The sequence below is a fragment of the Burkholderia sp. Bp9031 genome (genome assembly GCF_003857965.1).
Taxonomy (GTDB): Bacteria; Pseudomonadota; Gammaproteobacteria; order Burkholderiales; family Burkholderiaceae; genus Burkholderia; species Burkholderia ambifaria_A.
The window spans coordinates 57,672-172,102 of sequence record NZ_QTPW01000011.1; the positions used below are offsets into that span (position 1 = coordinate 57,672).

The window sequence follows — 114,431 nt, forward strand, 5'->3', positions numbered from 1 at the left end:
GAAATGATTCCGCTCGGTACCTGGGTCGACCAGTCCGTTCACTACCTGCTCGACCATGACGCATCGACGTTCGATGCGATCGGTCGCGCGATCGAGGGCCTCGCCGCACTCGTCGAGCACAGCCTGCAGGCGATCCCGATGTGGCTGATGATGGCGATCTTCATCGGCGTGGGCTTGTGGCGCGTGGGCTGGCGCTTCGCGCTGTTCACCACCGCATCGCTGCTGCTGATCTTCGCGACGGGCTTCTGGGACCAGACCGTCATCACGCTCGGCCTCACGCTGTCGTCGACGATCATCAGCCTCGTGCTCGGCGTTCCGCTCGGCATCTGGGCCGCGAAGAGCAAGTGGGTCGCCACGATCGTGCGTCCGATCCTCGACCTGATGCAGACGATGCCTGCGTTCGTCTACCTGATTCCGGCCGCGATGCTGTTCGGTCTCGGCCGCGTGCCGGGGATCCTGTCGACGGTGATCTTCGCGATGCCGCCGGCCGTGCGCCTGACGAGCCTCGGCATCCGTCACGTGAACCGCGAGATCGTCGAAGCCGGCCAGGCATTCGGTTGCACGCCGTGGCAGCTGCTGTACAAGGTGCAGTTCCCGAACGCACTGCCGTCGATCATGCAGGGCGTGAACCAGACGATCATGATGGCGCTGTCGATGGTGATCATCGCGTCGATGGTCGGCGCGGGCGGCCTCGGCAACGACGTGCTCGCAAGTATCCAGCGTCTCGACATTGGCCTCGGCTTCGAAAGCGGTCTGTCGGTCGTGCTGCTCGCGATCATTCTCGACCGCATCACCGAGAGCTTCGGCCGCGCGCCGGGCGCCGCGAAAGCACCGCTGTTCTCGGGCCTGAAGCAGCTGTTCCGCGCGAAGGCGGCACCCGCTCGAGCCTGATCCACCGGCGGCCGGTTCTTCTTCCGGCCGCCTTCCCCGATTCGACACCGGTTTCCGTGGCATGTGCCACGGGACTGGCGTCCCGTAACCTGCTCAACCGTTTGCCAGGAGCCCGATGTGACGTCCGCCGCCGCTGCCGCGCCCGCCGCTTGCGTTTCACCGGTTTCGTCCCTCGCCCATTTCGGCTTCCTGACGCTGCCGAATTTCTCGATGATCGCGTTCTCGAGCGCAGTCGAAGTGCTTCGGATGGCGAACTACGTCGGGCGCGACGACCATTACCGATGGTCGATCTATTCGCTCGACGGCGCTCCCGTGCATGCCAGCAACGGCATCGCGGTGCGGCCGACCCAGGCGCTCGACTACACGAACCTGCCCGACGTGATGATCGTGTGCGGCGGGATTCGCATCCGTGACGTGGTCGACGACGGCGCGCGCGACACGCTCACGGCGCTTGCCGAACGCGGGCTGCCGCTGGGCGGCATCTGCACCGGCGCATATGCGCTGATGGCCGGCGGGCTGCTCGACGGCTATCGCTGCACCGTGCACTGGGAGAACCTGTCCGCGCTGCATGCGGAGTTTCCTCAGGTGGGGTTTGCCGACGAGCTGTTCGTCGTCGATCGCGACCGGCTCACCTGCACCGGCGGCACCGCGCCGCTCGACCTGATGCTGAACCTCGTTGGCATGCGCTTCGGCCAGCAGCTCGCCGCGCAGGTGTCCGAACAGTTCATTCTCGAGCGCATCCGCAGCTCGACCGACACGCAGCCGATTCCGGTCGATGCGCGCGTCGGCTTCTCGCGCGCGGAGCTGATCGAGGTCGTGCGGCTGATGGAGGCGAACATCGAGGAGCCGCTGTCGCTCGAGGAACTCGCGCGGCTCGTGCGGCTGTCGCAGCGGCATCTGCAGCGGATGTTCAAGGTGTACCTGAACGTATCGCCGACTCACTATTACCTGACGCTGCGGCTGAAACGCGCGCGCGACCTGCTGCGCACGACCGACGCGTCGATCGCGCGCGTGACGGCGACGTGCGGATTCCATTCGCCGTGTCACTTCAGCAAGGCCTACCGTGCCCAGTTCGGTCACGCGCCGAGCTACGAGCGCCGGCTGCCCGGGCGCTGACACGGCCGGCGCGAACCGTTCGGTCCGCGACGCCGCCGGGATCGCGGCGAGCGGCTTCAACCATCGATCCCGCATCCATGAAAAACGACGTCAATTTGAGGAGAAGACAGATGAAGCGCCTATTGATCGCAGCGGTATGCGGGATCGGGATCGCCACACCGATGTCGGCGGTTTATGCGGCCGACCCGCCCGTGTGCAAGAACGTGCGCTTCGCGGACGTCGGCTGGTCCGACATCGCGGCGACCACCGGCCTCGCATCGACGATGCTGCAGGGGCTCGGCTACTCCCCGACCAAGACGATCGCATCGGTGCCGATCACGTTCGCCGGCATCAAGAGCAAGCAGATCGACGTGTTCCTCGGCTACTGGTCGCCGACGATGGACCCGATCATCCAGCCGTTCACGAAGGCCGGCACGATCAAGGTGCTCGCCACGCCTAACCTGACCGGCGCGAAATACACGCTCGCGGTGCCCGACTATGTGTACCAGGGCGGCCTGAAGTCGTTCGCCGACATCCAGAAGTACGCGGACAAGCTCAACGGCAAGATCTACGGGATCGAACCGGGCAACGACGGCAACCTGCTGATCAAGAAGATGATCGACGGCAACCAGTTCGGCCTCGGGAAGTTCAAGATGGTCGAGTCGAGCGAGGCGGGGATGTTGGTCGAGGTGAATCGCGCGATCCGCGACAAGCAGTGGATTGTGTTCCTCGGCTGGGAACCGCATCCGATGAACGTGCAGATGAAGATCGATTACCTGACCGGCGGCGGCGACGTGTTCGGGCCGAACTACGGCGAGGCGAAGGTGCTGACGGCCACGCCGCCCGACTACGCGCAGCGCTGCCCGAACGTCGCGAAGTTCGTGTCGAACCTGCAGTTCACGACGTCGATCGAGAACCACGTGATGGTGCCGATCATGAACAAGCAAGACCCGAACAAGGCCGCCGCCGAGTGGCTGAAGGCGAACCCGCAATCGCTCGACAAGTGGCTGGCCGGCGTGACGACGATCGACGGCAAGCCGGGTCTGCCGGCAGTGAAGGCGTATCTCGGCGTGCATTGAGCGACACCGCGCGGGCTTTCCGGTTGCGGCCGGAAGCCCGATGCCGATCTCGAGCCGCCGGAGGCAGGGCTGACGCCCCGCTTCCGGCGGCTTCGTCGTTTTTACAGGGCGGCAGGGCGCTTCGCTGCCGGCGCGACGCTTCCCGGCACTCGAACCATGCGTTGAAGATCATGTTCCACAGCATCGCGATCGCGGACATCGTCACCGACAGCGCGCCCGAATAGCCCCGGTCCTGCTTGCCTTTCGCGGCGGTGCGCGCGGATCGTTCGTTACCCGAAACGCACGCAATACACCGGCGGCAAATGCGCGGAGATTTGCCGCCAGTGCTCGCCGCCGTCACCGGACGTCCATAGCCCGCCCGTCGTCGATGCCATCGCGAGACGCGTGCCGGAGTCGTCCACCGCGAGCCCGTGCCGATACACGAGGTCGTAGGCCGGCGCGGGCGGCAACCCGTTCGACAGGCTCTCGAAGCTGCGGCCGCCGTCGCGCGTGCGCGTAACGACGAACCGGCCGTTGACCGGAATCCGGCACGCATCCTTCACGGCCGGTACGAACCACGCGGTGTCGGGATCCGCCGGATGCACGGCGACCGCGAAGCCGAAGCTCGACGGCTGCGCTTCGATGCGCTGCCAGTGTGCGGCGCCATCGGTCGAGCGGAAGATCGCGCAGTGATGCTGGGTCCACAGTACATCGGGATTGGCCGCGCACTGGACGACGCGATGCGGGTCCTGCACGTTGGGCTCGCCGCGCCGCTCGGGCGGCATGTAATCGGCTTCCATGCCGTCGGCGCTGACGCGCCAGGTCGCGCCGCCGTCGAAGGTCTGCCAGACGCCGCCGCACGAGATGCCGATCGTCACGTGGCGGCTGTCGCGCGGATCGACCATCACCGAATGGATGCCCGGCGCGTCGTAGCCGCCGCCGAACCACTCGGGGCGCTCCGGGCGATCCCACAGTGCGCGGTTGAGCACCCACGAGTCGCCGCCATCGTCGGAGCGGAACAATCCGCCCGGTATCGTGCCGGCCCACAGTACGCCCGGCTCGTCGGCGCCGCCGGTTTCGAGCGACCAGATCTGCTGAAGCGTCCACGGCGGGCGCGGCGGGGCGGGTGCTTCGTCGTCGGCATCGCCGGCGTGGGTGTCGGCAGCGGCGCGCGGCGCGTCGGCGGGTTGCGGCGGATACACGGGAACCGCGCATTCTTCCCATTCGGCCGCGCCGGCGCGGCGGCGATGCAGCTTGACGCCGAAATGGCCGAGATTGAGCGCCGCATACAGCGTGCCGTCGCGCGGGTCGGCGAGCGCCATGCTGACCGGTTCGCCGATGAAGTGCGGCTCGCCGAGCGACCAGCCGCCGTTGCCGTCGGCGTGCAGCACGAACAGGCCCTTGCGGGTCGCGACGAGCAGTCGATCGTTCATGTCGGGTGTCTCCTGTGGGCGCGGTCGGGCGCTTGCTTCGCTGAAGATGCGTCCCTTTATCCGCCGGACAACGCCTGCACGACATAGACGCGGCTGGCGTCGCCGAGCGCGTCGGACAGGTGCTGCCGGTCGCGCACCGGCTGGCCGTCGATGAACACCGACAGGTGCTTTCTCAGCGCGCCTTGGTCGTCGACGATGTAGCCGCGCAGCCGCGGTTGTTCGCCGAAGACGGTTTCGAGCGCTTCGCCGAGCGTCCGGGCGTCGATGTCGCGCTCGGGCGTGTCGATATGCCGCTGGATCGACGCCGCGAAAAAGAGGTGGGCCATGACAGTGGCTGGCAGGAGCCGCGCGGGGGGAACGGTCTGTAGTTTAGGCGATCGATCGGGCCAGCAGCGACATTGCCGTACGGCGCGGCGTCACGGCGATCTTGCTGCGCCGCGCAATGGCCGGTGCGCCCGCTCGCCCGGCTACGCGTACTTGTCGCCGACCGTACTGCGGACCGGATGCGTGTCGTAGACGATGATCATGCGCTCGATGCGTGCATCCTCGTCGAATTCGAATACGTCCACGCACTCGAACTGCACCGCGGAGCCGTCCTTCAGTCCCCAGTCGTAGGTGAAATAGCCGGTGGCACGACGTGCGCCCGTCGCGCTGACGCAGATGTCGATCGGCGTGATCCGGCTTTGTCCGGATGCCGCGGCGACCTTTTCGAAGAACGGCTGCGGCGCCATCCAGCCGAGAAACGGCGAGAATATCCGCGCGTCCGGCGTGAACAGTGCACAGATCGCGGCGACGTCGCCGCGTTCGAGCGCTTTCAGGTAGGTATCGACCTGCCGCGTGTATAGTGCGTCGGACGACGAGACCATGGTATTTCTCCGCTGATTGTTGACGAGCCATCCGCGACAGCCGTCGCGATCCGGTTCAACCACGATAGCGATGCAGCAATGACCGAACAAACGAAAAATCCGCAACCCGGGTATGCCGCCCGCGCATATCCGCTGGCGGATCTGACCCGCGCGCTGCCGCCGCTGACGGCATTCCAGGCGTTTGTCGCCGCCGCCGAACTGGGCAGCTTCAACCGGGCCGCCGAGCATCTGTGCCGGACCCAGGGCGCGGTGAGCCGTCAGGTGCAGCAACTGGAAGCGCACTACCGATGTGCGTTGTTCGTCCGTCATCCGTCGGGACTGACGTTGACCGCGGAAGGCAGCGCGTTGCTGACGGTGGCCGTCGACGTACTCGCGCAACTGGTGCGGCACGCGCATACCCACGCGCATGCTGCGTCGACCCTGACGGTGCGCTTGCCTTCCACGTTCGCGATTCGCTGGCTGCTGCCGCGGCTGGCGGCGCTCAATCACGCATTGCCGCGGACCGAATTGCGCATTCATACGTCGGCGGACGACACGCCGGATTTCACCGACGCCGATTTCGATGCCATTGTCGTGCGCGGCACCGGAAGCTGGGCGGGCATGGCGGCGGTTCCGCTGTTCGACGAATGCCTGACGCCGATGTGTACGCGCGAGACCGCTGCATCGTTGAAGTCGATCGCCGATCTCGCGCATGCGACGCTGCTGCATCCTGCGAGCAGTCGCGACGAATGGCGATGCTGGCTCGATGCCGTCGGCGCCACGCAGGTCGATCCGGGCACCGGGCTCGTATTCGATACGCTCGAATTGACACTGACCGCCGCGGCTCAGGCGCACGGCGTCGCGATCGGCGACCCGCGCATGGCGGCGGAACGGCTGGAAGCCGGAACGCTGGTCGCCCCGTTTTCGCAGGTGGCGCGCAACGGTCTCGGCTATTACCTCGTCTACCCGGTGCAACGCGCCGCGCAGCCCTCGATTCAGACGCTCGCGGCGGCTCTGGCGCGTCTCGCGCACGAGGATTGAGATCGCAACAGGCGTGCGCCGGACGGTTGGCTAAACCGGAATCGACCGTCCTCGCATGCGGATCCCGAGCCGCACGATGCCGATTACCGCATTCGACAGCCACGTCAGCAAGCGGGGCATGCCGGGCCGGCGGATATCGAGCAGCAGCACGATTCGCACTTCGCCGCTGTCGTTCCACACCTCGTGCACGAACGTGTCGTCCCATAGCAGGAAGCGGCCCTCTTCGAGCCGGTATTCGCTGCCGTCGATTTTCAGCACCGCAGCCGGCGTGCCGTCCGCGCGCTTCGGCATCGACAACACCAGATAGCCGCGCAGGATGCCGCGAAACGGCCCGCGATGCGGCGGGATGTGCTTGCCCGGCGCGAGGAACGACAGCGACGCGGACAGCACGTCCGGCGACGCCGCAACGATCGACGCGACGGTCGGACAGCGCGACAGGTTGCGCGGGAACGGCTGGCCGTAAGCCTGCATGATGAACATCCGCCAGTCGCGCGCATCGTTGGCGGAGATGTCGTACTGCTCGCGCATGATCTCGTGAAAGCGCGGGATGCGCGGCATGTCGCGTGCAACGGCGAACGCCTCCGCCTGGATGTCGCGCCACGCATGGACGAACCGCTCGGCGCCGGGAAACGCGGCCGTGTCGAGCACCGCGCCGCCGTCGATATGGCGGTCGTACAGCGTGCGAAGCAGGCCGGCTGCATAGTCGTAAGCGACGGACATGATCGAGGGGCGATTCACAGGGTGTCGTCAGTCTGCCCCACGTGTGGTGGGGGCTGCGTTACGTCAGGTTACGCCGGCTGACGATCGAATGACAGCGGGATCAACCGACGGCGGAGGCGCCGCCGAAAAACGGACAGGCCCTGTGGGCGGCCGCGCCACGCGATTGGAAATGCAGCCGGGAATAAATGGACACCGGGCGTCGTCATACGGGGTGTAGCACGTCGTCTCATTGACTTCCGAAGGAGCGAAACATGAACACGCATTGGCTGGTGGCCGCCACGGTGGCGGCGATTTCCGTCGCGAGCGTCGCGACGCCCGCGTCGGCCCAGGCGCTGACGCGCGCGCAGGTCAGGCAGCAACTGATCGACGCCGAAAACAACGGGCTGCGCTTCGTGACCGACACGTCGTATCCGGCGATGAGCCCGCTCTTCCAGCGGCAAGCCGAACAGATGCCGCAGCATCAGGCCGAGACCGCGGTCGGCAGCGATCCCGCGGCGGCTTCCGATGCGGGCAGGCCGGCGGCACTGCCGGCCCGTCCACGCTCGAACGCGTGCGTGGGCCCCGAGAGCTTCTGCACGCCGTATTTCGGCAGTTGACCTGAAGGCCTGCGTCGCCGGGTTCGACATTCACCACGCTTGATCGGTATGCAACATTGAAGGAGTTCATGATGAAAACTTGTATCGCACTACTGATGATGATCGGTGCAATCTCCGGTCAGTCTGCATTCGCGCAATCGAATGTCCCGCTTACGCGTGCACAGGTTCGCGAGGAGCTGATTCGTCTGGAGGCGGCCGGATACGACCCGTCGAAGGGCGACGACGGCGAATATCCGGCGGACATCCAGGCCGCGCAGGCGAAGCTCGTCGAGCAGGATCGGGCGAGGGTGGCCGCTTCGGCTGCCGCGCGGGCACCGGCTGCCGGCATGCCGGCGCAGATCGACAACTAGGCGTCGATATGTACGTATGCTTCTTCAGGCCGTCGTGTTCGCGGTACGGCAATCCGCATGCCGTTCGCGGCACGCGGCCCGATCGAACTGCACGGACGGCCATGCCGTCGATTGCGCGCCGCTTCGCGCGGCGCCGCGATCAACTCGTCGTCCGGTTCCGCTGGGCGCGCAGGTCGATCGCAGGATGAGCAGGGATGCGGACGATATCGCGATCCGCACATGGCGTGCCGGGATGCGAGCGGCGCGCTTACCAGGGCATCATCCGTTGCATGACCTGGTCGCGCAGAACGAAACGATGCGCGAGCGCCGCTGCAACGTGAAGGCAAATGCCGCCGAACAGCACCCACGCGAGGATGCCGTGCACGTCGCCCATCGCGTGCCCGAAACCCGATCCGGCCGCCGACAGCGCCGGCAGCGGGACGACGCCGAACAGCGTCACGGCCCATGCGCGCGACGACGCATTGATCCAGCCGAGCAACGGCACCGCGATCAGCAGTGCGTAGAGCGCGAAATGTGTTGCGCCCGACGCCGTGCGCATCGCGGGCGACAGTGCGTCGGCGGGCGGACGATGCGTCGCGCGCCAGAGCACGCGACAGGCCATCGCGGCGATGAGCGCGGTGCCCACGATCAGGTGCGCGGCGATCAGCCCGACCGGGCGGGTATCGCGATGCACGTCGGGCATCGTCCAGCCGATCACATACTGCGCGACGACAAGCGCCACGATCAGCCAGTGGAGAAGGCGTGCGACTGAGTCGTATCGGGCGGGTGTGGACATGAAAGCTCCTGGCAAGCGGTGGGGACCGTATCTTCCCGCGGATTCTACGGACCAATCCTTAACGCTTCGTTAAGCGCGTGACCGCGCATCCGTTTCGACCGGCAACGCGTGCGCGCCATCGATCCGAACGGCATCGGCTGACGGCAACGCGATCACGATGCCGAGGCCGAGGCCGTCGATGCCGGGCCCGAACTGCACGGTGCCGCCGAAGTATTGCGCAATGCGCTGGACGATCGACAGCCCGAGCCCGCTGCCGGGCGACTGCGTGCCGATACCGCGATAGAAGCGGTCGCCGAGCCGCTCGTGTTCGCCGGCGGCGACGCCCGGCCCGTCGTCGCGCACGACAATGCGTTGCCCGGCGCCGTCGTCGTGTACGTCGATCTCGATGCGGCCGCCTTGCCGGCCGTACTTGATCGCATTGTCGAGAAGATTGTCGAGCAGGATGCCAAGGAGGATCGGATCGGCCTGGATCGCGCGTGTCGCGCCGCCACCGGCGATGATGTCGATGGCCTTGTCCGATGCCCGCGCGCGGTGGCGGTCGATGGCGGTATCGACCAGTTCCCGGACGACGACGGCGCGGGCCGGAATGCGTTCGTATTCGTCGAGCCGGGCAAGCAGCAGCAACTGCTCGGCGAGACGCGCGCTGCGGTCGACGCCTTGCACCACGCGCTGCATGGCGAGCTGCTTGCCCGCCGCATCGTCGGTTGCGAGCGCGACCTGCGCCTGAACCTTGATCGCGGCCAGCGGCGTCTTGAGTTCGTGTGCCGCGTCGGACGTGAAGGCCCGCTCGCGCACGATGGATTGCCGCAGCCTGGCGAGCAGGCGGTCGATCGCATCGACCAGTGTGCGGACCTCTTCCGGGACGGTGGCGATGCCGAGCGGTTCGAGCGAGCGCGCGTCGCGCGCACCGATCAGCGTCGACAGCGTCTTCAGCGGCGCGAGGCTGCGCCCGATCAGATACCAGAGGAGCAACGCCAGCACCGGGAGCGCGACGATCAGCGGCCAGACGATGCCGCGCGCGATGCCCGTCGCGAGATCGCTGCGCGTGTTGGCCGGTTCCATCACCCGTATCCATCGCCCCGACGCGTTGTCGCGCAGCGTGTGCGTGCGCCATTGCATGCCGCGAACGACGATCGTGGCGGGGGCGTCGCTCCGGTCCGCTGCATCGGGCACGCCGGGGGCGTTGGCCGGAAGGCTCGATGCGACGACATTGCCTCGCGCGTCACGGACTTCGAACAGCACGTCGCGCGGCAGACGATCGCCGTCGTTTTCACGGGCGGCGGGCGATGTGACGCGATCCAGTTCGATGCGCGCATCGGGCGGGATGCGGGCGAGGTGGTCGAGATCGGCCGGTGCGAGATCGACCAGCAACGACGCATATTCGACGAGACGGGCGTCTTCCCATTCGCCGATCTCGCGCGTCGCATGCCGGAAGCTGCCGAACACGGCGACGATCCACACGACGACGACGCAGCCAAGCGCCATCGACGAAACGCGGCGCCGTATCGAGCGCGAGTTCATGATCTGTCGACGACGTAACCGATCCCGCGTACGGTGCGGATCAGCTCTGCGCCGAGCTTTTTGCGCAGATTCGAAATATGAACCTCGATCGCGTTGCTTTCGAGGCCGTCCTGCCATCCGTACAGGCCGTCTTCGAGACGCGCCCGCGATTGCGGCATGCCCTGATGGCTGACGAGCTGAACCAGGATCGCCCACTCCCGCGCCGTCAGCGCGATGCGCGAGGCATCGCGCGTGACCGTATGGGTCGTCAGGTCGATCGTGATGTCGCGCCAGACGATTTCGTCGCCGGCGCGCCCCTGGGAGCGGCGCACGAGCGCGCGACAGCGGGCGAGCACCTCGGACAGCTCGAACGGCTTCGCGAGATAGTCGTCCGCGCCGTCGTCGAGCCCGCGGACGCGATCGGCCACGGTGCCGCGCGCGGTCAGTACCAGCACCGGTGTCGTATCGCCCGCATCCCGCAGCGCGCGCAGCAGCTCCGTTCCCGATTTTCCGGGCAGACCGAGGTCGAGCACGACGAGCGCGAAACGTGTCGTCGCAAGCGCCGTGGCGGCGGCCTCGCCATCGCGCAGCCAGTCGACGTGATAGCCGGCCTGGCCCAGGCTGAATTCAAGGCCGCTGCCGATCAGATCGTCGTCTTCAACAAGGAGGAGTCGCATGGTCGATTCGTGTGCAGGCGTCTGCGATCGCGTGCGCCCGACTGTGCGCGCAATGCAACGGATTGTAATTGAGCCGTCTCAAACGTCGCCGATTCTGAAGAACGCTTAAGGTTTGCCGTCGGCATTCCCGCTACCATCGGCCACGATATTTCAGCGGCGTCCGTCGTTTCCCTTCAATTCGGTTTCAGATCGATCCGCGCTGCGCGAACGGGAGTTTCTTCACCGTGACATCCTCGACGATCGGGCGCTGGCGAGCCCACCTGCTGATCGCTGCACTGGCCGCCATGTTCATTCAATGTTTCGTGCTGATGTCGCTGCTCGTCTTGCGCGTGCCCGAAGCATTCTTCACCACGACGATATTTCGCGCATGGGTCTTCGTTGCCGTCGGGACCGCCATCCTTTCGGCCCGCAAGCTGTCCGACGCGGCGTTCAGGGCAGCGGTCGTCTGCGGACACGTGCGCGTGACCGGAATCGATCGACGCACGGTAGTCGTGTCATCTGATTGCGCATACCGTTTGCTTGTCGTCCTTCATATCAGGCTCAACGGGAACCGGTTCGCCCGGGTGTACGCATAAGCGCACCTTCGCGCCTGCCGGCTCCGGTGCCGGGATGGCATGGGCAACCACGGGGGGAAGCATGGTTTTGCTGCATCTGTTGCACCGGCTGGGCCCGGCAATGTCGATCGCCTGCGGGATCAGCGCGATGCTGGGCATTGCATACGTCGTCGTGGCGAGCGTGTTGATCGGCCGGTTCTTTGCCCGGCCCGGGGCAGCGCCGCGCGACTATCCGGGCGTGACCGTCGCGAAGCCGCTGCACGGCGACGAATGGCATCTCGTTCAGCATCTCGAAAGCTTCTTCGTGCAGGATTATCCGGGGCCGGTTCAGTACCTGTTCGGCGTGCACGATGCGAGCGACGCCGCGCTCGCGGCCGTCGACGCGCTGCGTGCGCGCTATCCCGGCGCGAACATCAAGGCAGTCGCGGATGCGCGGCTTTACGGACCGAACCGCAAGATCGCCAATCTCGTCAACATGCTCGAACACGCGGAGTATTCGGTGCTCTGTCTTGCCGACAGCGACGTGCTGGTCGAGCCCGATTATTTGCGCGCCGTCGTCGGTGCGCTACAGCAGACGAATGTCGGGATCGTGACGAGCGTGTATCGCGGCGTCGCATCGCCCGGCTTCTGGCCCGATGTTGCCGCCGCGATGACGAATTTCCACTTCCTGCCCGGCGTCGTCACCGGTCTCTTCATCGGGCGCGCGCGGCCGTGCTTCGGCCAGACGATTGCGATCACGCGCGCGACGCTCGAACGCATCGGCGGGCTGACGCGCTTCGCGCATCATCTGGCCGAGGATCACGCGCTCGGCGAGGCGGTTCGGCAGATGGGCGCCCATGTCGCGATTCCGCCGTTCGTCGTCGGGCATGCGTGCGTCGAAGAAACGTTCGCGACCCTGTTTGCGCATGAATTGCGGTGGAGCCGCACGATCCGCGCGGCCGATCGGCTCGGTCATGCCGGCTCGGTACTGATGCACCCGCTGCCGCTTGCGCTGCTGGCGGTGCTGCTGTCCGGCGGCGCGGCGGCCGCCTGCTGGTTGACGGCCGCGGCGCTCGCCGCGCGGGCATTACTGGTGCTCAGGACGATCCGTGCGGCCGGCGCCGGCATGCGCGGTGCAATCTGGCTGCCGTTCGTGGATATCCTGCAGTTTGCGATTTTCGTATCGAGCTTCTTTTCGTCGCAGGTCGTCTGGCGCGGCACGCGCTTTCGCGTCGACCGCGAAGGGATGCTGTCACCGGTGAGCGAGTCATGACGCAACGGGAAACGAGCCCCGGCGACACCCGCGCGGAGCAGCCGCCCGCGCGCGGCGACGCGCGGCTCCGGCATGCGGGGCGCGCGGCCGCGCTCGCCGGTCTGGCGATCGCGGTATGGCTGATCTGGCGCGAGCATCCGCTGGAAATCCTGCGTCGCCTGCAGACCGCAGGCGCCGGGCTGGTGGTCGCGGCGCTGGCCCATATTCTGCCGATGCTCGCGAATGCGTGGGACTGGCGGATGCTGATCGCCGGCCGGAGGCGGCCATCCTTCGCGACGATGCTGAAACTCGTCTGGATTCGCGAATCGATCAACGGACTGTTGCCGGTCGCGCGGATCGGCGGCGAAATCGTCTCGTTCGGTTTGCTGCGGCAGGCGGGCGTGCGGCCGGCGACCATCGTGGCGAGCCTCGTCGCCGACATGCAGCTGACGCTGATCAGCCAATTGGTGTTCGCGCTGGCCGCGATCGGCTACGTGCTGGGGCATGTGTCGTCCGATGCCGCGCGCGTGGCCGCGAACCTTGCCATCGGCATGGCAGCGCTGGTGCCGGTGCTGCTGCTGTTCGCGCTGGTGCAGCATGCGCGGCCGTTCGAACGCGCGATGCGGGTGGTCAATCATGTGACGAGCGGCAAGGTGGTTGCGCTCGTCGGCGAGTCGGCGCGCACCGATCAGTCGATCCGGATGATCTGGCGCAGGACCGGCATCGTCGTCCGCTATCTGGCGATCTGGCAGACGCTGCAATTCATCGGTTACTCGCTGGAAATCTGGCTCGCGCTCCACTTTCTCGGTGCCGATCCGACCTTCGCGCAGGCGCTTGCGATCGAGGCGCTGATCCAGTTGCTGAGCAGTGTCGCGTTCGCGATGCCGGGCGGACTGGGCGTGCAAGAGGGCGGGTTCGTGCTGATCGGCGGACTGCTCGGGTTCGACGCGCCGACCTGCCTGGCGCTGGCCGGTGCCCGCCGCGTGCGCGATCTGCTGTTCTATCTGCCGGGCTTGCTGGCGTGGCAGCATGCAGCCGGCGCGGCGCGCGCGCCGGGTGGAACGAAACGCGCATCGATACGCATCGGGGAATCCGCCGGGCCGCGCTGATGCGGCCCGGTGCGGCCTTGCCTGCCGGGCGGACCGCGGCGATGCCGCCGCACGCCGGGCGGCGCGGCCATCACCGCCGTTCGTCGGCGATGTAGCTGCGGATCACGTCGGCGAACGACGTGTCGCCCTTCAGCCCGAGCGCTTCCGCGCGCGTCGTGTCCCAGCGGCCCGGCCAGCTGCCGACGATCTTCTCGACACGTTCGTCCGGCGCATGGCGGATCAGCTTCACGACGTCGTCGCCCGCGACTTCGCGCAGCGCCGCGATCATTTCGTCGACCGACACCGACAGGCCGGGCAGGTTGATCACGCGCTTGTTGCCGAGTTTCTCGCCGTCGATCTCGCAGCCCGCGACGAGCGCTTCGATCGCGCCGCGCGGCGACAGCAGCCACAACCGCGTCGAACCTGGCACCGGGCACACGCTTTCCTCGCCGTTCAGCGGCTCGCGGATGATGCCGCTCGCGAACGACGACGCGGCCGCGTTCGGGCGGCCCGGCCGCACGCTGATGGTCGGCAGCCGCAGCACGCGGCCGTCGACGAAGCCGCGCCGCGCGTAGTCGCACAGCAGCAGCTCGGCGATCGCCTTCTCCGCGCCGTACGACGATTGCGGATTCAGCGCGGTGTCGTCCTGCACGACGTCGGGCAGCACGCCGCCGTAGACCGCCACCGAGCTCGTGAACACGACGCGGGGACGATGGCCGCGCGCGCGGCACACCTCGAGCAGCGTGCGCGACGCGTCGAGATTGATCCGCATGCCGAGATCGAAATTGGCCTCGGCCTGCCCGCTGACGATCGCCGCGAGATGGAAGATCGCGCCCGTCTGCGTGTCGATCGCGCTTTCGAGCACCGCGCGATCGGCGATGTCGCCGACGATCGAGCGCACGCGCGCATCGCCGAAATCGCTGCCCTGGACGACGTCGAGCAGCACCAGCTCGTCGATCCTGCCGGTCCGGCCGTCGGGGCCGGTCAGCTCGCCGCGTTCGAGCAGCTTGCGCGCGAGACGTTGACCGAGAAAGCCGGCGCCGCCGGTGATCAGTACTTTCATGTTGTAAGCCCTCTTGGAATTGCTTGAATTACAGGTACGGCTTGAGCCAGCCAAGGCCTTCCGACGTGCCGGCCTTCGGGCGATATTCGCAGCCGATCCAGCCGTCATAGCCGAGTGCATCGATCAGCTCGAACAGGTACGGATAGTTGAGCTCGCCGACATCCGGCTCGTGGCGCTCGGGCACGCCGGCGATCTGGATATGGCCGATGCCCGCGAAATCGCGCTTGAGCTTCATCGCGAGGTCGCCCTCGACGATCTGGCAGTGATAGCAGTCGAACTGCACCTTCAGGTTTGGCGCGCCGACTTCGGCGCAGATCTCGTGCGCATCGTCCTGGCGGCTCAGGAAATAGCCGGGCATGTCGCGCTGGTTGATCGGCTCGATCAGGACCGTGATGCCGTGCGCGAAGGCGGCCTGCGCCGCATGCCGCAGATTCGCCACGTAGGTATCGCGATGGCGCGCGCGGTCGGCGCCCGGCGCGACCATCCCGGCCATCACGTGCAGCTTCCTGTTGCCGAGCACGCGCGCATAGTCGAGTGCCTGGTCGATGCCGCGCCGGAATTCGTCTTCGCGGCCCGGCAGCGACGCGATGCCGCGTTCGCCGGCGGCCCAGTCGCCGGGCGGCGCGTTGAACAGCGCCTGCTCGAGGTTGTGCGCGTCGAGGCGTGCGCGGATGTCCTCGGCGGCGAAGTCGTACGGGAACAGGTACTCGACGGCCTTGAAGCCGTCGTACGAGGCGGCGGCGAAGCGTTCGAGGAACGCGTGCTCGGTGTACATCATCGAGAGGTTGGCGGCGAAGCGGGGCATGGCAGCGGGTCCTGTGAGTGAATGGGGCGGGGCGCACGGCGCCCCGCGACGCATGATGGATCGGCGGGCGGCGGATCAGCGGATCAGCGGTTCACGAGTTTCGCGGGCGTGAGCCACACGGCGATCGCACCGATCACGAGCATCGCAGCGAGCACGTACATGCCGGACGACGTGCTGTGCGTGACGTCCTTCAGGTAGCCGATCACGTACGGGCTCGCGAACCCGGCGAGGTTGCCGACCGAGTTGATGATCGCGATCCCGGCGGCCGCGGCGGAGCCGGCGAGGAACGCGGTCGGCAGCGACCAGAACAGCGGTGCGCAGGTCAGCACGCCGCCGGCCGCGAGCGACAGGAACACGATCGATACCGCCGTATTGTGCGAGTACGACGCGGCGACTGCAAACCCGACCGCGCCCATCAGCGCCGGCACGATCAGGTGCCAGCGGCGTTCGCGGCGCTTGTCCGCGCTGTGGCCGAACAGGTTCATCACGACGATCGCGACGGCGAACGGAATCGCCGACAGCAGGCCGATCTGGAACGTATCGGTGATGCCGGTCGACTTGACGAGCGTCGGCATCCAGAACGTGAGGCCGTACTGGCCGGTGACGAACGCGAAGTAGATCAGCGACATCCACCACATGCGCGGGTCGGAGAACACGGCCTTCAGCGAATGGCCGTGCTTCTGCTGTTCCTGCGGCTGTGCGGCGATTTCATTCTCGAGCAGCTGCTTCTCGCGCTCGTCGAGCCACTTCGCACTGCGGATGCTGTTGTCGAGATACAGGATCGTCGCGATGCCGACGAGCACGGCCGGCACGGCCTCGATCATGAACATCCACTGCCAGCCGTGAAAGCCCGAACCGCCATGAAAGCGTTCCATGATCCAGCCCGACAGCGGGTTGCCGAAGATACCCGACACCGGAATCGCCGACATGAACACCGCGATGATCTTCGCGCGGCGATGCGACGGGAACCAGTACGTGAGGTACAGGATCACGCCCGGATAGAAGCCGGCTTCCGCGAGACCGAGCAGGAAGCGCAGCACGTAGAACTGCGTCGGCGTCTTCACGAACGCGAACACCGCCGACAGCAGGCCCCACGTGATCATGATCCGCGCGATCCAGATGCGCGCGCCGATGCGGTGCATCAGCAGGTTGCTCGGCAGCTCGAACAGGAAGTAGCCGAGGAAGAAGATGCCGGCGCCGAGGCCGAACACGGTTTCGCTGAACGCGAGGTCCTGCGACATCTGCAGCTTCGCGAAGCCGACGTTCACGCGGTCGAGATAGGCGACCACGTAGCAGAGCATCAGGAACGGCACGATGCGCCAGAACACTTTCTTGTAGGTGCGGTCGAGCTCGCCCGATTGGGCGGGCGCGGCGGGCGAGCGGCTTGCGGCCGCGTCGAGAGCAGTCATCGTCGTCTCCAGGATATTGTGTGCCGGCGGCGCGTACGCCGCCGGATCGTGTGTGTGCTGACGGAAAGACCCGCGCACACGGCGGGTATGGGAATCGGTTTGCAGTCCTGCTTGATTCGTGCGCGACGCGTTGCGTTACCAGCGTGCGCCGAAGGCCTGGCGCAGCGCGTCGAGCGCCGCGTCGGACAGCGGTTCGGGCTTCGGGTTCGTCATCAGCCACAGTCGCGCGGTTTCCTCGAGCTCCTCGAGCGCATACGACGCGTGCGACACCGACGGGCCCCACATCACCGGGCCGAGGCGGTCGAGCAGCACGCCGCGCACCTGGTCGGCGAGCGCCGCGACTTCGGCAGCGACGGCCGGGTCGCCGGGGCGGCGATAGCGGATCAACGGAATGTGGCCGACCTTCATCACGTAGTACGGCGTGATCGGCGGCAGCACGTCGGTGTCGCGCCACACGCCTGCGAGCGTCAGCGCGACGAGGTGCGTCGAATGCGTATGGACGATTCCGTTGGTCTCGGTGTTGCGCGCGTAGATCCCGCGATGCAGCGCGAGCGTCTTCGACGGCTTGCCGCCCGATACCGGCTGGCCGTCGAGCCCGACCTTCGCGATGTCGTTCGGGTCGAGGCGGCCGAGGCACGCATCGGTCGGCGTGATCAGCCAGCCGTCGGCAAGCCGCGCGCTGATGTTGCCGGCGCTGCCGACTGCGTGGCCGCGCGCATACAGGCTCGCGCCGACGACGCAGATCTCTTCGCGCAGTTTCGCTTCGTCGCTCATCATGCGGCTCCGTCGAGTGCGCGCAGCGCCTTGTCGAAAAAGTCCACCGTGCCGAAGTTGCCGGATTTCAGCGCGAGGCCGAGCGGCGGCGCGTCGATGGTGGCGGTGGCCGGCACGCCCGGATCGATCTGTGCGCCGATCTGCAGCGACTTCACGTCGAGCGCCTGCACGACCGCGCCGGACGTCTCGCCGCCGGCGACGACGAACTTGCGCACGCCGAACTCGCGCAGGCCGCGGGCGATCGCCGCGAGCGTGCTTTCGACGAGATGGCCGGCCGCTTCCACGCCGAGCGCCTGCTGGACGGCCTTCACTTCGTCGGGCGTCGCGGTTGCATAGATCAGCACCGGTTGCGGCAGGTGCGAGCGTGCGAACGCGAGCGCTGCGTCGACGACAGGTTCGCCGCGCGCTGCCGCGAGCGGATCGATCCGGAAGCTCGGACGGCTTGCGCACCACGCGGCGACCTGTGCGTTGGTCGCTTTCGACGCGCTGCCGGCGAGCACCGCCGACAACCCGTCGATGCGCGGCAGCGATGCCGCGTTGTCGCGCGCGGACAGCAGCCCCGCGCGGCGGAAATTCTCCGGCAGGCCGAGCGCGACGCCCGAGCCGCCCGTGACGAGCGGCAGGTTCGCGCACGCTTCGCCCAGTACGTGCAGGTCGTGATCGGACAATGCGTCGGCGATCGCGAAGCGCGCGCCGTTCGCGCGCAGCGCGTCGATGCGCGCACGCACGGCGGCCGCGCCCTGCGCGATCGTGTCGTAGCGGATCAGGCCGACCTGCGACGTCGTCTGCCGCTGCAGCACGCGCACGAGGTTCGCGTCCTTCATCGGCGTGAGCGGATGGTTCTCCATCCCCGATTCGTTCAGCAGCACGTCGCCGACGAACAGGTGGCCGCGGAAGATCGTGCGGCCGTTCTCGGGGAAGGCCGGGCACGCGATCGCGAAGCCGCCGCCAGCCGCATCGAGCAGCGCGTCGGCGACGGGCCCGATGTTGCCCGCGTCGGTCGAGTCGAACGTCGAGCAATACTTGAAGAAGAATTGCCGGCAGCCCTGCGCGCGCAGCCATTCGTAAGCGGCGAGCGATTGCGCAACGGCGTCGGCGGCGGGAATCGTGCGCGACTTCAGCGCGACGACGATCGCGTCGGCGTCGACCACGGTGTCTGCGGTGCCGCCGGCGGGCACGCCGATCGTCTGCACGGTGCGCATGCCGCTCTTGACGAGCATGTTCGCGAGGTCGGTCGCGCCGGTGAAATCGTCGGCGATGCAGCCGAGCAGGGGACGGGAAGCGGAAGCGGTCATGGCGGGAACGTCGTTCGAATCAGCGGGCGGGCGGCAGCGTGATGCCGGGGAAAGTCTTGATCACGGCGGAATCGTCCTCGCCGCCGTGGCCGGCGCTCGATGCGCTCATGAACATCTGGTGCGCGGTGGCCGACAGCGGCAGCGGGAACTTGCTGCGGCGCGCGGTATCGAGCACGAGGCCGAGATCCTTCACGAAGATGTCGACAGCCGACAGCGGCGTGTAGTCGCCGTTCAGGATGTGCGGCACACGGTTCTCGAACATCCACGAATTGCCCGCGCTGTGCGTGATCACGTCGTACAGCGCGTCGGCATCGACGCCTTCGCGCAGGCCGAGCGCCATCGCCTCGGCGGCCGCCGCGATATGCACGCCGGCCAGCAGCTGGTTGATGATCTTCACTTTCGAGCCGATGCCGTGCGTATCGCCGAGGCGATAGACCTTGCCGGCGATCGCGGCGAGCACGTCGTCGCAGCCGGCATACGCGGCGGCGGGGCCCGACGTCATCATCGTCATCTCGCCCGACGCCGCGCGTGCGGCGCCGCCGGACACCGGCGCGTCGAGCATCTGCAGGCCCGCGGCCTCGATGCGCGCGCCGAGTGCGACCGCGAAGTCGGGCGCGACGGTCGCGCTCGCGATCACGACGCCGCCCGGCTTCATCGACGCAACCGCGCCGTGCTCGCCGAACAGCACCGTTTCAGTCTGTGCGGCATTGACGACGAGCGTGACGACGACGTCGCACTGCGCGCCTAGTTCGGCCGGGCTCGCGCAGGCCACGCCGCCTTCGGCCGCGAACGCCTGCAGCACGGTGTCGCGCACGTCGCATGCGTGCACGCGGAACCCCGCGCGCAGCAGCGAGCGGGCGACGCCGAGGCCCATCGCGCCGAGGCCGATGACTCCAACATTTCGTGACATGGTCAACCTTGATCGATTCGGGAGAGGTTCGGGATAACGACGGCGCCGGATCAGCCCGCGCCGCCGCATTCAGCAATCAGCAGATGCCGGCTTCCGCGAGACGGCGGGCGGCGTTGTACATGTGGGTGCGCGCCGCGTTGCGTGCCGCCATCGGGTCGCGCGCGCGGATCGCGTCGGTGATCGCCGCGTGTTCCTCGCGCACCTGCCGCGAGAAATCCTCGCGCGTCGCTTCGTTGCGTCGCGTGACCTTCACGCCGGCCTCGAGGTACTGGTTCAGGAACTGCAGCGTCTTCAGGAAATACGGGTTGCCGGTGACGGCCGCGATCGTGCGGTGGAACGCGACGTCTTCAGCGACGCCGTCGCGCCCTTCAGCCACGGCATCGTCGATCCTGCGCAGCGCGTCGTCGATGTCGGCCATGTCGTCGTCCGTGTGATGCAGCGCGGCTTCGGCCGCGACTTCAGCCTCGATCGCGCGGCGCACCGCGAGCAGGTGCGGCAGCGAGCTCGCCTCGACGGCTTCCGCGTAGTCGATCCGCAGCGGCCGGATCGCGCCGTGCTGGTTCACGTACACGCCGCTGCCCTGGCGCGGCTCGACCACGCCTTCGTTCTTCAAGCGCGAGATCGCCTCGCGGATCACGGTGCGGCTCACGCCGAATTCCTGCGCAAGCACGGCTTCCGTCGGCAGCTTGCCGGTGGCCGAGAAACTGCCGACTTCGATCTGCTTGAGCAACTGCTGCGCGACGTGGTCGCTCATCGCACGGGCGGGAATTTTCTCGAACATGGCGCTCTAGTTTGTAAGGTGATGTGGTCATCATACAAATTTGAGCAGACGTCAGCATCCGGGATAACCCTCGATTAACGGGGCGCAACGTCGGTCAAGTTGATTGGAACCGGTTCCAAATGGGGCGAACAGGCGGCGATCGTGTGCGATTCGATGCGCGGTCCAAGGGGGAGATGCGCGCCGGCGGCGGCGCGCGATTTCAGTCGGCGATGTCTTCGACGGGATCCGGATCGGGATCGGCCGCGGCCGGCACGTCGGCTTCCGCGACCTCCCCACCGCGCTCGCGATAGGTCGCCGGCGGCACGCCGAACTGCTTGCGGAATTCGCGGCCGAGGTGCGACGCGTCGGCGAACCCGCAGCTCGACGCGATATCGGCGACGGTGCGGTCGGAACTGGTCAGCAGCCAGGCGGCCGTGCGCAGCCGCACCTGCTTCGCGAACGCCTGCGGGCTCTTGCCCGTCTCGGCCTTGAACAGCCGCTCGAGCTGGCGCGTCGACATGTCGAGCTTGCACGCAAGTTCCTCGAGCGGCAGCGCGCGCCCGACATGCTGTTCCATCAGGAGAATCGCGCGCTTGACCTTCGGGTGCGTGGCCGGCTCGAGACCGGGCGGATGCGGCTGCGGCGCATTGCCTTTCTGCATCTCGCCGACGAGCAGGATGCGCAACGCCTTCTGGACGGTCGCATGGTCGAAATGGCGCAGCAGGATCGCGGCGGCGACATCGATCGATGCGCGGCCGCCCGAGCAGGTGATGCGGCGCCGGTCGATCACGAACAGGCGGTCGGCGATCAGCAGGTCCGGATCGGCGCGCGGGAAGCGTTCGATGAAATCCCAGTAGTGGAACCAGCTCACGCAGGTGCGGTAGCCGTCGAGCACGTTCGCGCGCATCAGCGTAAACACGCCCGTGCAGATCCCGACGACCGTCGCGCCGCCCGCCCCCGCGCGGCGAATGAACTCGAGCGTTTCGGGGCCGGCTTGCGGCCCCGAATGCAGCAGCCCGCCAACCACGACGACGTAGTCGAACGGCTCGGCGTTCTCGAAGGTTTCCCACGGCGTGATCTGGATCCCGCAGCTCGCGCGCACCGGCGCCAGCGTCTCGCCGATCACGCTCCACGCGCAGCGCACCGGCTTGCTGTAGTCGCCGTCGTCGGCCGACAGCCGCAGCATGTCGACGAACCCCGAGAAGGCCGTGAGCGTGAAGTTCGGCAGCAGCACGATGCCGAAGCGGATGCGCTGCGGCGCCGGTTCGGCGAGGGGGGAAGCGGGTACGTCGGGTGTCATCGCGGTCAATCTCGTCACGCCGGGAAGGCGGGTCTCACTCATTTCACACTGTTTGCGGGGAGGTCTGCCGGGCGGCACAGGCGCCGGCCGACTTGTGCTTTTGCGTCGCCAACCATCGCCAAAGCGCACTTTCGGACCGTCCTGCGCGGGGCTTGGCGCCGGTATCCCACGCCGATGCCGTTTTTGTTCTATCGGCCAATTTTACGCTTTGATGTACTGATGCCAACGACATTTCACGTACGTCCACCCAGAGGAAGCCAGATGAACGTCAGCGCGTTCGACCTGTTCAAGATCGGCATCGGCCCGTCCAGTTCGCACACGGTCGGCCCGATGATTGCCGCTTGCCGCTTCGCGTCGCATATCGAGGACGCGAACCTGCTCGGCTTCGTGCGCCGTGTGCGGGTCGAACTATACGGCTCGCTCGGTGCAACGGGCAAGGGCCACGGCACCGACAAGGCGGTGCTGCTCGGCCTCGAAGGCCACCTGCCGGATACGATCGATCCGGACCTGATTGAGCCGCGGCTCGCCGAGATCCGCGCGGAGAAGTCGCTGTCGCTGCTCGGCAAGCAGACGATCCGCTTCGACGAGAAGGAGAACATCGGCTTCTATCGCAAGCTGATGAGCGGCACGAGCATCGTGCACCCGAACGGGATGCGCTTCCAGGCGTTCGACGAGCACGGCCAGTTGCTCGTCGAGAAAGAGTATTACTCGATCGGCGGCGGCTTCGTCGTGAATCGCGATGGCGATCGCGTGAACGGCGTGCGCGCCGCGGCCGAAGTGCCGTATCCGTTCCGTACCGGCGACGACCTGATGCGCCAGTGCCGCGAACACGGGCTGTCGATCGCCGAGCTGATGCTGCGCAACGAATGCACGCTGCGCCCCGAGGACGAAGTGCGCGCCGGGCTGCTCGCAATTTGGCGCACGATGGCCGCGTGCGTCGAGCGCGGCTGCAAGGTCGAGGGCGACCTGCCGGGCCCGATGCGCGTGAAGCGCCGCGCGGCCGAACTGAACGGGCGCCTGCGTGAGCGTTCGGAGGAGTCGCTGCGCGATCCGCTGTCGATGCTCGACTGGGTCAACCTGTATGCAATGGCCGTCAACGAGGAAAACGCGGCGGGCGGCCGGGTCGTCACCGCGCCCACCAACGGCGCGGCCGGTGTGATTCCCGCGGTGCTGCACTACTACGTGAAATTCGTGCCGGGCTCGAACGAAGCCGGCATCGTCGAATTCCTGCTGACGGCCGCGGCGATCGGGATCATCTACAAGGAAACCGCATCGATTTCCGGTGCGGAAGTCGGTTGCCAGGGCGAAGTGGGCGTCGCGTGCTCGATGGCCGCGGCCGCACTCGCCGCGGTGATGGGCGGCACGCCCGACCAGGTCGAGAACGCGGCAGAAATCGGCATGGAGCACAACCTCGGCATGACCTGCGACCCGGTCGGCGGGCTCGTGCAGATCCCGTGCATCGAACGCAACGCGATGGGCGCGATCAAGGCGCTGAACGCGTCGCGGATGGCGCTCAAGGGTAACGGCCAGCACTACGTCTCGCTTGATTCGGTGATCAAGACGATGCGCGAGACGGGTGCCGACATGAAGACGAAATACAAGGAAACGTCGCGCGGCGGTCTCGCCGTGAACGTCATCGAATGCTAACGAAGGATCACTAACATGAGCCGCTACTCGATATTCAGCCTGTTCCGCAACGGCCTCTCGTATCACGAGAACTGGGAAAAGCAGTGGAAGAGCCCGGAACCGAAGAAGGAATACGACGTCGTGATCGTCGGCGGCGGCGGCCACGGCCTCGCGACCGCCTACTATCTCGCGAAGGAACACGGGATCACGAACGTCGCGATCCTCGAGAAGGGCTGGATCGGCGGCGGCAACACCGCGCGCAACACGACGATCGTGCGCTCGAACTACCTGTGGGACGAATCGGCCGCGCTGTACGAGAAGGCGATGAAGCTGTGGGAAGGGCTGTCGCAGGATCTCAACTACAACGTGATGTTCAGCCAGCGCGGCGTGATGAACCTCGCGCACACGCTGCAGGACGTGCGTGACACCGAGCGTCGCGTGAACGCGAACCGGCTGAACGGCGTCGACGCAGAATTCCTGACGCCCGCGCAGATCAAGGAAATCGAGCCGACGATCAACCTGAACAGCCGCTACCCGGTGCTCGGCGCATCGATCCAGCGCCGTGCGGGTGTCGCGCGTCACGACGCGGTGGCCTGGGGCTTCGCGCGCGGCGCGGACCGCGCCGGTGTCGACATCATCCAGAACTGCCAGGTGACGGGCATTCGCCGCGAAGGCGGTGCGGTGGTCGGCGTCGATACGGTGAAGGGCTTCATCAAGGCGAAGAAGGTCGCGGTGGTGGCGGCAGGCAACACGACGACGCTCGCCGACATGGCCGGCGTGCGCCTGCCGATCGAAAGCCACCCGCTGCAGGCGCTGGTGTCCGAGCCGATCAAGCCGGTGGTCAACTCGGTGATCATGTCGAACGCGGTGCACGCGTACATCAGCCAGTCCGACAAGGGCGACCTCGTGATCGGTGCGGGTATCGACCAGTACACGGGTTTCGGCCAGCGCGGCAGCTTCCACGTCATCGAAAGCACGCTGCAGGCAATCGTCGAGATGTTCCCGGTGTTCTCGCGCGTGCGGATGAACCGCCAGTGGGGCGGCATCGTCGACGTGTCGCCGGACGCGTGCCCGATCATCACGAAGACGGACGTGAAGGGCCTCTATTTCAACTGCGGCTGGGGTACCGGCGGCTTCAAGGCGACGCCGGGCTCGGGCTGGGTGTTCGCGCACACGATCGCCCGCGACGAACCGCATCCGCTGAACGCGCCGTTTGCGCTCGACCGCTTCTACACGGGTCACCTGATCGACGAGCACGGCGCAGCCGCCGTGGCGCACTAACCCGACGACCATTGGAGAAAGAAACATGTTGCTGATCGAATGTCCGTGGTGCGGGCCGCGCGCCGAATCCGAGTTCACGTGCGGCGGTGAAGCCGACATCGTGCGCCCGGTTGCAAACGAGAACATGACCGACCGCGAATGGGGCGAATACGTGTTCATGCGTGAGAACAAGCGCGGTATCCATCGCGAGCAGTGGCTGCACACGCAGGGCTGCCGCCGCTGGTTCAAGGTGACGCGCGACACGGTCACCTACGATATCAAGGGCTACGAAAAGTTCGGTGGCGCAGCTGCCGGCAACGCACACGAAGAGGGCACGAGCAAATGAGCCAGAAAGACCGCCTCGGCACCGGTGGCCGCATCAATCGCGCGATTCCGTTGACGTTCACGTTCAACGGCCGCACGTATCAGGGCTTCCAGGGCGACACGCTCGCGTCCGCGCTGCTCGCGAACGGCGTGCACTTCGTCGCGCGCAGCTTCAAGTACCACCGTCCGCGCGGGATCGTGACGGCGGACGTCGCGGAACCGAATGCCGTCGTGCAGCTCGAAACCGGCCCGTACACGGTGCCGAACGCGCGCGCGACCGAGATCGAGCTGTACCAGGGCCTCGTCGCGACGAGCGTGAACGCCGAACCGTCGCTCGAGAACGACAAGTATGCGATCAACCAGAAGCTCTCGCGTTTCATGCCGGCCGGGTTCTACTACAAGACCTTCATGTGGCCGCGCAACATGTGGCCGAAGTACGAAGAGAAGATCCGCGAGGCAGCCGGCCTCGGCAAGGCGCCTGAGGTGCTCGACGCCGATCGCTACGACAAATGCTACGCGCACTGCGACGTGCTCGTGGTCGGCGGTGGCCCGTCGGGCCTCGCCGCCGCGCATGCGGCCGCGACGGCCGGCGCGCGCGTGATCCTCGTCGACGACCAGCGCGAACTCGGCGGCAGCCTGCTGTCGTGCCGCGCGGAGATCGACGCGAAGCCGGCGCAGCAGTGGGTCGAGAAGATCGAGGCCGAACTGCGCAAGCTGCCCGACGTGACGATCCTGTCGCGCAGCACCGCGTTCGGCTACCAGGACCACAACCTCGTGACGGTCACGCAGCGCCTGACCGATCACCAGCCGGTATCGATGCGCAAGGGCACGCGAGAGCTGCTGTGGAAGGTCCGCGCGAAGCGCGTGATCCTCGCGACCGGCGCGCACGAGCGTCCGATCGTGTTCGGCAACAACGACCTGCCGGGCGTGATGCTCGCCGGCGCGGTGTCCACTTACATCCATCGCTACGGCGTGCTGCCGGGCCGCGACGTGGTCGTGTTCACGAACAACGATCGTGCGTACCAGACCGCGCTCGACCTGAAGGCATGCGGTGCGAAGGTGACGGTTGTCGATTCGCGCGCATCGTCGAACGGTGCGTTGCCGGCGGCGGCAAAGCGGCAGGGCGTGACGGTGATGAGCGGTGCGGTCGTCACGGCTGCTTCGGGCAAGTGGCGCGTATCGTCGGTCGACATCGCGTCCTACTCGAACGGCAAGACGGGCAGCAAGATGCAGTCGCTGTCGTGCGATCTCGTCGCGATGTCGGGCGGCTTCAGCCCGGTGCTGCACCTGTTCGCGCAGTCGGGCGGCAAGGCGTGCTGGAACGACGAGAAGGCGTGCTTCCTGCCGGGCAAGCCCGTGCAGGCCGAAGCGAGCGTCGGTGCGGCCGCGGGCGAGTTCGGTCTCGCACGTGCGCTGCGGCTCGCGCTCGACGCGGGCGCCGAAGCGGCGAAGGCCGCGGGTTACGCGGCCGCGAAGCGCCCCGTCGCGCCGCAGGTCGCCGAAACCGTCGAAGGCGCGCTGCAGCCGTTGTGGCTGGTCGGCAGCCGCGAGGCCGCCCCGCGCGGACCGAAGCAGTTCGTCGACTTCCAGAACGACGTGGCAGCCGCCGACATCCTGCTGGCCGCGCGCGAAGGCTTCGAGTCGGTCGAACACGTGAAGCGCTACACCGCGATGGGCTTCGGCACCGACCAGGGCAAGCTCGGCAACATCAACGGGATGGCGATCCTCGCGCAGGCGCTCGGCAAGACGATTCCGGAAACGGGTACGACGACGTTCCGCCCGAACTACACGCCCGTATCGTTCGGTACGTTCGCGGGCCGCGAGACGGGCGACTTCCTCGACCCGATCCGCAAGACGGCCGTGCATGAATGGCACGTCGAGCACGGCGCGATGTTCGAGGACGTCGGCAACTGGAAGCGGCCGTGGTACTTCCCGAAGAAGGGCGAGGACCTGCATGCGGCCGTGAAGCGCGAATGCCTCGCGGTGCGCAACAGCGTCGGCATCCTCGACGCGTCGACGCTCGGCAAGATCGACATCCAGGGTCCGGACGCGGTGAAGCTGCTGAACTGGATGTACACGAACCCGTGGAACAAGCTCGAGATCGGCAAGTGCCGCTACGGGCTGATGCTCGACGAAAACGGGATGGTGTTCGACGACGGCGTGACGGTGCGCCTCGCCGACCAGCATTTCATGATGACGACGACGACCGGCGGCGCGGCGCGCGTGCTCACGTGGCTCGAGCGCTGGCTGCAGACCGAATGGCCCGACATGAAGGTGCGGCTCGCGTCCGTCACCGATCACTGGGCGACGTTCGCGGTGGTTGGCCCGAAGAGCCGCAAGGTCCTGCAGAAGGTGTGCCAGGACATCGACTTCGGCAACGACGCGTTCCCGTTCATGAGCTACCGGAACGGCACCGTCGCGGGCGCGAAGGCGCGCGTGATGCGGATCAGCTTCTCGGGCGAACTGGCCTATGAAGTGAACGTGCCGGCCAACGCGGGTCGCGCGGTATGGGAAGCGCTGATGGCGGCCGGTGCCGAGTTCGACATCACGCCGTACGGCACCGAGACGATGCACGTGCTGCGCGCGGAGAAGGGCTACATCATCGTCGGCCAGGACACCGACGGCTCGATCACGCCGTACGACCTCGGGATGGGCGGGGTCGTCGCGAAATCGAAGGACTTCCTCGGCAAGCGTTCGCTGTCGCGCTCGGATACGTCGAAGGAAGGTCGCAAGCAGTTCGTCGGCCTCCTGACCGAAGACGAACAGTTCGTGCTGCCGGAAGGCGCGCAGATCATCGCGAAGGACACGCAGGTGTCGGCGACCGATCCGACGCCGATGCTCGGCCACGTGACGTCGAGTTATTACAGCCCGATCCTGAAGCGCTCGATCGCGCTGGCGGTGGTGAAGGGCGGCCTGAACAAGATGGGCGAGAGCGTCGTGATTCCGCTGGCCAACGGCAAGCGCATCACCGCGAAGATCTCGAGCCCGGTTTTCTACGATACCGAAGGGGTGCGCCAGAATGTGGAATGAAACGAGAAACCAGGCACCGGTGGCGGGCGCGGGCGTGACGCTTGAATCGCCGTTCGTCGGCGCGGCCGATGTGCTGAAGCCGCACCAGGCACGCGCATCCAAGAAGTTCATGCTGCGCGAGCGGCCGTTCCTCGACCTCGTGAACGTGCGCGGCGAGCTGAGCGACCCGGCATTCGTCAGCGCGTTCGAGCGCGTGGTCGGCTGCCGGCCGCCGTCGACGCCGAACACGGTCGCACGCGGCGCCGAGTACGACGTGCTGTGGCTCGGTCCCGACGAGTGGTTCGTACGCTCGAACGGCCCTGTGCCGGCGGGCGTGCTCGAGGCGCAGCTCGCCGAGGCCGTGCAGGGCCTGTACGCAGCAGCCGTCGACGTCGGCAGCGGCTACACGGTTGTCGAGATCAGCGGCGAACGCGTACGCGACGTGATCGCGCGCGGCTGCCCGCTCGATCTGCATCCGCGTGTGCTGAAGCCAGGCCAGTGCGCGCAGTCGCACTACTTCAAGTCGCCGATCACGCTGATCCCGACCGGTGACGATACGTTCGAGATCGTCCTGCGTCGCAGCTTCGCCGACTATTTCGTGCGCATCATGCTCGACGCCGCGGCGCCGCTCGCATCATGAAGCCGTTCGACGAACCGTTCGTGGCGATCGACGCGCCGCGCCTGCGCGGGCGTGGCTGGAGCGTGTTCGTCGACGAACTGAAGGTGCCTGCGCGAATCGGCATCCACGCACACGAGCACGAGGCGCCGCAGCCGATCGTGATCGATGCGCGGCTCGGGTATCGCTGCGAGCCGAGCGAGCAGGGCGAGTGGATCGATTACGACGGCTACTGCGCGCGCGTCGCGTCGTTCCTGTCGCACAAGCCGCATACGCGGCTGCTCGAAACGCTCGTCGCCGATCTCGCGGTGCTGTCGTTCCGCGAATGGCCCGCGCTGGAGTCGCTGACGCTGTCGATGTACAAGCCGAAGATCCGGCCGGGGACGAAGCGCGTCGGCGTGTCGCTCGACTGGACGCGCGGGGATTACCTGCGGTGGACGGGGGCGGCGGGGCAGCTGTGAGCGGGTGGTGCCGGGTCGGGGCGATCCGGTCAACAAGGGCGGCGGCGCGAAAGCGTCGCCGCCCTTGTTTTTAATTCCTGGAATATCAGAATAAGGACGGGCGGGTTGCCAGTGCCAGCATTGTTCCTGGAATAACGGAACAATTGGCTATTCGACCCACGGTTAACTATGAATCGGGATTGGCGAGCACCATCTGGCTGACGGGCGGTGCATGCCGTCGTGCGTTCTGCTGCGTCGAGATACGCAGGCGCGCATCGCGCTTACTTCGCGTTGCGGCTTGCGGCGGGCGCCGCAGTCGGCGGATCGCTGACCGGCACCATGTGCGCCTTCCCGTCGCTCACGGCATTCGCGCCGTCCTCGGGTTCGAGCACGAAGCGGAACGTGTCGACCCGCTGCATCACCTTCGCCGCATACGCATTCGATCCGCCGTAGTTCTTCAGCCCGGCCTGCACGTTGCCGCCGGCCGCCCGCACGTAGCCCGACAGGATCCTGGAGCCGGCGTCGACGTTCACATTCGGCTCGGTCAGGTCCTTCACGTCGCGCAGCATGCCGCGGTGTGCGGCCGGCACGACCTGCATCAGCCCGGTCGCGCCATGCTGGCCGCGCGCCTTTTCCTGGAAGCGCGATTCGATCGAAATAATCGCGTAAACGAGTGCCGGAGGCAGCGAATATTTCGTCGCAGTGATGCTCACGATATCGGCGAGCTTTGCGGCGCGCTCCTTGGCGACACCGAACTTCTTCGTCAGGTAGGACGTGATGCGACGGTTTGCTTCGTTTGGCTGATCGTTCGCGAGCGGCGCGGATGCGGCCGCTTCGGGCGCGGAAGCGGGCAGCGCGGGTGCCTGCTGCGCCGAGGCCTGCTGCGCAATGCCGAGCGAGAGCACGATCAGCCAGAGAAACCGTCGTCGCATGGTGGGGTGCGGGGAAATGGGAGGCGCATAGTATATCGGCCAATTGTCGCGTGCGTTCGAGCGCAGGCTCGAATGAAAGCGCGATGTAGGCTTGTGTCGATGCACGCCGAGCGCAGGCTGGATTGTTGTGCGAGCACGAATCGGAGTCCGGACGAAGCATTGCCGGATTTTTTCTCGCGTCCCCTTTTTCGCTTGCGCCCTCGCCGTTGCAGATGCGTGCTACGGCCGCCGCGCGCTCGCCACCCGCGCAAGCGCGCCGATCGCGTCGCTGACCAGCACCGCGAGCAGCCCGACGATCACGCCGCCCTGCAGCACGAACGCGGTGTTCGAGGTTTGCAGGCCCGCGATGATCACGTCGCCGAGCCCGCGTGCGGCGACCGTCGACCCGATCGTCGCGGTGCCGAGATTGATTACGACCGCGAGCCGGATGCCGTTCACGATCACCGGAAACGCGAGCGGCAGCTCGACCGACACGAGCTGCTGCCAGCCGCTCATCCCCATTCCGCGCGCGGCTTCGACGACGTCGCGCGGCACGTCCTCGAGCCCCGCGATCGTGCTCTCGAAAATCGGCAGGAGACCGTACAGAACGAGCGCGATCAGCACGGGCTTCAACCCGAAGCCGACGGCCGGCACCGCGAGCGCGAGCACCGCGACGGGCGGAAAGGTCTGGCCGATGTCGACGACGCTGCGCGCAACCGGCAGGAAATCCGCGCCGGACGGCCGTGTGACAGCAATGCCGGCTGCGATCGCGACCAGCGTGCCGATCACGCTCGACAGCGCGACGGTGCCGAGATGCGCGAGCGTGAGGTTGAGCAGGCTCGCACGATCGTAGATGACCGGCGCGCCGTTGTCCGCGAACGGCGCGAACACGCCCTGCAGCCACGCGGGGCGCAACAGTAGTACGAGCAACAGCGCGAGCGCGGCCGCGCGTGCGGCATACGCAGGCAGCCGCCGCGGCAGGGGCGAACGCGCGTGCCGCGTCGTCATGCGGGCTTCCTTGCGTGCGTGCGGATCGCGTCGAGCGTGATGCGGCGCGCCGCATGCCCGTTGCCGTCGTCGACCGGCAATGCATCGACACCGCGCCACAGCAGCTCGGACACCGCATCGCGCAGCGTGCGCGTCGCGGCGATCGGTTTGCCGTCGACATGACCGGGTTCGGCCACCGCGTCGATCGGCGTCAGCGCGAGCAGGCGCAGCGGCCGGTCGACGCCCGCGACGAGTTGTTCGACCACACCTGCCGCCGGCCTGCCGAGAATCTCGGCCGGCGACGCGACCTGCAGCAGCCGTCCGCCATCCATCACCGCGATCGTGTCGCCGAGCTTCAGCGCTTCCTCGATATCGTGCGTGACGATCACGACCGTGATGCCGAGGCGGCGCTGCAGCGCGTACAGGTCGTCCTGCGCCTTGTTGCGGATGATCGGATCGAGCGCGCCGAACGGTTCGTCCATCAGCAACATCGCGGGCTCGGCCGCGAGCGCGCGCGCTACGCCGACGCGCTGCTGTTGACCACCCGACAGTTCATGCGGCAGCTTGTCGGCGAACTCGGAAGGCGGGAGGTGAAACAGTTCGAGCAGTTCGCGCACGCGCGCGTCGATGCGTGCGGCTGGCCAGCCGAGCAGGCGCGGCACGGTCGCGATATTGCGCGCGACGCTCCAGTGCGGGAACAGGCCATGCCCCTGGATCACGTAACCGATGCGCCGCCGCAGCTGCTCGGGCGGCACGCTCGCGGTGTCGACGCCGTCGATGCGGATCGTGCCGCTGGACGGCGCGATCAGCCGGTTGATCATCCGCAGCAGCGTCGACTTGCCGCTGCCCGACGCGCCGACGAGTGCGGTGATCGTGCCTTGCTTCATCGTCAGCGACACGTCGTCGACGGCGACGACGTCGCCGAAGCGTTTGCCGATGCGTTCGATCTCGATCATGCGGTACGTCCCTTCGCGAGCGCGGTCGCGGCTTCGAACACGACGGCGGCCGCCAGCGCGAGCGCGATCGTCGGGATCGCGCCGAGCAGCACGAGATCGGCGGCCGACTGGCCGATTCCCTGGAAGATGAAGGTGCCGAACCCGCCGCCGCCGATCAGCGCGGCGACCGCGGTCAGGCCGATGTTCTGCACGAGCACGATGCGCACGCCGCTCAGGATGACCGGCAGCGCGAGCACGAGATCGACGCGCAGCAGCCGCTGCGTGCGCGTCATGCCCATCGCGCGTGCCGCTTCGGTCACGTGCGGCGGCACCTGCTCGAGCCCGACCACGACACTCGACGCGATCGGCAGCAGCGAATAGAGAAACAGCGCGAGCACGGCCGGCGCGACGCCGATCCCGCGAATGCCGAGCGCGGCCGCGAGCGGCACGTGCGTGGCGAGCAGGCCGAGCGGCGCCATCATCAGCCCGTACATCGCGATGCTCGGGATCGTCTGCACGATATTGAGCACCGGCATCACGACGGTGCGCACCGGTGCAATCCGCGCGCACGCGATGCCGAGCGGCAGGCCCGCGACGAGCGCGGCCGCGACCGAGCCGCCTGCGAGCGATACGTGCCGGATTGCCTCGCGCCAGAAGTCGTCGCTGCGCACCGCGTATTCGCGCATGACGGAGAGTCCGTCCCACCTGCCGCTTGCGAGCGGCACCGAGATCGCCGCCATCGCGACGACAAGCGCGACGAGGCGCCGCCACGGGCCGAATGCGAGCCGCGCGAGCGCGTCCGCGACGAGCACGGCCCACGCGAACAGCAGCAGCCAGACGCCTGCCGCGGGCGATACGCGCGCGAGCATGTCGTCGGGCGCGACGACGTGCGCCGCGGCCGCGCCGAGCGCATAGGCGAGCGTCGCGAGCCACGCGCAGCCGGCCGCGAGCCGCCAGGCGGGACGGCTCGCCGTCATCGCCCATAGCGCGCCGACGATCCACAGCGCGGCGAGCGCGGCACCCTGCACGGGCGGCAGCGCGGCGAATACCGACAGCCCCGTGCCGGCTGCGATGCGGTTCGGCCGCAGCACCATGAACGGCATGCCGGCCACCGCGACGATCGTCAGGACACCGATCAGGATGCCGACCTTGTCGAGCGTGATGCGCCGCGCGGACGCCACCGCGCGACCCGTCACTTAACGAAGCCCTTCGATTTCAGGTAGCTCCTCGCCACGCCGGCCGCTGGTTCGCCGTTGATCTGGATGCGCGCGTTCAGCGTCTGCAGCGTCTTCAGGTCGAGGCTCGCGAACACGGGCTTCAGGTAGTCGGCGATTTGCGGATGCGCCTTCAGCACGGCTTCGCGAATCACCGGCGTCGGCGCATAGACGGGCTGCACGTGCTTGTCGTCGTCGAGCACGACGAGGCCGCTCGATGCGATGCCGCCGTCGGTGCCGTACACCATCGCAGCGTTCACGCCGTCGGTCTGGTTCGCGGCGGCCTTGATCGTCGCGGCCGTGTCGCCGCCCGACAGCACGACGAGTTGCTCGGGTTTCAGCTTGAAGCCGTATGCCTTCTCGAACGACGGCAGCGCGGATGCGCTGTTCACGAATTCGGCGGACGCCGCGAGCTTCACCTTGCCGCCGCCCGCGATCCACTTGCCGAAATCGGAGAAGGTCTTCAGGCGTTGCGATTGCGCGACCGGTGCGAGCACGGCGACGCCCCACGTGTTGTTCGCGGGCGCCGGTGCGAGCCAGACGAGATGGTTCGCCGCGTAATCGAGTTTCTTCGCAGTGTCGTAGCCCTGGCTTGCATTCTTCCACAGGGGATCGTCGGCCTTGTTGAAGAAGAACGCGGCGTTGCCCGTGTACTCGGGGTAGATGTCGATCTCGCCGCTCGTGAGCGCCTTGCGCACGATCGGCGTCGCGCCGAGCGCGATCTTTTCGGTGACGGGGATGCCGTGGGCCTTCAGCACCTGGGCGATGACGTTGCCGAGCAGGTTGCCTTCGGTGTCGATCTTCGACGACACCACGACAGGCGTGTCGGCGTGCGCGCCGGGTGCGACGACAGCGGCGGCGAACGCGAGGCCCAGAATCCGGGCGGGCAGGGCGAGCTTCATACGGGCCATTCTCCAGGATGAGGGCGTACGCCGAAAGTTACTTGACTGAGTCCGCTTTGGCAAACCACGTGCGGCGGCACGTCCACAGCGCGCGTGGGGGTAACCCGCACGCGTCGCGCGCCGTTGCTACACTGGAACGCATTCCCGCCTGCGGACATTTGCTGACATGAAGCCCGAGCTGCTGGTCCTTATCGCGCTGCGCGGCGACGCGCACCGCCAGATCGCCATGTTGTACGACGTCCACTACGCACCGACGGCCGAAGAACGTGAGCGCGCGATCGCCGAACACGGCGGCACGATTCGCGCGGTGCTGACCAACGGCAGCACGGGCCTCGCTGCCGTCGACATCGATCGTCTGCCGCAACTCACCTTCGTCAGTGCGCTCGGCGCCGGCTACGAGCACATCGATGTCGCGCATGCGAAGGCGCGCGGCATCACCGTGGTGACGGGCGCGGGCACCAATGACGATTGCGTCGCCGATCACGCATTCGCGCTGCTGCTCGCCGTGGTGCGCAACGTTGTGCAGCTCGATGCGAAAACCCGCGCGGGCATATGGCGTGAGGGGCTGCCGATGCCGCCGAACGTATCGGGCAAGCGGCTCGGCATCGTCGGGCTCGGCAAGATCGGCGAGAAATGCGCGCGCCGCGCGGCCGGCTTCGATATCGAGACCGGTTATCACAACCGTTCCGCGAAGGATGTTCCGTATCGCTATTTCGAGCGTGTCGATGCGCTTGCGCACTGGGCCGATTTCCTGATCGTTGCGACGCCGGGCGGCGCGGGCACGCATCACCTGATCGATCGCGCAGTGCTCGATGCGCTTGGCCCCGAAGGGTTTCTCGTCAACGTGTCGCGCGGCAGTGTTGTCGATACCGCTGCTCTGGCGGATGCGCTGCGCGAACGGCGCATCGCGGGCGCGGGGCTCGACGTGTACGAAGGCGAGCCCGAGTCGCCGCGTGCGCTGACGGACCTCGACAATATCGTGCTGACGCCGCACATGGGCGGCTGGTCGCCGGAGGCGCTCGGTCGTTCGGTGCAGCAGTTTCTCGACAATGCCGCGCGGCATTTCGCGGGGGAGCCGGTGCTGACGCCGGTGTGAGCGACGCGGGGTGGCACGTGCGCAACGCATGAAAGGGCGCGCCGGCGCGAAGCGGCACCAGCACGCGTTTATCGCAATCGGCGCGCGAAGATGAGAAAAAATTGCGTCTCCGCCGCCAATTGAGAGCCGAAATATCGATCCGGCTGAAATAACATTTCACTCCATCACGTCCGGCAACGGGCCGGGCGCGTGCCGCTCATGGAGACGATCGATGAATACCCCCGCCGCATCGCTGCCGGCGCTCGAGCTGGATGGAGCGCTTCTTCTCGACCAACTGCGACGACTCGGCGAGATCGGTGCCGATCCCGAGGCCGGCGGCCGGACCCGCATCGCGCTGACGGACGACGAGCGGGCCGGGCGCGACCTCGTCGTCGAATGGATGCGCGAGCTCGACCTCGATGTTCAGGTCGACCGGATCGGCAACGTGTTTGGCACGTTGCGTTCCGCATCCGACGATGGCAGCGAGCGGCCGCTGATGATGGGCTCGCACATCGACACCGTGACGAACGCGGGCGCGCTCGATGGCTGCTACGGCGTACTCGCCGGTCTCGCCGTCGTGCGCGCATTTCGCCGGGCCGGCATCCGCCCGCAACGTTCGATCACGGTCGGCGTATTCACGAATGAAGAAGGCATCCGCTATCAGCCGGACATGATGGGTTCGCTCGTTTACGCCGGCGGCATGCCGGTGGAGGCCGCGCTGGATACGGTCGGCATCGACGGCACGCGCCTGGGCGACGAACTCGCGCGGATCGGCTATGCCGGCGAACTGGAACCCGGCGCGATCGTGCCGCACGCGTATCTCGAACTGCACATCGAGCAAGGGCCGATTCTCGAGGCCGAGCAGATCCGCATCGGCGTGGTCGAAAACCTGCAGGGCATTTCCTGGCAGCAGGTCACCGTGCAGGGGAACGCGAACCATGCCGGCACGACGCCGACGCATCTGCGCCATGACGCGGGCTGGGCAGCGGCGGCGGTCGCGACCTTCCTGCGCGATCTCGCGGTGGCGAGCGGCACGACCCTCGCGACGATCGGCATGCTGCGCATCGAGCCGAACGTGATCAACGTGATTCCGCGCAAGGCCGTATTCACGGTGGACCTGCGCGATCCGGACGAAGCGCGCCTGCAGGAGGCGGAGAAGTGCCTCGCCGGTTTCCTCGACAAGGTGGCGGCGCAAGAGGGCGTCCGGATCACGACCGAGCGGCTCGCGCGTTTCGAGCCGGTCGTGTTCGATGCGGGGCTTACCGACGAAATCGAGGCGTCGGCAAAGCGGATGGGCTTTTCGCATCGCCGGATGACGTCGGGCGCCGGCCACGACGCGCAAATGATCGCGCGCATCGCGCCGGCCGCGATGATCTTCGTGCCGAGCCGCGGCGGGATCAGCCACAACCCGCGCGAACATACCGACGACGATCAGCTCGTCGACGGCGCGAACGTGTTGCTGGATGTCGTGCTCAGGCGTCTCGTGGCGGATTGAGCGGGGTTGCCGATGAGGGCCGGCGTCGCGCGACGGTGAAATCGTTGCGCGGCGCGTGCGATCGTTCGCGATCGCACGCGCTGGCCGTCATGCGTCACGGCCGGCCTCGCCCGTTCAGGACGACACCAGCGGCACCGTTACCGACGTACCCTCCGGATCGAGCGCGAGCCCCGTACCCGGTGTGGGCCGCAGCGTCGCCTCGTTGTCGCTCGACAGCACGACGAGGCCGAGCTTGTGACCCGCTTCGAGCGTGTAGTCGCGCGGCATGAACGTCAGCTTCAGGTCATACGGCATTCCCGGCAGCACGGGCTCCGAGAACCACGCCGACACGCGATTGCGCGGATCGGTCCATGCCCGCGTGACGATCGTCGCCGTGCCGTCCGGCGCGCGGTCGACCAGCAGCGCCGTTACGTTCGCGACGCCGGTGAAGGTCAGCCGCACGCGTGCGGTCGCGGTGCCGGACAGGCGCGTCGCGGCCGCGAACGGGGCCGTCTCGAAGCGGCTGCGATGCTCGCCGGTCGGTGCGTTCGCCAGCGTGAGCGCGGGAATCGTCGCATCGTCGGTGAAGCGCGCGAGCGGGCCGCCGCTCGGCATCCGCAACAGCGTGCCGGTACCGGTGCCGTCGCCGCCCGCGAAATACGCGACCGGCGTCGCGCGCCGCGCGGCCCAGTCCGCTTCCCTCAGCAGCGTGCCGTCCGCCTGCTCGACCACCGCGCGCGGATCGCGTTCGACACCGTTGTCGGCGCCGATCAGATAGCGCGTGAACCAGCGGTTTACCTCCGCGGGCCATGCATCGGCCATCGCCGGCACGCGGGTCGGGTCGGTGTGCTTCAGGCGATGCAGCCACAGCTGCGTCGGCACGCGTTGCCGGCGCATCGCGAGATACCACGACGTCGACTGGTCGACGCGCACGTTGTCGTCGGTCAGCCCTTGCGCAACGAGTGCCGGCGCGACGGCGTGCGCGGTCGGGATGTCGCGCGCGGCCCAGAACGGCGAATAGTCGCCCGTCTTGCGGTCCTCCTTCTGCAGCGCTTCGTCGATCAGGTGCGTGCAGCGCTCCGGATGCGCATTCGTCAGCAGCGCCTTGATATAGACGTCGACGTCCTCGCCCTGATACCCCTCCGGCGCGCGCACGAGCCCGCCCGAGCGGTAGTAGCCGTACATGTTCGACAGCCCGGCGATCGGCACGATCGCGTCGAGCCCGCGCGTGCGCAGGCTCGCGACCATCTTCGGCAGCGTGCCGTCGTACGACACGCCGTACATGCCGACGTGGCCCGTCGACCAGTTCGCGACGACGGGCTTGCCGTTCGCATCCTTCGCGCTCGCATCGCGGCCGAGCCAGCGGATCACCGACGCCATCGCGACGGATTCGTCGCGCGTGAGGATCGTCGGGCAGCCGTCGGAGCCGGCGGTGCCGAGCGAATCGGCATAGACGATCGTGAAGCCGCGCGGCACGAAATAGCTTTCGATCCACGAGCGGCCGGCCGCGGCGGCTTCGAGCTGCTGCAGCATCCTGACTTGCGGCGCAGCGGCCATGATTCGCGCGGACGTGCCGACGGCGGCGGCCGTTGCCGCGGGATGCGGTGTGCCGTCGAGTTCGACGTCGACGTCGTGATCGGGGCTGTCGGCGAGCCCGGCGTAATACGGGCTCGCGAGCACGATGACCGGTGTGCGTGCGCCGTTGGCGGTTTCGGTCGGCCGCACGATGCGCACGTGAATGCGGTCGCGCGTACCGTCGCCGTCGGAATCGACCGGCGTGTCGACCCACGCGTTTTCCTCGATCGTGCTGCCCGACAGTGACGGCTGCACCTGGCCGCTGCTGATCACCGGTTTATAGCGTCCGCCGCTGGCCGGATTCGCGTACGGAACGCCCGACGGCGACATGCGCGACGCGAGCCCTTGCGCGTCGGCCGCCGCTGCCGCGCCGTCGTCCTGCTGACCTTGACCTTGCGCGAGTGCGGACACGCCCGCCACGCTGCCGCCGTCGTCACCGCCGCACGCGGCGAGCGTTGCCGCTGCAACGAGCGCGGGTAGCCATGCGCGACGCGATCCTCTGACATGAAATTGCATTGCCGACCTCGTTCTTCTGATTGTGTGTAGACGACCGGTCCGCGATACGCCCCCTGCGGGCCGGGCCGATGACTGCATTTGACGAAGAGGAAACTGCACCATCAGGAAAACGGCAGCGCCGCGAACCATGCAGGACTGCGAATCGAACGTGCGCATGCCATGCGTTCTTCCAGATGGAAAGGAACGACACCATTCGATGAGACGGGGATGTTGCGAGCTGCGGTGCTGCGCTGCGGAAACACACGACGTGACGCGCGTGCGGCGACGGAATGAAACGGAATGAAACGGAATGAAACGGATCGGCGGTTTCGGCCGCGCCGCGCATCGTGATGGCTTGCCGGTTCGCGTTTGCTTTCCGGAAGCTTGCGCAAAACTTATCTCAGTGAAAACGCCGTGTCAAACTTTTTTAGCTGAGGGTAAATAAAGTTTCGGCGCATTGCCGGTGCGGGCGTGTGGCGTGATTGCGCCGGGCGCGAGTTCGGCGATGCGCTTGCCGTTGCTTCGTGTCGCATCGCCCGATGCAAAACGGGCGATGACGAATCGCATTCGCCACCGCCCGCTCACTGAATGAACTCAGCCTTCATTTCGTTCATGAACGCCCGCGCGCCGTCATCCATCGTCGGCCTTCGCCTGCAGATCCTTCAATCCCTGAATCACGACCAGCAGCGCGCGCCCGTGCTCGTCGGAGCCGTCCCAGGCGTCGACGATCGCTTCGCGCAGCAGGTCGTTGTAGCGGCGGCGCGCCGGGCCGGTATCGACGCCATAGAAACTGCATAGCTTGTTGAATGGCGCGCTGCGCCGCAGCCGATGCCCGTTCGACAGCCGCAGGCGCGACACGGTCGGCTGGCTGACGCCGGAAAGTCGTGCGATTTCGCTGGACGAGCGCGTGTCCGCCATCAGGCGGCGTAACAGGTCTTGTACAGGAAAATCGTGATCCGGGGCTTCCATGCGATGCATTATACCTATACAGTTACGGTTGTTGAATGGGCTTGCTGTCACCAGCGAGGCTGTATCCCGAGAAAGTTGATGACACTGAAACATCTCCCTCCCACGTTCTGCTGGACGAAGATCGGTACCGAGTCCGGCGAGGAACTGCCGACCGTCGTGCTCCGCAAGGAATGGGAGCGTCGGCTCGGGGGCGGGCGTTTTCTGTGGGGCATCAACCAGCCGCTCGGCAGCAGCGCGCAAGTCGCCGCGCATCGCACGGGCTCGCTGCTCGCGCTGTTCTCGCCAGTCGCGTCGCGCACGCGGCCGGGTGAGCGCAAGCGCGAGGACGCGCTGCTGTGGAATGCCTGGGTCGACGCCAGCGGCCAGGTGCGGCCGCTTCCGCCGCACACGTTCATCGCGAGCCGCTCGACGCTGCCGTCGGGCCGGCGTCGCGAACAGCACTACGCGCTCGTCTGTGCATCGTCCACCGCGCTGACGGTCGGCACGCAACTGCGCGTGTTCCCCGATCACCTGCGCAGCGTGAGCACGGGCAAGCCGCTCGGCGTCGGGCAGGGCGCGGCCGTGGTCGACTGCATCGGGCGCGCGAAGGAGCAAACCGGCAAGAGCTATCCGCTCGCGCTGTCGGTCGAACTCGAAGCACCGTATTTCGTGCGGCTCGCGCAACCGAGCGTGCTGAAGGCGCGCGATCTCGCCGACGTCAACAAGGCGACGCGTGCTGGCGATTTCGATCGCTTCGTCGAGCTGGTCGCGCGCTTGCGCGGTCGTTCGCCGACGGATGCCGAGCGCGGCGTCACGCGCGACCTGTTCGACGTGCCGCCGATCGAAACGGCAGCCGCCTACGTCGCGCCCACGCATGTCGCGCGGCTGCGCAGCCGGCCCGCGGCCGAGCATCCGCACGAGCTCACCGGCGATCTGTTCGATCTGTCGCCTGGTGAAGCGGCCGCGTTCGGCAGTCTCGCGCTTCCACGCATCGGGCGCGCATGACGTTCGCGTCGCTCATGCGCGGCGCGAACGGAAGCAGGGAAGCAGGGAAGCAGAGAGGTTGATGCGCGTGCAAGGACACGCGCCGGTGTGGCCGCCATCTCGGTGCGCAAGAATTTGTTGCAATCTCGCCATAGCGGATCGGCGAGGCTCGCGCGACAATCGCCACGAAGCGCGCCGCGCGATGGCCGGGCGTCGACAGGCTGCCTGCCGTCGTTCATGCCGCCGACATGCGGACCACGCACACTGGGCGTCGGCTTGCTTCACACTGCAACCCTCAGGGAGAAGTGTCGATGTCGACCCACATCTGTTCGCGAGAAGCCCGGGCCGCGCAACGCTTCGTCGAAGCGACGCGCAACGTCGATCAGGCGTTTCGTGCCGTACGCGGCGAAAGCGACGACGACATCTCGTCGGCCGAATATGCGCGCGCGATGTCGCGCCTCGATCACGCGCTGGACGAACTGGCGCGTGCGCAGGAATTCTTCGATCGCGTGGTGAGCGCCGACGCCGCGCACGGCAGTTGAACTCGCGGCTTCTGCTTGCGCTTGCGCCGCTGCCGTCTTCCGTTTTTCGTTTTCGTTGTTTCACCGCGTCGAGGACACCGGGCGTGACGACGTGCCATGTGCGAGCTTGCCGGCCGGTATCGTCCGGCGCGTCAGTCACTCATCCTCCACCTGCCCGCCATCGCACGCATCGCGTCATGCCGTCGGGCAGCGCGCTAGCGGTTTCAGCAGACGAACCTCACACCTTCCGCCCTTCGACCGGATAGCCGGGATCCGTATAACCGTGCGTCGACGCATGTCCCGGCGGCACCAGCGAATCGACGAAGCGTTCGTCGTCGGGGCCGAGTTTGAGCGTCAGCGCATCGATGTAGCTGTCCCAGTGCGCTTCGGTGCGCGGCCCGGCGATCGTCGAGCTGACGATCCGGTTCTTCATCACCCACGCGAGTGCGAACGCGACCGACGTCGTGCCGCGCGCGGTCGCATGTGCGGCGACCTGCTGTGCGATGTGCAGCGACTCGGGCCGCCATTCCGTCTGCTGGATGCGCCGGTCGCCGCGGCCTGCACGCGAATCGGCGGGCGGTTGCGTGCCCGGTGCGTATTTGCCGGTCAGCACGCCGCGCGCGAGCGGGCTGTACGGCACGACGCCGATGCCGTAATGCGCTGCCGCCGGCAGCTGTTCCACTTCGGCCGTGCGATCGACGAGGTTGTACAGCGGTTCGCTCGCAACCGGACGATCGATGCCGAGCTGGTCGGCCAGGCGCACGATTTCGGCGATGCGCCAGCCCTTGAAGTTCGACAGCCCGACATAGCGCACCTTGCCTTGCCGGATCAGGTCGGCCACCGCGCGCATCCCTTCTTCGAGCGGTGCATCGGTCAGCGTGCGATGGAAATACAGGATGTCGATGTAATCGGTGCCGAGCCGCTTCAGGCTCGCGTCGACCGATTCGTAAATCCATTTGCGCGACTGGCCCTGACGGTTCGGCCCCGCGGCCGGTCCGGCCGGATAGCCGAACTTCGTCGCGACGACCCAGCTGTCGCGATGCCGCGCGATCGCGCGGCCGACGATTTCTTCCGAGCGACCGGCGTGATAGACGTCGGCCGTGTCGATGAAGTTGACGCCCTGGTCGAATGCCTTGTCGATGATGCGCGCCGACGTCGCTTCGTCGGTTTCGCCGCCGAACATCATCGCGCCGACACACAGCGGCGACACTTTCAGCGCGCTGCGCCCGAGATAGCGGTAATCCATGCAAGAGGCTCCATGCGGGCGAGCGCCCGCGTCGGTTCAGGTCAGTTGAATCGGCGCGCAGCCCGCGCTCACGCGCCCGCTTCGTCGAACACGCGCTTCGCGATCGGCAACGCCGAGCTGGCAGTCGGCCAGCCCGAATAGAACGCGAGATGCGTGATCGCTTCGATCAGCTCGTCGCGCGTGATGCCGTTGTCGAGCGCCTTCTTCAGATGGAACGGCAGCTCGTTGACGCGATACAGCGCGACGAGGCTCGCGACCGTGATCAGGCTGCGATCGCGCGGCGACAGGCCGGGGCGCTGCCATACGTCGCCGAACAGTACGTGGTCGGTGTAGTCGGCGAGGGCCGGCGCGATGGCGCCGAAGGCCTGGCGCGCGGCAGAAGTCGGTTTGGACATCGATGGCTACGGAGGACGTTGAAGACATCGACGATGGTAGCCACCGATGCGCCTATCGATAATCCCCGGGAATGCGCATGCACTTATCGAACCGGTTCATGAATGGCCGGGGTAGCGCAGCGCGTCGACGATCAGCGCGAATGCGCGCGACGATTGCCGCCGGCTCGCGTAGTACAGGTGATGGCCCGGAAAGGTCGGGCACCAGTCGCCGAGCACACTGACGAGCGTGCCGGCGGCGACGTGCGGTGCGGCGAGTTCGGCCGGCACGTACGCAAGGCCATAACCGGCGAGCGCCGCGTCGAGCATTTCATAGGTGCCGTTGAACGTGACCTGGCCGTCGACGCGCACCTGCAGCGTGTCGTCGCCGCGCGCGAGTTCCCATGCGTACAGCGCGCCGTGCGTCGGCAGGCGCAGGTTGATGCAGTCGTGCGCGACGAGATCCTGCGGCGTCTCGGGCTGCTCGCGTTCCGCGAAATAGGCGGGCGCGCCGACGATCGCCATCTTCAGGTCGGGCGAGATGCGTACCGCGATCATGTCTTTCGCGACCTGGTCGCCGAGCCGTACGCCGATGTCGAAGCGTTCCGCGACAATGTCGGACAGCCCGTAGTCGGTCACGAATTCGACCTTCAGGTCGCGGTAGTCGTGCAGGATCGGCGACAGCTTCGGCCACAGCAGCGTGCGGATCATGTAGTCGGTCGCGTTGATGCGCACGGTGCCGGCCGGCTTGTCGCGCAACTCGGCGAGCGCCGTCAGTTCGGCCTCGATTTCGTCGAAGCGCGGCGCGAGATTCTGCAGCAGGCGCTCGCCGGCTTCGGTCGGCGCCACGCTGCGTGTCGTGCGCGTGAGCAGCCGCACGCCGAGACGCGTCTCGAGCGAGCGGATCGTATGGCTGAGTGCGGATTGCGACACGCCGAGCCGGGCGGCCGCGCGCGTGAAGCTGCGCTCGCGCGCGACGGCGATGAAGGCGAGCAGGTCCGCAAAGTTGTCGCGCGGCATGGGGGAAGTCGGGTGGTCGATGCCTGCGCATCCTACCATCGGGCTCGCTGCGCGATGCGCTGGCACGAGGACGCGGCGCACGGACGCGGCGGCACGGCGCGGGTCGGGCTGCCCGCGTCACGCCGGCCGCATGGCGCACGCAGCAGGCGGGTCCTACGCGTAGCCGCCGTGCTGGAACGACGTCGCGAAGAACTGCATCTGGTAGCGGATCGCATGCGCCCAGTAGTCCCACGTGTGGCCGCCCGGACGCTCCGCATAGTCGTGCGGCACGCCGAGCGCGACGAGCCGTTGATGCAGCGTGCGGTTCGAGCCGACGAACGAGTCGTCGCGGCCGCAGTCGATCGTCAGGTCGAGATGCGCGCGGACGAACGCGCGCGCGCTTTCGACGATCGCGTTGCGGTTCCAGAACGACGGATGGCGGCCGGGATCGCCGAACACGTGGTCGATGCCTGGCTCGTCCTCGCAGCAGCGCGGATCGACCGCGCCGCTGATGCTGCCGACCGCGCCGAACGTGTCGGGCCGGTCGAGCGCGATGCGCAGCGCACCGAAGCCGCCCATGCTGAGCCCGGTGATCGCGCGCGCACCCTTGGCAGCGATCGTTCTGAAATGGGTGTCGACATAGGACACGACTTCGTCGCCGACGAAGGTTTCGTAGCGGCTGCCGGAGTCGAACGGGCTGTCGATGTACCAGCTTTCGTGACCGCCATCGGGCATCACCAGGATCACGTGATAGCGATCGGCCAGCGCGGCGATCCGCGTGTTCGCGGTCCAGTCGGTGTGGTCGCCGCCCGAGCCGTGCAGCAAGTAGACGACCGGGAAGCGTTCGACGCTGCGTTCAGGGCCGTGGCGCAGGCGCGCGTAGTCGTCGGGCAGCACGACGGTCGCCTTTAGCGTTTCGTTCATCGCCGCGCTCGGAATCGCGACGACCCGCGCCTGAAAGGCGAGGGCCGGGCCCGCGACGGCGAGCAGCAGCAGGAGCCAGAACGCGCGTACCAGGTTCAAGGAGCCTCGCATGTGTCGTTTCCATTCGGCAGTCGGGCATCGGGAAAACCCTGTCAGGCGACTCTAGCAACCGCGCCTTTCAGCCAAATTTCGGCGAATCCTACGCGTTGTCAGGTGGCCGGCGCGCGACCGGGCCGGCTCCGCGCTCAGCCGAGACAGCGCGCGAGCGCCTCCCGGAACGCCGCCGGCCGCTCGGCCGGTATCAGGTGCCCGCAGCCGTCGATCGTTTCGAAGCCGGCACAGCGCGCGAGCGCCCAGTCCGGCACATGCCAGCCCGCGCGCGAGCGTTCGCCCGCGACGAGCCATACCGGATGGCGCGCGAATACGTCGGCGAGCGCCTGCAGATAACCGGGTTCGCCGGTCGTCGCGACGACCGAGCGTCCCATTGCGCGCAGCGTCGATGCCGGTTGATGCGCGAGCCAGCGGCGCGCGTCGTCGAGCTGGCGCGGCGACGGATCGTCGATCGCGCCGCGCAGCCAGCCGGGCGGGTCGCTGCGCAGGCCGTCAAGCATCGCGTCGGCTTGTGCGGGCGACAGGCGGCCGACCGACGCCGACCAGAACGCATCGTCGAGCGTGAAGTTGCCTTCGACATTGACGATCCGGCGCACGCGCGCCGGATGCGCATGCGCGAACAGCATCGCGATCGCGCCGCCGACCGAGTGACCGACGATGTCGACCGGCTGCGCGCCGCAATGCGTGTCGACGACCTGCCGGACATGCTCGACCTGTGCGGCGAGCGTGATCGCGTCGAACGGCGTGCCGCGATGGGTGCCGTAGCCGAGCAGGTCGGGCGCGAGATGCGGACCGGGCCATTCGGGCACGTCGAACGTGCCGATGAAACCGTGGACGAAGACGACGGGCGGGTTGGGTGCGTTCATTCGGCGGCCGAGGAAGCAATGGGGGGCAATTCGAGTTCGGCGAGCAGTTCGTCGAGTTCGAGCACGTGCGTGCGGTCGTGGTCGAGCAGTTCGCGCACGAGTTCGTCGAGCGACATCCGGCGGATGCCGTCGCGCAGCCCGCAGCGTGCGAGTTCCGACGGGTGCAGCGCGGCCGCCGTCGCGCACAGCGCGGCGCGTCCGGTGCGGAACGCGGCGAGGGCGCCGTCGAGCGGCTGGGCGAGGTAGTCGCGCTGCGCGGCGAGCGCGGTGCCGTCGACGGACGCGATCACCGGCAGCGCGTGTGTGAGCACGACATCGATGCGTTCGGCGAACACGGCATCGAGGTCGCGCAGATGGCATGCATGTTCGACGAGCGAGAAGCCCGTGCCGGCCGGGCGGCGCGTGACGAGCGCGGCAGGAACCTGCGCGGCATACGCAGCGATCCGGGCCGGCATCGCGGCCAGCGCGGCGACGACATCGGCGAACGGCAGCACCTGCGGATACGCGCTGAATACCGCACCGTAGCTGAACAGCGCACCGCCGATCCGGCCGCGCGCCTGCACGACGTCGTGCCCGTGACGGCGCATCACGTCGGCGACCATCGCGCCGCAGAACTGCCTGGCGGTCGTATCGGCTTCGATCTCGGGGAACTTGCGTGCGATCTCGTGCTGGATCGCGCCGATCGCGGCGACGCCGACACGCGACAGCGCCGCGAATTCGACATAGCGCTCGGGCTGTGCGATCAGCGCTTCAAGTTGCGCGCCAAGTGACGTCGCGCGAAAACGGTCGAAACGGGAATGCATGACGACAGCACCTCGGCCAGTAACGTGTCAAAACGATACGTTACTGGCCGAGGCGCCGTCAATTCCCGTCGATCGAATTGTCCGGAGGATTCATGGCCGCGACGCCCGCATCGATCCAGCGGCGGCGCCCCGGCCCCGGCCGGCTCATGCGTTGTGCTTGCGGTCCATCTCCGTGCGCCGCCGCGCTTCCTGCTCCTGCAGCTCCGGCGTGAATGCGTCGCCGAAATCCTCGGGCGAGAAGATCTGGCGAATCTCGATGTCCGACTCGGTCGGCATCGGATTCGGGCAGCGCTTGACCCATTCGACGGCTTCTTCCATCGAATTCACCTGCCACAGCCAGTAGCCGGCGATCAGTTCCTTGGTCTCGGCGAACGGGCCGTCGATGACGGTCCGGTCCTTGCCGGAAAAATGCACGCGCTTGCCGCGCGAGCTCGGATGGAGTCCTTCGCCGGCGAGCATCACGCCGGCTTTCACGAGTTCCTCGTTGTACTGGCCCATCGCGGCCAGCAGTTCGGTATCGGGCATCGCACCCGATTCGGAAGAGGCCGTTGCCTTGACGATCACCATGACGCGCATAGTTGCTGCTCCTTGAACGGGAAAGGGGACGTCCGCCGTCGCCGGCCGTGCGGCCGGCAAGACAAAACGGTCGGTTACGACACTACGACGCGCGGCGATCGCGCGAATCGACATCGCGCGCAAAAAAATCCGATGACCGGTGACGGGGCAGGCGGCGGTCGTGGCGCGCAGCGCTGCACGTTCGACGTCGTCCGTGCGGCAGAACGCCCGGAAAGACTCCGGCTGGACGGCTGGCGTCGTAGCCGGCATCGGCCGCGCGGCGGCCAGGATGCCTGCCGCTCACGCCGCCTTGGCATGCGCGTCGAGCACGCTGCGGATCCGGGTCGCGAGTTCGTCGCGGCGGTACGGCTTGCCGAGCAGCATGACGCCGGGATCGAGCCGCCCGGAGTGGAAGATCTCGTCGCGCGTGTAGCCGGACGTGAACAGCACGGGCAACGGCGGCGTGCGTTGCGCGGCGCGGCGCGCGAGTTCGCCGCCCTTGATGCGGCCGGGCATGATCACGTCGGTAAACAGCAGGTCGATCGGCGTGTCGCTGTCGAGCATCCGCAGCGCGGCTTCGCCGTCGGACGCGGCGAGGACCTTGTAGCCGAGCTGCGCGAGCATGTCGACCACGGTCAGCCGGACGTCCGCGTCGTCTTCGACGACCAGGATGGTTTCGCGGCCCCGCACGGGATCGGGCTGCTGCGCGCGCGCCGTCTCATCGGCGTACGCATCATGACAGCGCGGGAACGTGAGCCGCACGATGGTGCCCTGGCCCGGCGCGCTGTCGACCGACGTATGGCCGCCGCTTTGCTTGACGAAGCCGAACACCATGCTGAGCCCGAGCCCCGTGCCTTCGCCGTCCGGCTTGGTCGTGAAGAACGGTTCGAACACGCGCTCGAGCACGTCGGGCGTCATGCCGGCGCCCGTGTCGGTCATCTCGAACGTCACGTATTCGCCGGGCGGCAATGGTGAGCGGCGAGCACCGGCGGCCGGCTCGGGATGTGCGTCGTTGTACGCGGCAATCGTCAGCGTGCCGCCGCCACGCATTGCGTCGCGCGCATTGATCGCGAGATTGAGCAGCGCATTTTCGAGCTGGTGCCGGTCCGCAAGCACGTTGCCGACGTCGGGCGCCAGCGCAGGAACGATTCGCACGGTTTCGCCGAGCGCGCGGCGCAGCATCTCGCTCATCCCGTCGATCAGCTGGCGCGGATTGAGCACCGTCGGCGACAACGGCTGGCGTCGCGCGAAGGCCAGCAGGTGCGACGCCAGTTGCGCGCCGCGCCGCACCGCGTTGTTCGCGCTTTCGATCCGCGGCTGCGCGCTCGCGCGCTCGCCGAGTTCGACGGCCAGAATCTGCAGGTTGCCGCTGATCACCTGCAGCACGTTGTTGAAGTCGTGCGCGATGCCGCCGGTCAGGCTGCCGATCGCTTCCATCTTCTGCGCGTGGCGCAACTGTTCCTCGATCGCCGCGCGCTCGGCGACCGCATCGGCCACGCGCTGCTCGAGCGTTTCGGTCAGGCGGCGCAGCGCATCGTTGGACGACTGCAGCGCCACTTCCGCCTGTTCGCGCTGGCGCCTGGCGAGCACGCGTTCGGTCGTCTCGATCACGACGGCGAGCACCCCGCCCGGTGCGCCGTCATCGTCGGGTATCGGGCTGTAGTGCAGGTCCATCCACACGTCTTCGGGGCGGCCGCTGCGCAGCAGCACGAGTTCCTTGTCGCGATACGACAGCGTGCCGCCCGCGAGGCAGGTGTTCATCACGTTGCGGTTGAACTCGGCGACCTCGGGCCAGCCGAGCTCGATCGGCTGACCGAGCAGGTAGGGGTGGCGTCCGCCGGCGAACCCGGCATACGCGTCGTTGTAGATCATGTAGCCGGGCTCGCCCCACAGCATCACCAGCGGCAGCGGCGACGCGAGCACGGTGCGCACGGCAGCGACGAGGCTCGCCGACCAGCCGTCGAGCGGGCCGAGCCCGGTTGCCGACCAGTCGAAGGCGGCGACCCGCCGGGCCATTTCACCTTCCCAGCCAGGGCAATCGTGGTGCTGCGCGAACAGCTCGACATGCATGGAAGCGCTCCGTCAAGGACATGCGGCCGCGGCCTGACGCGGCGAGCGCGTCAGCCGATCCATTCTAGTGCAGATCAATCGCGCGGCGGCGCGCCGGAACCGCAGGTCAAAACTGGTATGCTGACCAGCACCACGTTCATGCGGAGGGCGCCATGGCAACGAAGGAAGTCTCGAAGAAAAAGTACCTGAAGATCCTGAACAAACGCCTGCGGGCCGAGCCCGATGCGCCGGCCGGCGCATCGTTCGTGTTCTTTCCGCTGGGCGCGAAGGCCAAGCATGCGACGGGCGTCGTGTCCGGCGAGCCGCGCAGCAAGCGCGAGCTGGCGGTGATGGCCGCGATCCAGAACAAGGCGGCCGCCGAATTCGTCGTAACCGGCGCCTGACCGGCGCCGCCGGCCGTACGCGGGCGCGCGAGCGCTACGCTGCTGCGGCAGTCTCGCAATGTGCGATCACACCGGCAATCACGCGTGGAATGTCGTGCGTGATTGCCGGGCCGTGCATCGGCAGGATGATGTCGATATCGAGCGCCTGGATGCGGCGCAGCGCGCTCGCCAGGTGCGCGAGCGACGGCAGGTAGTCCGAGCGCGTGATTGCATCGAGGATCGCGGGCAGCGGGTCGTCGGTGTCCTCCCTGCCGAAGCGCATCAGGATGTCCGACGACAGCAGCGCCTTGTACGCCGGCAGATACACGACGAGCGCATCCCACTGATGCACGTGCTTCGTGAAGACCGGCACGACGTCGATGCCCGATAGCGTCGTCGGCTCACCATCCTTCAGCGGAATCGCGCGCACGCCGAATACGTCGGCAAGCCCCCATGTACACATCGGATGTCCGTACGCGACGAGCGCCGGGTTGGCCGCGAGGAAGTCGGGGAGCGCGCCCATTTCATCGGCCTCGAAGTGCGGGACGATCACGCTGCTGACCATCGACGGCGCGATGCCGACGGCGTCGAGCGCCGCGCTCAGTTGCGTGAAATTGGAACGGGTGCCCGTTTCGACGCACAGCACGTCGCCGTGCCGCGATCGTACGAAGAACTGGCTGAAGCACAGGTTCAGCGTGTCGACGTAAGTCGTGGCGCGAAACAGGCCGTCGCGGACGGCGTCGATTCGAGGGGCGCTCATCGGGGATCCTCGCGCAGGGAAGGGGGCCGGAGCCGCGCCGCCCGCGCACCGCGGGTTGCGATGCGACAGGCGGCGGCGGTCGATCTTCCGATCCAGTCTAGCAGCGTCGCTCCGGATGCGCGAACCGCGAAGTTGCAGCGGCGTGCCGGGTATGTGGCGCGTGCCGCGTCAGTTCTTCAGCTTGTAGCCGGTGCGGAACATCCACGCGACGATCGCGAGCAGGATCGCGAGGAACAGCGAGGTCGCCGCGAGGCTGATCCACACGTGCACGTCGGCCAGCCCGTAGAACGACCAGCGGAAGCCGCTGATCAGGTAGACGATCGGGTTGAACAGCGTGACGATGCGCCACGCGGGCGGCAGCATGTCGACCGAATAGAAGCTGCCGCCGAGGAACGTGAGCGGCGTGATGATCAGGAGCGGCACGAGCTGCAGTTTCTCGAAGCTGTCGGCCCAGATGCCGATCACGAAGCCGAACAGGCTGAAGGTGATCGACGTCAGCACGAGGAACAGCACCATCCAGAACGGATGCAGGATGTGCAGCGGCACGAACAGGCCGGCCGTGGCGAGGATGATCAGCCCGAGCAGCAGCGACTTCGACGCGGCCGCACCCACATACGCGATCACGATCTCCCAGTATGACACGGGCGCGGACAGGATCTCGTAGATGGTGCCCGTGAAGCGCGGGAAGTAGATGCCGAACGACGCGTTCGAGATGCTCTGCGACAGCAGCGACAACATCACGAGGCCGGGCACGATGAACGATCCGTAGCCGATCCCGTTCACGTCGCTGATACGCGAGCCGATCGCCGAGCCGAACACGACGAAGTACAGCGACGTCGAGATCACCGGCGCGATGATGCTCTGCATCAGCGTGCGGCGCGTGCGGGCCATTTCGGCGCGGTAGATCGCGCGGATGCCGTGGAAATTCCAGTTCGCCATGTGCGTTACGCCCCTTGAGCGCCGTTGCGGCGGTTGTCGATCAGGCTGACGAAAATATCCTCGAGCGAGCTCTGCGTCGTATGCAGGTCGCGAAAGCCGATGCCGGCCGTGCCGAGCGCGTTGATCAGCTTCGCGATGCTCGCGTCGTCGCGCTGCGAGTCGTACGTATAGACGAGCGCGGCGCCGTCGTCCGCGCGTTCGAGCCCGAACGCAGCGAGTTCGGCCGGTACGGTCGCGAGCGGATGCTCGAGCTGCACGGTCAGCTGCTTCTTGCCGAGCTTGCGCATCAGCTCGCGCTTCTCTTCGACGAGCACGAGTTCGCCGCCGAGGATGATGCCGATCCGGTCGGCCATTTCCTCCGCTTCCTCGATGTAGTGCGTGGTCAGCAGGATCGTCACGCCGCTTTCGCGCAGCGAGTCGACCAGCTTCCACATATCGCGACGCAGCTCGACGTCGACGCCGGCCGTCGGTTCGTCGAGGAACAGGATGCGCGGCTCGTGCGACAGCGCCTTCGCGATCATCACGCGGCGCTTCATGCCGCCCGACAGCGTCATCAGCTTGTTGTCGCGCTTGTCCCATAGCGACAGCGCTTTCAGCGTCTTCTCGATGTACGCGGGATCGGGCGCCTTGCCGAACAGGCCGCGGCTGAACGACACGGTCGCCCAGACGGTTTCGAACGCGTCGGTCGTCAGTTCCTGCGGCACGAGGCCGATCATTTCGCGCGCCGCGCGGTATTGATCGCGGATGTCGTGGCCGCCGACCGTCACGCGGCCTTGGGTCGGCGTGACGATCCCGCAGATCGAGCCGATCAGCGTGGTCTTGCCCGCGCCGTTCGGCCCGAGCAGCGCGAAGATCTCGCCCGGGCGGATGTCGAGGGTCACGTGCTTCAGCGCCTGGAAGCCGGACGCGTAAGTCTTGGAGAGGTCGGAGACGGAAAGGATCGGTTGCATGCTCACGGATGGCACGGCCGGTCGGTCCGACGCTGTGCGCCGCGCATGCCCGGTGCCGTCGCTGTGCAGCGGCCGGTGTCGGGTGCGGCATGGCGAACGGGCGTCATGTCGAACGGCGTTGTGGTGCGGGATCGCAGGATCGCCATATTAGCAATCGGAAGATGGAAATGCATTTCGGTGGCAACGGCATGCGATGTCCGTGCGAGATTTGCGGGAAATGCACGGGCGTCATTCAACAATACGATGCTTTATTTGAATCAAGCGAACAATGCGCGTCGTTTTCGCTCGGTCGGACGGCGATCGCCCGTGCAGGCGGCAGCGGAACGGGCGGGGCGGGGCCGACTGTGCTGCCCGAACGCCGCCGCGCCGTATCGGGACGGCGCGCGCCGCGCTCGCGATAATGCGTTCCTCTCCTGTTCCCGGAGCGGTGCGCATGTCTTTGGTCGATTTCAAGTCCGTCGCGGCGGCCCAGGCCGTCGCGTGGAAATCCACGATCGTCGGCGAGGTCGGGCCGGCCCGGATCAAGGTGCTGCGCATGGACGCGCAGCCGTACGAAGCGGAAGTGCACGAGTACAACGAGGGGCTGCTGGTGCTCGACGGCCGGCTGATGCTCGAGGTCGAAGCGCAGACGGTCGTGGTCGAGGCCGGGCAGATGTATCTCGCGGTCGCCGGCACGCGCCATGCGGTGCTGCCCGGCAGCCACGGCACGCTCGCGATCATCGACGTATAAGGATGCGCCGCAGCATGCATGCGGGCGGCCGAAGGCCCGCACGCCGGGCCTCGCGCGGGATGAGCGCCGCCTTCAAGCGCGCGTTGCACAGCCCGTGTATTTGTCTGAGCAAGTAAGTTGAAGGGTGTTTGAAAAACTGTCAAACACCCTGCATGCACGAGGATCGCGCGGTTCGGCGCGTTTGGAACTCTGCATCCATTTACTTGTGCGTATCGTCCGATCATAGTTTCGACAAACGACGCATCACGATAACGAATCAAGCGTACGTACGGAGACCAATTACATGAGACGCCTATCCGAGGGCCCGGCCGGACCGCCGCTTTCCTGCCTTTCGCCGGATGCGGGCGCGACGCGAGTCGCGTGCCTGCGCCATCGCATCGCGTTGCCGCTGTAGCGACGCACCCCATTCCGTTTCGACTTCCCCGCAGGCGTCGTGCTGCACGAACTCGCGCCGTGGATTGCAACGGATGGCGGCGGTTGCGCGTGCGATGCGAGCGATCCGCTCCGCGCATGCGTGCACGATGCGCAGCAGCTTGCCTACGTCGAACGTGCGCGCGAAACGCTTGAGGCCGAGGGGAGCGGCCTTCACGCGGTTCAGTACGGGTGGCGGGAGTGTCCAATGAAAAACGGCTCGCGACGAGAACGCCGCGAGCCGTGCGTGTTGCTGCTGTGCCTGGAGAAGGGCGCTTGCGCGGTTACACCGTCTCCGGCCGCCGCACCGCCTTCGCGATATTCCGCGCCATCGCCCCGTTCGCGACGAAGTAAGGCACGTCCACGCGCGCAAGCGGCTTGCGGCCACGGATCTTGTCCGCGATCTTCTCCGCGATCATGATCGTCGGCGCGTTCAGGTTGCCGGTCGTGATGATCGGCATGATCGACGCATCGACGACGCGCAGCCCTTCCAGCCCGTGCACCCGACCTTCTTCGTCGACCACGGCCATGTCGTCATAGCCCATCTTGCACGAGCACGACGGATGGAACGCGGTTTCCGCACGGGCTCGCACGAATGCGTCGAGCTCCTTGTCGCTCTTGCAGTCGGCGCCCGGGTTCAGCTCGCGGCCGCGATAGCGGTCGAGCGCGGGCTGCCGCATGATCTCGCGCGTCGCGCGGATCGCGTCGCGGAACTCGCGCCAGTCGAGCGCTTCGGCCATGTAGTTGAACAGGATGCTCGGATGATCGTTCGGATCGCGCGAGCGCAGCTTCACGCGGCCGCGGCTCGGCGAACGCATCGACCCGACGTGCGCCTGGAAGCCATGCATCTCGATCGCGTTCGAGCCGTTGTAGTTGATCGCAACGGGCAGGAAGTGATACTGGATGTTCGGCCACAGATCGTCGTCGCGCGTGCGGATGAAGCCGCCCGCCTCGAAGTGGTTGGTCGCGCCGAGGCCGGTGCCGTTCAGCATCCATTCGAGGCCGATTTTCGGCTGGTTCCACCACTTGAGCGCGGGATACAGCGACACCGGCTCCTTGCACTCGTACTGGATGTACATCTCCAGGTGATCCTGCAGGTTCTGGCCGACGCCGGGCAGGTCGAGCACGACCGGGATGTCGAGCGCCTTCAGCCACGCACCGGGGCCGACGCCCGAGCGCTGCAGCAGTTGCGGCGATGCGATCGCGCCGCTGCACACGAGCACTTCGCGGCGCGCATGCGCGCTCGCTCGCTCGCTGCCGCGCAGGTACGTGACGCCCGATGCGCGCTTGCCGTCGAACAGGATGCGGTCGGCCAGCGCGTGCGTGACGATCTCGAGGTTCGGCCGCACCTTCGCCTGGTCGAGGTAGCCGCGCGCGGTGCTGGCTCGGCGGCCCTTCGGCGTGACGGTGCGGTCCATCGGGCCGAAGCCTTCCTGCTGATAGCCGTTCAGGTCGTCGGTGCGCGGATAGCCGGCCTGCACGCCTGCGTCGACCATCGCCTCGAACAGCGGATTCACGCCCGGCTTGCTGGTCGTGACCGACACGGGGCCGTCGCCGCCGTGATAGTCGTTCGGGCCGACGTCGCGCGTCTCGGCCTTCTTGAAGTACGGCAGGCAGTCGAGATACGTCCAGTTCTCGAGGCCCTTGTGCGTCGACCAGTTATCGTAGTCGAGCGCATTGCCGCGGATGTAGCACATCCCGTTGATCAGCGACGAGCCGCCGAGCCCCTTGCCGCGGCCGCATTCCATCCGGCGGTTGTCCATGTGCGGTTCGGGGTCGGTCTCGTAGGCCCAGTTGTAGCGACGGCCCTGCAGCGGATAGGCGAGTGCCGCCGGCATCTGCGTACGGAAGTCGAAGCGGTAGTCGGGGCCGCCGGCTTCGAGCAGCAGCACCGTGACATTCGGATCTTCCGTCAGGCGCGTCGCGAGCACGTTGCCCGCGGAACCGGCGCCGCAGATGATGTAGTCGTATTCGCGTGTCGTCATGACAGGGTATCTCCTATCGTTCTCAAAACACCGGGTTGTAGCGGCCGAGCTCGACCTGTACCGACTTGATTCGAGTGTAGTGTTCGAGCGTCGTGATGCCGTTCTCGCGCCCGACGCCGGATTGCTTGTATCCGCCAACCGGCATTTCGGCCGGCGATTCGCCCCACGTGTTGATCCAGCAGATGCCGGCTTCGAGGCGGTGGATCGTGCGGTGCGCGCGCGACAGGTTCTCGGTCACGACGCCGGCCGCGAGGCCGTAGTGCGTATCGTTTGCGCGAGCAATCACTTCGTCCTCCGATTCGAAATCGAGGATGCTCATCACCGGCCCGAAAATCTCTTCGCGCACGATCTTCATGTCGTCGCGGCAGTCGCCGAACACGGTCGGCGCGACATACTGGCCGCTGCCGAAGTGGCCGTCGGTCAGGCGCGTGCCGCCCGCGAGCAGCTTCGCGCCTTCGGCCTTGCCGCTCTCGACGAAGCCGAGCACCTTGTCGAGCTGCGCGGCCGACACGAGCGGGCCGAAGTTGGTGTCGGCATCGGTCGGCTTGCCCACGCGAATCCGCTTCACGCGTTCGAGCACCTTCTGCGTGAACGCGTCCTTGACCGAGCGGTGCACGAACACGCGCGTGCCGTTCGTGCAGACCTGGCCCGAGCTGAAGAAGTTGGCGGTCACCGCGATGTCGGCCGCGCGGTCGAGATCGGCATCCTCGAACACGATCAGCGGCGACTTGCCGCCGAGTTCCATCGTCACTTCCTTCAGCGACGATGCGCCGGCGAGCGACATCACCTTCTTGCCGGTCTCGACGCCGCCGGTGAACGACACCTTCGCGATGTCCGGGTGACCGGTGAGCAGCGCGCCGACCGAGCCGTCGCCCTGCACGACGTTGAACACGCCGGCCGGTACACCGGCTTCCGTATAGATTTCCGCGAGCTTCAGCGCGGTGAGCGGCGTGACTTCGCTCGGCTTGAACACCATCGCGTTGCCGGCCGCGAGCGCGGGCGCCGTCTTCCAGCATGCGATCTGGATCGGGTAGTTCCATGCGCCGATGCCCGCGCACACGCCGAGCGGTTCGCGGCGCGTGTAGACGAACGACTCGGCGCGCAGCGGCACCTGCAGCCCCTCGATCGCGGTCGCCAGGCCCGCGTAGTACTCGATCACGTCCGCGCCGGTGACGATGTCGACCGCGAGCGTTTCGCCGATCGGCTTGCCGGTGTCGCGCGTCTCGATGGCCGCGAGTTCGTCGTTGCGTTCGCGCAGCAGGTCGACCGCGCGGCGCAGGATCCGCGAGCGCTGCATCGCGGTCATCGCGGCCCATTCGCGCTGACCTTCCCGTGCCGACGCGACCGCGCGGTCGACGTCGGCCGCGCTCGCCTGCTGCACCTGCGCGAGCAGTTCGCCGGTGGCGGGATCGAAGGTGTCGAAAGTCTTGCCGCTGGTGGCGTCGACGTAACCGCCGCCGATGTAGAGGCGCTGCAAACCGTATACGGACATGAGGATCTCCTGGTTGGCGACTGCGTGACGCGTCAGTCGGACGCGAGCAGCAGGTCGATGTAATCGTGGGCGAGCTTCGATGCAGCCCGGGTGTCGATCGGGCCGCCGGCGAGCGCGCCGCGCAGCCACAGGCCGTCGATCAGCGCGGCGAGGCCGCTGGCCGCTGTGCGTGCCTTCGCGCGCGGCAAGCGCTTCGCGAATTCCGCGCACAGGTTCGAGTGAAGGCGCCGCGTGTTGACGTGCTGCAGGCGCTTGAGCATCGGGTCGTGCATGCTCTGCGACCAGAACGCGAGCCACGTCTTCATCACGGGCGCGCTGACCTGCGTGTCGTCGAAGTTCGCGGCGACGATCGCGCGCAGCCTCGAACGCGGGTCCTTGCGTGCGGCGACGCGGCGTTGCGTGGTGGCCGCCCACAGATCGCGCAGCACGTGCCGCATCGTGGCTTCGAGCAGGCCGTCCTTGTCGCCGAAGTAGTGGCTGACGATGCCCGTCGAGATGTTCGCGCGCTGCGCGACCGATGCGAGCGTCGTGCCGGGCAGGCCGGCTTCGTCGATCGAGCGCAGCGTGGCGTCGATCAACTGTGCGCGGCGAATCTCCCGCATTCCGACTTTCGGCATCGCGAACTCCTTCGCCCGGACGGGCCGTTCATGGAAGTCGAGAGCTTAGCGGTTTTTTATTGATCGTTCAATCAACAAAAAATCGGGGTCCGACGGTGAATGAGGTGCCGGCAGACGGTAACGATGGGGCCGCCGCGATTGTGCGGATGCGGAAAAACGAATTGAAAGGATGTTAAATAATTTGAAGTTTGTTTAAAACGGTTTCGGAAAAGGCGATCCAATGGTTGAGAAAGTTTTCGGATTGGATTTATTACGCGTCGAAAGAATGTCGAGCTATGTGAGAATTTCGGAGATCCTGAAATTTGAATGCCGGTCATCGAAATCGGCGAATTCCGGGAATTCGTTTCAATCGGGCGATTGAAACTTGTTATCTATATGAATTAAAACTGAATTGTGTGCGTATTAGCGTGTTTTGTGGCTTGCTCGCAAACGATTGCAATCACCTTGCATCCGATTCCGCCTACCACAAAAAATGCAGAAAAAATTTGAATCCAGTGTATTTCCAGGTGGAGTAGAGGGGATCGTTGGAATGACTTGAGTAAGTAATATTGCCCGTATTAGTATGGCGCCGCATTACGAGGAATGAATCGGCGCCGCGGGAATTTGCCGCGGTGCGTCGGCAATGGGCGCGGCCAACGACCGCGGCATGGCCGGCGCACGCCATTGCGCACCTGCAGCATGCCGCGACGCCGAGACGCCGCATCCACCGGAGAACGACGATGCCGACCGAAAAACACGTGGTCCCGCTACCGAATGGTCTGAAGGTCTACGTCGAACGGAACGTGTTCGATCCGTCGTTCGACACGGCGATGCTCGTCAACGGCGCGCTCGCGACGACCGCCTCGTTCGGACAGACCGTCCAGTATCTCGGCGAGCGGATGAACACGATCTGCTTCGACCTGCCGTATGCCGGGCAGTCGCGCCAGCACAACCCCGGCTGCTTCATCCTGACCAAGGACGACGAGGCCGCGATCCTCCAGCATCTGGTCGAGCGCTTCGCGCCGGCGTTCCTCGTGTCGGTGTCGTGGGGCGGCGTTGCGTCGCTGTTCGCGCTCGCACGCGGCTGCCCGAGCGTGCGGCGCGCGGCGATCTGCTCGTTCTCGCCGTTCCTGAACGACGCGATGGTCGACTACGTGACGCGCGCCCGCGACCACATCGCGGCCGGCGAGAACCTGAAGGCCGCGCAACTGCTGAACGACACGGTCGGCCGCTACCTGCCGCGCATCATGAAGCTGTACAACTATCGCTACCTGACGCGCCTGCCGCGCGACGAGCAGGACCAGGTCGCGTTCCACGTCGACCAGATCCTGTCGCTGCAGCCGGCGCGCTACCTGAGCGAGTTCTCGAACATCGGCTGCGAGCTGCTGTTCCTGAACGGCGAGCGCGATGAATACACGACGCCGGCCGACGTTCGCCAGCTCGCCGCGCACGTGCCGCGCGCGCGCTTCGCGACGATTCCCGATGCCGGTCATTTCCTCGACATCGAAGGCCGCGCGCAGCGCGAGACCACGCGTGCGGCGCTGCTCGACTTCTTCTGCGACGCGCCGCCCGTTGCCGCGGGCATCGCGCTCGGCGCCGCGCACACATGCGTGTCCGCGCCGATGCCGGCCATGTCGTCGTGACGCAGCACGTCGCGCACCGGGCACACCGGGCGCATCCGAATTCTCATCCATACGAGGCAGGCCAGCCGTGAATATCGTTCAGACCATCGCCATCGTCGTTCCGTGGGCCGCGTGGCTCGCCTACTGGATCGTGACGTCGCAGGCCGTGAAGACGACCGTGCGCAAGGAGGCGTCGCGCTCGCGCACGCTGCAGTCGATTCCGCTGATCGTCGGCGGCGCACTGATCATCCTGCCCGACCTGACGCTGCGCGCGCTCGTGCCCGACTGGCAGCGCTTCGACCTGCAGGCGCAATGCGGGCTCGCGGTGCTCGTCGCGGGGCTGCTGTTTTCGGCGTGGGCGCGCCTGCATCTCGGCACGAACTGGAGCGTGTCGGTCACGCTGAAGGAAAACCACGAGCTCGTTCGCACCGGGCCGTATGGCCTCGTGCGTCATCCGATCTATACCGGCTGCCTGATCGCGCTGGTCGGCGCCGCGCTGATCGGCGGTGAGTGGCGCGGCGCGCTCGGCGTCGCGCTCGTGTTCGCGTCGCTCGCGTACAAGGTGCGCGTCGAGGAAAGCTGGTTGACCGGCTATTTCGGGCCGGCGTACGCGCAGTACCGCCGCGAGGTCGCGGCGCTGATCCCCGGCTTCTACTGATCCCGGCGAGGCGCGCGATGGCGAAGGTGATCGTGACCGCAATCGGCTCGGCGGGCGATGTGCATCCGCTGCTCGGCGTCGCGCGCGCGCTCGCGATGCGCGGCCACGACGTCGTGTTCTGCACGCATCCGCCGTTCGAGGCGGCCGCGCGCCGCTGCGGTTTCACGTTCGTCCCGGTCGGTACCGCGGCCGAGTACGAGGCCGCGATGGCGAACCCGGCACTGTGGGATTCGCGCACGTCGTTCCGCACGCTGTGGCAGGTGATCGCGCCCGTGCTGCGCCCGCATTACGACGCGCTGCGCGCGCTGACCGAGCGCGACACCGTGCTGGTCGGCACGCTGTGGGCGTTTTCCGCGCGCTTCATGCAGGAGCTGCACGGCACGCCGTACGTGTCGGTGCAGGTGTCGCCGTCGACGCTGCTGTCCGCGCACGTGCCGCCGACGCATCCGCGCCTGACGATTCCCGCGCGCTGGCCGCTGCCGGTGAAGACGGCACTGATGACGCTGATCGAGCGGCAGGTGCTCGACCGCGTGTGCGGACCGGCGCTCAATGCGGTGCGCCGCGACCTCGGGCTCGCACCCGCGCAGCGCGTGCTGGGCCGCTGGCTGCATTCGACCGACGGTGTGCTGTGCCTGTTTCCCGACTGGTTCGCGCCGGCGCAGCGCGACTGGCCGGCCCGTCTTCTGCAAAGCGGTTTTCCGCTGTTCAACGACGTCGCGACGCCCGACGACGATCCCGCGCTCGACGCGTTTCTCGCGGCCGGCGAGCCGCCCGTGGTGTTCACGGCCGGGTCGACGCGCGTCGATCACGCTGCGTATGCGCGCGCGGTCGAGGACGCGCTGCGTGCCACCGGCGCGCGCGGCATCCTGCTGAGCCAGCACGATACGGCACCGGCCGGCGACCGCTTGCTTGTGCGCCGCTTCGTGCCGATGCGCACGCTGCTGCCGCGTTGCCGCGCGCTCGTGCATCACGGCGGGATCGGCACCGCGGCGCTCGCGTTCGAGGCCGGCATTCCGCAGGTGGTGACGCCGTTCGCGCACGATCAGTTCGACAATGCGCAGCGTGTCGCGGCGAACGGTGCCGGCGTACGCGTCGACGGTCCGGTCGACGGCGCGCGTCTCGGCGCGGCGCTCATGCGCGTGCTGAGCGAGCCCGAATTCGCCGTTTATGCGGAGCGCGCGCGTGCGCTGATCAACGCCGCACCGGACGGTTGCGAGACGGCTGCCGATTTCATCGAGCGCTTTGTACCGAAACACGGACGCGCGATCGCGCCGGCCGCCGTTGCGATGGCGGGCGCATGAGCACGGCATCGTCGCTTCAGGACACGCCCGCCGCCTTCGATGCGCGCGAACCCGCCCCTGCTGCACCACCGGTGCGCGGCGCGCGGCTCGCGCTCCTGACGTTCGCGCTGTCGCTCGCGACCTTCATCGAAGTGCTCGACTCGACCGTGACGAACGTCGCGGTGCCGGCGATTTCCGGCAGTCTCGGCGTCTCGAACAGCCAGGGCACGTGGGTGATCAGCTCGTATTCGGTCGCGGCCGCGATCGCGGTGCCGCTGACCGGCTGGCTCGCGCGGCGCGTCGGCGAGCTGCGGCTGTTCGTCGGCGCGGTGCTGCTGTTTACGCTGACGTCGCTGCTGTGCGGGCTCGCACGCGACCTGCACGTGCTGGTGGTCTGCCGCGCGCTGCAGGGGCTGTGCTCGGGGCCGATGGTGCCGCTGTCGCAGACGATCCTGCTGCGCACGTTCCCGTCGGACAAGCGCACCGTCGCGCTCGCGCTGTGGGCGATGACGGTGCTGCTCGCGCCGATCTTCGGGCCGGTGGTCGGTGGCTGGATCGTCGACAGCTTCTCGTGGCCGTGGATCTTCCTGATCAACCTGCCGATCGGGCTGTTCTCGTTCGCGGTGTGCACCATGATGCTGCGGCCCGACGCGCAGCGCGGCGCGGCCGGCCCGATCGACGTGCCCGGCATCGTGCTGCTCGTGATCGGCGTCGGCTCGCTGCAGGCGATGCTCGACCTTGGCCACGACAAGGGCTGGTTCGATTCGCCGCTGATCGTCACGCTCGCGGTGGTCGCGGGGCTCGCGATCGTGTCGCTGCTGATCTGGGAGGCGGGCGAGGCGCATCCCGTCGTCGACCTGAGCCTGTTTCGCGACCGCACGTTCTCGTTCTGCGTGCTGATCATCTCGCTCGGGATGATGAGCTTCTCGGTGGTGGGTGTCGTGTTCCCGCTGTGGATGCAGGCGGTGATGGGCTACAACGCGTTTCACGCGGGCCTCGCCACCGCATCGCTCGGCGTGCTCGCGCTCGTGTTCTCGATTCTCGTCGGCCTGCACGCGCATCGCTTCGACGCGCGCGTGCTCGCGACGTTCGGCTTCCTCGTGTTCGCGGCCGCGCTCGCGTGGGACGCGCATTTCACGCTGAAGATGACGTTCGCGCAGATCGCCACGCCAGGGCTGATCCAGGGGATCGGGCTGCCGTGCTTCTTCATTCCGCTGACGGCCGCGACGCTGTCGCGCATTCCGGACGACCGGCTCGCGGCCGCGTCGAGCCTGTCGAACTTCCTGCGCACGTTGTCCGCCGCATTCGGCACCGCGATGAGCGTGACGCTGTGGGACAACCGGGCGACCTATCACTACGACGTCGTGTCGCAATCGGTCACGCACGCATCGGCGAACACGCAGCGCTTCGTGCACACGCTGAACGCGATGGGCGTGGACGGCGTGCGCGAGCTATCCACGCTGCACCAGGTCGTGATGCAGCAGGCGTACATGATGGCGACGGGCGACATGTTCTGGATGGCGAGCATGACCTGCCTCGTGCTCGCCGCGATGATGTGGCTGACGCGGCCGAAGCGCGGTGCGGCTTCGTTCGGACATTGAGGAGAGGGGCATGGCGACACTCGGCGCACTCGTGATCCTGTATCACCCGACCGACGCGCAGCTCGCGGCGCTCGGCGCGTGGCGGCATGCATGCGACGCGCTGCTCGTCGTCGACAACACGCCGCAGCCCGATGCGCGCGCCCGCGAGCGCTGCGCGCGCGACGGCATTGCACTGCTGCATCACGGCAACCGCGGCGGGATCGCAGGTGCTTACAACGCGGGGCTTGCGACGCTGTTTCGGGAGAACGTCGATGCCGTTGCGTTGTTCGACCAGGATTCGTCGGTGCCGGCCGGTTACTTCGCGACGATGCGCGACGCGTGCGCGGGTGTCGCGGGGCGCGCGTTTCTCGCCGGCCCGCGCATCTTCGACGAGAACGCGCGCAGCTTCCTGCCCGAGCTCGCGACGAACGGGATCGCGTTGCGCCGGTTGCGCGTCGATCCCGACGCGCCGCTGCAGCGCTGCGCGTTCCTGATCTCGTCGGGCTGCGTCGTGTCGCGCGCCGCGTTCGACGTGCTCGGCCGCTTCGACGAGACGCTGTTCATCGATCACGTCGATACCGAGTACAGCTTTCGCGCGCTCGCGCTCAACGTGCCGCTCTATGTCGTGCCGTCGCTGGTGCTGCCGCACCGGATCGGCGCGAAGCAGCGTCACGCGTTCGGCCCTTTCGAAATGACGTCGATGAATCACTCGTGGCAACGGCGCTACTACAGCGCGCGCAATGCGGTGCAGCTCGGGATGCAGTACGGGTTGCGCTTTCCGGTGGCGATCGTGCCGAACCTGCTGACCGTGTGGCAGGTCGTGCAGATCGCGCTCGTCGAGAGCAACAAGCGCGACAAGCTCGCCGGCATCCTGTTCGGTATCGCGGACGGCTTGTTCGGCCGGCTCGGTCCACTCGAGCGCGCGCGGCCGCGACTGGCCGCGCGCGCGCAGCGCGTCCGGCAGGGATGAGGGAAGCGATGGAACGCATCATGAAAGCGGCGCGGCCGGCGCGGCCGGCGCGCGGCTGGACGATCGTCGCGGCGGCCGCGCTGCTGGCGCTGGGCGGCTGCGTGCCGTCGGGGTTCCTGCCGTCGCTGTCGCTGCGCGCACCGGCCGGCGACGCGCTCGCACAAACCGCGGGGCCGGGTGCGGACGGCGCGTGGCCCGCGCCCGACTGGGTCAGGCAACTGCAGGATCCGCAGCTCGACGCACTGGTGGCGGAGGCGTCGCGGAACAATCCCGATCTGCAGGTCGCGCAGGCGCGGCTGCGGATCGCGCAGGCGCAGCTTCGGCAATTCGATTCGCTGACGGGGCTGACCGGCACGGCCGGCGCGACGGTCAGCCGCGCGCGGATGCCGAAGCCGGGCGACATCGCCGACGTGTCCGCCGGCGGCTATCGCGTGCCGGTCGAGATCTTCGGCGATCCGGTCGTATCGCCGTCGTTGGTGTTCGTCGGGCTGAACTACCAGCTGGATCTGTGGGGCAAGAACCGTGCGGCGACCAGGAGCCTGATGTCGCTGCGCGACGCGGCGGGTGTCGAGGCCGAACAAGTTCGGCTCACGCTCGCGGTCGCGATCGTCACCGTGTATTGCCAGCTCGACCAGGCGTACGCGGTACGCGACCTGCTGCAGCAGAAGCTGAAGATCAGCCAGCGCGTGACGGCCGTGCTGCGCGAGCGCACCGCGCGCGGCCTCGACAACGCGTACGACGCGAGCGACGCGTCGATCAAGCGCAGCCGCCTGCTCGAACAGATCGCGCTGAACGACGAGCAGATCAAGCTCGCGCAATTGCAGCTCGGCGTGCTGTCCGGCCGTGGCCCCGAGCGCGGCCTCGCGCTGCAGCGGCCGCGCGTCGGCGTATTCCCCGGCGGCGCGCTGCCCGCGCGGTTGCCGGCCGATCTGCTCGGCCGCCGGCCCGACATCGTCGCCGCGCGGCTGCGGGTCGAAGCCGCGTTCGCGAATGCCGATTCGACGCGCGCGCAGTTCTATCCGGACGTGAACCTCGTCGCGCTCGGCGGCGTGTTCGCGCTGACGCCCGCGTCGCTGTTCTCGCGCGACGCGCTCGCTGGCTCCGTCGGTCCGGCGATCTCGCTACCGGTGTTCGATCGCGGCCGCCTGAAGGCGAAGCTCGGCGCGGACGTCGCGCAGGCCGACGTCGCGATCGGGCTGTACAACAAGACCGTCGACGACGCGCTCGGCCAGGTCGCGCAGATCGTCACGTCGCTGCAGACGGCGCAGACGCTCGTCGCGCAGCAGCAGGACGCCGTCGCCGCCGCGCAGAAGATCGTGCAGATCGCGGCCGACCGCCATCGGCGTGGCGTGCTGATGCAGAAGGACGTCGATGTCGCGGATCTCACGCTGATCGACGAGCGCGCGCAGCTAATTGCATTGCTCGGGCGGCAGCGGACGCTGCGTGTCGGGCTGGTCGGCGCGCTCGGCGGCGGATTCGATGCGAGCGCAACGATGGCATCGGCATCGGCGCCGACGGTTGCGACGCGTACCGCGCAAGGCACGCGGCCGAAGCGCGGCGCGCTGGCGAACGCCGCTGCCCGCAACGAGACGAACGCCGGCACGCAGGCGCGTCGCGTGGCCGCGTCCGGTAGTGGTGGCGCGCCGCAGGTAGCGCGGATCGACCCGCCGGCTGTGATCGCGACGCCGCGCAGCCCGACGATCGATACCGCGAGCGTGAGCGCCGGCACGCGCGGCACGGCACCCGCTGTCGCCGCCGACACGCGCGTGCCGGCGATTCCCCTGTTCCAGCATGACCGTCTGATCGTTACGCAAAGCGACTGATGCACCACGACAACCTTCATACCGCCGCGCAGCCGGCCGCACTGAACGATCCGGCACTCGACGCGCGCCGGGCGACCCGCCGCAAGCGTTTCACGCTGTTCTTCGCGGTCGTGCTGCTGGCCGCGCTCGTCTGGATCGCGTTCTGGCTGTTGCGCGACCGCTATGACGAGGACACCGACGACGCGTACGTCGCGGGCAGCATCGTGCAGGTCGCCGCGCAGATTCCGGGCGCCGTGACCGACGTGCTCGTTGCCGATACGCAGGCCGTGCGCGCCGGGCAGACGCTCGTGCGGCTCGACGACACCGAAGCGTCCGTCGCTTTCGCACAGGCGAAGGCACAGCTCGTGCAGGCCGTGCGCCAGGTCGCGAACGCGAAGATCTCGAACACGATGTACGTGGAAGCCGTGAACGCGCGCCAGGCCGACCTGTCGCTCGCGCAGCGCGCGCTTGCCGCGCGCTCGGGCGCATCGGTCGAGATCGTGGCGCCGGAGGAACTGGCGCGTGCCCGCGCGGCGGTCGCCGGCGCGCAGGCGAACCTTGCCGCCGCGCAGGCGCAGCTCGAAGCGGCGCGTGCGCTCGGCAGCAAGCTGCCGGTCGACGAGAGCCCGGCCGTCGTGCAGGCGGCCGCCCAGTTCAAGCTCGCGTACCGGAACCTGAAGCGCACGACGATTGTCGCGCCAGTCGACGGCACGGTCGGCCAGCGTTCAGTACAGGTCGGCCAGCAGGTCGGGCCCGGCGTGCCGCTGATGTCAATCGTGCAGCTGAACCGGCTGTGGATCGACGCGAATTTCAAGGAGGGGCAGATCCGCCACATGCGCATCGGCCAGCCGGTCGACGTGGTGTCGGACCTGTACGGGTCGCGCGTCGTCTATCGCGGCCGCGTGCAGGGCTTCTCGGCCGGTACCGGTAGCGCGTTCTCGATGCTGCCGTCGCAGAACGCGGCCGGCAACTGGATCAAGGTCGTGCAGCGCGTGCCGGTCGTGATCGCGATCGATCTCCGCGACCTGGCCGCGCATCCGCTCAGGGTCGGGTTGTCGATGCGTGCGACGGTCGATACGCGCAACCGCGACGGCCATGCGCTCGACAGCGAGCCGCCGACGCCGGCCGTCAGCACGCGCATGCACGACGGCGTCGCGAGCGACGCGGAAGCGGCCGCCGCCGCGATCATCCGCGAGAACCAGGGCGGGTAACGCGCACCCGACCCCGGGGCGGGCCGATCGCCGCGACCGGCCGGGCCCCGCGTTAGGCCTTCCACGCGACGGTCTCCCAGTGCGCCACCTTCCCGTTTTCCGGTGGTTTTCCGGCCCGACTTTCGTGTTTCCGCCATCGATGTCGGCACCGATCAAACACATGTCGCGTTTGAGAAATCGGCGCCCCCGCCTCCGGGACTACTCTCGAACAGCACGTTGCATGTGCGCCGCATCCGCCCGGCGCGCAGCAGCGCCATCCAACGAGACATGGAGACAATACGATGAGCAGCAATCGAGGTGTCGTCTATCTTGGGCCGGGCAAGGTCGAAGTACAGAAGATCGATTATCCGAAAATGGTCGATCCGACCGGCCGAGCGATCGGCCACGGCGTCATTCTGAAAGTGGTGAGCACGAACATCTGCGGTTCCGACCAGCACATGGTGCGCGGCCGCACGACCGCCCCGGTCGGCCTCGTGCTCGGTCACGAGATCACGGGTGAAGTGGTCGAGGTGGGTCCCGATGTCGAGACGCTGAGAATCGGCGATCTCGTGTCGGTGCCGTTCAACGTCGCGTGCGGCCGCTGCGCGATGTGCAAGGACACGCATACGGGCGTGTGCCTGAACGTGAACCCGTCGCGTGCCGGCGGCGCATACGGCTACGTCGACATGGGCGGCTGGATTGGCGGCCAGGCCGAGTACGTGCTCGTGCCGTACGCCGACTTCAACCTGCTGAAATTCCCGGACCGCGACCAGGCGATGGCGAAGATTCGCGATCTGACCTGTCTGTCCGACATTCTGCCGACCGGTTACCACGGCGCGGTGAGCGCGGGCGTGAAGCCGGGTTCGACGGTCTACATCGCGGGCGCGGGCCCGGTCGGGATGGCGGCGGCCGCCTCGGCGCGCCTGCTCGGCGCGGCAGTGACGATCGTCGGCGACATGAACGAGGAACGCCTCGCACATGCGCGGGCAATGGGCTTCGAGACGGTCGACCTGTCGAAGGACGCGTCGCTCGGCGAGCAGATCGAGCAGATCCTCGGCGTGCCGGAGATCGACTGCGCGGTCGACTGCGTCGGCTTCGAGGCGCACGGCCACGGTTCGTCGGGCCACTCCGAGGAAGCGCCCGCAACGGTGCTGAACTCGCTGATGGAAATCACGCGTCCGGCCGGCGCGATCGGCATCCCGGGCCTGTACGTGACGGACGATCCGGGCGCGAAGGACAAGGCCGCGCAGCACGGCAGCCTGAGCATCCGCTTCGGCCTCGGCTGGGCGAAGTCGCACTCGTTCTTCACGGGCCAGACGCCGGTGCTGAAGTACAACCGCAACCTGATGCAGGCGATCCTGTTCGACCGTCTGCCGATCGCGAAGATCGTCAACGTCGAGGTGATCTCGCTCGACCAGGCGCCGGAAGGCTACAAGAAGTTCGACGGCGGCGCGCCGCGCAAATTCGTGATCGATCCGCACGGTTTGCTGGCAGCCTGACGCACGAACGACAGGCATGAAGCGGGCGGCACCGGAAACGGTGCCGCCCGTTTTTTCTGTGCGCGCGCCGCGCTCAGTGTCCGCGATAGAGCCCGGCCATTGCGGCCTCGGTCGCCGCCGCGCGCCGCCCGTGGCGCATGTGCACGCTCACGCGGCGGATCGCATGCGCGCGCCGGGCCGGGACGCCGCCTTTCCAGTCGGCGACGCGGATGCCGCCGCGCGCGCTTTCCGGCTCGCGAAGCGGCGGCGCGTGCCGCGCGAGCGTCGTGGTCGCGCGTCCGGTCCCGTGTCGGGTCGTACCGGCGTTGCCTGGCTGGTCGGTTGCACTCGGCCGGTCGGCGTCGGCGAGCCGATTCGTGTCGGCCGGCGCGCGGTCGGCCGGATGAAATGCATGGACGGGGGCGGGCACGACCGGCAACGTCGGCGTGTCGGCCGCTTGCGCACTGGCGTCGGCCGCCACCCGTCCCGGCGCACCCTGGCCGCGACAGACGGGGTCGGCCCGGCAGGTCCGGTCGAGCGTCACGTAACCGCCGACCAGCAGCACGAGGGTCAGGATGCTCAGCAGCGGCGCGCTCGATGCGCGCGGCCGCTGGATCGCCGCGTTGCGCACCGCGGCCGCGACGCGCGACGACCACGTCGGGGCAGGCTGCTGCGTACCGTGCGGGGGCACGGCCTGCGCGGCATGCGCATCGCCGTGCCGCTCGTGCAGCGGCGCGAACGGCCAGCCCCCCAGTCCGCAGACGGGGCACTGCTCGCTGGCGCGAAACGCCATGAAGCCGCATTGCCGGCAGCGCTGGCTGACGGCACCGCGCGGCTCGGCACGCAGGTTCAGTGCGCCGCGCAGCGTATCGCGCGTGCGGACTTTCCGGTTGGGCAGGATTCGCATGGCGTTGCTACCTCGTCTGTCGTTGCCGCTCGGCGAGCGTGCCGATGGTGCGCATCGCATCCTCGACGGCAGGGGTCCACGGCCGGCCATAGTTCAGCCGGACATAACGGTGAAATGCGCCCGTCACGGAAAAGATCGGCCCGGGCGCGAGGCTCACGCCGTTCTCCATCGCGTCGTCGAACAACCGCATCGCGTCCACGTGCGGCGGCAGTTCGATCCACAGGAAATACCCGCCGCGCGGTGCAAACACTTCCGTGTCGGGCGGAAAGTACGCGCGAACGGCGGCCAGCATTTGCGCCTGGTGCGCGGCCAGGTTGCGCCGGAGCCGGCGCAGGAAGCGGTCGTACGCGCCGTTGCGCAGGTAGGTGGATACGGCCATCTGTGCGGGCACGTCTGCCGCCGGCGCGCTTGCATTCTTCACGTGCCTGATCTGCTGCACATAGCGTCCGGCCGCGACCCAGCCGATCCGGAAGCCGGGTGCGAGGCACTTCGAGAACGACCCGCAATGCAGCACGAGCCCGCTGTCGTCGTACAGCTTCGCGGGGCGTATGGGCGTCGGGCCGAAATGCAGTTCGCCGAACACGTCGTCCTCGATCAGCGGCACCTGGTGTGACGTGAGCAGTTCGATCAGCGCGCGCTTGCGCTCGTCGGACAGCGTCGCGCCGGTCGGGTTGTGGAGCGAGGTCATGAACCAGCACGCGCGCACCGGATGGGCGTCGAGCGCGTCGGCGAGCGCATCGAGATCAAGGCCGGTGCGCGGGTCGACCGGGATTTCGATGGTCTTCAGATGCAGCCGCTGCACGGCCTGCAGTACCGCGGGGAAGGCCGGGCGCTCGATCGCGACGATGTCGCCGGGGCGCGTGAGCGCCTGCAGGCTCAGCGTCAGCGCTTCGGCCGCGCCGGTCGTGATGACGATCTCTTCCATCGGCAATGACGCACCCGCGTTCAGGTAGCGCAATGCGATCTGGCGGCGCAGCGCTTCGTGGCCGGGCGGCAGTCCGGCCAGCAGTTTCGCGCGGTCCATGTTGCGGGCCGCCGTCGCCGCGTACCGCCACAGGCTGCTCATCGGAAACAGCGAATAGCTGGCGAACGCGGAACCCAGCGGCACGATGTCGTCGCGCTTGAGCGAGTCGATCAGCCGGAACAGCGCGTCGTCCTCGCCGGCTTGCGACGCGCCCGCCTTGCGTGGCGTGTCGTGGCCGGTCCGCACGCGCTTGTCATCGAGGTTCGCAACGAAATAGCCGGAACGCGCGCGCGCGACGATCAGGCCCTCGCTTTCGAGCGTGTAGTACGCACGAAATACGGTGGAAGGACTTACACGATAGGCGCGGCACGCCGAGCGCACGGTCGGGATGCGCGTGCCGACCGCGAGGTCGCCACGCCGGATCGCGTCCGCAATCGTCTGCGCGAGCGCCGCATATCGCTTCATGCCTGCCCTCCGGCCGAGCGCGGCCGTCGCTGAAAAAAAAGAGTAGCACGGCATCCGCCGCGTTCAATCCCGCCCCCAATCGCTGATCGGCATGTCGCTGATACGCATGTTTTCGAGCGACTCTGATTCTTTTCTTCAGACCAGTGAACCGGCATGCTGCGCAAACTGTATTCCCAGTGCCTGATCGAGACGGAGTTCACGCTGCCCCGATGGCGTATCCGTGACCCCGCGCACCGTGAGCGGGACCTTGTCTACGGCGTCCTTACCCTTATCCGGAAGCAACCAGCGTGAAATCGAAGTTCCTCGTCGCGGGCCTCGTGGCCGGCATCGCCCTCGACCTGTTCAGCGGCGCCGCCGCAGCGGCCTGCATCAGCAATCCCCCGACTCAATCCAACACGTCGTTTCCTGTCGCACTCACCGGCAAGCTCGTCTATCACAGCTATGTCAAGTACGGCGACGGCACGAGTCAGTTGTTCCTGTACGACTTTTCCGCCCACACGCTCACGCAACTGAGCAAGAGCAACTGGGGTATCACCGATCCGATGAACGGCGTGTTCAGCCCCGATGGCAAGTGGCTCGCGTTCATGGGTATCAGCAACGGCGCATGGAACGTGTTCATGCTGCAGCTCGGCGCCGGCACGCCGCCCGTCAACCTGACGAACAGCACGGGCGCGACGCGCAACGAGGATCCGAAGTTCAGCGCGGACGGCAAGACGCTCGTGTTCAAGCAGAACGGCGACGTGAAGCAGGGCACGCTGTCGTACACCAGCGCGGGCCCGGTGTTCACGTCGGTCGTGAGCCTGACGAATGCGCCGGCCGGCGCCGAATACTCGATGCCGTTCCTCGCGCCGGACGCGAGCGCCGTCTACTACGCGACGGGCACCGGTTCGAACATGGGGCTGATGAAGCGCACGATCGCGACCGGCGCGACCGCGGTGTTCGATCATCCGGCCGGGCTGCAGACCTACTATCCGATCGTGCGCGGCGACGGCATGGTGTTCTATGCGCGCTGGAAGGACACAGGTGGCGCGGACCAGATCTATGCGAAGACCGCGGACCCGGCGTCGACGCCGAACGCGCTGCCGATCAGCGACTGCATGAGCAACAACTCTGACCCGGCGCCGGTGAGCGGCACGAACTACGTGTTCTTCTCGTCGACGACGGCGGGCGGCTACCAGCTTTACGTGGGCGACGCGACGACCGGCCAGCGCTGGAGCCTGTCGCAGTTCGGCGTGAACGCGGACGCGACCAAGGCGAAGCTCGGCTCGAGCTACTACGGCGGCCCGGCCGCCGCGCAGCCGACGCTGTTGTCGCAGGGGCATCCGGCCGCTGCATCGGCGAGCTACAGTGCGTCTTTGTCGCCGGACAAGGCGTTCGACGGCAACACGACGAGCACGCGCTGGGATTCGCCGGAAGGCGCGGGCGTCGGTACGGAATGGATCTCCGTGGATCTCGGCGCGGTGAAGCAGATCAGCAGCGTTGATCTCTACTGGGACGCGGGCGCGCTCGTCTACCAGATCCAGACGTCGAACGACAACGCGAACTGGACGACGGTCTATTCGACGAACAACGGCGTGTCGTACGGCCACGTCACGCTGCCGAGCCTGAACGCGCAGGGGCGCTACGTGCGGATGCTCGGCACGAAGCGCGCGACGCAGTGGGGTTACTCGCTCGACGAAATGCAGGTGTGGGGATCGTAAGCGCGAGCTGAAAGCAGTCTTATGCCGGCCCCATTGTTGCAGCGATCGCTCGCACGTAGCAGATTCCGGTATCTCGATTTTCGGGGAAACCGGTGGATGTGCGTTCCCTGGATCGCGGGCCATGGACTGACCGGACGAAGGAAGACACAGACAAAGGCGCTGCAAGCGCGCAAAGAAGACGGCCCGCTTTGCGCGGGCTGGTAAATGCGGCGTGTAACGTCAGTGCGTCTTAGGTATCGAATCGGTATCGAAAACAATGCCGATGTAATGGGCAGGCATGTTCGAGGGACGGCCACATGCGAATGCTACACGTGCGCGGCTCAGCGTGAGCGCGATGGCGGTGAGGAGTTTAGTCACCATTGACGACGTACCCTGGAATGCTGTCGGCGCGGGGATATGAATGTTCGCATACGCGGACGTACCATTCTATTGTCGTCAATTGATGGCCTTGCTTCGCGGCACCACAAGCGGGTCGTCACACATCCATGCGCAGCTGCCTTTACAGATCGGCGTCAATTCAACGATCATCTGATGAACGTCGACGGTGCCGTCGGGCTGCTTTACCACCATTTCATCGGTAAAGGTTTTTTTGTCGATCAAGATGTGATCGGCGCTTATGCCAAGCTGCTGCAAATACAATTTCGCATTTTCGGCGCGAGCGTCTTTCAATTCCTCAACATTCTTTTCTTTGATGTAGGCGCCAGAAATTACGGTCGCTTGAATTTCCACGTCGGGCCATTTTTTTGCCTCAATAACGCTATTCGATATTGCTATTCTGTCTGCATTGGAAAATGTGGTTGTGTTGAATGGGAATTGCACCTGCGCTTCCTCGCCTATCGTACATGCAGTCGCGGTGCCGGATAGAACCGGCGACAGCGTGAAAAGGCAGGCCGCAACGTAGGATTTGAACGAATTTCTGTTCATGGTCTAATTATTTTGTCGAAGGTTGAAATGTATCCAGTGATGCTGTCAGCGTTGGTGATGGCGTTCTCCGGATTCTGCATCGCAAATACTTTCATTCCGATTTCCGTGTCTCCGTATATGATGTCTTCGGAGTTGAATGTGTCGGTGTAATGTGTGCATTCGTGAATCAGCACCTTTATTTTCGATGCGTGATACAGTTCACCGAATGAATCACTGCAAAATTTAGAATAGATGGCAATGACTCGTTTATGAGAGTCGGGTTTACACACGGCGGCGTGATTTCGGCCGTTGTCCGGCACGATTGCGCAAGTTAGATTTTTGCTAACTTTACTATCCCATCGGACAATTTTTTCCGGAACCAGCTCTTGCATTGCGGCAAGCAATCGTGGTAGCCCGGAAGATAACGTGCTGCGAATCTGTGCGTCGGCACGTCCAAAATAGGTTGTGGCGCGCGCTTGTTCATTCGCATCCCATCGAGCTACCGCAGCAATGCGATCCTTGATGAGGACAATTGCCGCATCGCATGCGCGCATAGCAATCTCGGCGAACTGCTCATTGCTCATGTTCGGGCATATTGGCGTTGTGTTGATATCGACCTGCACTTTGGAGCCAGGCGTCGTGTTCGTCGTGGCGGTGTCGTGTACCAACACGTAATCGTCATCAGAATTTGGCATTTCTGTTCCTTGCAATCTCGAACTTGAGCGATTCCGCATGCGCGGACGTAACCCGCTGCGTGTGTCCTGTTGCGTCTGTCACGCCGGAAAATACCTTTCCGGATGATAGGAGAATCCGATATCGGACATTCGCGAGCGGTCGCCCGCTATCTGCATCGCGCAATACGTATTGTTCGTCATGGATGTCCGATGCGGGCGCGTGTCGGGTCGTCTCAAATGCTGAGCGCGCGGCGAACGGGCTCGCTGCATTACGGTAACTGCCACCTCCGTAAAAAATTGTGCTGTCGCTACCCGCGATCAGTCGGTTTTTCCCGCATGGACAGAGTACGGCGTCACCCTCCAGCGCAACACATCGCCCGTGGTGAGTCATGCGCTGTGCACCGCCCACTATCAGGAACGCCCCTTCGCAATTTCCGCATGTCGCCTTGTCGCCATCCAGCGCGACCTGTTTGCCGTGGTTGAACATCGTTGACGTAACGGCGATGACGACACCACCCGTTGTCGTCGGGTCGCCATTCCTGACTGCTCGTCGCCTCATGGTCGTTTCCTCAATCGAAGTTGGTAAAGACCCAGTCGGCTGACTCGGGGTCATAGATTGCGTATTGATCGATCGCTACGCCTTCAACCACGACGGTCGGCGGCATATGTGCTAACGCTTCGGCCTCTGCATCTGTTATCTGACCGGCGGTCCACGTATCCATCATGTCGAGCGTCTTGTTGAACCCGGATAGTCCGGCCCGCGCATAGGCGGTTTCAACTCGTTCGACCACGCTGTCGGGGAAACGGATGGTGAAGTGGTCGCGATTTTCGGCTGGCACGTTGAAGGATGCAAAGGCGTAGGTCATCAACGGATGACCCGTATCGGAAACCGCCAGCCGGCCTCCGATCGCCCCATAGGCGTAGTTCACGGCGACCAATAGTCGGCCGTGCTGTTCCATGAAATGACGGGTATCGACTTGCCGGAAATCGATTGGCCAGAAGGGGGCGTCGTCGCGCGCAAGGGTTCGGGAACCCATGACCGCATCAAGGAGCGAAAGGTAGGTGCAAATGAACGGATCGTTCGTGCAGATCATTTGCATGTTGCTGCTATACATCGGATCGACTGCGTCGGGTGTACAGATGTGCGTGTGGTGTAGCTGCTTCACCATCGCGTAAAGCTGGATCGAAGAGTGAAGAAAATACGGACAATCGGCCCGTTTTTTTTCTGTCATAAGCTCGGATATTTTTTATGGATGGACGAGCTATGAACGGTCGCCGGTAACGATCGGCTTGTCTATTGGACGAGTATGATTTTTGGTTTGGATTTCGAACAAAGGACTGAAATTCGAGATGGCGTGACGTAGGAAATCGTGAGGTGGCCGATGAGTGCTCAATCACGGATCAAGCTGCATGCTGCGCACGAGATGAGGCGACGCTAAGCCGCGGCGAAGGCATGATGGGATGATGGCGCCCATCGGCGTGCCGGGTGACAGCGGAAGAGACCGCGTGAGGGACGCGGATTTTTTGCTCCTGGAGATTGCCACGCGTCGACGGACGGCACTGTTCGGCGCGATGTCCCCAGAACCACGGCGATCGCCTTCTTTTACCGGGGGGCATCAGGAAACGGGAAATAGGCCGCTACAGCCGCACTACCGTCAGGAGAAGTGGCGCGAAAGCATCGCGCCGAGAAGTCAAATCCTCTGCGTAGCGTTCGCTGCCACGCTTTCGCAACTTCGCCGCCTCAGTTTTCAAGACTGAATGTTCTTTATCGTGCCGTGCGCATCACGCGTGGATCACGCGGGCCGGAAAGGCCGGCCCGCCGGCCGCGGCACCCTGTGCGAGCGGCGCGACCTGCTTGCGGCGCTCGCGCGTCGGCGCAACGCCGAACGCATCGCGATAGCTCTTGCTGAAGTGGCACGCCGACTGGAAGCCGCACGCCATCGTGATGTGCATGATCGACATGTCGGTCTGCAACAGCAGCTCGCGCGCGCGGCGCAGCCGCAACGTCAGGTAATAGTGCGTGGGCGTCATCCCGAGATGCTCGCGGAACAGGCGCTGCAGCTGGCGCTGCGACATGTTCGCAAGCCGCGCGAGTTCCTCGCGCGACAGCGGCTCCTCGATGTTGTTCTCCATCAGCGAGATCACTTCGAACAGCGACTTGTTCGCCGAGCCGAGCCGCGCGACGAGCGGCATCCGCTGTTGCGCGCTCGTGTCGCGCACGTGTTCGACGATGAACTGCTCGGCGATCTGCGTGACGCGCGGGGTGCCCACGCGCGCGGCGATCAGGTTCAGCATCATGTCGAGCGGCGCGACGCCGCCCGTGCACGTGATGCGGTCGCGGTCGACCACGAACAGTTCCTTCAGGAAGCGCGTATCCGGAAACTCTTCCTTCAGCGCCGACATGTTTTCCCAGTGGATCGCGCACGCGTAGCCCGCGAGCAACCCCGACTTCGCGAGTGCATAGGTGCCCGTGCACAGGCTGCCGAGCGGAATCCCGGAGCGCGAGAAGCGACGCAGCGTCGACAGATGGGCGGGCGTCGTCGCGCGCTGCACGTCAACGCCGCCGCATACGAAAACGATGTCCGGCTGCCCCACGCATTCGGCCGGGCCCGTGTCGACCGTGAGTCCGTTGCTCGCCGTGACCGGACCGCCGTCCGGGCTGATCAGCGACCAGCGGTAGAGCGGCTGCCCGCTCAGGTAGTTCGCCATCCGAAGCACCTCGATCGCATTCGTGAACGCGATCATCGTGAAGTTCGGCAGGGGCATGAACGCGAAGTGGGACAGCGACGCTGTGCGGTCGGGCGACATGGGGGGCGTTCCTTGAATCTCTAATAGCTTTTGGCCCGAGAGGCACGCATCGGGCTACCGTATTGTGTGAGCGAGCGCAACAAGCGTGCCATACGGCTAAACCCTAGCCCCATACGTCATATGGGCGTCCGGCCGATGCTGCGCTGCACCGTAACCGGGCTGCGCTGCACCCCGGACGCGCAGCACAGGCACCGGCAAAGTGCCTGTCCATAGGTGAACGGCAACCGGCGGTTTGGTCGGTCATCCGAAAAAGCACGACCGGTCACTTGTACAAAACGGACGTGCATGGCGGAAAAGGCAAAGAACGCGTCTAAATTCATCAATCCGTCGAAAATCCGAACGACAAGAATAGAGCCGTCGGCAGCCTTGCACTGGACGCGCTGGAAACCCAGGTACGGCGGGCCTCGAGCTTCGGTTTCATGCCCTTTATTCTTCGTCACGGACGCACTATGTCGAACACCCAGCCTTTCTTCTCGCAGCCCCTTGCCGAGCGCGACGCGCCGGTGCGCAGCGCCATCCTGAAGGAACTCGAGCGCCAGCAGTCGCAGGTCGAGCTGATCGCGTCGGAAAACATCGTGTCGCGCGCGGTGCTGGAGGCGCAGGGTTCGGTGCTGACCAACAAGTATGCGGAAGGCTATCCGGGCAAGCGTTACTACGGCGGCTGCGAATTCGCGGACGAGGTCGAGGCGCTGGCGATCGAGCGCGTGAAGCAGATCTTCAACGCGGGCTACGCGAACGTGCAGCCGCACTCGGGCGCGCAGGCGAACGGCTCGGTGATGCTCGCGCTGGCGAAGCCGGGCGATACGGTGCTCGGCATGTCGCTGGACGCAGGCGGTCACCTGACGCACGGCGCGAAGCCGGCGCTGTCGGGCAAGTGGTTCAATGCGGTGCAGTACGGCGTGAACCGCGACACGATGCGGATCGACTACGACCAGGTTGAAGAGCTCGCGCACCAGCACAAGCCGAGCCTGATCATCGCCGGCTTCTCCGCCTACCCGCGCGCGCTGGACTTCGCACGCTTCCGTGCGATCGCCGACAGCGTCGGCGCGAAGCTGATGGTCGACATGGCGCACATCGCGGGCGTGATCGCCGCCGGCCGCCATGCGAACCCGGTCGAGCACGCGCATGTCGTCACGTCGACCACGCACAAGACGCTGCGCGGCCCGCGCGGCGGCTTCGTGCTGACCAACGACGAAGAGATCGCGAAGAAGATCAACTCGGCCGTGTTCCCCGGCCTGCAGGGCGGCCCGCTGATGCACGTGATCGCCGGCAAGGCCGTCGCGTTCGGCGAAGTGCTGCACGCGGACTTCAAGACCTACATCGACAACGTGCTCGCGAACGCGCAGGCGCTCGGCGAAGTGCTGAAGGCGGGCGGCGTGGACCTCGTCACCGGCGGCACCGACAACCACCTGCTGCTGGTCGACCTGCGCCCGAAGGGCCTGAAGGGCGCGCCGGTCGAACAGGCGCTTGAGCGTGCGGGCATCACCTGCAACAAGAACGGCATTCCGTTCGACACCGAGAAGCCGACCGTCACGTCGGGCATCCGCCTCGGCACGCCGGCCGGCACGACGCGCGGCTTCGGCGTCGCGGAGTTCCGCGAGATCGGCCGCCTGATTCTCGAAGTGTTCGACGCGCTGCGCGCGAACCCGGAAGGCGACCACGCGACCGAACAGCGCGTGCGCCGCGAGATTTTCGCGCTTTGCGAGCGCTTCCCGATTTACTGATCGACGACCCCCACAAAAGCAGAGACTGGAGCGAGAGGCAGATATGAGCACGCTGCATCAGGACAGCATCATCATCGACGGACTGAACATCTCGAAGTTCGAGAAGCCGGTATTCGAGGACATGCGCAAGGGCGGCATCACGGCCGCAAACTGCACGGTATCGGTGTGGGAGAACTTCACCAAGACCGTCGACAACATCGGCGTGATGAAGAAGAAGATCCGCGACAACGGCGAGCTGCTGACGCTGGTACGCACGACGGACGACATCTTCCGCGCGAAGAAGGAAGGCAAGACGGGGATCATCCTCGGCTTCCAGAACGCGCACGCGTTCGAGGACAACCTCGGCTACATCGAGGCGTTCGCCGACATGGGCGTGCGCGTCGTGCAGCTTTGCTACAACACGCAGAACCTGGTCGGCACCGGTTGCTACGAACGCGACGGCGGGCTGTCGGACTTCGGCCGCGAAGTGATCACCGAGATGAACCGTGTCGGCATCATGGTCGACCTGTCGCATGTGGGTGGCAACACGTCGTCGGAAGCGATTGCGTTCTCGAAGAAGCCGGTGTGCTACTCGCACTGCCTGCCGTCGGGCCTGAAGGAACATCCGCGCAACAAGAGCGATGTGCAGCTGAAGGAAATCGCCGACGCCGGCGGCTTCGTCGGCGTGACGATGTTCGCGCCGTTCCTGAAGCGCGGGATCGAGGCGAACATCGATGACTACATCGAGGCGATCGACTACGTCGTGAACCTGATCGGCGAAGACGCGGTCGGCATCGGCACGGACTTCACGCAGGATTTCGCGAAGGAATTCTTCGACATGCTGACGCATGACAAGGGCCGCTATCGCCAGCTGACGAACTTCGGCAAGGTGATCAACCCGGACGGCATCCGCACGATCGGCGACTTCCCGAACCTGACCGCGGCGATGGAACGTCACGGCTGGAAGGAGTCGCGCATCCGCAAGATCATGGGCGAGAACTGGGTGCGCGTGTTCAAGGACGTGTGGGGCGCGTAAGCGTCCGCCCGCCCGAACCGCTACCCGCGATTCAACATTAGAAAAATCGGGACGTGCCTGCACAAGCCGCGCGGGCACGCGGACGATGTCGCGCCTGAACCGCGCGGCCAATTTTCCTCACGGAGTCACCACGATGCAACCGCAACTGCCGATCAACGTCGATCCCGATACCGGCGTCTGGACCACCGACGCGCTGCCGATGCTGTACGTGCCGCGCCACTTCTTCACGAACAACCACGTCGCCGTCGAAGAAGCGCTCGGCGTCGAAGCGTATGCCGAGATCCTCTACAAGGCCGGCTACAAATCGGCGTACCACTGGTGCGACAAGGAAGCGAAGCTGCACGGGTTGACCGGCATGGCCGTGTTCGAGCACTACCTGAAGCGCCTGTCGCAACGCGGCTGGGGCCTGTTCTCGATCATCGAGGCCGATCCGGCCAGCGCCCGCGCGAAGATCGAGCTGCGCCACTCGTCGTTCGTGCTCCAGCAGCCGGGCAAGGAAGGCAAGCTCTGCTACATGTTCGCGGGCTGGTTCGCCGGCGCGATGGACTGGGTCAACGACACGACGCCGGAAGGCAAGGACGCGCCGCGCGCGCAATCGAAGGAAGTGCAGTGTGCCGCCGAGCATCACGACCACTGCATCTTCGAAGTGTCGCCGATCGCGCACTGATGCGCTGACGTAACGACACAGCAACACAACAACACCCGCAACACGAGACATTCGAACGCCAGAGGTCGCCTGCGATGCGTTATCCCCATCTGTTCAAACCCATGCAGCTGAACCAGCTGACGCTGCGCAACCGGATCGTCAGCACCGCGCACGCGGAGGTGTATGCCGAGCCGGGCGGCCTGCCGGGCGACCGCTACATTCGCTACTACGAAGAGAAGGCGAAGGGTGGCGTCGGCCTCGCGATCTGCGGCGGGTCGAGCCCCGTGTCGATCGACAGCCCGCAGGGCTGGTGGAAGTCGGTGAACCTGTCGACCGACAAGATCATCGACCCGCTCACGCGTCTCGCCGACACGATGCACAAGCACGGCGCGAAGATCATGATCCAGGCGACGCACATGGGCCGCCGCTCGTCGTTCCACGGCGAGCACTGGCCGCACCTGATGTCGCCGTCGGGCGTGCGCGAGCCGGTGCACCGCGGTAACGCGAAGATCATCGAGATCGAGGAAATCCGCCGCATCATCGGCGACTTCGCGGCCGCCGCGAAGCGCGTGAAGGCAGCCGGCATGGATGGCATCGAAATCTCCGCCGCGCACCAGCACCTGATCGACCAGTTCTGGAGCCAGCGTTCGAACCACCGCACCGACGAATGGGGCGGCAGCCTCGAGAACCGTCTGCGCTTCGGCATCGAAGTGCTGACGGCCGTGCGCGAAGCGGTCGGCAAGGACTTCTGCGTCGGCCTGCGGATGTGCGGCGACGAATTCCACGAAGACGGCCTCGATCACGAAGCGCTGAAGGAAATCGCGCAGGCGATGTCGGAGACGGGCCTGATCGACTACCTGAGCGTGGTCGGCTCGGGCGGCGATACGCACAACACGATCGCCAACTGCATGCCGCCGATGGCGCTGCCGCCGGAGCCGTTCGTGCACCTCGCGGCCGGCATCAAGTCAGTCGTGAAGATCCCCGTGATGCACGCGCAGAGCATCCGCGATGCGGGCCAGGCCGAACGCCTGCTCGCGAACGGCATGATCGACCTGGTCGGCATGACGCGCGCGCAGATCGCCGATCCGCACATGGTGATCAAGATTCGCGACGGCCGCGAAGACGAAATCAAGCAGTGCGTCGGCGCGAACTACTGCATCGACCGCCAGTACAACGGCCTCGACGTGCTGTGCATCCAGAACGCGGCGACGTCGCGTGAATCGACGATGCCGCACATCATCGAGAAGTCGCGCGGCCCGAAGCGCAAGGTGGTGGTGGTCGGCGCGGGCCCCGCGGGGCTCGAGGCCGCGCGTGTCGCGAAGCTGCGCGGCCACGACGTGGTGCTGTTCGAGAAGAACGCCGAAGTGGGCGGCCAGGTGATGATCGCCGCGAAGGCGCCGCAGCGCGAGCAGATGTCGGGGATCATCCGCTGGTTCGACATGGAAACCAAGCGCCTCGGCGTCGATCGCCGCCTCGGCGTCGCCGCCGACGAGAAGATGATCATGGCCGAGAAGCCGGACATCGTCGTGCTCGCCACGGGCGGGTCGAGCTTCACGTGGCAGGTGCCTGCCTGGGGCGTGGCCGAAGGGCTCGCCGTCAGCTCGTGGGACATCCTGACCGGCAAGGTCGAGCCGAAGCAGAACGTGCTGCTGTTCGACGGCGTGAGCACCCATGCGGGCGCGGGCGTCGCCGACTTCATGGCGAGCCGCGGCTCGAAGGTCGAGGTCGTCACGCCCGACGTGAAGGTGGCCGACGATTGCGGCGGCACGACGTTCCCGATCTTCTATCGCCGCCTGTATGCGCTCGGCGTGATCCCGACGCCCAACACCATGCTCGATCGCGTGTATGAGGAGGATGGCAAGAAGATCGCCGTGCTGCGCAACGAATACACCGAAGAACTGGAAGAGCGTGCGGTCGACCAGGTGGTGATCGAGAACGGTTCGTCGCCGAACGACGAGCTGTACTGGAAGCTCAAGCCGGAGTCGGTGAACCACGGCCAGATCGATCCGCACACGCTGTTCGCGGCCGAGCCGCAGCCGTGCCTGTCGGAAGAACTGGGCAACGGCCGCTTCCTGCTGTTCCGTGTCGGCGACTGCATCTCGATGCACAACGTCCACGGTGCGATCTACGACTCGCTGCGTCTCGTCAAGGATTTCTAAAGATGAATCCGGCTTTCCTCATTACCGCACTGCTGTGGCTGTCGGTGGCGGGGCTCGCGTTCGCGGTCGCGAAGCGCTCGTCCTACTGGCGTCTCGGGCGCGCGACGGCGCCCGGCTCGTTCGGTGTCGCGAACCTGTTCGCGATCCCGAAGCGCTACTTCGTCGACCTGCACCACGTGGTCGCCCGCGATCCGTACATCGCGAAGACCCACGTCGCGACTGCCGGCGGCGCGATCGCCGCACTGGCACTGGTGTTCGTCAACTACGGTCTCGCGATCTACTCGCCGTGGCTCGACAAGCTGATCTTCCTCGCGGCGCTCGCGATGCTCGTCGGCGTGGTGTTCGTGTGGCGTCGTCGCGCGGCGAAGGACGTGCCCGCCCGCCTGTCGCGCGGCCCGTGGAATACGCTGCCATGGATGCTCGGTTCGTTCGCGGTCGGCCTCGTGCTGTTCATGGTGGTGCCGACCGGCGCGATGTCGGGTGCGTTCGCGGTGCTCTGCGCGCTGCTGATCGGCGCCGGCGCATTCACGATGACGGTCGGTGCCGCGAAGGGCGGCCCGATGAAGCATGCGATCGCCGGCCTGCTGCACCTCGCGTTCCACCCGCGCCAGGAGCGTTTCGCGGCCACCCGTGATTCGTTCACGGGCAACGGCACGGCAACGCCGCCGACCGCGCTGAAGCTGCCGGATATCGAGCACGAGGAGTATGGCGTCGCGAAGCCGGTCGAATTTCGCTGGAACCAGCTGCTGAGCTTCGACGCCTGCGTGCAGTGCGGCAAGTGCGAAGCCGCGTGCCCCGCATTCGCATCGGGCCAGCCGCTGAATCCGAAGAAGCTGATTCAGGATCTCGTCGTCGGGATGGCGGGCGGCACCGATGCCGCGTACGCCGGCAGCCCGACGCCGGGCCTCGCGGTCGGCCAGCATCGCGGCGAGCCGAACGGCCCGATCGTGTCCGGCCTGATCGAGGAGCAGACGCTGTGGTCGTGCACCACCTGCCGCGCCTGCGTGCAGGAGTGCCCGATGCTGATCGAGCACGTCGATGCGATCGTCGACATGCGCCGCAACCGCACGCTGGTGCACGGCACGGTGCCGGGCAAGGGCCAGGAAGTGCTCGCGAACCTGCGCGAGACCGGCACGATGGGCGGCTACGACACGGCTGCACGCTACGACTGGTCGGTCGACCTGAGCGCACCGGTCGCACAGCCGGGCAAGCCGGTCGACGTGCTGATCGTCGCGGGTGAAGGCGCGTTCGACATGCGTTACCAGCGCACGCTGCGTGCGTTCGTCAAGGTGCTGAACAAGGCCGGCGTCGACTACGCGGTGCTCGGCGGAACCGAGACCGACACCGGCGACGTCGCACGCCGCCTCGGCGACGAAGCGACGTTCCAGCAGATGGCGAAGCGCCTGATCGGCACGCTCGACTCGCTGTCGTACAAGCAGATCGTGACGGCCGACCCGCACGTGATGCACAGCCTGCGCAACGAATATCGCGCGCTCGGTTTGCGCGTGACGGTCAAGCACCACACGACCTACCTCGCGGAGCTGGCCGACAGCGGCAAGATCGCGCCGAAGGCCGTCGAAGCGCTGCGCGAGAAGCGCACCACGTATCACGATCCGTGCTACCTCGGCCGCTACAACGGCGAGACGGAATCGCCGCGCAAGCTGCTGAAGACGATCGGCATCCAGGTCGTCGAGATGGAGCGCAACGGCATGCGCGGCCGGTGCTGCGGCGGTGGCGGCGGTGCGCCGCTGACCGACATCCCGGGCAAGCAGCGTATTCCCGACATCCGCATCGCCGACGCGCGCGCCATCGGCGCGGACGTGGTCGCGGTCGGTTGCCCGAACTGCACGGCGATGCTCGAAGGCGTCGTGGGCCCGCGCCCCGACGTGCTCGACGTGGCCGAACTCGTTGCCGCCTCGCTGGAGTGAATCGATGAACACGATCAAACGAATCGATCCGCGCCGGCCGTTCATCATCACGGCCGCGGGCCTGAAGCGCATCACGCTCGGCGAGGAAGGCAGCGCCGACGCGAACGCCGCGCAGTGGTCCGCGCACGGTCATGGCGCCGCAGCCGCGAAGCCGCGCCGCGCGGTGCAGGACCCGAAGCACGTGATGCTGGTGGTGGCGCATACCGAGCGCGGCGCGCTCGACGACCATTCGCGCCAGGCAATCGCCGCTGCCGCGGTGCTGGCCGACGCGCAGACGGAAGTCGCGCTGCTGGCGTTCGGCGAAGTGAAGGATGACGCCGCCGAACTCGGCGTCGACAAGCTGATCGAGCTGGCCGACTTCGACCGTCGCGCGTTTGCGCCCGAAAGCGAATTGCAAGCATTGCAGGCATGTGCCGCGGCGCTCGCGCCGAAGTACGTGTTCGTGCCCGACAACGCGACCGGCGACGGCGATCTCGGCCGGCGTTACGCGGCGGCCGCCGGCGCGAGCGTCGCGACCCACGTGGTCGAGATCGACGCGAAGCATGTCGGCACGTATGCGCACGCCGGCCGTGCGTTCGCGACGCGCGGCTTGCCCGACGTGATCCTGCTCGCGCAGAACGCGGTAGAGGCGAAACTGCCGTTCGTCGGCGCAGGAGATCGCCTCGCTGCCGACTTCATCCGCCCGGCTGTCGACGCGGCGCAGCCGTACCGCGACCTCGGTCTCGAGGAAATCGACGCGGCTCAGGTTGCGCTTGAGGAAGCCGACTTCATCGTGTCGGCCGGCAACGGGGTATCCGACATCGGCGCGTTCGAACAGCTCGCCGGCGCATTCGGCGCGGCGATCGGCGCGAGCCGCGTCGCGGTCGACAACGGCCACTTCACGCGCGACAAGCAGGTGGGCGCGACCGGCAAGACGGTCGAGGCGAGCGTGTATATCGCGTTCGGCATCTCGGGCGCAGTGCAGCATCTGCAGGGGATCAAGGACTGCCGCCACGTGATCGCGGTCAACCTCGACGGCAGCGCGCCGATCGCGAAGCGCGCGAACCTGACGGTGGTGGGCGACGCGCAGGCGACGATCGCCGCGCTGATCGAACAGGTGCAGGCCGCACGCGCGTCGCGCGGACAATCGTCGACCGCGGTCGGCACCCGTGAAACCGAAGGAGTCGCAGTATGAACGCCCCCCGCCAGTTGCAACGCATCGCGGTGCTCGTGTCCGTGGGCCGGCACCCGGTCAGCGGCACGGCGCGCTACAGCCGCAACGACGCGGCCGCGCTCGAAGCCGGCCGCCAGCTTGCGGAGAAGCATCGCGCGCAGCTCGACGTCATCCATGCGGGCGACCCCGCCAATGAAGCGCTTGCTGAATACCTCGCGCTCGGTGCACGGCAGGTCGAGGTGCTGGCCTGCCGCGCCGGCGACGATGCCGTACACGCACTCGCCGCCCGCGTCCAAGGGTACGACCTCGTGCTGACCGGCACCCGTGCCGAAGGCGCGTATGACACCGGGATGCTGCCGTATCGCGTCGCCGCGGCGCTCGGCTATCCGCTCGTCGGCTCGGCAGTCGACGTGACGGTCGACGGCGGCCGCGCGGCGGTCCGGCAATTCTTGCCGAAAGGGCTGCGGCGCCGCGTCGACGCGGCGCTGCCGGCGGTCGTCGCGGTGCATCCGCTCGCCAACGTGGAGCCGCGCTACGCGTATGCACGGCTGCGGGCCGGCGCGATCCGCCCGACGCTCACGTCGAGCGGCGCGGATGCCGATGCGGCCGCATGGAAGGTCGGCGCGATCGAGCGTAAACCCGTAAAGCTGGTCGCTGCGGAGAAGCGTTCCGGGCATGCACGGATGCTGTCCGCGACGACGACCGAAAGCCGCGGTGGCAACGTCGTAAATGAAGGGAGTTCAGTCGAAAAAGCACAAGTGATCCTCGCGTATTTGCGCGAGCATCAGCTCATCGACTACTGATTTTGATGCCTGTCGGCAACCACACTGGGACGCAAGGAATCCGGAGCAAACGATGAAAGTATCGGCAGACATTCGTGCATTGATCGAGCGCCGCAAGGAAGGCCATAGCCTCGAGGCGCCGTTCTATACGAGCGAGGAAATCTTCGCCCTCGACATGGAGGCGATTTTCCACCAGCACTGGATCCAGGTCGCGGTCGAACCGGACATTCCCGAGCCGGGCGACTACATGACCGTGGAACTGGGCAGCGACTCGATCCTGATCGTGCGCGACGATGACATGGAAATCCGTGCGTTCCACAACGTGTGCCGCCACCGCGGCGCGCGTCTGTGCAACGAAGACAAGGGCTCGGTCGGCAACATCGTGTGCCCGTACCACAGCTGGACCTACAACCTGACGGGTCAGCTGATGTTCGCCGAGCACATGGGCGAGAAGTTCGACCGCTGCAAGCACAGCCTGAAGTCGGTCCACGTGCAGAACCTCGCAGGCCTGATCTTCATCTGCCTCGCCGAGGAGCCGCCGGTCGATTTCGCGCAGCTGCGCGCCGAGATGGAGCCGTACCTGCTGCCGCACGATCTGCCGAACACGAAGATCGCCGCGCAGATCGACATCATCGAGGAAGGCAACTGGAAGCTCACGATGGAGAACAACCGCGAGTGCTATCACTGCGTCGCGAACCATCCGGAGCTGACGATCTCGCTGTACGAATACGGCTTCGGCTACCAGCGCTCCGATGCGAACGCCGAAGGCATGGATGCGTTCGCTGAAACCTGCGTGCGCCGCGGCAAGGAGTGGGCCGAGATGGGCCTGCCGTCCGCCGAAATCGAGAAGCTGAGCGACGTGACGGGCTTCCGCACGCAGCGCCTGCCGCTCGACCGCCACGGCGAATCGCAGACGCTCGACGCGAAGGTCGCATCGAAGAAACTGCTCGGCCAGTTCGGCCAGGCCGACCTCGGTGGCCTGTCGTTCTGGACGCAGCCGAACTCGTGGCACCACTTCATGAGCGATCACATCGTGACGTTCTCGGTGATTCCGCTGTCGGCCGGCAAGACGCTCGTGCGCACCAAGTGGCTCGTGCACAAGGATGCGAAGGAAGGCGTCGACTACGACGTGAAGAACCTGACGGCCGTGTGGAACGCGACCAACGATCAGGATCGCGCGCTCGTCGAGTTCTCGCAGCGCGGCGCGACCAGCAGCGCGTACGAGCCGGGTCCGTATTCGCCGTACACGGAAGGTCTCGTCGAAAAATTCTCGGCCTGGTACATCGGCCGGCTCGCCGAAAAAACCGGCGCGTAGTCGTCAGTAGATAGCAAGCGGAGTTACACATGATGCGAGATGCGGCCCAATTCGAGCCGGCGGACAGCCGGGTTACACACCCGGCGTTCTGGAGCGCGCTGCCGGAGCGCTGGACGAGCGACGTCGAGGAAACGCTGGTGTGCTGCCACGTTCGGCAGGAAACCCACGACGTGAAGAGTTTCTTCTTCCGTTCGCCGCAAGGCCGTGCGTTCTCGTTCGAACCCGGGCAGTTCATCACGCTCGAGCTCGACATCGAAGGCGAGACGATCAACCGGTGCTACACGATCTCGTCGTCGCCGGCGCGGCCGCACACGATCTCGATCACGGTCAAGCGCGTGCCGGGCGGCAAGGTGTCGAACTGGCTGCACGACAACCTGCAGCCGGGCGCGTCGGTTCGCGTGCTCGGCCCGGCCGGCGAATTCACGTGCGCGCGTCATCCGGCGCGCAAGTACCTGTTCCTGTCGGCCGGCTCGGGTGTCACGCCGCTGATGTCGATGAGCCGCGCGCATCACGATCTCGCCGAGGATCGCGACATCCTGTTCGTGCACAGCGCACGCACGCCGGACGACATCATCTTCGCGCGCGAGCTCGACCTGATCGCGTCGAACCATACGAACTTCCGCACGTCGTTCGTCGTCGAGCGCGTCGGGGCACGCACCAACTGGCCGGGCGTCACGGGCTTCCTGACGCTGCCGCTCTTGAAGCTGATCGCACCGGACTTCATGGAGCGCGAGATCTTCACGTGCGGCCCCGCGCCGTACATGAAGGCCGTGCGCGACCTGCTCGACGAAGCCGGTTTCGATCGCAAGCAGTATCACGAGGAGAGCTTCTCGTTCGAAACGCTCGCGCAGACTGCGAGCGACGAACTGGCGGCCGACCTTGCACCCGCCACGAACGGCGACGGCGGCGCGGAGACGACGCAGTTCACCGTCAACTTCGCGAAGAGCAACCGCGAAATCTCGTGCGGCTCCGAGCAGCATGTGCTCGACGCGGCACGCCAGTCGGGCGTGCGGCTTCCGGCGTCGTGTACGCAGGGCATGTGCGGCACCTGCAAGGTGAAGCTCGTGTCGGGGCAGGTCGAGATGAAGCACAACGGTGGCATCCGCCAGCGCGAAATCGATCAGGGGATGGTGCTGCTGTGCTGCAGCAAGCCGCTCTCGGATCTCGTGATCGACAAATAATAGAAGCCAGCCATCGGCTGTCCGGGCGCTGCGCGTCGCGTCGCGTCTGGACAAGCATCCGTCGGAAAAGAACGATACCGCGGATTTGTGGTTGAAGAACCTAGAGAGGCAACGCGCACGGTGCGCATATCAAGGAGATCGACCATGAAGCTGTTCGGAAAACTGTTTTGGACCGGCGCACTGTCGGCGATGGTGGCACTGAGCGCCTCGGCGCTCGCCGATACGAAGCCGACACTGAAGATCGGCTACGTCGAAGGCTGGGACGACAGTGTCGCGACGTCGAACGTCGCGGCCCGCGTGATCGAGAAGAAGCTCGGTTACCAGGTTCAGCTCGTGCCGGTCGCGGCCGGGATCATGTGGCAGGGCGTGGCGCGCGGCGATCTCGACGCGACGCTGTCGGCCTGGCTGCCCGTCACGCACGGTTCGTACTGGGACGAGTACAAGGCGAAGGTCGTCGACCTCGGCGCCAATTTCCCCGATGCGAAGATCGGCCTGATCGTGCCGGCCTACGTGAAGGCGAAGAGCATCGAGGATCTGAATGCCGAGAAGAGCAGCTTCGGCGGCCGGATCGTCGGCATCGACGCGGGCGCGGGCGTGATGCGCAAGACCGACGAGGCCATCAAGAACTACGGCCTGAACTACACGCTGATGCCGAGCTCGGGCAGTGCGATGACGGTCGAGCTGGCGCGCTCCGTCGGGGCGAACAAGCCGGTGATCGTGACGGGCTGGGCGCCGCACTGGATGTTCGCGAAGTGGAAGCTGCGCTTCCTCGAGGATCCGAAGAAGGTCTTCGGCGGTGCTGAGCACGTCGACAACGTCGTGAATCCGCAGCTCGAAACGAAGGCCAAGCCGGTCGTCGCGTTCCTGAAGAAATTCCAGTGGAAACCGGGTGAAATCGACAGCGTGATGCTCGCGATCCAGAACGGCTCGAAGCCGGAAGCGGCTGCCGATGCATGGATTGCGGCGCATGCGGACCGCGTGAATTCGTGGACTGAAGGCATTCAATAAAACCGGCGGCGATTCGCCGCTCACATCATCATAAAAAACAAGCCGGGAATGGCACGCAGGAATCCGAAGCAATCGTGATTTCCTGCGGTCATATCCCGGTTTTCTTTTACTGATTCTGCACGAAATCCCGTAGGTTGTTACACTACGGCGCTTGTGCGGAGTCATCACAGGAGGCATTGGATGAGTCAGGCAGGACTGCGTGCGAACCGCACCAGTGATGTTGGGGCAACCATCTCACATGATTCGACAGGCCATACGCTGCATCGTGGCCTGACTTGGAAAGACGCATTCTGGGTTACGAGCGGCGTGCCGGCAGGCGTGCTGTTCACGATCGGCGGCGTATGCGCGACGATCGGCCAGCCCGCGTGGGCGATCTGGATCGCCGCGATCACGATGGGGCTGATTCAAAGCGCGACTTATGCGGAAATATCGGGGCTATTTCCTCATAAATCGGGCGGCGCGTCCGTGTATGGCGCGATCGGCTGGGTCCGTTACACTAAGCTGATTGCCCCGGTTTCCGTGTGGTGCAACTGGCTCGCGTGGTCGCCGATGCTCGCGCTCGGCTGCGGCCTCGCGGCGAGCTATGCGCTCACGAGTCTCTTTCCCGCCGATGCGGCGGTGCTGCACTGGCAGCTCAAGATCGCGGATCTCGGGTTCATCAAGCCCGGTCTGTCTCTGCGAATCAATGCGACGTTCATCATCGCGACGATTCTGCTTCTCATCACGTTCAAGCTTCAGCACAGCGGCGCGTCGAAGGCTGCGCGCACGCAGCGCATTCTCGGCATCGCATCGCTCACGCCGCTCCTGATCGTCGGCATCGTGCCGTTCATCACCGGCGACGTGCCGATGTCGAACCTGCTCCCGCTGCTGCCGCTCGGTCACGACGCGCACGGCAACCTCACGGCCACGATGTTCGGTTCGTGGAACGGGCAGGGCGTCACGATGGCGCTCGGCGCGATGTTCATGGCCGGCTGGGCGTCGTACGGCTTCGAGACGGCCGTCTGCTACACGCGCGAATTCCGCGATCCGCGCCGCGACACCGCGAAGGCGATCTTCTGGTCGGGCGCGCTGTGTCTCGTCGTGATGACGCTGGTGCCGATGGCGTTCCAGGGCGCGCTTGGCACGCAGGCGATGCTCGATCCGTCGATCGGCGACGGCACCGGCGTCGCGGCCGCGATGGCGAAGATCGTCGGCGGCGGCGCGTGGGTCGCGAATGCGGTCATCGTGATGCTGATGCTGTCGATCCTGCTGATCGTGATGACGTCGATGATGGGCTCGTCGCGCACGCTGTATCAGGCATCGGTCGACGGCTGGCTGCCGAAGTACCTGTCGCACGTGAACGAGCACGGTTCGCCCACGCGCGCGATGTGGACCGATCTCGGCTTCAACCTCGTGTTGCTGATGATGTCGGACTACATGACGGTGCTGTCGATCTCGAATGTCTGCTACATGCTGTTCGTATTCCTGAACCTTCAGTCGGGCTGGATCCACCGGATGGATCGCGGCAACTGGGATCGGCCGTTCCGCTGCCCGACCTGGCTGCTCGTCGCCGGTTCGATCTGCGGCTACGCGAACCTCGTCTATGTCGGCGCGGGCGCGAACCTGCAGGGCGAAGGCACGCTGCGCAACGGGCTGATCGCGATGCTGCTGATCGTGCCGGTATTCCTGTTCCGCCACTACTGGCAGGATCGCGGCCGTTTCCCGGCGCAGATGCAGCGCGACATGGAACTCGAAGTGCCGAAGCGCGCGATGTGGCTGAACCTGATGCCGTATGCGGCGCTGATCGGCGCCGGGCTCACGATCTGGCTGTCGTACTACTTCGCGTGGGTGAAGTAAGCGCCTGACCGCGGCACGCGCCACGCGCCGCGCGCGATGAAACCGGACACCGCACCCGGGGCCGTCGCGCACCGCGTCGAACGGCAAGCGATAAAAAACCGACCGGCTGGTGCCGGTCGGTTTTTTTGTTTGTTTCTCGCGGAACGAACGCGATGAAAGCGCGCGATGCGCTTACGGAAATACCACCGTGCGATCGCCGTTCAGGAACACCCGCCGCTCGATGAACGCCTTTACCGCGCGCGCGAGCGTGATGCATTCCACGTCGCGGCCCACCGCGAGCAGTTGCTCGGGACGCAGCGCGTGATCGACACGCTCGACCACTTGCTCGATGATCGGGCCTTCGTCGAGATCGTCGGTCACGAAGTGCGCGGTCGCGCCGATCAGCTTCACACCGCGCGCATGCGCCTGGTGATACGGCTTCGCGCCCTTGAAGCCGGGCAGGAACGAGTGATGGATGTTGATCGCACGGTTCGCGAGCTTCGCGCTCGTTTCCTGCGACAGCACCTGCATGTAGCGCGCGAGGATCACGAGTTCGGCGCCGCTCGACTCGAAGAAGTCGAGCCACTGTGCTTCCTGCTGCGCCTTGGTGTCGGCCGTGATCGGGAAATGGCGGAACGGCAGCCCGTGCTGCGCGGCGAGCGGCTCGAAATCGGGATGGTTCGACACGATGCCGACGATGTCCATCTTGAGCTCGCCCATCCGCCAGCGGAACAGCAGGTCCGCGAGGCAGTGCTCGAGCTTCGACACCATGATCAGCACCTTCGGGCGCGCGTTCACGTCGTGGATCGCCCACTGCGTGTCGCCTTCACCGCCGCCGCCGAGCGCGGCCGCGATCGGCCCGAATTCCTGGCGCAGCGCGTCGATCTGCAGCGTTTCATCCGTCGGATGAAATACACAGCGCACGAAGAAGTGGTTGCTGAGATCGTCGTCGAACACGTTCAGCGCATCGACGTAGCAGCGATGGCGCTCGAGAAAGCCGACGACAGCGGCGACCTGGCCGGCCGCGCTCGGGCACGACAGCGTCAGGACGAATTGATCGGGGCGTGAGTCGGCGGTCATGAGATTCCTCGGATGTCATGGAGCGCAAACCCGCACGACGGCGCGCCGGGGCGCCGCGCCAACGCGGGTAGCGGGAGACTCAAGTAAATCAGGACGATTCGGGCGCGGATAGAACCAACCCGCCGTGTGGCTGGTATCGGTGCGCCAGCGTAGCCGGGCGGCGCTGGCGTCGGGCGGCTGGCTGGCGGACGTCGGGCGGACGTCGGGCGGGCGCCTGCGGACCGGCAGGACGGCCGTTCAGGCCGGCGCGCATGCGTCGAGCAGCCAGCGCCGGAACACGTGGGTCGCGTCCGGCTCGGGCCGCTGCGGCGGCCGCACGAGGAAATAGCCGCGCGACGTGACGACGGGCGCGTCGACGAGCTTCACGAGCTGCCCGGATGCGACGAGCTCGTCGACGAGCGGCGACCAGCCGAGCGCGACGCCCTCGCCCAGCAGCGCCGCATGGATCACCAGCGCGTAACTGTTGAAGGTCACGCCGCGCGCGGCGGCCGGCGCGTCGAGGCCGTGCGCGTCGAACCAGCCGGCCCACGACAGCCAGCGCTCGGGGCGCGTCGGCTGCACGTGCAGCAGCGGCAGCGCATGCAGGTGCTCGGGCCGCGCGACGTGCGGGTGCGCGGCGCGGAACGCGGGCGAGCACACGGGCGTGACGGATTCCGGAAAGAGCCGCGCGGCCGTGCACGACGGCCAGTGGCCGTCGCCGAACAGGATCGCGATGTCGGCGTGGTCGCGCTGCGCGTCGTAATCCTGTGACGTGACGACCCGCACGTCGACGTCCGGCATCACGCGCTTCAGCCCCGCGAGGCGCGGCATCAGCCAGTAGGTCGCGAAACCGAAATCCGTGACGATCGTGAGCGCGCCGTGCTCGCGGCGCGCGCGCAGCGTCGCGGTGGCGCCGCGCAGCGTGTCGAGGCTCACCCGCACGGCTTCGTACAGGCACTGGCCGTCGCTCGTCAGCGTGACGCCGCGCGGGCTGCGCTCGAACAGCGGCACGCCGAGTTCCGCCTCGAGCTGGAACACCTGCTGGCTCACGGCCGGCTGCGTCGAGCCGAGCTCGCGCGCGGCGGCCGTGAAGCTCTGGAGGCGGGCGGCCGATTCGAACGCGCGCAGCGCCTGCATCGACGGTAACGGTTCGGATTTCGACATAAGTCTCTCTAATGGCCTCATAAGAGCCGGACGCCTTCCCGCGCGAATTCGGGCGGGGGATAGTGCTTCGGACGGCGCGGCGCCGCGCCAGGCCTTCCGCGATTCTAGCCAGTCGCGGCCGGTGCGCGCGGTACTTTCTTCAGGCTGCGTCCGTCATGTCGGCTGCTGCGCTGCACGAGCGTTGCGCCGTTTCGTTCGAACACCGATTTCCCCACGACCGCGATGACGAATCCGACTCCCAACATCCTGATCCTGATGGCCGACCAGCTGACGCCGTTCGCGTTGCCGGCATACGGCAACCGCGTCGCGCGTACGCCGACGCTCGACCGCCTCGCCGCGCAAGGCGTCGTGTTCGATGCCGCGTATTGCGCGAGCCCGCTGTGCGCGCCGTCGCGTTTCTCGCTGCTGACCGGCAAGCTGCCATCGGGTATCGGTGCCTACGATAACGCCGCCGAATTGCCGGCGCAAACGCTGACCTTCGCGCACTACCTGCGTGCCGGCGGGTACCGCACGATGCTGTCCGGCAAGATGCATTTCTGCGGCCCCGACCAGCTGCACGGCTTCGAGGAGCGGCTTACCACCGACATCTATCCGGCCGACTTCGGCTGGGTGCCCGACTGGGACCACCCGACCGAGCGGCCGAGCTGGTATCACAACATGAGCTCGGTGCTCGAGGCCGGCCCGTGCGTGCGCACGAACCAGCTCGACTTCGACGACGAGGTCACGTTCGCGGCGAAGCAGAAGCTGTACGACGTCGCGCGCGAGCGGGCGGCCGGGCACGACGCGCGGCCGTTCTGCATGGTCGTGTCGCTGACGCATCCGCACGATCCGTATGCGATCACGCGCGAGTACTGGGATCTGTATAGCGACGACGAGATCGACATGCCGGCCGTGCGGCTCGACGCCGAACAGAGCGATCCGCATTCGCAGCGGCTGCGCTTCGTCTGCGAAAACGACCGTACGCCGCCGACCGATGCGCAGATTCGTGCCGCACGCCGCGCGTACTACGGCGCGACGTCCTACGTCGACGCGCAGTTCGGCAGCGTGCTGGCCGCGCTCGAGCAATGCGGGTTCGCCGACGACACGATCGTGATCGTCACGTCCGATCACGGCGACATGCTCGGCGAGCGCGGGCTCTGGTACAAGATGACGTTCTTCGAAGGTGGCTGCCGCGTGCCGCTGATCGTCCACGCGCCGGGCCGTTTCGACGCCGCGTGCGTGCGCGGGCCCGTGTCGCACGTCGACTTGCTGCCGACGCTCGTCGACCTGGCCGGCGCGGCGCCCGCCGGCGGCTGGCCGGACCCGGTCGACGGCGCGAGCCTCGTGCCGCATCTGCAAGGCGCGCCCGCGCACGACGTCGCGCTGGGCGAATACCTCGCGGAAGGGGCGGTTGCGCCGGTCGTGATGATCCGCCGCGGCGACTGGAAGTACGTGCATTGCCCGGCCGATCCCGACCAGCTCTACAACCTCGCCGACGATCCGCGCGAGCGCACGAACCTGGCCGGCCTGCCCGAAGCGGCCGACGTGCTCGCCGCGTTCCGCGCGGAGGCCGCACGACGCTGGAACCTGCCGGAACTCGACGCGCAGGTGCGTGCGAGCCAGCGGCGGCGCCGCTTCCATTACGCGGCGACGACGCAGGGCCGCATTCAGGCGTGGGACTGGCAACCGTTCACCGACGCGAGCCAGCGCTACATGCGCAATCACATCGAACTCGACACGCTCGAAGCGATGGCGCGCTTTCCGCGCGTCGGGCGCTGAACGGTCCGCATCGCGGTCATTGACGAACGACGGAGGAAACGAACCATGAAACGGCAATCCCAAGCAGCAATCCGAAGGATCGGCGCGGCGCTCGCCGCGACCGCATGTGTGATGGCGATACAGCCCGCGCACGCCGCCGACCCGCAGACGTGTCGCGACGTGAAGATGGCGGCGCCCGGCTGGACCGACATCGACGCGACGAACGCGATGGCCGGCGTCGTGCTGAAGGCGCTCGGCTACCGGCAGGACGTTGCGAACCTGTCGGTGCCGATCACATACCAGGGCTTGAAGAAAGGGCAGGTCGACGTGTTCCTCGGTAACTGGATGCCCGCGCAGGCGCCGCTCGTGAAGCCTTTCGTCGACGAGAAGTCGATCGACGTGCTCCACGCGAACCTGAGCGGCGCGAAGTTCACGCTGGCCGTGCCCGATTACGTCGCGGCCGCGGGCGTGCATACGTTCGCCGATCTCGCACACTACGCGGACCGCTTCGGCGACAAGATCTACGGGATCGAGCCCGGCGCGCCCGCAAACCAGAACATCAAGCGGATGCTGTCCGACCATGCGCTCGGCCCGGCGAACTGGTCGCTCGTCGAATCGAGCGAGACGGGGATGCTCACGCAGGTCGAGCGTGCGGTGCGCGACAAGCGCTGGATCGTGTTTCTCGCGTGGGAGCCGCACCTGATGAATACCAAGTTCCACCTGACCTACCTGTCGGGCGGCGACGCGTATTTCGGTCCGAACTACGGCGGTGCGACCGTCAACACCGTGACGCGTTCCGGCTTTGCCGGCCAGTGTGCGAACCTCGCGCGGCTGTTCCGGCAGATGACCTTCTCCGTCGACGTCGAGAACAGGATGATCGCCGACATGCTCGACAACAAGACGTCGCCCGCGCTTGCGGCGCAGCACGTGCTGAAGGCGGACCCGGCACTCGTCGAGGGCTGGCTGGATGGCGTGACGACCGCATCCGGCACACCGGCCCTGCCGGCCGTGCGCGCGGCGCTCGACGCCCGCTGATCCATGTTCGGGCGGCCGTTTTTTGCATGGCTGCCCGTCTCGGTGTTTTCCCGAGCAGTCGCATCGAGACCATTTGGTGTCGCCTTCAGACTGGTGACCATAAATATGGGTTTGTATTTTTCGCCAATGGCTACGTTATTGCGGAAAACGAAATACCGAAGCTAGTAGACGTACCGAATTCGAATCGGCCGGCGTATTGCGGCGCGCGCCAGGCCACGGTTCTTTCCACAGAACGGTTCAGGGAGGGTGGTCGACAATGAAGCAGAAGAAAGTTGCCGTAGCGGTCGCGCTGGCATGCGCGGCCTGTATTCCCGCCATCGGCCATGCGCAGAGCAGCGTGACGCTGTACGGGATCATCGACGCGGGCGTTACTTACGTGAACAACACGGGCGGCTCGCACGTGGTCAAGTTCGACGACGGCATCGCGTACGGCAACCGCTTCGGCCTGAAGGGCACTGAAGATCTCGGTGGCGGCCTGAAAGCGGTATTCACGCTCGAGAGCGGTTTCCACCTCGGCAACGGGCAGCTCGGCTTCGGCGGGGCGGAGTTCGGACGCCAGGCTTATGTCGGCCTGCAGAACGACTGGGGCACGCTGTCGTTCGGCAACCAGCTGGACATCACCAACGAGCTGGTGTCGATCTACAACATCTCGGCATGGGGGAGCGGCTATGCGATTCACCAGGGCGACTTCGACCGCTTCAACGGCGACCGCCTGCCGAACTCGGTGAAGTTCCTGTCGAACGACCTGAACGGCTTCAAGTTTGGCGCGATGTATTCGTTCGGCAACGTCGCCGGCAACTTCCATCGCAACAGCGCATGGAGCGCGGGCGCGAGCTTCACGAAGGGCGACTTCTCGATCGGTGCGGCGTACACGCGCCTGAACAACCCGAACGGCATCTATGCGTTCGACCCGTACGCAATGATCGGCACGCATACGTTCCTCGGCCAGCAGACCGTCACCGTCGATCCGGCGACCGGCGCGCGCACCGACCTGTTCTCGAACACCGCGATGGACGTCGACAGCCAGGGAACGTTCGGCATCGGCACGAGCTACACGATCGGCAAGCTGTCGCTCGACGCGAACTTCTCGTACACGACGATCAAGGGCTTCGGCCAGTCGTCGCACATGCAGGTGTATGAAGGCGGCGGCCTGTACCAGTTCACGCCGGCGCTCAGCTTCATCGCGGGCTATCAGCACACGCGCTTCGAAGGCCACCACTGGAACCAGGGGACGGCCGGCCTGCACTACCTGCTGTCGAAGCGCACCGACGTGTACATCTCCGGCGACTACCTGCGCGCGTCGCAGGGTGTCGATGCGGTCATCGGCTACAGCTTCACGCCGTCGACCACGCAGACGCAGGCCGACGTGCGGATCGGGATGCGGCATTCTTTCTGAGTGGGGTGGGGTAGATCTTCCGGTGTCCTCAGCGAGATCTCTCTTTGGCGCGAACTGCGGTTCGCGCTTTTTTTTGCGCGGCGGGAGGGTAGTGCCGTGTGCGCCGGTGCTACCGGCGCGGGGTGCGCGTCCGGCAGGATCGGCACGGTTGGCGATATCATCGCGGTTCGGCCGCAGCGCGCATCGCCGGCCGCCCGCTCTCCTCCGATGACACCTCCTCGATGACCACCCCGTTACCCGAATCCGGTTCGCCGTCCCAGCTACCCGCCAACCTGTTCCGACACGCACCGTTCCAGCGCTTCTGGGGCACGCGCGTGATGTCGTCGCTGGCGTTCCAGATCCTGTCGGTCGCGATCGGCTGGTACGTCTATGCGCTCACGCACAGCGCGTTCGCGCTCGGTCTCGTCGGGCTCGCGCAGTTCGTGCCGATGTTCGTGCTGACGCTCGTCGTCGGACAGGTGGCCGACCGCTACGACCGCCGACGCGTCGCGACGATCTGCCAGGGCGTCGAGGCGCTGGCCGCCGGCGCGTTCCTGTTCGGTGCGGCGAACGGCGGGCTCACCGCACCGGGCGTGTATGCGCTCGCGGCGATCGTCGGCACCGCGCGCGCGTTCGAATCGCCGTCGGTGTCGTCGCTGCTGCCGGCCGTCGTGCCGCGCAGCGACCTGCCGCGCGCGACCGCGCTGTCGACGTCCGCGAACCAGGCCGCGCAGATTCTCGGGCCCGCGTTCGGCGGGCTGCTGTATGGCATCGGTGCGCCCGTCGCGTTCGGCACGAGCCTGGTCGCGTTCGCGATCGCGGCGGTGCTGAGCGGCACGATACCGCTGCGCAGCGCACCGCCGGCACGCGAGCCGGTCACGCTGCGTTCGGTGTTCTCGGGCATCGCGTTCATCCGGCGCGAACCGGCGATCCTCGGTGCGCTGTCGCTCGACCTGTTCGCCGTGCTGTTCGGCGGCGCGACCGCGCTGCTGCCGATCTACGCACGCGACATCCTGCAGGTCGGACCGTGGGGGCTCGGCGCGTTGCGCGCGGCGCCCGCGGTCGGTGCGCTCGCGGGCACGCTGTGGCTCACGCGTTTTCCGTTGAAGGGGCGGCCGGGCCGCGCGATGTTCGGCGGCGTGATCGCATTCGGTGTCGCGACGATCGTGTTCGGGTTGTCGCGGCATTTCGCGCTGTCGCTCGTCGCGCTGGCGGCGCTGGGTGCATCGGACGTGGTGAGCGTCGTCGTGCGCCTGTCGCTCGTGCAGCTGCGCACGCCCGACGACATGCTCGGGCGCGTGAGCGCGGTCAACTCGTTGTTCATCGGCACGTCGAACCAGCTCGGCGAATTCGAATCGGGCGTGACGGCCGCATGGTGGGGCGCGCCGGCGGCGATCGTGGTCGGCGGCGCGGCGACGATCGCCGTTGCGCTCACGTGGATGCGCCTGTTTCCGACCTTGCGGAACATGACGTCGCTGGAGCGCGATCATTGAGTCGATGTCATGGCCCGATGCGTCGAACCGAAGCCGATTCATTTGCGGCTATTTATTTCAAACAGCTTTCAATTTTGAATCAAATGCCAAACGGCATTCGGTCTGGATAATCGTCAGACTAATTCGTCGTTTTGGCTGAGGCGACGCGTCGGCGTCGTAAACCATATGGATCGGCCGGATTCGGCGAGGCGCGAAAACCAGAAGAGACTATGCCTTCGATGCCTTGACGTACAAGGCTTCGAGCGCATATTCATATGATGAAATGGCCGATTAAAATTACAATATTAATTCTATAAATTACATAAAACTTTCAGTAATTTCCGGAAACGTGGCGTTTTCGCATGACGATGCGGTTATCAATTGAAACAAAAAGAAATACATGGAATGATACCGATTCTCATTTCCGTGGCCGGTGCGGCGTCTGTCGCCGGTTACTCGTCAACCTAGCCAGCTAGTGCTGTCGGCCTGATCGCCGGCGGTCAGCAAGCCAACGCTTCCGTGCCTCGTGCGCGCGCATTGCGTGCGTCCACGCGGGGCGGTTTCATTCCGACTGGATTTCCATGCCGAACAGGACCCCGTTCGCGAGCGCGCTCGCGCTGGCCTTTGCTTTGCCTATCGCTGCGCCCGCATTCGCACAGAGCGCGAGCACCGAATCGTCGCCGGCCGCCGCCGCGAAACCGGGCGATGCGTCGCCGGCTGCCGCTGCGGCCACGCTGCCGACGATCAGCGTGTCGGGGCAGGCCGTGCAACAGGACTTCCAGGCCGAGCGCTCGACCGTCGGCGCGAAAACCCCGACCGCGTTGCGCGACATTCCGCAGTCGGTCACGGTGATCAACAAGGCGTTGATGGAGTCGCAGGGGCTCACGTCGTTCCAGGACGCGCTGCGCAATGCGCCGGGCATCACCATCGGCGGCGCGGAAGGCGGACAGATCGGCAACAACATCAACCTGCGCGGCTTCACCGCGCAGAACGACATCTATCTCGACGGCTTCCGCGACCGCAACCAGTACTACCGCGACACGTTCGATCTCGATTCGGTCGAAGTACTGTACGGCCCGTCGTCGATGCTGTTCGGGCGCGGCTCGACGGGCGGCGTGATCAACCAGGTGTCGAAGAAGGCGAACCTGAAGCCGTCCGCCGAGGTGTCGACGACGATCGGCACCGACGACCGCTACCGCACGAGCGTCGACCTGAACCGGCCGCTCGGCGCGACGTCGGCGTTTCGTATCAACGCGTTCGGCCAGTCGCTCGGTTCGACGCGCGACGTGATGAAGAACAAGGACTACGGGATCGCACCGGAGCTGCGCTTCGGCATCGGCACGCCGACCGAGGTGACGCTGTCCGCGCTGATCCAGCACAACTACGACATGCCGGATTACGGTGTGCTCGCGGTCAACGGCCATCCGGCGCCGGTGCCGAAGAACACGTTCTACGGCCTCACCGACGACCGCACGATCCAGGACGTCCAGACCGTGTCCGCGCGCATCGATCATCGCATCAACGATGCGCTGACGATCAGCAACCGCACGTCGTTCTCGCACTCGATGACCGACGCGCGCGAGACGGCCGCGAACGCGGTGCTGACCGGGCCGCTGTCGTCGAGCCCCGCGCTGACGAACGGCAACTACACGTCGTTGCCGATGTCCGCGCTGTACGTGAAGCTCGCGAGCCACGACCGCGTGATCGAGAACCATTCGGTCGACAACGACACGATGGCGCATTTCAAGTTCGACACGGGCTTCGTGAAGCACGACCTGATCGCCGGGGTCGAGGTCGGCCACGACAGCTACACGAACCAGACGTACACGCGCAGCGGCCTGCCGATCCTGTCGCTGATCGATCCGGCCTACCTGTCGTCGACGGCGTCCAATGCGACGCAGACACCGACCAACCATGCCGAATCGGGCGCGACCACGCTCGCCGCGTACATGAACGACACGGTGTCGATCGGCCGCGACTGGAAATTCGTCGGCGGGCTGCGCTGGGATCGCTTCCAGGCGCATCTGGCGAACACCGTGAACGCACCGGGCTACACGTCGCAGACGAACTATTTCACGAGCGTGCGTGCCGGCGTGATCTACCAGCCGACGGAATCGCAGTCGTACTATTTCTCGTACGGCACGTCGTTCAACCCGTCGCTCGAGACGCTGACGGTCACGAACAACACGCAGAACCTGTCGCCCGAGCACACGAAGTCGTACGAGGTCGGCGGCAAGTGGGACCTGCTGAACGACAACCTGTCGGTCACGTCGGCGCTGTTCCAGCAGGAGAAGAGCAACGCGCGCACGCAGACGTCGACGGGCGAATACCTGCTCGAAGGCGACATTCGCGTGCGCGGCTTCCAGGCGAGCGTGACGGGTCACATTACGCCGAAATGGCAGGTGTTCGGCAGCTACACGTACATGAACGGCGTGATCCTGAGTGCGCGCGACGGCACGCAGGGCAAGACGCTCGCGAATACGCCGCGCAACACGTTCACGCTGTGGACGACGTATGCGTTCACGCCGCACTGGGAGATCGGCGGCGGCCCGACCTACATGTCGGGGCGCTACGCGGCGAACACGGACTACGTGCAGGTGGGCGGCTATACGCGTTGGGATGCAACGGCCGCGTATCACGCGAAGCAGTGGGACCTGCGCCTGAACCTGCTGAACCTGACCAACAAGTTCTATTACGATGCGCTGATCCAGTCGGACGGCGGCCGCGCGGTGCCGGGTGTCGGGCGTACGTTCCTCGCGACGCTCGACTACCGGTTCTGAGCCCACGCCGGCTGCCGCGCCATTCGATCAAACAGGTGGAACGATGCTTGTACACATCCCGAACGTGTTGACGCCCGAGCAGGTGCGCACGGTGCGCGACCGGCTCGACCGCGCGGGCGACGCGTGGGTCGACGGCCGTGCGACGGCCGGCTATACGGGCGCGCCGGTCAAGCGCAACCAGCAGATCGCCGAGCATTCGCCGGTCGCGCGCGAGCTGGGCGACGTGATCCTGGCCGCGGTCGAGCGCAATCCGTTGTTCATCAGCGCGGCGCTGCCGAACCAGGTCTATCCGCCGCTGTTCAACCGCTACGAAGGCGGGATGACGTTCGGCAGCCACGTCGACGGCGCGGTGCGCGTGCTGCCGAACGGCGTGAAGCTGCGCACCGACGTGTCCGTCACGCTGTTCCTGTCCGCACCCGACGAATACGACGGCGGCGAACTCGTGATCGAGGATGCGTATGGCGTGCAGCAGGTCAAGCTGCCGGCCGGCGACATGATCGTCTATCCGGCGACGAGCCTGCACCAGGTCACGCCGGTTACGCGCGGTGTGCGCGTCGCGAGCTTCTTCTGGGTGCAGAGCCTCGTGCGCAGCGATGCGCAGCGCGCGCTGCTGTTCGACATGGACACGGCGATCCAGCGGCTCAACGCAAGCGGCGCCGATGCGCAGGCATGCCGCAGTCTCGTCGGCTGTTATCACAACCTGTTGAGAATCTGGAGCGAGACGTGAGCGTTGCCGATCCCATCGAAATCGACGCGGCGCCCGCGTCGCCGGTGTCGCGTGCCGCGCCGGGCGCGCGTCCGGCGGGCTCCGGCGGCACGCGATCGCGCCGCGGTACGTTCATCAAGTGGTTGCGCAAGGTGCACGGCTGGGTCGGCCTGTGGGGCGCCGCGCTCGGCCTGCTGTTCGGCACGACGGGGTTCCTGCTGAATCATCGTGCGCCGCCGCTGCGGATCCAGACCGGCGCGCCGCATGTCGAGACGTTGCGGCTCGACGTGCCCGACCCGGAACCCGATTCGCCGCGCGAGCTTGCACAATGGTTGCGCGGGCAACCGGATTTGCATGTGCCGGAACGGATGGGCCGCGTGCAGAAGGAACCCGAGCATCCGGTCGCATGGGGCGACCGCGAGACCGTGCAGCCCGAGCACTGGCAGCTCGTGTTCGCGTCGCCGCGTGAAAGCGTCGCGGTCGACTACTGGGTCGGCAGCGGCACGATGACGCTCAAGCGCACCGACAACACCACGCTCGCGTGGCTGACGAACCTGCACAAGGGCGTCGGGATGAGCATCGGCTGGGTGCTGCTCGTCGATACGCTCGCCGGCGCGCTGATCCTGCTGTCGCTGACGGGCGTGCTGTTGTGGACCGAGCTGAACAAGCGCAAGACGATCGGCATGGTGCTCGTGATCGGCTCGATCGTCGCGATCGTGTGTGCGGCCGGCGCGTAACGGTTGACGGTCAGGCGCCGGCGTCGCGCGTGACCTGCACGGCCGTGCCGTAGCAGATGACTTCCGTGATGCCCGACCCGATCTCGGTCGAGTCGTAGTGCATCGCGACGATCGCATTCGCGCCGAGCTTGCGCCCATCGGCGAGCATCTTGTCGAACGCCTGCTGGCGCGCCTTCTCGCACAGCGACGTATAGAGCGTGATGTTGCCGCCGAAGAGGGTCTGCAGCGCCGCGCCGAACGAGCCGACGATCGAGCGTGAGCGCACGATGATGCCCTGTGCGACGCCGAGCGAGCGGACGGTCTTGTGGCCGGGAAGATCGAACGCGGTCGTCACGCGATCGGGCGAGAGGTCGTCGACGGAGCGGAAGGCGGCTGTCATGGCGGAGGCTGGAAATTTCAGTTGGGCAAGCCACGATTCTAGCGGCTTGCAGGCGGAAACCTTGCCGGGCGCGTACGCGCTGCGAGCGCGGTGCGTACCGTCGCCCGCTGCGCGGATCCGGCCTTGCGACGCGAATCCTCGGTTGCGGAACGTGGCGGTGATGACTTCGACAGCGCTGGCCGGAGAGGCGTGCATTCTGGCCTGGCTCGTGACATCCCGCGTTTGCGAGCCCGGCTCGAGCATCTCGTGTTTCTCATTCGTCGCGCATTCACGCCACGACATCTCCGAAATTCACGCCATTGACCCTTGCAGAGCCGATGGATCGTCGCGCTCGATGGCGCCGCCTTCACGACGCGTCGTGGGCCAGCTTTTCCTTGAACAACGAGATAAATTCATCGACCAGGCGCGATCTCGGGCGATACGCGGGGTACATGAGTGCAATGTTGAACGGAATCGGCGGCTCGAACGGGCGCGCAACGATGCCGCGACTGGCATGGGCTCTTGCGGTGACGGAGTCGACGAGCGAGACGCCGACGCCTTGGGCCACCAATACGCAAGCCGGGGAAAACAGGCCGGCTTCGACCCTGACGGTCAATTTCGCGCCGGCCGCATCGAACGCGTTGCTGATACGGGCGAACGTCATATGGTCCTGGTTGAGCGAGATGAACGGAACGCCATCCAGATCGCGAGGGGTGACGATTTTCTTTTTGGCCAGCGGATGTCCCTTCGGAAGCACACACACACACTGCAGGTCCAGCGGTTCCCATTCGATCATCGGATCGTCAGCGGGTAACTCGGCAATGCCGACGTCCACGTATTGCGAGGCCACCCACTCACGGACTTTTGCCGACGACTGAATCTGCAGCGACGACGATATCTTCGGCCGGTCGGCGAGAAACGACGAAAGCACGCGCGGCAGAAAATCGAGCGCGAGACTCGGGAGGCACGCGACACGCAGATTGCCCGCCTTGTTTTCACGAAGATCGCGAGCGATTTCCGAGATTCGATTGAAGCTTGAGATCGTTTTTTCCGCTTCGTCGGCAAGACGGAGGGCTTCCGGGGTGGGGGTCAAGCGTCCCTTGGTCCGCTCGAAAAGCGCGAAACCGAGCTCACGTTCGAAGTTGGAGATCACGCTGCTGACGGCGGGCTGCGTGATGTTCAGGATTTCGGCCGCCTGCGTGGTGGTCCCCGTCGTGATGACCGTCCGCAGAACTTTCAGTTGGCGTATCTGCACGCTGTTTCCTTCATCGATCCTGGTTGGCTATGGCATGCACATGTGTTGCCGAGCGGTTGCTCACGACACGCGCACGCGGGGAAATATCGGACGTACCCGGTGCGTTCTTCATACGGGCGGGTATAAAGGCGACTTATACACTAACAAAAAAATTTGATTTGTGCTTCTAGTTTTGACATCGAATACTTCGTTTGACAAGCCAGCCATTCAAGACGGTTCGGCATTGACGCTACCGGCATTCGGGAGAGCGGGGTATGGGAATGGAGACAATTTCGATGTGCAAACAAAAGGCATCACAAAAGATGGACAAGCAGCGCCGTCATGTCATGAAAGGTGCGCTCGCGCTTTCCGGCGCAGCCGTACTCGGGGCGCCGGCAATCGTGCTGGGCCAGAACCGGAAAATCGTGACGCGCGACCCTGGTGGACCTTTTACCCAGGCATTCAACGAGGCGTTCTACAAGCCGTTCAAGCAGGCAAGCGGCATTACTGTTGTCGGACTGCCTGCCGAGGCCGAGCCGAGCGGCATGATCAAGGCGATGGTGGACGCAAGGAATTATCAATGGGATATGGCTCACATCAGCAAGTCGACTCACCTCGCGCTTGCCGAACAGGGCTACCTGGCACCGATCGCCGGAAAAAACGGACTGGGCGCGAATGCAAGGAAGATTCCCCAGGAGATGCGGACCGATTTCATTCTTGGCGTGGACATCTTTGCGACGGTGATTGCCTATCGAACGGATACCGTCAAACGTCCGCCGAGTGGATGGAAGGATTTTTTCGATATCAAGGGCTATCCTGGATTGAGAGGAATGCGTAAGAATCCTTTCGATACGCTCGAGGAAGCACTGATGGCGGACGGTGTGGCACCGGGCCAGCTGTATCCGCTGGATGTGGACCGCGCGTTCCGGAAGCTGAATCAGATCAAGCGTGATGTCGGTGTCTGGTGGGATAACGGCGCCCAGTCCGCGCAGATGCTGAAGACCGGCGAGGTCGACATGCTGCCGATCTGGAACGGCAGGGCGCAGGTGGTCATCGACGGCGGCGCGCCGGTCAAGCTGGTCTGGAATCAGGCAATCTGGACATACGAAGGGTTCTCGATCCTGAAGGGTGGGCCGAACGTGGACATGTGCCGGGAGTTCATCGAGTTTTGTGCGCAGCCGCGGCAGCAGGCGATCTTTACCGATTACGTCTGCTATGGACCGACCTCGCCGGAAGCATTCCAGTACGTGAAGCCGCATCGGGCGCCGATGCTGCCGAATCATGGCGGCCGGCTCGCGCACATGTTGCAGGCCAATTCGGAGTATTGGGGGAAAAACAAGGATGCGACGACCGACCGCTTCAACGCGTGGCTGTTGGCCTGATGCTCGTCAAACGCACGTCGGAAGATCTTTCGGTGAATGATGCGGGCGCATCGAAACACGCCGCATACTGGGGAAACACGTGAATCAGGTTTACAAGCTCAAGGCAAGCAAGGTCCGGAAGTCGTACGGCCAGGTAACGGCCCTCGAGGAAACGAGCCTCGAAATGAAGGAGGGCGAGTTCCTGACGCTGCTCGGACCGTCCGGATCGGGGAAGACGACCCTGCTCATGGCCATCGCGGGCCTCAACCCTCCCGATAGCGGAGAGATATGGATCGACGGCAAGCTGGCCACGTACTTGCCGCCCTTTCAGCGGGATCTGGGCATGGTGTTTCAGAGCTATGCGCTGTTTCCTCACATGACGATCTTCGACAACGTCGCCTTCCCGCTTCGGATGAGAAAGGTTTCGGAAAACGCGATTCGGCAGAGAGTGGAACAGGTATTGCAAACCGTGCAGTTGCCGCACGTGGCCCGACGTTTTCCGCGCGAGCTGTCGGGAGGGCAGCAGCAGCGCATCGCATTGGCGCGATGTTTCGTCTATGGTCCGTCGATCATTCTGATGGACGAGCCGTTGGGTGCGCTGGACAAGAAGATGCGGGATGCGCTGCAACTGGAGATCAAGCACCTGCACGAGAACATGGGAACCACCGTACTTTACGTGACGCACGACCAGGAAGAAGCGATGGTCATGTCCGATCGAATCTGCCTGATGAACAACGCCCGGATCGAACAGATCGGCACGCCCGACGAGATCTATTTCCGGCCGCGAACCGTTTTCGCGGCAAACTTTCTCGGCGAGTCCAATCTCCTCGATGCGGTCGTCGCGGAATCCGGGGGGAACGGACCGGGCCTGTTCCTGGCAGGGGGTGACGAAATCAGGGTGGCGGCGCATATCGACGCACGGTGGGGAGCGCGCATGACGGTGATCGTGAGGCCGGAATGCATGAGAGTGATGGCCGACGGCGAGCACGAGGATAACGTCATGGGCGGCGTCGTGATCGACAGCGTATTTACGGGAAGCGTGACGAAGCTCTATATCGAGCTGGATAACGGCGCGGCGGTGAAAGCGATACAACTGACGACCGAACGAAAGCAGGTTTTCGATAGAGGGCGGCCGGTGCGCGTGGGTTGGCGGCGCGATCAGACGGTTGCCATTCCGGCCGATGACGCGGAGGGCTTATGAGTTCGTTGCTCGATTCGGGCAAGTCGGTGCGGAAGAACGGTGCAGCCTCGGTGCCGCTTCGAATCCGCTTTCCATTCCTGAACGCATGGCCGATCGTCCCTGCGCTCGTATTGCTGGGCGTATTCTTCGCGATGCCGATAGGCGCGTTGCTGGGCGTGAGTTTCATGGACGCGCAGGGGCGGCTGTCTCTCGAAAATTATGCGCGGCTCTGGCAGGGCGACGTTTATTTCCGCATTCTCTGGATCACGCTGAAAACGGCGGGCTGGGTCACGTTGTTCGTGGTGCTCTTCGCCTATCCGGTCGCGTTTCTGCTGGCAACCGTCAGGAATTCCACGAGGAACTCGCTGATCGTCTGGGTATTGATGCCGTTGTGGACGAGCTTTCTGGTTCGTACCTTTGCCTGGATGGTATTGCTCGGGCGCCATGGCGTCATCAATCAATTCCTCCTTGCGATCGGCGTCGTCGACATGCCGGTCAAGATGATCTACAACTTCACCGGCGTGTTGATCGGCATGGTGCACGCAGTCTTGCCGTTGTGCATCATGACGATGCTGCCGACCATGGAGAGCATCGACCCCAATCTGACGAAGGCAGCCGGGACGTTGGGTGCAAGACCCGGCCAGTCGTTCTGGCGGATCTATTTCCCGCTGTCGATGCCAGGCGTGGCGTCCGGCGGGCTGATCACGTTCATCACCGCGATCGGATTCTTTGTCATGCCTGCGCTGCTGGGTGGGCCCAACGACACGATGATTGCGCAGCTGATCATCTTTCAGATCAACCAGATGCTGAATTGGGGATTTGCCGGTGCGATCAGTCTGCTGTTCATTCTGTCTGCGCTGGTCATTTTCTTCATATACGAAAAGATGTTCGGGTTGTCCACGCTGTCGGGCGGCGCGCGGCATAAGGGCGGCGTATTATCGCGCGCGGGCAACCGGCTCGGCGGTTACTTCGTCGCCGGGATGGCGTTTCTTGCCGAAAAGATCGATCTGCTCGGTGAAAGAATAAAGCCGGCGAGACCTGATGCGCCGATACGGAATGGCAGTCGCCGTGTCCTGTGGGCTGTCGCGCTGATCGTGATCGTCTTTCTGTGTGGGCCGGCGCTGTTCGTGATCCCGGTGTCCTTTACCAGCGACAACTTTATCAACTGGCCTCCGTCGGGATTCTCGCTGCAGTGGTACGAGGCTGTCCTGGGTTCCCGTCAATGGCTCGCGGCGGCGGGAAGATCGTGTCTGATCGCCGTGCTGGCAGCCGGATGCAGCATGACGCTGGGCGTACCCGTCGCGTTCTTCATCATGCGTCAACGCTTCAAGGGGAAAGCCGTCGCGCTGGCATTCGTGCTCTCACCGATGATCGTGCCGCACGTCATTATCGCAATAGCGCTGTTTTATATTTTCTCGAGAATGAACCTGGTCGGAACGATCACGGGGATGGTGATCGGACATTCGATCATCAATATCCCCTATGTCGTTATCACGGTGATGTCACTGCTGAAATACTACGATGTCCGGCTGGACCAGGCGGCTTCGTTGTTGGGCGCGACAAAGCTCAAGACATTGCGGCATGTGACGTTGCCGGTGCTGCGGTCCGGCCTGATTGCCGCATCGATGTTCGCTTTCGTGATGTCGTTCGACGAACTGACGGTTGCACTCTTCGTCACCGGCGGGCAATTCGAGACATTGCCGAAGCTGATGTGGGACGACGCGTTGCTGAACGTGAATCCGTCGCTGACGGCAGCGGCGTCGCTGCTGCTGGGGTTCATGACGATCGTCATCCTGGTTTCCAATCAATTGGAGAGGCGGGGGCGGCACTGACCGCGCGGCATTGCCGGATGGCTACTTTTGAATGCATTTGAAGCGGGATGTAAATAAGAAAGGATTCCTGCCTGATATGCGTGAACCATCTGCTTCGAATTAAACCCGGGTTTTTACATGCAGGCGTTGAGAAACGAGGCTGTCGGGCCGTCCGGAGGCGGGCGGCGCTCTTTCTCGAGCCCGATCGGGAATTTTCGGCGACATGGCTAGGCCGCGCTTGGACGCCGGCCCGGGAATCGTGCTTGTGGAAGATTAAAGGATCAATGAAGAACTCCAGCTCAAATTCAGTTGTCGTCGTTGGCGCCGGGATTGTCGGGCTTTGTATGGCCTATTACCTTCAAAAGGCCGGCTTGAAGCCGGCTTTGATCGATCGTTCGCTCCCCGGCACCGGATGTTCTTTTGGAAACTCGGGCGCGTTGTCCGAGAATTCGGTCACGCCGATCGGCATGCCGGGCATTGCGTGGAAGGCGCCGAGGATGCTCGTGGATCCGCGCAGTCCGCTGAGGATTCGGCCCGGCTACGCGCTGCGGGCTGCTCCATGGCTGCGGTCTTTCGTGCGATCCGCAAACGAGCGGCGCGTGATCGAGATCGCGGATTCGCTTGCGGGCCTGCTGCACGGTTCGTCGCACGCGCACCACGCGATACTGGCGGATATCGGTGCAATCGACCTGCTCAGCGACGGCGGGCAACTGCACGCGTATCCGGACGAAGAGAGTCTCGCCAAGGATGCGTTGTCGTGGCGGTTGCGCGAGGAACGCGGATTGATCGGCAAGCGGATCGACCGCCTGGAAATGCGGGAACTCGAACCGGCCTTGAGCGCCAGATACCGGGCGGGGATGTTCCTGCCGACCCAGAAATGGGTGAAGGATCCGTACCGGTACTGCCAGCGCCTGTTTGCCACGCTGATCGAACGAGGCGGCCAGTTCGTTCATGGAACCGTCACGGGCCTTGATCGAAGCGGAGCGGGATGGATGGTACGCGTCGACGGTCACACCGATGTCGGTTGCTCGAACGTGATTGTGGCGACCGGCGTGAACGCGCGCGGCCTGCTCGCGCAATGGGGGACCCGTTTGCCGTTGATCAGTCAGCGCGGTTACCACGTGCATCTGCTCAGTCCGAATGTCAGGGTCAACCGGATTATTGCGCTGGCCGACCGGAAGGCGTTCGTGACGCCGATGGGAGACGGGCTTCGCATCGGCGGAACCGTGGAAATCGACGATCCCGACGTGCCGCCGACCGATCGGCGCGCGACGCTCCTGGCGGAAGATGCGGCGTCGGCCGTGACGGGCGTGAATGTCCGTAATGCAACGCGGTGGATGGGGAATCGGCCTTGCAGCCCCGATTCGATGCCCTTCATCGGGACGTCCGATCGCCATCCCGGACTCTGGTATGCGGCCGGGCATGGTCATCTCGGGCTGACGGGGGCCGCAAACACCGGCGCGTTGATCGCCGAATCGCTGATGTCCGGACAGCTAGATCCGCGACTCGTTCCGTTTTCGGCCGAACGGCGGATCTGATCCTGCTTCATCGATCCCTTCCGGACGGCGCGTTTCCGTGGGCGGCCGTTCGGGATCACACCATCCCGGCAATATCTATACAGGAGGACACTCATGATTGTTCGTCACGAAGTCACCGAACGTCTCAGCAAGGTTGTCGTGGCCAATGGCTTCGCCTTTCTTTCCGGCGTGACGGCAAGAGACCGTAGCAGCGGGGTCGGCGCGCAGACCAGGGACATTCTCGAGCAGATCGACGGTTATCTGGCACTGGCTGGCAGCGATAAGGCGAGCATCGTGGTCGCAAACATCTGGCTGAAGGAAATCGACGGCTTTGCGGCCATGAACGACGCGTGGGAGGCATGGGTCGACAGGAAAAATCCGCCGGCGCGTGCCACGGTCGAATCCCGATTGGCAGCCGACGACATTCTCGTCGAGATTCAGGTTCAGGCAGTCGTTTGAGCAGAGCGAGCCGATCCGATCGTTTTATCCGGGTTGTTCCCGGGCTTGATGAAGCCGATCGATTCACCGATCCGGAGTGGTGGCGGGAGAGGGTTGGCGTGTGGAAGAGGTTCTCCGGAAACCATAAAACAGGAATAGGGATACTGAATATGTTTGGGGAAAGCGGTTCGTCGAAGATGATATCGAACGTCGCCGGGGCGCAGACGTACAGCGCCGAACGGCGTGTCGCGGCAGCATCGGCGCGGGCAGGCCGGCGGGCGCACGTCGGTTCGTTTGCCTTTTGCGGCCATGTCGCGAAGCGTTTCGTGCTCGGTGTCGTGCTGGCGGGCGTCGCGCTGGGCGCGCAGGCCAAGGATTGGTCAACGATCCGGTTCGGTGTCGATGCCAGTTACCCGCCGTTCGAATCGAAGGACGTCAGCGGCAAGATCGTCGGTTTCGACGTCGATCTCGGCAACGAGATTTGCCGCCGCCTGAGCGCGAAGTGCGTGTGGATCGAAAGCGATTTCGACTCGATGATTCCGGCGTTGAAGGCGCGCAAATTCGACGGTGTGCTGTCGTCGATGTCGATGACACGGCAACGCGCCGAGCAGATCGCGTTCTCCGCGAAACTGTTCAGAACGCCGACGCGCCTGGTCGTGAAGAAGGGTTCCAGCCTGGTGCCGGCGGCGGAATCGCTGCGGGGCAAGTCGGTTGGCGTCGAGCAGGGCACGATCCAGGAAGCTTATGCGAAGACCCATTGGGCGTCGAAAGGCGTGCGGATCGTGTCGTACCAGAACCAGGACGCCGTGTACCAGGACCTGATCTCCGGTCGGCTCGACGCTGCGCTGCAGGACGCGGTACACGCCGATCTGGGCTTTCTGAAGTTGCCGCGCGGCGCGAACTTCCAGTTCGTTGGCGGCGAGATCGACGACCCGAAGATCTTCGGCCGAGGCACGGGTATCGGGATGCGCAAGGAAGATGCGGACCTGAAGGCGAAGATCGACCAGGCGATTGCAGACATGCTGAAGGACGGCACGTACAAGACGCTCGAGAAGAAGTACTTCGGGTTCGACGTGTACGGCGGTTGACGCAGGCGCGGCGCACACGGCGCACGTGACGCATGTCGTGCGCGCCGCATTGCTGCGAAACGCGCGACGCCCGCGGATTCGTCCGCAATGCTCAGCGCGTCGCTCGCCGGTCGCTGCGCGGGCTCACGCCGAAACGCGAGCGATACGTGCGCGAGAAATGCGACGGCGATTCGAAGCCGCACGCAACGCAGACCGACGTGATGCTCATGTCGGTCTGCTGCAGCAGTTCGCGTGCACGATCGAGGCGCAGGTTCAGGTAGAAGCGCGTCGGCGTGTCGTTCAGCATCGCGCTGAACAGCCGTTCGAGCTGGCGCCGCGTGATCGATACTTCCTGCGCGAGTGCGTCGGAGCCGAGCGGGGTTTCCATGTGCTGCTGCATCGTGCCGATCACCTGGATCAGCTTGCGGTTGTGCACACCGTAGCGCGCCGCGATCTCGAGTCGCTGGCTGTCCGAACGCTGCCGGATGCGGCTGACGACGAACTGCTCGGAGATCGCGGCCGCGAGATCGGCGCCATGCCGCCGGCCGATCAGGTCGAGCATCATGTCGATCGACGCGGTGCCGCCCGCGCAGGTGATGCGCCGGTCGTCGATCTCGAACAGCTCCTGCGTCGCGTTCAGGCCCGGGTAGCGTTCGCGGAACGCGGCGAGCGCCTCCCAGTGCAGCGTGAGCATTTGCGTTGCGTCGAACAGCCCGGCTTCCGCGAGCACGAAGCTGCCGGTGTCGATGCCGCCGAGCGTCGCGCCGTGCCGGTTCTGGCGGCGCAACCAGTCGCCGAGCGCGCGGTCGTAGCACACGAGCGGATCGAAGCCCGCGACCACGAACACCGTCTCGACCTGGGCGACGTCCGCATACGCGGCTTCGGCCGCGACCGGGATGCCGTTGCTCGCGGCGACGGGCGCGCCGTCCGCGCTGATCACGTGCCAGCGGTACAGCTCGGTGCGAAAGCGGTTCGCGACGCGCAACGGTTCGACCGCGGACATGAAGCCGAGCGCGGAGAAGCCGGGCAGCAACAGGAAGTGGAAATCCTCTGGCATCGGAGCGTGGGGTGGAATCGGGTGGTCGTCGCGCACGGCGCGACGCGGCGCGGCGAACGGGGAGACTGGCGCGCACCGCGCCCGGCTCGCGGGCGCCGAACGTTCAACCCGGGATTATCGCGGGTTTTGCGGGCGGTCAGCGCGTTTTTGCGCGGTGCACCGTCCGGCGCGTCGTCGTCGAAGGTAGTTCGCCGAACTGGGCCTTGTATGCGTTCGCGAAATGCCCGAGGTGGATGAAGCCCCAGCGCGCGGCCGCTTCGCTGATCGGCAGGTCGGACTGCCGTATGTCGAGCAGCAGGCGCCGCACCTGCGCGAGGCGCAGCGAGCGTGTGTAGTTCAGCGGACCGGTCTGCACGACCGACTGGAAGCTGTTCTGCATCGTGCGCCGGCTCACGCGCAGCTGCGTGCACAGGCTCAGGATGTCGACGGGCGCTTCCGGGTGCTCGATCACGTAGTCGTGCACGCGGCGCACGATGTCGGCGTGGCATGCATGCGTGAGCCGGTTCGACGGCTCGGGCATCCGATACGTGAGGAGATCGACGAGCACGTTGCCGACTTCGCCGCGCAATTCGGTCTGCGCACGCGGTGCGTCGAACGTATCCGGGGCGTACAGCACGCGTTCGAGCAGCGTGGCGAGCTGGACGCTCGCGCGTTCGCGCGCGGCGATCGGCACATCGACGACGCCGCGCCGCAGCGCGCGCTCGTCGAGCCGGACGTCGGCGGCATCCTCGATCTGCTGCTTCAATTCGGGATCGACGACCACGCCGATCAGCGACATGTCGTCGGGCGAATGGAGTTCGAAAGGCGAGCCGCCGCGAGCCATCACGATCGTGCCGCGCTCGATGCGCGCATCGCCGAATGCGAAGGTGCCCGAGCCGGTGAGCGGCATTCCGAACACCGTATGGCCGGGCGGCAGGCGTCCGCGCTGGATGATGCGCACGTTCGCCGCTTCCTGGAACAGCTGCACGCCGTCGAGCACC

107 protein-coding genes and 1 pseudogene (3 of these 108 running past the window's edge) are annotated in these 114,431 nt (G+C 66.1%); 55 read left to right on the plus strand and 53 right to left on the minus strand.

Annotated features, from left to right (window positions below):
* Positions 1-2, plus strand: a pseudogene (locus DIE15_RS16640) (glycine betaine/L-proline ABC transporter ATP-binding protein); its annotated part reaches 1,290 nt to the left of the window's first position; the annotation flags it as partial.
* A protein-coding gene (gene choW / locus DIE15_RS16645) for a choline ABC transporter permease subunit (protein WP_124833835.1) crosses the window boundary here: on the plus strand, positions 1-891 show its 3' portion. Its footprint begins 6 nt before the window's first position; 891 of the gene's 897 nt are visible here — the last part of the coding sequence; the start codon falls outside the window, past its left edge; its stop codon occupies positions 889-891. The pseudogene DIE15_RS16640 and the gene choW, both read left to right, overlap by 8 nt.
* A 117-nt stretch (positions 892-1,008) precedes the next feature.
* Complete coding sequence (locus DIE15_RS16650) at positions 1,009-2,007, plus strand: GlxA family transcriptional regulator (protein ID WP_057927612.1); 999 nt, start codon at positions 1,009-1,011, stop codon at positions 2,005-2,007.
* Positions 2,008-2,117: 110 nt separating this feature from the next.
* Positions 2,118-3,065, plus strand: coding sequence for a choline ABC transporter substrate-binding protein (locus tag DIE15_RS16655; protein WP_124833836.1), 948 nt, complete (start codon positions 2,118-2,120; stop codon positions 3,063-3,065).
* Between the two features lie 269 nt (positions 3,066-3,334).
* Here the strand turns inward: DIE15_RS16655 and DIE15_RS16660 are convergent, their stop codons facing one another.
* The 3 genes from DIE15_RS16660 to DIE15_RS16670 form a co-directional block, all read right to left on the minus strand.
* A complete protein-coding gene (locus tag DIE15_RS16660) occupies positions 3,335-4,477 on the minus strand; it encodes a hypothetical protein (RefSeq protein ID WP_057927610.1) in 1,143 nt (380 codons plus the stop codon).
* Positions 4,478-4,533: 56 nt separating this feature from the next.
* Positions 4,534-4,803: a MoaD/ThiS family protein gene (locus DIE15_RS16665; protein ID WP_006749905.1), complete on the minus strand. Its 270-nt coding sequence runs from the start codon at positions 4,801-4,803 to the stop codon at positions 4,534-4,536.
* Between the two features lie 141 nt (positions 4,804-4,944).
* Positions 4,945-5,343 carry a nuclear transport factor 2 family protein gene (locus DIE15_RS16670; protein WP_057927609.1) on the minus strand — a complete coding sequence of 133 codons (399 nt, stop codon included), beginning with the start codon at positions 5,341-5,343 and terminating at the stop codon, positions 4,945-4,947.
* Between the two features lie 78 nt (positions 5,344-5,421).
* On the opposite strand from DIE15_RS16670, the gene DIE15_RS16675 reads away from it, so the two are divergent.
* Complete coding sequence (locus DIE15_RS16675; RefSeq protein ID WP_057927608.1) at positions 5,422-6,363, plus strand: LysR substrate-binding domain-containing protein; 942 nt, start codon at positions 5,422-5,424, stop codon at positions 6,361-6,363.
* Between the two features lie 30 nt (positions 6,364-6,393).
* On the opposite strand, the gene DIE15_RS16680 is transcribed toward DIE15_RS16675, so the two are convergent.
* Complete coding sequence (locus tag DIE15_RS16680; RefSeq protein ID WP_124833837.1) at positions 6,394-7,083, minus strand: aspartyl/asparaginyl beta-hydroxylase domain-containing protein; 690 nt, start codon at positions 7,081-7,083, stop codon at positions 6,394-6,396.
* A gap of 251 nt (positions 7,084-7,334) precedes the next feature.
* On the opposite strand from DIE15_RS16680, the gene DIE15_RS16685 reads away from it, so the two are divergent.
* Together DIE15_RS16685 and DIE15_RS16690 are read left to right on the plus strand one after the other, a co-directional pair.
* Complete coding sequence (locus DIE15_RS16685; protein ID WP_057927606.1) at positions 7,335-7,679, plus strand: DUF4148 domain-containing protein; 345 nt, start codon at positions 7,335-7,337, stop codon at positions 7,677-7,679.
* 71 nt (positions 7,680-7,750) lie between these two features.
* Positions 7,751-8,029, plus strand: a complete 279-nt coding sequence (locus DIE15_RS16690; protein WP_124833838.1) for a DUF4148 domain-containing protein — start codon at positions 7,751-7,753, stop codon at positions 8,027-8,029.
* A gap of 247 nt (positions 8,030-8,276) precedes the next feature.
* Here DIE15_RS16690 and DIE15_RS16695 read toward each other — a convergent pair whose 3' ends face one another.
* From DIE15_RS16695 to DIE15_RS16705, 3 genes are all read right to left on the minus strand, one after another.
* Positions 8,277-8,804, minus strand: a complete 528-nt coding sequence (locus tag DIE15_RS16695) for a cytochrome b (protein WP_057927605.1) — start codon at positions 8,802-8,804, stop codon at positions 8,277-8,279.
* A 69-nt stretch (positions 8,805-8,873) separates the two neighbouring features.
* Complete coding sequence (locus DIE15_RS16700; RefSeq protein WP_124833839.1) at positions 8,874-10,325, minus strand: ATP-binding protein; 1,452 nt, start codon at positions 10,323-10,325, stop codon at positions 8,874-8,876.
* On the minus strand, positions 10,322-10,981 hold the full coding sequence (locus DIE15_RS16705) for a response regulator (RefSeq protein ID WP_057927603.1): 660 nt from the start codon (positions 10,979-10,981) through the stop codon (positions 10,322-10,324). The genes DIE15_RS16700 and DIE15_RS16705 overlap by 4 nt, the downstream gene beginning before the upstream one ends.
* A 224-nt stretch (positions 10,982-11,205) precedes the next feature.
* Here DIE15_RS16705 and DIE15_RS16710 point away from each other — a divergent pair, with 224 nt between their 5' ends.
* From DIE15_RS16710 to DIE15_RS16720, 3 genes are all read left to right on the plus strand, one after another.
* Positions 11,206-11,556 (plus strand): hypothetical protein, encoded by a 351-nt coding sequence (locus DIE15_RS16710; protein ID WP_063791552.1) that lies wholly within the window; start codon positions 11,206-11,208, stop codon positions 11,554-11,556.
* 61 nt (positions 11,557-11,617) lie between these two features.
* Positions 11,618-12,787, plus strand: a complete 1,170-nt coding sequence (gene hpnI / locus DIE15_RS16715) for a bacteriohopanetetrol glucosamine biosynthesis glycosyltransferase HpnI (protein ID WP_057927601.1) — start codon at positions 11,618-11,620, stop codon at positions 12,785-12,787.
* Positions 12,784-13,875, plus strand: coding sequence for a lysylphosphatidylglycerol synthase domain-containing protein (locus DIE15_RS16720; RefSeq protein ID WP_124833840.1), 1,092 nt, complete (start codon positions 12,784-12,786; stop codon positions 13,873-13,875). The genes hpnI and DIE15_RS16720 overlap by 4 nt, the downstream gene beginning before the upstream one ends.
* Positions 13,876-13,945: 70 nt before the next feature.
* On the opposite strand, the gene denD is transcribed toward DIE15_RS16720, so the two are convergent.
* The 8 genes from denD to DIE15_RS16760 form a co-directional block, all read right to left on the minus strand.
* Positions 13,946-14,917, minus strand: a complete 972-nt coding sequence (gene denD, locus DIE15_RS16725; protein WP_124833841.1) for a D-erythronate dehydrogenase — start codon at positions 14,915-14,917, stop codon at positions 13,946-13,948.
* Between the two features lie 28 nt (positions 14,918-14,945).
* Positions 14,946-15,722, minus strand: coding sequence for a 2-oxo-tetronate isomerase (gene otnI, locus DIE15_RS16730; protein WP_057927598.1), 777 nt, complete (start codon positions 15,720-15,722; stop codon positions 14,946-14,948).
* An 83-nt stretch (positions 15,723-15,805) separates the two neighbouring features.
* Positions 15,806-17,131 (minus strand): MFS transporter, encoded by a 1,326-nt coding sequence (locus DIE15_RS16735; protein ID WP_057927626.1) that lies wholly within the window; start codon positions 17,129-17,131, stop codon positions 15,806-15,808.
* A gap of 135 nt (positions 17,132-17,266) precedes the next feature.
* Positions 17,267-17,908 (minus strand): aldolase, encoded by a 642-nt coding sequence (locus tag DIE15_RS16740; RefSeq protein WP_057927597.1) that lies wholly within the window; start codon positions 17,906-17,908, stop codon positions 17,267-17,269.
* On the minus strand, positions 17,905-19,200 hold the full coding sequence (gene otnK / locus DIE15_RS16745; protein WP_124833842.1) for a 3-oxo-tetronate kinase: 1,296 nt from the start codon (positions 19,198-19,200) through the stop codon (positions 17,905-17,907). Before otnK ends, DIE15_RS16740 begins: the two co-directional genes overlap by 4 nt.
* 19 nt (positions 19,201-19,219) lie before the next feature.
* Positions 19,220-20,179: an L-threonate dehydrogenase gene (gene ltnD / locus DIE15_RS16750; protein ID WP_409364302.1), complete on the minus strand. Its 960-nt coding sequence runs from the start codon at positions 20,177-20,179 to the stop codon at positions 19,220-19,222.
* A gap of 7 nt (positions 20,180-20,186) precedes the next feature.
* The gene (locus DIE15_RS16755; RefSeq protein ID WP_057927594.1) at positions 20,187-20,891 is read right to left on the minus strand and encodes a FadR/GntR family transcriptional regulator; all 705 of its coding nucleotides are present in this window, start codon (positions 20,889-20,891) and stop codon (positions 20,187-20,189) included.
* Positions 20,892-21,090: 199 nt separating this feature from the next.
* Positions 21,091-22,170, minus strand: a complete 1,080-nt coding sequence (locus DIE15_RS16760) for a GlxA family transcriptional regulator (RefSeq protein WP_124833843.1) — start codon at positions 22,168-22,170, stop codon at positions 21,091-21,093.
* Positions 22,171-22,431: 261 nt separating this feature from the next.
* Between DIE15_RS16760 and DIE15_RS16765 the strand changes: the two genes are divergently transcribed.
* Genes DIE15_RS16765 through DIE15_RS16790 form a run of 6 tightly spaced genes read left to right on the plus strand, consistent with a single transcriptional unit; the run spans position 22,432 to position 29,466 of the window.
* Complete coding sequence (locus DIE15_RS16765; RefSeq protein WP_057927592.1) at positions 22,432-23,817, plus strand: L-serine ammonia-lyase; 1,386 nt, start codon at positions 22,432-22,434, stop codon at positions 23,815-23,817.
* A gap of 15 nt (positions 23,818-23,832) precedes the next feature.
* The gene (locus DIE15_RS16770) at positions 23,833-25,077 is read left to right on the plus strand and encodes a sarcosine oxidase subunit beta family protein (RefSeq protein ID WP_057927591.1); all 1,245 of its coding nucleotides are present in this window, start codon (positions 23,833-23,835) and stop codon (positions 25,075-25,077) included.
* A 25-nt stretch (positions 25,078-25,102) separates the two neighbouring features.
* A complete protein-coding gene (locus DIE15_RS16775; protein WP_059534095.1) occupies positions 25,103-25,402 on the plus strand; it encodes a sarcosine oxidase subunit delta in 300 nt (99 codons plus the stop codon).
* On the plus strand, positions 25,399-28,410 hold the full coding sequence (locus DIE15_RS16780; RefSeq protein ID WP_057927589.1) for a sarcosine oxidase subunit alpha family protein: 3,012 nt from the start codon (positions 25,399-25,401) through the stop codon (positions 28,408-28,410). Before DIE15_RS16775 ends, DIE15_RS16780 begins: the two co-directional genes overlap by 4 nt.
* Complete coding sequence (locus tag DIE15_RS16785; protein WP_057927588.1) at positions 28,400-29,029, plus strand: sarcosine oxidase subunit gamma; 630 nt, start codon at positions 28,400-28,402, stop codon at positions 29,027-29,029. Before DIE15_RS16780 ends, DIE15_RS16785 begins: the two co-directional genes overlap by 11 nt.
* Positions 29,026-29,466 carry a dihydroneopterin aldolase gene (locus tag DIE15_RS16790; RefSeq protein WP_006749884.1) on the plus strand — a complete coding sequence of 147 codons (441 nt, stop codon included), beginning with the start codon at positions 29,026-29,028 and terminating at the stop codon, positions 29,464-29,466. The genes DIE15_RS16785 and DIE15_RS16790 overlap by 4 nt, the downstream gene beginning before the upstream one ends.
* 260 nt (positions 29,467-29,726) lie before the next feature.
* On the opposite strand, the gene DIE15_RS16795 is transcribed toward DIE15_RS16790, so the two are convergent.
* From DIE15_RS16795 to DIE15_RS16815, 5 genes are all read right to left on the minus strand, one after another.
* Positions 29,727-30,377, minus strand: a complete 651-nt coding sequence (locus DIE15_RS16795; RefSeq protein WP_124833844.1) for a lytic transglycosylase domain-containing protein — start codon at positions 30,375-30,377, stop codon at positions 29,727-29,729.
* A gap of 219 nt (positions 30,378-30,596) precedes the next feature.
* Positions 30,597-31,364 carry an ABC transporter permease gene (locus DIE15_RS16800; RefSeq protein WP_124833845.1) on the minus strand — a complete coding sequence of 256 codons (768 nt, stop codon included), beginning with the start codon at positions 31,362-31,364 and terminating at the stop codon, positions 30,597-30,599.
* Positions 31,361-32,299: an ABC transporter ATP-binding protein gene (locus tag DIE15_RS16805; protein ID WP_057927584.1), complete on the minus strand. Its 939-nt coding sequence runs from the start codon at positions 32,297-32,299 to the stop codon at positions 31,361-31,363. Before DIE15_RS16805 ends, DIE15_RS16800 begins: the two co-directional genes overlap by 4 nt.
* A complete protein-coding gene (locus DIE15_RS16810; protein ID WP_124833846.1) occupies positions 32,296-33,474 on the minus strand; it encodes an ABC transporter permease in 1,179 nt (392 codons plus the stop codon). The genes DIE15_RS16805 and DIE15_RS16810 overlap by 4 nt, the downstream gene beginning before the upstream one ends.
* A complete protein-coding gene (locus DIE15_RS16815) occupies positions 33,471-34,394 on the minus strand; it encodes an ABC transporter substrate-binding protein (protein WP_124833847.1) in 924 nt (307 codons plus the stop codon). Before DIE15_RS16815 ends, DIE15_RS16810 begins: the two co-directional genes overlap by 4 nt.
* A 166-nt stretch (positions 34,395-34,560) precedes the next feature.
* Here DIE15_RS16815 and DIE15_RS16820 point away from each other — a divergent pair, with 166 nt between their 5' ends.
* Together DIE15_RS16820 and DIE15_RS16825 are read left to right on the plus strand one after the other, a co-directional pair.
* Positions 34,561-35,490 (plus strand): 2-hydroxyacid dehydrogenase, encoded by a 930-nt coding sequence (locus DIE15_RS16820; protein WP_124833848.1) that lies wholly within the window; start codon positions 34,561-34,563, stop codon positions 35,488-35,490.
* A 211-nt stretch (positions 35,491-35,701) separates the two neighbouring features.
* Positions 35,702-36,964, plus strand: coding sequence for a Zn-dependent hydrolase (locus DIE15_RS16825; protein ID WP_124833849.1), 1,263 nt, complete (start codon positions 35,702-35,704; stop codon positions 36,962-36,964).
* Positions 36,965-37,078: 114 nt separating this feature from the next.
* On the opposite strand, the gene DIE15_RS16830 is transcribed toward DIE15_RS16825, so the two are convergent.
* From DIE15_RS16830 to DIE15_RS16840, 4 genes are all read right to left on the minus strand, one after another.
* The gene (locus tag DIE15_RS16830; protein WP_124833850.1) at positions 37,079-39,034 is read right to left on the minus strand and encodes a Xaa-Pro dipeptidyl-peptidase; all 1,956 of its coding nucleotides are present in this window, start codon (positions 39,032-39,034) and stop codon (positions 37,079-37,081) included.
* 101 nt (positions 39,035-39,135) lie between these two features.
* Entirely contained in the window at positions 39,136-39,405 is a 270-nt protein-coding gene (locus tag DIE15_RS16835) for a hypothetical protein (protein ID WP_124833851.1), read from the minus strand.
* A 25-nt stretch (positions 39,406-39,430) separates the two neighbouring features.
* Complete coding sequence (locus DIE15_RS37015; RefSeq protein ID WP_160327467.1) at positions 39,431-39,580, minus strand: hypothetical protein; 150 nt, start codon at positions 39,578-39,580, stop codon at positions 39,431-39,433.
* A gap of 63 nt (positions 39,581-39,643) precedes the next feature.
* Positions 39,644-39,982, minus strand: coding sequence for a helix-turn-helix transcriptional regulator (locus DIE15_RS16840; protein WP_124833852.1), 339 nt, complete (start codon positions 39,980-39,982; stop codon positions 39,644-39,646).
* Positions 39,983-40,060: 78 nt separating this feature from the next.
* On the opposite strand from DIE15_RS16840, the gene DIE15_RS16845 reads away from it, so the two are divergent.
* Entirely contained in the window at positions 40,061-40,966 is a 906-nt protein-coding gene (locus tag DIE15_RS16845) for a hypothetical protein (protein ID WP_057927576.1), read from the plus strand.
* A gap of 290 nt (positions 40,967-41,256) precedes the next feature.
* Positions 41,257-41,487: a hypothetical protein gene (locus DIE15_RS16850; RefSeq protein WP_057927575.1), complete on the plus strand. Its 231-nt coding sequence runs from the start codon at positions 41,257-41,259 to the stop codon at positions 41,485-41,487.
* 217 nt (positions 41,488-41,704) lie between these two features.
* Here the strand turns inward: DIE15_RS16850 and DIE15_RS16855 are convergent, their stop codons facing one another.
* The 8 genes from DIE15_RS16855 to DIE15_RS16890 all read right to left on the minus strand — a co-directional run bounded on the left by DIE15_RS16855 (position 41,705) and on the right by DIE15_RS16890 (position 49,411).
* On the minus strand, positions 41,705-42,712 hold the full coding sequence (locus DIE15_RS16855; protein ID WP_124833853.1) for an aldo/keto reductase: 1,008 nt from the start codon (positions 42,710-42,712) through the stop codon (positions 41,705-41,707).
* A 68-nt stretch (positions 42,713-42,780) separates the two neighbouring features.
* A complete protein-coding gene (locus DIE15_RS16860) occupies positions 42,781-43,107 on the minus strand; it encodes a carboxymuconolactone decarboxylase family protein (RefSeq protein WP_057927573.1) in 327 nt (108 codons plus the stop codon).
* Positions 43,108-43,203: 96 nt separating this feature from the next.
* The gene (locus DIE15_RS16865; RefSeq protein ID WP_124833854.1) at positions 43,204-44,103 is read right to left on the minus strand and encodes a LysR family transcriptional regulator; all 900 of its coding nucleotides are present in this window, start codon (positions 44,101-44,103) and stop codon (positions 43,204-43,206) included.
* Positions 44,104-44,256: 153 nt separating this feature from the next.
* Positions 44,257-45,117, minus strand: a complete 861-nt coding sequence (locus tag DIE15_RS16870) for an alpha/beta hydrolase family protein (RefSeq protein WP_057927571.1) — start codon at positions 45,115-45,117, stop codon at positions 44,257-44,259.
* A 134-nt stretch (positions 45,118-45,251) separates the two neighbouring features.
* Positions 45,252-45,983 (minus strand): alpha/beta fold hydrolase, encoded by a 732-nt coding sequence (locus tag DIE15_RS16875; RefSeq protein ID WP_124833855.1) that lies wholly within the window; start codon positions 45,981-45,983, stop codon positions 45,252-45,254.
* Positions 45,980-46,786 carry a DinB family protein gene (locus tag DIE15_RS16880; RefSeq protein WP_124833856.1) on the minus strand — a complete coding sequence of 269 codons (807 nt, stop codon included), beginning with the start codon at positions 46,784-46,786 and terminating at the stop codon, positions 45,980-45,982. The genes DIE15_RS16875 and DIE15_RS16880 overlap by 4 nt, the downstream gene beginning before the upstream one ends.
* Before the next feature lie 144 nt (positions 46,787-46,930).
* Entirely contained in the window at positions 46,931-47,362 is a 432-nt protein-coding gene (locus DIE15_RS16885; protein ID WP_124833857.1) for a YciI family protein, read from the minus strand.
* A gap of 279 nt (positions 47,363-47,641) precedes the next feature.
* Positions 47,642-49,411: an ATP-binding protein gene (locus DIE15_RS16890; RefSeq protein ID WP_124833858.1), complete on the minus strand. Its 1,770-nt coding sequence runs from the start codon at positions 49,409-49,411 to the stop codon at positions 47,642-47,644.
* A 152-nt stretch (positions 49,412-49,563) separates the two neighbouring features.
* Here DIE15_RS16890 and DIE15_RS16895 point away from each other — a divergent pair, with 152 nt between their 5' ends.
* Positions 49,564-49,794: a hypothetical protein gene (locus DIE15_RS16895; protein WP_057927566.1), complete on the plus strand. Its 231-nt coding sequence runs from the start codon at positions 49,564-49,566 to the stop codon at positions 49,792-49,794.
* A 34-nt stretch (positions 49,795-49,828) separates the two neighbouring features.
* Here DIE15_RS16895 and DIE15_RS16900 read toward each other — a convergent pair whose 3' ends face one another.
* The 3 genes from DIE15_RS16900 to DIE15_RS16910 all read right to left on the minus strand — a co-directional run bounded on the left by DIE15_RS16900 (position 49,829) and on the right by DIE15_RS16910 (position 52,422).
* Complete coding sequence (locus DIE15_RS16900; RefSeq protein WP_057927565.1) at positions 49,829-50,533, minus strand: MBL fold metallo-hydrolase; 705 nt, start codon at positions 50,531-50,533, stop codon at positions 49,829-49,831.
* 168 nt (positions 50,534-50,701) lie between these two features.
* Positions 50,702-51,472 (minus strand): ABC transporter permease, encoded by a 771-nt coding sequence (locus tag DIE15_RS16905; protein WP_057927564.1) that lies wholly within the window; start codon positions 51,470-51,472, stop codon positions 50,702-50,704.
* Between the two features lie 5 nt (positions 51,473-51,477).
* Entirely contained in the window at positions 51,478-52,422 is a 945-nt protein-coding gene (locus tag DIE15_RS16910) for an ABC transporter ATP-binding protein (RefSeq protein WP_124833859.1), read from the minus strand.
* Positions 52,423-52,855: 433 nt separating this feature from the next.
* Here DIE15_RS16910 and DIE15_RS16920 point away from each other — a divergent pair, with 433 nt between their 5' ends.
* On the plus strand, positions 52,856-53,152 hold the full coding sequence (locus DIE15_RS16920) for a cupin domain-containing protein (RefSeq protein ID WP_057927562.1): 297 nt from the start codon (positions 52,856-52,858) through the stop codon (positions 53,150-53,152).
* Between the two features lie 292 nt (positions 53,153-53,444).
* Here the strand turns inward: DIE15_RS16920 and DIE15_RS37020 are convergent, their stop codons facing one another.
* The 4 genes from DIE15_RS37020 to betI form a co-directional block, all read right to left on the minus strand.
* Entirely contained in the window at positions 53,445-53,741 is a 297-nt protein-coding gene (locus tag DIE15_RS37020) for a hypothetical protein (protein ID WP_185734486.1), read from the minus strand.
* Positions 53,742-53,847: 106 nt separating this feature from the next.
* The gene (betA, locus tag DIE15_RS16925) at positions 53,848-55,548 is read right to left on the minus strand and encodes a choline dehydrogenase (RefSeq protein WP_057927560.1); all 1,701 of its coding nucleotides are present in this window, start codon (positions 55,546-55,548) and stop codon (positions 53,848-53,850) included.
* A gap of 22 nt (positions 55,549-55,570) precedes the next feature.
* Positions 55,571-57,040, minus strand: coding sequence for a betaine-aldehyde dehydrogenase (gene betB / locus DIE15_RS16930; protein ID WP_124833860.1), 1,470 nt, complete (start codon positions 57,038-57,040; stop codon positions 55,571-55,573).
* Between the two features lie 32 nt (positions 57,041-57,072).
* Positions 57,073-57,657 (minus strand): transcriptional regulator BetI, encoded by a 585-nt coding sequence (betI, locus tag DIE15_RS16935; RefSeq protein WP_057927558.1) that lies wholly within the window; start codon positions 57,655-57,657, stop codon positions 57,073-57,075.
* Positions 57,658-58,376: 719 nt separating this feature from the next.
* On the opposite strand from betI, the gene DIE15_RS16940 reads away from it, so the two are divergent.
* From DIE15_RS16940 to fdhA, 8 genes are all read left to right on the plus strand, one after another.
* Positions 58,377-59,279: an alpha/beta fold hydrolase gene (locus DIE15_RS16940; protein WP_124833861.1), complete on the plus strand. Its 903-nt coding sequence runs from the start codon at positions 58,377-58,379 to the stop codon at positions 59,277-59,279.
* 67 nt (positions 59,280-59,346) lie between these two features.
* The gene (locus DIE15_RS16945) at positions 59,347-59,916 is read left to right on the plus strand and encodes an isoprenylcysteine carboxylmethyltransferase family protein (protein WP_057927556.1); all 570 of its coding nucleotides are present in this window, start codon (positions 59,347-59,349) and stop codon (positions 59,914-59,916) included.
* Between the two features lie 17 nt (positions 59,917-59,933).
* Positions 59,934-61,217 carry a glycosyltransferase gene (locus tag DIE15_RS16950; protein ID WP_124833862.1) on the plus strand — a complete coding sequence of 428 codons (1,284 nt, stop codon included), beginning with the start codon at positions 59,934-59,936 and terminating at the stop codon, positions 61,215-61,217.
* A complete protein-coding gene (locus DIE15_RS16955) occupies positions 61,214-62,797 on the plus strand; it encodes a DHA2 family efflux MFS transporter permease subunit (RefSeq protein ID WP_124833863.1) in 1,584 nt (527 codons plus the stop codon). The genes DIE15_RS16950 and DIE15_RS16955 overlap by 4 nt, the downstream gene beginning before the upstream one ends.
* Before the next feature lie 10 nt (positions 62,798-62,807).
* Complete coding sequence (locus DIE15_RS16960; protein WP_057927553.1) at positions 62,808-63,746, plus strand: glycosyltransferase family 2 protein; 939 nt, start codon at positions 62,808-62,810, stop codon at positions 63,744-63,746.
* Between the two features lie 8 nt (positions 63,747-63,754).
* On the plus strand, positions 63,755-65,569 hold the full coding sequence (locus tag DIE15_RS16965) for an efflux transporter outer membrane subunit (protein WP_124833864.1): 1,815 nt from the start codon (positions 63,755-63,757) through the stop codon (positions 65,567-65,569).
* Complete coding sequence (locus tag DIE15_RS16970) at positions 65,569-66,759, plus strand: efflux RND transporter periplasmic adaptor subunit (RefSeq protein WP_124833865.1); 1,191 nt, start codon at positions 65,569-65,571, stop codon at positions 66,757-66,759. Before DIE15_RS16965 ends, DIE15_RS16970 begins: the two co-directional genes overlap by 1 nt.
* Positions 66,760-67,040: 281 nt before the next feature.
* Positions 67,041-68,237, plus strand: a complete 1,197-nt coding sequence (gene fdhA / locus DIE15_RS16980) for a formaldehyde dehydrogenase, glutathione-independent (RefSeq protein ID WP_057927550.1) — start codon at positions 67,041-67,043, stop codon at positions 68,235-68,237.
* 73 nt (positions 68,238-68,310) lie between these two features.
* Here the strand turns inward: fdhA and DIE15_RS37025 are convergent, their stop codons facing one another.
* Positions 68,311-69,123: an ATP-dependent serine protease gene (locus tag DIE15_RS37025; RefSeq protein WP_175826211.1), complete on the minus strand. Its 813-nt coding sequence runs from the start codon at positions 69,121-69,123 to the stop codon at positions 68,311-68,313.
* A gap of 7 nt (positions 69,124-69,130) precedes the next feature.
* On the minus strand, positions 69,131-70,552 hold the full coding sequence (locus tag DIE15_RS16985) for a PLP-dependent aminotransferase family protein (RefSeq protein WP_057927548.1): 1,422 nt from the start codon (positions 70,550-70,552) through the stop codon (positions 69,131-69,133).
* A 287-nt stretch (positions 70,553-70,839) separates the two neighbouring features.
* On the opposite strand from DIE15_RS16985, the gene DIE15_RS16990 reads away from it, so the two are divergent.
* Complete coding sequence (locus DIE15_RS16990) at positions 70,840-72,252, plus strand: discoidin domain-containing protein (RefSeq protein ID WP_124833866.1); 1,413 nt, start codon at positions 70,840-70,842, stop codon at positions 72,250-72,252.
* A gap of 435 nt (positions 72,253-72,687) precedes the next feature.
* Here DIE15_RS16990 and DIE15_RS16995 read toward each other — a convergent pair whose 3' ends face one another.
* The 6 genes from DIE15_RS16995 to DIE15_RS37715 form a co-directional block, all read right to left on the minus strand.
* A complete protein-coding gene (locus DIE15_RS16995) occupies positions 72,688-73,176 on the minus strand; it encodes a hypothetical protein (protein ID WP_124833867.1) in 489 nt (162 codons plus the stop codon).
* Positions 73,173-73,850 carry a M35 family metallo-endopeptidase gene (locus DIE15_RS17000; protein WP_124833868.1) on the minus strand — a complete coding sequence of 226 codons (678 nt, stop codon included), beginning with the start codon at positions 73,848-73,850 and terminating at the stop codon, positions 73,173-73,175. The genes DIE15_RS16995 and DIE15_RS17000 overlap by 4 nt, the downstream gene beginning before the upstream one ends.
* On the minus strand, positions 73,837-74,388 hold the full coding sequence (locus tag DIE15_RS17005) for a PAAR domain-containing protein (protein ID WP_082664776.1): 552 nt from the start codon (positions 74,386-74,388) through the stop codon (positions 73,837-73,839). The genes DIE15_RS17000 and DIE15_RS17005 overlap by 14 nt, the downstream gene beginning before the upstream one ends.
* A gap of 10 nt (positions 74,389-74,398) precedes the next feature.
* Positions 74,399-75,061 (minus strand): hypothetical protein, encoded by a 663-nt coding sequence (locus DIE15_RS17010; protein WP_057927544.1) that lies wholly within the window; start codon positions 75,059-75,061, stop codon positions 74,399-74,401.
* A 550-nt stretch (positions 75,062-75,611) separates the two neighbouring features.
* On the minus strand, positions 75,612-76,637 hold the full coding sequence (locus DIE15_RS17015) for a GlxA family transcriptional regulator (RefSeq protein WP_124833869.1): 1,026 nt from the start codon (positions 76,635-76,637) through the stop codon (positions 75,612-75,614).
* A gap of 116 nt (positions 76,638-76,753) precedes the next feature.
* Entirely contained in the window at positions 76,754-77,077 is a 324-nt protein-coding gene (locus tag DIE15_RS37715; RefSeq protein ID WP_260428273.1) for a hypothetical protein, read from the minus strand.
* A 9-nt stretch (positions 77,078-77,086) separates the two neighbouring features.
* On the opposite strand from DIE15_RS37715, the gene DIE15_RS17025 reads away from it, so the two are divergent.
* The 11 genes from DIE15_RS17025 (at position 77,087) to DIE15_RS17075 (ending at position 91,384) form a co-directional block, all read left to right on the plus strand.
* Complete coding sequence (locus tag DIE15_RS17025; protein ID WP_057927542.1) at positions 77,087-78,361, plus strand: serine hydroxymethyltransferase; 1,275 nt, start codon at positions 77,087-77,089, stop codon at positions 78,359-78,361.
* Positions 78,362-78,404: 43 nt separating this feature from the next.
* Positions 78,405-79,376 (plus strand): dipeptidase, encoded by a 972-nt coding sequence (locus DIE15_RS17030; protein ID WP_124833870.1) that lies wholly within the window; start codon positions 78,405-78,407, stop codon positions 79,374-79,376.
* Positions 79,377-79,509: 133 nt separating this feature from the next.
* Positions 79,510-80,043: a DUF5943 domain-containing protein gene (locus DIE15_RS17035; RefSeq protein ID WP_057927540.1), complete on the plus strand. Its 534-nt coding sequence runs from the start codon at positions 79,510-79,512 to the stop codon at positions 80,041-80,043.
* Between the two features lie 74 nt (positions 80,044-80,117).
* Positions 80,118-82,181, plus strand: a complete 2,064-nt coding sequence (locus tag DIE15_RS17040; protein ID WP_057927539.1) for an NADH:flavin oxidoreductase — start codon at positions 80,118-80,120, stop codon at positions 82,179-82,181.
* Positions 82,182-82,183: 2 nt separating this feature from the next.
* The gene (locus tag DIE15_RS17045; RefSeq protein ID WP_124833871.1) at positions 82,184-84,109 is read left to right on the plus strand and encodes a (Fe-S)-binding protein; all 1,926 of its coding nucleotides are present in this window, start codon (positions 82,184-82,186) and stop codon (positions 84,107-84,109) included.
* Between the two features lie 4 nt (positions 84,110-84,113).
* On the plus strand, positions 84,114-85,283 hold the full coding sequence (locus tag DIE15_RS17050; protein ID WP_124833872.1) for an electron transfer flavoprotein subunit alpha/FixB family protein: 1,170 nt from the start codon (positions 84,114-84,116) through the stop codon (positions 85,281-85,283).
* Positions 85,280-86,065, plus strand: a complete 786-nt coding sequence (locus DIE15_RS17055) for an electron transfer flavoprotein subunit beta/FixA family protein (protein WP_057927536.1) — start codon at positions 85,280-85,282, stop codon at positions 86,063-86,065. Before DIE15_RS17050 ends, DIE15_RS17055 begins: the two co-directional genes overlap by 4 nt.
* Before the next feature lie 52 nt (positions 86,066-86,117).
* Positions 86,118-87,359 carry an aromatic ring-hydroxylating dioxygenase subunit alpha gene (locus tag DIE15_RS17060; RefSeq protein ID WP_057927535.1) on the plus strand — a complete coding sequence of 414 codons (1,242 nt, stop codon included), beginning with the start codon at positions 86,118-86,120 and terminating at the stop codon, positions 87,357-87,359.
* Between the two features lie 29 nt (positions 87,360-87,388).
* On the plus strand, positions 87,389-88,540 hold the full coding sequence (locus tag DIE15_RS17065) for a hybrid-cluster NAD(P)-dependent oxidoreductase (RefSeq protein ID WP_057927534.1): 1,152 nt from the start codon (positions 87,389-87,391) through the stop codon (positions 88,538-88,540).
* Between the two features lie 144 nt (positions 88,541-88,684).
* Positions 88,685-89,548 (plus strand): glycine betaine ABC transporter substrate-binding protein, encoded by an 864-nt coding sequence (locus DIE15_RS17070; protein WP_124833873.1) that lies wholly within the window; start codon positions 88,685-88,687, stop codon positions 89,546-89,548.
* A 180-nt stretch (positions 89,549-89,728) separates the two neighbouring features.
* On the plus strand, positions 89,729-91,384 hold the full coding sequence (locus DIE15_RS17075; protein WP_057927532.1) for an APC family permease: 1,656 nt from the start codon (positions 89,729-89,731) through the stop codon (positions 91,382-91,384).
* A 171-nt stretch (positions 91,385-91,555) separates the two neighbouring features.
* On the opposite strand, the gene purU is transcribed toward DIE15_RS17075, so the two are convergent.
* Positions 91,556-92,443, minus strand: coding sequence for a formyltetrahydrofolate deformylase (gene purU, locus DIE15_RS17080; RefSeq protein ID WP_057927531.1), 888 nt, complete (start codon positions 92,441-92,443; stop codon positions 91,556-91,558).
* A 237-nt stretch (positions 92,444-92,680) separates the two neighbouring features.
* Positions 92,681-93,607: a choline sulfate utilization transcriptional regulator gene (locus DIE15_RS17085; protein ID WP_082664775.1), complete on the minus strand. Its 927-nt coding sequence runs from the start codon at positions 93,605-93,607 to the stop codon at positions 92,681-92,683.
* 201 nt (positions 93,608-93,808) lie between these two features.
* Between DIE15_RS17085 and betC the strand changes: the two genes are divergently transcribed.
* The 7 genes from betC to DIE15_RS17125 all read left to right on the plus strand — a co-directional run bounded on the left by betC (position 93,809) and on the right by DIE15_RS17125 (position 103,428).
* Positions 93,809-95,344 carry a choline-sulfatase gene (betC, locus tag DIE15_RS17095; RefSeq protein WP_124833874.1) on the plus strand — a complete coding sequence of 512 codons (1,536 nt, stop codon included), beginning with the start codon at positions 93,809-93,811 and terminating at the stop codon, positions 95,342-95,344.
* Between the two features lie 45 nt (positions 95,345-95,389).
* Positions 95,390-96,358, plus strand: coding sequence for a choline ABC transporter substrate-binding protein (gene choX / locus DIE15_RS17100; protein ID WP_124833875.1), 969 nt, complete (start codon positions 95,390-95,392; stop codon positions 96,356-96,358).
* 256 nt (positions 96,359-96,614) lie between these two features.
* Positions 96,615-97,754: a porin gene (locus DIE15_RS17105; RefSeq protein ID WP_124833876.1), complete on the plus strand. Its 1,140-nt coding sequence runs from the start codon at positions 96,615-96,617 to the stop codon at positions 97,752-97,754.
* Between the two features lie 221 nt (positions 97,755-97,975).
* Positions 97,976-99,226 (plus strand): MFS transporter, encoded by a 1,251-nt coding sequence (locus tag DIE15_RS17110; RefSeq protein WP_124833877.1) that lies wholly within the window; start codon positions 97,976-97,978, stop codon positions 99,224-99,226.
* Positions 99,227-99,786: 560 nt separating this feature from the next.
* Positions 99,787-101,985, plus strand: coding sequence for a TonB-dependent siderophore receptor (locus DIE15_RS17115; RefSeq protein WP_124833878.1), 2,199 nt, complete (start codon positions 99,787-99,789; stop codon positions 101,983-101,985).
* 43 nt (positions 101,986-102,028) lie between these two features.
* Complete coding sequence (locus DIE15_RS17120; RefSeq protein ID WP_124833879.1) at positions 102,029-102,712, plus strand: Fe2+-dependent dioxygenase; 684 nt, start codon at positions 102,029-102,031, stop codon at positions 102,710-102,712.
* A complete protein-coding gene (locus DIE15_RS17125) occupies positions 102,709-103,428 on the plus strand; it encodes a PepSY-associated TM helix domain-containing protein (protein WP_057927523.1) in 720 nt (239 codons plus the stop codon). The genes DIE15_RS17120 and DIE15_RS17125 overlap by 4 nt, the downstream gene beginning before the upstream one ends.
* A 10-nt stretch (positions 103,429-103,438) precedes the next feature.
* Here DIE15_RS17125 and DIE15_RS17130 read toward each other — a convergent pair whose 3' ends face one another.
* Positions 103,439-103,807 (minus strand): YbjQ family protein, encoded by a 369-nt coding sequence (locus tag DIE15_RS17130; protein ID WP_124833880.1) that lies wholly within the window; start codon positions 103,805-103,807, stop codon positions 103,439-103,441.
* Positions 103,808-104,153: 346 nt separating this feature from the next.
* On the minus strand, positions 104,154-105,041 hold the full coding sequence (locus tag DIE15_RS17135) for a LysR family transcriptional regulator (RefSeq protein WP_124833881.1): 888 nt from the start codon (positions 105,039-105,041) through the stop codon (positions 104,154-104,156).
* Between the two features lie 275 nt (positions 105,042-105,316).
* Between DIE15_RS17135 and DIE15_RS17140 the strand changes: the two genes are divergently transcribed.
* From DIE15_RS17140 to DIE15_RS17165, 6 genes are all read left to right on the plus strand, one after another.
* Positions 105,317-106,402, plus strand: coding sequence for an ABC transporter substrate-binding protein (locus tag DIE15_RS17140; RefSeq protein WP_124833882.1), 1,086 nt, complete (start codon positions 105,317-105,319; stop codon positions 106,400-106,402).
* A 79-nt stretch (positions 106,403-106,481) separates the two neighbouring features.
* A complete protein-coding gene (locus DIE15_RS17145; protein ID WP_260428274.1) occupies positions 106,482-107,582 on the plus strand; it encodes an ABC transporter ATP-binding protein in 1,101 nt (366 codons plus the stop codon).
* Positions 107,579-109,393 (plus strand): ABC transporter permease subunit, encoded by a 1,815-nt coding sequence (locus DIE15_RS17150; RefSeq protein ID WP_124833883.1) that lies wholly within the window; start codon positions 107,579-107,581, stop codon positions 109,391-109,393. The genes DIE15_RS17145 and DIE15_RS17150 overlap by 4 nt, the downstream gene beginning before the upstream one ends.
* A gap of 263 nt (positions 109,394-109,656) precedes the next feature.
* A complete protein-coding gene (locus tag DIE15_RS17155; protein WP_124833884.1) occupies positions 109,657-110,910 on the plus strand; it encodes an FAD-binding oxidoreductase in 1,254 nt (417 codons plus the stop codon).
* Between the two features lie 93 nt (positions 110,911-111,003).
* Entirely contained in the window at positions 111,004-111,348 is a 345-nt protein-coding gene (locus DIE15_RS17160; RefSeq protein WP_124833885.1) for a RidA family protein, read from the plus strand.
* A gap of 305 nt (positions 111,349-111,653) precedes the next feature.
* Positions 111,654-112,415: an ABC transporter substrate-binding protein gene (locus tag DIE15_RS17165; protein ID WP_260428277.1), complete on the plus strand. Its 762-nt coding sequence runs from the start codon at positions 111,654-111,656 to the stop codon at positions 112,413-112,415.
* Positions 112,416-112,506: 91 nt separating this feature from the next.
* Here DIE15_RS17165 and DIE15_RS17170 read toward each other — a convergent pair whose 3' ends face one another.
* Both DIE15_RS17170 and DIE15_RS17175 read right to left on the minus strand, forming a co-directional pair.
* A complete protein-coding gene (locus tag DIE15_RS17170; protein ID WP_057927521.1) occupies positions 112,507-113,451 on the minus strand; it encodes a GlxA family transcriptional regulator in 945 nt (314 codons plus the stop codon).
* 136 nt (positions 113,452-113,587) lie between these two features.
* Positions 113,588-114,431, minus strand: the 3' portion of a protein-coding gene (locus DIE15_RS17175; RefSeq protein WP_124833886.1) for a helix-turn-helix domain-containing protein. 119 nt of this gene lie beyond the right edge of the window; 844 of the gene's 963 nt are visible here — the last part of the coding sequence; its start codon lies beyond the right edge, outside the window; its stop codon occupies positions 113,588-113,590.

Bases quoted from the DNA above. Each gene is read 5' to 3' on its own strand.
- DIE15_RS17120 (WP_124833879.1), top strand. From the start codon at position 102,029: ATGCTTGTACACATCCCGAACGTGTTGACGCCCGAGCAGGTGCGCACG.
- purU (WP_057927531.1), bottom strand. From the start codon at position 92,443: ATGACCGCCGACTCACGCCCCGATCAATTCGTCCTGACGCTGTCGTGC.
- DIE15_RS17030 (WP_124833870.1), top strand. From the start codon at position 78,405: ATGAGCACGCTGCATCAGGACAGCATCATCATCGACGGACTGAACATC.
- DIE15_RS16735 (WP_057927626.1), bottom strand. From the start codon at position 17,131: ATGACTGCTCTCGACGCGGCCGCAAGCCGCTCGCCCGCCGCGCCCGCC.
- DIE15_RS16830 (WP_124833850.1), bottom strand. From the start codon at position 39,034: ATGCAATTTCATGTCAGAGGATCGCGTCGCGCATGGCTACCCGCGCTC.
- DIE15_RS17085 (WP_082664775.1), bottom strand. From the start codon at position 93,607: ATGAGGCCATTAGAGAGACTTATGTCGAAATCCGAACCGTTACCGTCG.
- DIE15_RS17040 (WP_057927539.1), top strand. From the start codon at position 80,118: ATGCGTTATCCCCATCTGTTCAAACCCATGCAGCTGAACCAGCTGACG.
- DIE15_RS16820 (WP_124833848.1), top strand. From the start codon at position 34,561: ATGAAGCCCGAGCTGCTGGTCCTTATCGCGCTGCGCGGCGACGCGCAC.
- otnI (WP_057927598.1), bottom strand. From the start codon at position 15,722: ATGCCCCGCTTCGCCGCCAACCTCTCGATGATGTACACCGAGCACGCG.
- DIE15_RS16880 (WP_124833856.1), bottom strand. From the start codon at position 46,786: ATGCATTCCCGTTTCGACCGTTTTCGCGCGACGTCACTTGGCGCGCAA.
- DIE15_RS16840 (WP_124833852.1), bottom strand. From the start codon at position 39,982: ATGGAAGCCCCGGATCACGATTTTCCTGTACAAGACCTGTTACGCCGC.
- DIE15_RS16960 (WP_057927553.1), top strand. From the start codon at position 62,808: ATGGCGACACTCGGCGCACTCGTGATCCTGTATCACCCGACCGACGCG.
- DIE15_RS17015 (WP_124833869.1), bottom strand. From the start codon at position 76,637: ATGTCGCCCGACCGCACAGCGTCGCTGTCCCACTTCGCGTTCATGCCC.
- DIE15_RS16965 (WP_124833864.1), top strand. From the start codon at position 63,755: ATGGAACGCATCATGAAAGCGGCGCGGCCGGCGCGGCCGGCGCGCGGC.
- DIE15_RS16705 (WP_057927603.1), bottom strand. From the start codon at position 10,981: ATGCGACTCCTCCTTGTTGAAGACGACGATCTGATCGGCAGCGGCCTT.
- DIE15_RS16825 (WP_124833849.1), top strand. From the start codon at position 35,702: ATGAATACCCCCGCCGCATCGCTGCCGGCGCTCGAGCTGGATGGAGCG.
- DIE15_RS16905 (WP_057927564.1), bottom strand. From the start codon at position 51,472: ATGGCGAACTGGAATTTCCACGGCATCCGCGCGATCTACCGCGCCGAA.
- hpnI (WP_057927601.1), top strand. From the start codon at position 11,618: ATGGTTTTGCTGCATCTGTTGCACCGGCTGGGCCCGGCAATGTCGATC.
- DIE15_RS16900 (WP_057927565.1), bottom strand. From the start codon at position 50,533: ATGAGCGCCCCTCGAATCGACGCCGTCCGCGACGGCCTGTTTCGCGCC.
- DIE15_RS37015 (WP_160327467.1), bottom strand. From the start codon at position 39,580: ATGCGATTCGTCATCGCCCGTTTTGCATCGGGCGATGCGACACGAAGC.
- DIE15_RS16875 (WP_124833855.1), bottom strand. From the start codon at position 45,983: ATGAACGCACCCAACCCGCCCGTCGTCTTCGTCCACGGTTTCATCGGC.
- betI (WP_057927558.1), bottom strand. From the start codon at position 57,657: ATGCCGAAAGTCGGAATGCGGGAGATTCGCCGCGCACAGTTGATCGAC.
- DIE15_RS17160 (WP_124833885.1), top strand. From the start codon at position 111,004: ATGATTGTTCGTCACGAAGTCACCGAACGTCTCAGCAAGGTTGTCGTG.
- DIE15_RS16955 (WP_124833863.1), top strand. From the start codon at position 61,214: ATGAGCACGGCATCGTCGCTTCAGGACACGCCCGCCGCCTTCGATGCG.
- DIE15_RS17115 (WP_124833878.1), top strand. From the start codon at position 99,787: ATGCCGAACAGGACCCCGTTCGCGAGCGCGCTCGCGCTGGCCTTTGCT.
- DIE15_RS16950 (WP_124833862.1), top strand. From the start codon at position 59,934: ATGGCGAAGGTGATCGTGACCGCAATCGGCTCGGCGGGCGATGTGCAT.
- DIE15_RS16665 (WP_006749905.1), bottom strand. From the start codon at position 4,803: ATGGCCCACCTCTTTTTCGCGGCGTCGATCCAGCGGCATATCGACACG.
- DIE15_RS16720 (WP_124833840.1), top strand. From the start codon at position 12,784: ATGACGCAACGGGAAACGAGCCCCGGCGACACCCGCGCGGAGCAGCCG.
- DIE15_RS16670 (WP_057927609.1), bottom strand. From the start codon at position 5,343: ATGGTCTCGTCGTCCGACGCACTATACACGCGGCAGGTCGATACCTAC.
- betA (WP_057927560.1), bottom strand. From the start codon at position 55,548: ATGACGACACGCGAATACGACTACATCATCTGCGGCGCCGGTTCCGCG.
- DIE15_RS37025 (WP_175826211.1), bottom strand. From the start codon at position 69,123: ATGCGAATCCTGCCCAACCGGAAAGTCCGCACGCGCGATACGCTGCGC.
- DIE15_RS17150 (WP_124833883.1), top strand. From the start codon at position 107,579: ATGAGTTCGTTGCTCGATTCGGGCAAGTCGGTGCGGAAGAACGGTGCA.
- DIE15_RS16680 (WP_124833837.1), bottom strand. From the start codon at position 7,083: ATGTCCGTCGCTTACGACTATGCAGCCGGCCTGCTTCGCACGCTGTAC.
- DIE15_RS17055 (WP_057927536.1), top strand. From the start codon at position 85,280: ATGAACGCCCCCCGCCAGTTGCAACGCATCGCGGTGCTCGTGTCCGTG.
- DIE15_RS16785 (WP_057927588.1), top strand. From the start codon at position 28,400: ATGTGGAATGAAACGAGAAACCAGGCACCGGTGGCGGGCGCGGGCGTG.
- DIE15_RS16885 (WP_124833857.1), bottom strand. From the start codon at position 47,362: ATGCGCGTCATGGTGATCGTCAAGGCAACGGCCTCTTCCGAATCGGGT.
- DIE15_RS16660 (WP_057927610.1), bottom strand. From the start codon at position 4,477: ATGAACGATCGACTGCTCGTCGCGACCCGCAAGGGCCTGTTCGTGCTG.
- DIE15_RS16790 (WP_006749884.1), top strand. From the start codon at position 29,026: ATGAAGCCGTTCGACGAACCGTTCGTGGCGATCGACGCGCCGCGCCTG.
- DIE15_RS16675 (WP_057927608.1), top strand. From the start codon at position 5,422: ATGACCGAACAAACGAAAAATCCGCAACCCGGGTATGCCGCCCGCGCA.
- DIE15_RS17000 (WP_124833868.1), bottom strand. From the start codon at position 73,850: ATGCCAAATTCTGATGACGATTACGTGTTGGTACACGACACCGCCACG.
- DIE15_RS16695 (WP_057927605.1), bottom strand. From the start codon at position 8,804: ATGTCCACACCCGCCCGATACGACTCAGTCGCACGCCTTCTCCACTGG.
- DIE15_RS16775 (WP_059534095.1), top strand. From the start codon at position 25,103: ATGTTGCTGATCGAATGTCCGTGGTGCGGGCCGCGCGCCGAATCCGAG.
- ltnD (WP_409364302.1), bottom strand. From the start codon at position 20,179: ATGCGGCGGCGCGGGCTGATCCGGCGCCGTCGTTATCCCGAACCTCTC.
- DIE15_RS16890 (WP_124833858.1), bottom strand. From the start codon at position 49,411: ATGCATGTCGAGCTGTTCGCGCAGCACCACGATTGCCCTGGCTGGGAA.
- DIE15_RS16655 (WP_124833836.1), top strand. From the start codon at position 2,118: ATGAAGCGCCTATTGATCGCAGCGGTATGCGGGATCGGGATCGCCACA.
- DIE15_RS17155 (WP_124833884.1), top strand. From the start codon at position 109,657: ATGAAGAACTCCAGCTCAAATTCAGTTGTCGTCGTTGGCGCCGGGATT.
- DIE15_RS17075 (WP_057927532.1), top strand. From the start codon at position 89,729: ATGAGTCAGGCAGGACTGCGTGCGAACCGCACCAGTGATGTTGGGGCA.
- DIE15_RS16740 (WP_057927597.1), bottom strand. From the start codon at position 17,908: ATGATGAGCGACGAAGCGAAACTGCGCGAAGAGATCTGCGTCGTCGGC.
- DIE15_RS16765 (WP_057927592.1), top strand. From the start codon at position 22,432: ATGAACGTCAGCGCGTTCGACCTGTTCAAGATCGGCATCGGCCCGTCC.
- DIE15_RS17140 (WP_124833882.1), top strand. From the start codon at position 105,317: ATGTGCAAACAAAAGGCATCACAAAAGATGGACAAGCAGCGCCGTCAT.
- DIE15_RS16865 (WP_124833854.1), bottom strand. From the start codon at position 44,103: ATGCCGCGCGACAACTTTGCGGACCTGCTCGCCTTCATCGCCGTCGCG.
- betC (WP_124833874.1), top strand. From the start codon at position 93,809: ATGACGAATCCGACTCCCAACATCCTGATCCTGATGGCCGACCAGCTG.
- DIE15_RS16690 (WP_124833838.1), top strand. From the start codon at position 7,751: ATGAAAACTTGTATCGCACTACTGATGATGATCGGTGCAATCTCCGGT.
- DIE15_RS16770 (WP_057927591.1), top strand. From the start codon at position 23,833: ATGAGCCGCTACTCGATATTCAGCCTGTTCCGCAACGGCCTCTCGTAT.
- DIE15_RS17110 (WP_124833877.1), top strand. From the start codon at position 97,976: ATGACCACCCCGTTACCCGAATCCGGTTCGCCGTCCCAGCTACCCGCC.
- DIE15_RS16860 (WP_057927573.1), bottom strand. From the start codon at position 43,107: ATGTCCAAACCGACTTCTGCCGCGCGCCAGGCCTTCGGCGCCATCGCG.
- DIE15_RS16760 (WP_124833843.1), bottom strand. From the start codon at position 22,170: ATGACACCCGACGTACCCGCTTCCCCCCTCGCCGAACCGGCGCCGCAG.
- DIE15_RS16845 (WP_057927576.1), top strand. From the start codon at position 40,061: ATGACACTGAAACATCTCCCTCCCACGTTCTGCTGGACGAAGATCGGT.
- DIE15_RS16870 (WP_057927571.1), bottom strand. From the start codon at position 45,117: ATGCGAGGCTCCTTGAACCTGGTACGCGCGTTCTGGCTCCTGCTGCTG.
- DIE15_RS16985 (WP_057927548.1), bottom strand. From the start codon at position 70,552: ATGAAGCGATATGCGGCGCTCGCGCAGACGATTGCGGACGCGATCCGG.
- DIE15_RS16850 (WP_057927575.1), top strand. From the start codon at position 41,257: ATGTCGACCCACATCTGTTCGCGAGAAGCCCGGGCCGCGCAACGCTTC.
- DIE15_RS17010 (WP_057927544.1), bottom strand. From the start codon at position 75,061: ATGACAGAAAAAAAACGGGCCGATTGTCCGTATTTTCTTCACTCTTCG.
- DIE15_RS16895 (WP_057927566.1), top strand. From the start codon at position 49,564: ATGGCAACGAAGGAAGTCTCGAAGAAAAAGTACCTGAAGATCCTGAAC.
- DIE15_RS17035 (WP_057927540.1), top strand. From the start codon at position 79,510: ATGCAACCGCAACTGCCGATCAACGTCGATCCCGATACCGGCGTCTGG.
- DIE15_RS16940 (WP_124833861.1), top strand. From the start codon at position 58,377: ATGCCGACCGAAAAACACGTGGTCCCGCTACCGAATGGTCTGAAGGTC.
- DIE15_RS16910 (WP_124833859.1), bottom strand. From the start codon at position 52,422: ATGCAACCGATCCTTTCCGTCTCCGACCTCTCCAAGACTTACGCGTCC.
- otnK (WP_124833842.1), bottom strand. From the start codon at position 19,200: ATGACCGCTTCCGCTTCCCGTCCCCTGCTCGGCTGCATCGCCGACGAT.
- DIE15_RS16855 (WP_124833853.1), bottom strand. From the start codon at position 42,712: ATGGATTACCGCTATCTCGGGCGCAGCGCGCTGAAAGTGTCGCCGCTG.
- DIE15_RS16780 (WP_057927589.1), top strand. From the start codon at position 25,399: ATGAGCCAGAAAGACCGCCTCGGCACCGGTGGCCGCATCAATCGCGCG.
- DIE15_RS17170 (WP_057927521.1), bottom strand. From the start codon at position 113,451: ATGCCAGAGGATTTCCACTTCCTGTTGCTGCCCGGCTTCTCCGCGCTC.
- DIE15_RS17050 (WP_124833872.1), top strand. From the start codon at position 84,114: ATGAACACGATCAAACGAATCGATCCGCGCCGGCCGTTCATCATCACG.
- DIE15_RS17105 (WP_124833876.1), top strand. From the start codon at position 96,615: ATGAAGCAGAAGAAAGTTGCCGTAGCGGTCGCGCTGGCATGCGCGGCC.
- DIE15_RS16970 (WP_124833865.1), top strand. From the start codon at position 65,569: ATGCACCACGACAACCTTCATACCGCCGCGCAGCCGGCCGCACTGAAC.
- DIE15_RS16920 (WP_057927562.1), top strand. From the start codon at position 52,856: ATGTCTTTGGTCGATTTCAAGTCCGTCGCGGCGGCCCAGGCCGTCGCG.
- DIE15_RS17005 (WP_082664776.1), bottom strand. From the start codon at position 74,388: ATGAGGCGACGAGCAGTCAGGAATGGCGACCCGACGACAACGGGTGGT.
- choX (WP_124833875.1), top strand. From the start codon at position 95,390: ATGAAACGGCAATCCCAAGCAGCAATCCGAAGGATCGGCGCGGCGCTC.
- DIE15_RS16755 (WP_057927594.1), bottom strand. From the start codon at position 20,891: ATGTTCGAGAAAATTCCCGCCCGTGCGATGAGCGACCACGTCGCGCAG.
- DIE15_RS16995 (WP_124833867.1), bottom strand. From the start codon at position 73,176: ATGAACAGAAATTCGTTCAAATCCTACGTTGCGGCCTGCCTTTTCACG.
- DIE15_RS17130 (WP_124833880.1), bottom strand. From the start codon at position 103,807: ATGACAGCCGCCTTCCGCTCCGTCGACGACCTCTCGCCCGATCGCGTG.
- denD (WP_124833841.1), bottom strand. From the start codon at position 14,917: ATGAAAGTACTGATCACCGGCGGCGCCGGCTTTCTCGGTCAACGTCTC.
- DIE15_RS17065 (WP_057927534.1), top strand. From the start codon at position 87,389: ATGATGCGAGATGCGGCCCAATTCGAGCCGGCGGACAGCCGGGTTACA.
- betB (WP_124833860.1), bottom strand. From the start codon at position 57,040: ATGTCCGTATACGGTTTGCAGCGCCTCTACATCGGCGGCGGTTACGTC.
- DIE15_RS17025 (WP_057927542.1), top strand. From the start codon at position 77,087: ATGTCGAACACCCAGCCTTTCTTCTCGCAGCCCCTTGCCGAGCGCGAC.
- fdhA (WP_057927550.1), top strand. From the start codon at position 67,041: ATGAGCAGCAATCGAGGTGTCGTCTATCTTGGGCCGGGCAAGGTCGAA.
- DIE15_RS17060 (WP_057927535.1), top strand. From the start codon at position 86,118: ATGAAAGTATCGGCAGACATTCGTGCATTGATCGAGCGCCGCAAGGAA.
- DIE15_RS16795 (WP_124833844.1), bottom strand. From the start codon at position 30,377: ATGCGACGACGGTTTCTCTGGCTGATCGTGCTCTCGCTCGGCATTGCG.
- DIE15_RS16805 (WP_057927584.1), bottom strand. From the start codon at position 32,299: ATGATCGAGATCGAACGCATCGGCAAACGCTTCGGCGACGTCGTCGCC.
- DIE15_RS16800 (WP_124833845.1), bottom strand. From the start codon at position 31,364: ATGACGACGCGGCACGCGCGTTCGCCCCTGCCGCGGCGGCTGCCTGCG.
- DIE15_RS17070 (WP_124833873.1), top strand. From the start codon at position 88,685: ATGAAGCTGTTCGGAAAACTGTTTTGGACCGGCGCACTGTCGGCGATG.
- DIE15_RS17045 (WP_124833871.1), top strand. From the start codon at position 82,184: ATGAATCCGGCTTTCCTCATTACCGCACTGCTGTGGCTGTCGGTGGCG.
- DIE15_RS16700 (WP_124833839.1), bottom strand. From the start codon at position 10,325: ATGAACTCGCGCTCGATACGGCGCCGCGTTTCGTCGATGGCGCTTGGC.
- DIE15_RS16685 (WP_057927606.1), top strand. From the start codon at position 7,335: ATGAACACGCATTGGCTGGTGGCCGCCACGGTGGCGGCGATTTCCGTC.
- DIE15_RS16815 (WP_124833847.1), bottom strand. From the start codon at position 34,394: ATGAAGCTCGCCCTGCCCGCCCGGATTCTGGGCCTCGCGTTCGCCGCC.